This is a genomic window from Campylobacter sp. CNRCH_2014_2452 (genome assembly GCF_025772865.1).
GTDB lineage: Bacteria > Campylobacterota > Campylobacteria > Campylobacterales > Campylobacteraceae > Campylobacter_D > Campylobacter_D lari_D.
Genome location: NZ_JAKMSX010000003.1, coordinates 1 through 115,343, shown reverse-complemented (window position 1 = coordinate 115,343; position 115,343 = coordinate 1). Strand labels below are relative to the sequence as shown.

At 29.2% G+C, this 115,343-nt stretch carries 107 protein-coding genes, 1 tRNA gene and 1 pseudogene (1 of these 109 running past the window's edge); 78 read left to right on the top strand and 31 right to left on the bottom strand.

The window, feature by feature from the left end; genetic code table 11:
- Positions 1 to 815, bottom strand: partial view of a magnesium transporter gene (mgtE, locus tag L8X38_RS02685; protein ID WP_133319709.1) — the 5' portion only. Its footprint begins 529 nt before the window's first position; 815 of the gene's 1,344 nt are visible here — the first part of the coding sequence; its start codon is at positions 813 to 815; the stop codon falls past the left edge of the window.
- A gap of 1 nt (position 816) precedes the next feature.
- A complete protein-coding gene (locus tag L8X38_RS02680) occupies positions 817 to 1,974 on the bottom strand; it encodes a M23 family metallopeptidase (RefSeq protein WP_133319708.1) in 1,158 nt (385 codons plus the stop codon).
- A gap of 127 nt (positions 1,975 to 2,101) precedes the next feature.
- On the opposite strand from L8X38_RS02680, the gene L8X38_RS02675 reads away from it, so the two are divergent.
- The 3 genes from L8X38_RS02675 to L8X38_RS02665 are packed head-to-tail and all read left to right on the top strand — an operon-like array spanning position 2,102 to position 5,006.
- On the top strand, positions 2,102 to 2,812 hold the full coding sequence (locus L8X38_RS02675) for a plasminogen-binding N-terminal domain-containing protein (protein ID WP_412175223.1): 711 nt from the start codon (positions 2,102 to 2,104) through the stop codon (positions 2,810 to 2,812).
- The gene (locus tag L8X38_RS02670; protein WP_133319706.1) at positions 2,812 to 4,194 is read left to right on the top strand and encodes an FAD-linked oxidase C-terminal domain-containing protein; all 1,383 of its coding nucleotides are present in this window, start codon (positions 2,812 to 2,814) and stop codon (positions 4,192 to 4,194) included. The genes L8X38_RS02675 and L8X38_RS02670 overlap by 1 nt, the downstream gene beginning before the upstream one ends.
- Positions 4,194 to 5,006 (top strand): YihY/virulence factor BrkB family protein, encoded by an 813-nt coding sequence (locus L8X38_RS02665; protein WP_133319705.1) that lies wholly within the window; start codon positions 4,194 to 4,196, stop codon positions 5,004 to 5,006. The genes L8X38_RS02670 and L8X38_RS02665 overlap by 1 nt, the downstream gene beginning before the upstream one ends.
- Here the strand turns inward: L8X38_RS02665 and L8X38_RS02660 are convergent.
- From L8X38_RS02660 to L8X38_RS02645, 4 genes are read right to left on the bottom strand one after another with little or no spacing between them, the layout of a single operon-like run.
- Entirely contained in the window at positions 4,953 to 6,212 is a 1,260-nt protein-coding gene (locus L8X38_RS02660) for a ComEC/Rec2 family competence protein (protein WP_263661218.1), read from the bottom strand. The two genes, L8X38_RS02665 and L8X38_RS02660, sit on opposite strands and share 54 nt — an antisense overlap.
- Entirely contained in the window at positions 6,209 to 6,772 is a 564-nt protein-coding gene (locus L8X38_RS02655; RefSeq protein ID WP_263661217.1) for a DedA family protein, read from the bottom strand. The genes L8X38_RS02660 and L8X38_RS02655 overlap by 4 nt, the downstream gene beginning before the upstream one ends.
- Before the next feature lie 8 nt (positions 6,773 to 6,780).
- Positions 6,781 to 8,334, bottom strand: a complete 1,554-nt coding sequence (gene rny / locus L8X38_RS02650) for a ribonuclease Y (protein WP_263659764.1) — start codon at positions 8,332 to 8,334, stop codon at positions 6,781 to 6,783.
- On the bottom strand, positions 8,258 to 8,887 hold the full coding sequence (locus L8X38_RS02645; protein WP_263661216.1) for a 5-formyltetrahydrofolate cyclo-ligase: 630 nt from the start codon (positions 8,885 to 8,887) through the stop codon (positions 8,258 to 8,260). Before L8X38_RS02645 ends, rny begins: the two co-directional genes overlap by 77 nt.
- Positions 8,888 to 8,953: 66 nt before the next feature.
- Here L8X38_RS02645 and L8X38_RS02640 point away from each other — a divergent pair, with 66 nt between their 5' ends.
- The 9 genes from L8X38_RS02640 (at position 8,954) to L8X38_RS02600 (ending at position 19,473) form a co-directional block, all read left to right on the top strand.
- A complete protein-coding gene (locus L8X38_RS02640) occupies positions 8,954 to 9,499 on the top strand; it encodes a TlpA family protein disulfide reductase (RefSeq protein WP_133319700.1) in 546 nt (181 codons plus the stop codon).
- Positions 9,499 to 10,365 (top strand): signal recognition particle-docking protein FtsY, encoded by an 867-nt coding sequence (gene ftsY / locus L8X38_RS02635; protein WP_263659762.1) that lies wholly within the window; start codon positions 9,499 to 9,501, stop codon positions 10,363 to 10,365. The genes L8X38_RS02640 and ftsY overlap by 1 nt, the downstream gene beginning before the upstream one ends.
- Before the next feature lie 43 nt (positions 10,366 to 10,408).
- A complete protein-coding gene (locus tag L8X38_RS02630; RefSeq protein WP_263661215.1) occupies positions 10,409 to 12,244 on the top strand; it encodes a motility associated factor glycosyltransferase family protein in 1,836 nt (611 codons plus the stop codon).
- Positions 12,245 to 12,285: 41 nt separating this feature from the next.
- Positions 12,286 to 13,626, top strand: coding sequence for a DNA repair protein RadA (gene radA / locus L8X38_RS02625; RefSeq protein WP_258108000.1), 1,341 nt, complete (start codon positions 12,286 to 12,288; stop codon positions 13,624 to 13,626).
- Entirely contained in the window at positions 13,617 to 15,125 is a 1,509-nt protein-coding gene (locus L8X38_RS02620) for a phytoene desaturase family protein (RefSeq protein WP_258107999.1), read from the top strand. The genes radA and L8X38_RS02620 overlap by 10 nt, the downstream gene beginning before the upstream one ends.
- A gap of 60 nt (positions 15,126 to 15,185) precedes the next feature.
- The gene (locus L8X38_RS02615) at positions 15,186 to 15,866 is read left to right on the top strand and encodes a F0F1 ATP synthase subunit A (protein ID WP_133319696.1); all 681 of its coding nucleotides are present in this window, start codon (positions 15,186 to 15,188) and stop codon (positions 15,864 to 15,866) included.
- 123 nt (positions 15,867 to 15,989) lie between these two features.
- Positions 15,990 to 17,408, top strand: a complete 1,419-nt coding sequence (gene gatB / locus L8X38_RS02610; protein ID WP_263661212.1) for an Asp-tRNA(Asn)/Glu-tRNA(Gln) amidotransferase subunit GatB — start codon at positions 15,990 to 15,992, stop codon at positions 17,406 to 17,408.
- Positions 17,409 to 17,410: 2 nt separating this feature from the next.
- Complete coding sequence (locus L8X38_RS02605) at positions 17,411 to 18,313, top strand: NAD(P)H-dependent glycerol-3-phosphate dehydrogenase (RefSeq protein ID WP_257928994.1); 903 nt, start codon at positions 17,411 to 17,413, stop codon at positions 18,311 to 18,313.
- A complete protein-coding gene (locus tag L8X38_RS02600) occupies positions 18,310 to 19,473 on the top strand; it encodes a metal-dependent hydrolase (RefSeq protein ID WP_263661211.1) in 1,164 nt (387 codons plus the stop codon). Before L8X38_RS02605 ends, L8X38_RS02600 begins: the two co-directional genes overlap by 4 nt.
- An 11-nt stretch (positions 19,474 to 19,484) precedes the next feature.
- Here the strand turns inward: L8X38_RS02600 and L8X38_RS02595 are convergent, their stop codons facing one another.
- The 4 genes from L8X38_RS02595 to L8X38_RS02580 all read right to left on the bottom strand — a co-directional run bounded on the left by L8X38_RS02595 (position 19,485) and on the right by L8X38_RS02580 (position 21,748).
- The gene (locus tag L8X38_RS02595) at positions 19,485 to 20,780 is read right to left on the bottom strand and encodes a methyl-accepting chemotaxis protein (RefSeq protein ID WP_263661210.1); all 1,296 of its coding nucleotides are present in this window, start codon (positions 20,778 to 20,780) and stop codon (positions 19,485 to 19,487) included.
- Between the two features lie 64 nt (positions 20,781 to 20,844).
- Entirely contained in the window at positions 20,845 to 21,279 is a 435-nt protein-coding gene (locus L8X38_RS02590; protein ID WP_220566681.1) for a hypothetical protein, read from the bottom strand.
- A gap of 30 nt (positions 21,280 to 21,309) precedes the next feature.
- Positions 21,310 to 21,395, bottom strand: a tRNA-Leu gene (locus L8X38_RS02585).
- A gap of 29 nt (positions 21,396 to 21,424) precedes the next feature.
- Positions 21,425 to 21,748 (bottom strand): F0F1 ATP synthase subunit C, encoded by a 324-nt coding sequence (locus L8X38_RS02580; protein ID WP_012661906.1) that lies wholly within the window; start codon positions 21,746 to 21,748, stop codon positions 21,425 to 21,427.
- Positions 21,749 to 21,942: 194 nt separating this feature from the next.
- Here L8X38_RS02580 and L8X38_RS02575 point away from each other — a divergent pair, with 194 nt between their 5' ends.
- From L8X38_RS02575 to pckA, 5 genes are read left to right on the top strand one after another with little or no spacing between them, the layout of a single operon-like run.
- Positions 21,943 to 23,295: a sodium-dependent transporter gene (locus tag L8X38_RS02575; protein WP_263661209.1), complete on the top strand. Its 1,353-nt coding sequence runs from the start codon at positions 21,943 to 21,945 to the stop codon at positions 23,293 to 23,295.
- 9 nt (positions 23,296 to 23,304) lie between these two features.
- Positions 23,305 to 24,642, top strand: a complete 1,338-nt coding sequence (locus tag L8X38_RS02570) for a sodium-dependent transporter (RefSeq protein WP_263661207.1) — start codon at positions 23,305 to 23,307, stop codon at positions 24,640 to 24,642.
- A 9-nt stretch (positions 24,643 to 24,651) separates the two neighbouring features.
- Positions 24,652 to 25,986, top strand: coding sequence for a sodium-dependent transporter (locus L8X38_RS02565; protein ID WP_133319885.1), 1,335 nt, complete (start codon positions 24,652 to 24,654; stop codon positions 25,984 to 25,986).
- Positions 25,987 to 26,044: 58 nt separating this feature from the next.
- Entirely contained in the window at positions 26,045 to 27,823 is a 1,779-nt protein-coding gene (locus L8X38_RS02560; protein WP_263661205.1) for a biotin/lipoyl-containing protein, read from the top strand.
- A gap of 10 nt (positions 27,824 to 27,833) precedes the next feature.
- Positions 27,834 to 29,408: a phosphoenolpyruvate carboxykinase (ATP) gene (pckA, locus tag L8X38_RS02555; RefSeq protein ID WP_263661204.1), complete on the top strand. Its 1,575-nt coding sequence runs from the start codon at positions 27,834 to 27,836 to the stop codon at positions 29,406 to 29,408.
- A gap of 16 nt (positions 29,409 to 29,424) precedes the next feature.
- Here pckA and L8X38_RS02550 read toward each other — a convergent pair whose 3' ends face one another.
- Positions 29,425 to 29,790, bottom strand: coding sequence for a histidine triad nucleotide-binding protein (locus L8X38_RS02550; RefSeq protein WP_220566684.1), 366 nt, complete (start codon positions 29,788 to 29,790; stop codon positions 29,425 to 29,427).
- 84 nt (positions 29,791 to 29,874) lie between these two features.
- Here L8X38_RS02550 and pheS point away from each other — a divergent pair, with 84 nt between their 5' ends.
- The 8 genes from pheS to efp are packed head-to-tail and all read left to right on the top strand — an operon-like array spanning position 29,875 to position 39,719.
- Entirely contained in the window at positions 29,875 to 30,867 is a 993-nt protein-coding gene (gene pheS, locus L8X38_RS02545) for a phenylalanine--tRNA ligase subunit alpha (RefSeq protein ID WP_263659752.1), read from the top strand.
- Positions 30,864 to 33,194: a phenylalanine--tRNA ligase subunit beta gene (gene pheT / locus L8X38_RS02540; RefSeq protein WP_263661203.1), complete on the top strand. Its 2,331-nt coding sequence runs from the start codon at positions 30,864 to 30,866 to the stop codon at positions 33,192 to 33,194. Before pheS ends, pheT begins: the two co-directional genes overlap by 4 nt.
- Positions 33,191 to 34,477 carry a 3-phosphoshikimate 1-carboxyvinyltransferase gene (aroA, locus tag L8X38_RS02535; protein WP_263661202.1) on the top strand — a complete coding sequence of 429 codons (1,287 nt, stop codon included), beginning with the start codon at positions 33,191 to 33,193 and terminating at the stop codon, positions 34,475 to 34,477. The genes pheT and aroA overlap by 4 nt, the downstream gene beginning before the upstream one ends.
- A complete protein-coding gene (locus tag L8X38_RS02530; protein WP_263659749.1) occupies positions 34,467 to 35,303 on the top strand; it encodes a 4-hydroxy-3-methylbut-2-enyl diphosphate reductase in 837 nt (278 codons plus the stop codon). The genes aroA and L8X38_RS02530 overlap by 11 nt, the downstream gene beginning before the upstream one ends.
- A 55-nt stretch (positions 35,304 to 35,358) precedes the next feature.
- Complete coding sequence (locus tag L8X38_RS02525) at positions 35,359 to 37,026, top strand: 30S ribosomal protein S1 (RefSeq protein WP_263661201.1); 1,668 nt, start codon at positions 35,359 to 35,361, stop codon at positions 37,024 to 37,026.
- Positions 37,027 to 37,032: 6 nt separating this feature from the next.
- On the top strand, positions 37,033 to 37,512 hold the full coding sequence (locus L8X38_RS02520) for a hypothetical protein (RefSeq protein WP_133319893.1): 480 nt from the start codon (positions 37,033 to 37,035) through the stop codon (positions 37,510 to 37,512).
- A complete protein-coding gene (gene serA / locus L8X38_RS02515; protein ID WP_263659747.1) occupies positions 37,509 to 39,089 on the top strand; it encodes a phosphoglycerate dehydrogenase in 1,581 nt (526 codons plus the stop codon). The genes L8X38_RS02520 and serA overlap by 4 nt, the downstream gene beginning before the upstream one ends.
- A gap of 60 nt (positions 39,090 to 39,149) precedes the next feature.
- Positions 39,150 to 39,719 carry an elongation factor P gene (efp, locus tag L8X38_RS02510; protein ID WP_039618934.1) on the top strand — a complete coding sequence of 190 codons (570 nt, stop codon included), beginning with the start codon at positions 39,150 to 39,152 and terminating at the stop codon, positions 39,717 to 39,719.
- A gap of 16 nt (positions 39,720 to 39,735) precedes the next feature.
- Here the strand turns inward: efp and uvrB are convergent, their stop codons facing one another.
- Positions 39,736 to 41,709, bottom strand: coding sequence for an excinuclease ABC subunit UvrB (gene uvrB / locus L8X38_RS02505; protein WP_263661200.1), 1,974 nt, complete (start codon positions 41,707 to 41,709; stop codon positions 39,736 to 39,738).
- Between the two features lie 154 nt (positions 41,710 to 41,863).
- Between uvrB and L8X38_RS02500 the strand changes: the two genes are divergently transcribed.
- The 4 genes from L8X38_RS02500 to L8X38_RS02485 are packed head-to-tail and all read left to right on the top strand — an operon-like array spanning position 41,864 to position 44,635.
- A complete protein-coding gene (locus tag L8X38_RS02500; RefSeq protein ID WP_012661890.1) occupies positions 41,864 to 42,097 on the top strand; it encodes a hypothetical protein in 234 nt (77 codons plus the stop codon).
- A complete protein-coding gene (locus L8X38_RS02495; RefSeq protein WP_133319896.1) occupies positions 42,084 to 42,323 on the top strand; it encodes a hypothetical protein in 240 nt (79 codons plus the stop codon). Before L8X38_RS02500 ends, L8X38_RS02495 begins: the two co-directional genes overlap by 14 nt.
- On the top strand, positions 42,324 to 42,794 hold the full coding sequence (locus tag L8X38_RS02490) for a type II secretion system protein (RefSeq protein WP_263661199.1): 471 nt from the start codon (positions 42,324 to 42,326) through the stop codon (positions 42,792 to 42,794).
- Positions 42,791 to 44,635: a primosomal protein N' gene (locus L8X38_RS02485; protein ID WP_263661198.1), complete on the top strand. Its 1,845-nt coding sequence runs from the start codon at positions 42,791 to 42,793 to the stop codon at positions 44,633 to 44,635. Before L8X38_RS02490 ends, L8X38_RS02485 begins: the two co-directional genes overlap by 4 nt.
- Here the strand turns inward: L8X38_RS02485 and L8X38_RS02480 are convergent.
- Complete coding sequence (locus L8X38_RS02480; RefSeq protein WP_263659743.1) at positions 44,628 to 45,920, bottom strand: DUF2972 domain-containing protein; 1,293 nt, start codon at positions 45,918 to 45,920, stop codon at positions 44,628 to 44,630. The genes L8X38_RS02485 and L8X38_RS02480 overlap by 8 nt on opposite strands.
- A 67-nt stretch (positions 45,921 to 45,987) precedes the next feature.
- Between L8X38_RS02480 and ispG the strand changes: the two genes are divergently transcribed.
- Complete coding sequence (gene ispG / locus L8X38_RS02475) at positions 45,988 to 47,052, top strand: flavodoxin-dependent (E)-4-hydroxy-3-methylbut-2-enyl-diphosphate synthase (RefSeq protein WP_412175441.1); 1,065 nt, start codon at positions 45,988 to 45,990, stop codon at positions 47,050 to 47,052.
- Here the strand turns inward: ispG and L8X38_RS02470 are convergent.
- The 5 genes from L8X38_RS02470 to L8X38_RS02450 all read right to left on the bottom strand — a co-directional run bounded on the left by L8X38_RS02470 (position 47,049) and on the right by L8X38_RS02450 (position 53,067).
- The gene (locus L8X38_RS02470) at positions 47,049 to 48,413 is read right to left on the bottom strand and encodes a nicotinate phosphoribosyltransferase (RefSeq protein ID WP_133319900.1); all 1,365 of its coding nucleotides are present in this window, start codon (positions 48,411 to 48,413) and stop codon (positions 47,049 to 47,051) included. The two genes, ispG and L8X38_RS02470, sit on opposite strands and share 4 nt — an antisense overlap.
- Positions 48,414 to 48,434: 21 nt before the next feature.
- Positions 48,435 to 49,541, bottom strand: a complete 1,107-nt coding sequence (ftsZ, locus tag L8X38_RS02465) for a cell division protein FtsZ (RefSeq protein WP_039626779.1) — start codon at positions 49,539 to 49,541, stop codon at positions 48,435 to 48,437.
- Between the two features lie 11 nt (positions 49,542 to 49,552).
- Positions 49,553 to 50,932, bottom strand: a complete 1,380-nt coding sequence (gene ftsA / locus L8X38_RS02460; protein WP_220566695.1) for a cell division protein FtsA — start codon at positions 50,930 to 50,932, stop codon at positions 49,553 to 49,555.
- Positions 50,929 to 52,407, bottom strand: coding sequence for a peptidylprolyl isomerase (locus L8X38_RS02455; protein ID WP_263661197.1), 1,479 nt, complete (start codon positions 52,405 to 52,407; stop codon positions 50,929 to 50,931). The genes ftsA and L8X38_RS02455 overlap by 4 nt, the downstream gene beginning before the upstream one ends.
- A gap of 81 nt (positions 52,408 to 52,488) precedes the next feature.
- The gene (locus L8X38_RS02450; protein WP_263659740.1) at positions 52,489 to 53,067 is read right to left on the bottom strand and encodes a class II aldolase and adducin N-terminal domain-containing protein; all 579 of its coding nucleotides are present in this window, start codon (positions 53,065 to 53,067) and stop codon (positions 52,489 to 52,491) included.
- A gap of 60 nt (positions 53,068 to 53,127) precedes the next feature.
- On the opposite strand from L8X38_RS02450, the gene rsmH reads away from it, so the two are divergent.
- Together rsmH and L8X38_RS02440 are read left to right on the top strand one after the other, a co-directional pair.
- On the top strand, positions 53,128 to 54,045 hold the full coding sequence (gene rsmH, locus L8X38_RS02445) for a 16S rRNA (cytosine(1402)-N(4))-methyltransferase RsmH (protein ID WP_133319904.1): 918 nt from the start codon (positions 53,128 to 53,130) through the stop codon (positions 54,043 to 54,045).
- Between the two features lie 3 nt (positions 54,046 to 54,048).
- Positions 54,049 to 54,972, top strand: a complete 924-nt coding sequence (locus L8X38_RS02440) for a hypothetical protein (protein WP_263659738.1) — start codon at positions 54,049 to 54,051, stop codon at positions 54,970 to 54,972.
- Here L8X38_RS02440 and L8X38_RS02435 read toward each other — a convergent pair.
- Positions 54,969 to 55,460 (bottom strand): hypothetical protein, encoded by a 492-nt coding sequence (locus L8X38_RS02435; RefSeq protein ID WP_133319905.1) that lies wholly within the window; start codon positions 55,458 to 55,460, stop codon positions 54,969 to 54,971. The genes L8X38_RS02440 and L8X38_RS02435 overlap by 4 nt on opposite strands.
- A gap of 131 nt (positions 55,461 to 55,591) precedes the next feature.
- On the opposite strand from L8X38_RS02435, the gene L8X38_RS02430 reads away from it, so the two are divergent.
- Positions 55,592 to 56,569, top strand: a complete 978-nt coding sequence (locus L8X38_RS02430; RefSeq protein ID WP_263661196.1) for a glycosyl transferase family 90 — start codon at positions 55,592 to 55,594, stop codon at positions 56,567 to 56,569.
- A gap of 11 nt (positions 56,570 to 56,580) precedes the next feature.
- Complete coding sequence (locus L8X38_RS02425) at positions 56,581 to 57,438, top strand: D-amino acid aminotransferase (protein WP_263661195.1); 858 nt, start codon at positions 56,581 to 56,583, stop codon at positions 57,436 to 57,438.
- Here the strand turns inward: L8X38_RS02425 and L8X38_RS02420 are convergent.
- Positions 57,435 to 58,811, bottom strand: coding sequence for a cation:dicarboxylate symporter family transporter (locus tag L8X38_RS02420; RefSeq protein WP_263661194.1), 1,377 nt, complete (start codon positions 58,809 to 58,811; stop codon positions 57,435 to 57,437). The genes L8X38_RS02425 and L8X38_RS02420 overlap by 4 nt on opposite strands.
- A 285-nt stretch (positions 58,812 to 59,096) precedes the next feature.
- On the opposite strand from L8X38_RS02420, the gene L8X38_RS02415 reads away from it, so the two are divergent.
- The 11 genes from L8X38_RS02415 (at position 59,097) to L8X38_RS02365 (ending at position 75,696) form a co-directional block, all read left to right on the top strand.
- Positions 59,097 to 61,148: an FTR1 family iron permease gene (locus tag L8X38_RS02415; RefSeq protein ID WP_263661193.1), complete on the top strand. Its 2,052-nt coding sequence runs from the start codon at positions 59,097 to 59,099 to the stop codon at positions 61,146 to 61,148.
- Positions 61,145 to 61,666: a ferrirhodotorulic acid transporter, periplasmic binding protein gene (locus L8X38_RS02410; RefSeq protein ID WP_012661874.1), complete on the top strand. Its 522-nt coding sequence runs from the start codon at positions 61,145 to 61,147 to the stop codon at positions 61,664 to 61,666. Before L8X38_RS02415 ends, L8X38_RS02410 begins: the two co-directional genes overlap by 4 nt.
- Positions 61,667 to 61,743: 77 nt before the next feature.
- Positions 61,744 to 63,165: a Fe-S-containing protein gene (locus L8X38_RS02405; protein WP_133319909.1), complete on the top strand. Its 1,422-nt coding sequence runs from the start codon at positions 61,744 to 61,746 to the stop codon at positions 63,163 to 63,165.
- A complete protein-coding gene (locus L8X38_RS02400; RefSeq protein ID WP_133319910.1) occupies positions 63,155 to 64,447 on the top strand; it encodes an ABC transporter permease in 1,293 nt (430 codons plus the stop codon). Before L8X38_RS02405 ends, L8X38_RS02400 begins: the two co-directional genes overlap by 11 nt.
- Positions 64,437 to 65,552, top strand: coding sequence for an ABC transporter permease (locus tag L8X38_RS02395; protein ID WP_263661191.1), 1,116 nt, complete (start codon positions 64,437 to 64,439; stop codon positions 65,550 to 65,552). The genes L8X38_RS02400 and L8X38_RS02395 overlap by 11 nt, the downstream gene beginning before the upstream one ends.
- Positions 65,552 to 66,208, top strand: a complete 657-nt coding sequence (locus tag L8X38_RS02390) for an ABC transporter ATP-binding protein (protein ID WP_012661870.1) — start codon at positions 65,552 to 65,554, stop codon at positions 66,206 to 66,208. The genes L8X38_RS02395 and L8X38_RS02390 overlap by 1 nt, the downstream gene beginning before the upstream one ends.
- Positions 66,198 to 66,689: a TlpA family protein disulfide reductase gene (locus L8X38_RS02385; RefSeq protein WP_220566705.1), complete on the top strand. Its 492-nt coding sequence runs from the start codon at positions 66,198 to 66,200 to the stop codon at positions 66,687 to 66,689. The genes L8X38_RS02390 and L8X38_RS02385 overlap by 11 nt, the downstream gene beginning before the upstream one ends.
- Entirely contained in the window at positions 66,650 to 67,147 is a 498-nt protein-coding gene (locus tag L8X38_RS02380) for a TlpA family protein disulfide reductase (protein ID WP_263661190.1), read from the top strand. The genes L8X38_RS02385 and L8X38_RS02380 overlap by 40 nt, the downstream gene beginning before the upstream one ends.
- 392 nt (positions 67,148 to 67,539) lie before the next feature.
- On the top strand, positions 67,540 to 70,041 hold the full coding sequence (locus tag L8X38_RS02375) for a hypothetical protein (RefSeq protein ID WP_263661189.1): 2,502 nt from the start codon (positions 67,540 to 67,542) through the stop codon (positions 70,039 to 70,041).
- Positions 70,042 to 70,068: 27 nt separating this feature from the next.
- Positions 70,069 to 73,521: a filamentous hemagglutinin N-terminal domain-containing protein gene (locus L8X38_RS02370; RefSeq protein ID WP_263661188.1), complete on the top strand. Its 3,453-nt coding sequence runs from the start codon at positions 70,069 to 70,071 to the stop codon at positions 73,519 to 73,521.
- Between the two features lie 120 nt (positions 73,522 to 73,641).
- The gene (locus L8X38_RS02365; RefSeq protein ID WP_263661187.1) at positions 73,642 to 75,696 is read left to right on the top strand and encodes a ShlB/FhaC/HecB family hemolysin secretion/activation protein; all 2,055 of its coding nucleotides are present in this window, start codon (positions 73,642 to 73,644) and stop codon (positions 75,694 to 75,696) included.
- Between the two features lie 17 nt (positions 75,697 to 75,713).
- On the opposite strand, the gene L8X38_RS02360 is transcribed toward L8X38_RS02365, so the two are convergent.
- Positions 75,714 to 76,805: a CinA family protein gene (locus L8X38_RS02360; RefSeq protein WP_133319790.1), complete on the bottom strand. Its 1,092-nt coding sequence runs from the start codon at positions 76,803 to 76,805 to the stop codon at positions 75,714 to 75,716.
- A 100-nt stretch (positions 76,806 to 76,905) separates the two neighbouring features.
- On the opposite strand from L8X38_RS02360, the gene ileS reads away from it, so the two are divergent.
- The 12 genes from ileS to L8X38_RS02300 all read left to right on the top strand — a co-directional run bounded on the left by ileS (position 76,906) and on the right by L8X38_RS02300 (position 89,472).
- Positions 76,906 to 79,671 carry an isoleucine--tRNA ligase gene (ileS, locus tag L8X38_RS02355; RefSeq protein WP_263661186.1) on the top strand — a complete coding sequence of 922 codons (2,766 nt, stop codon included), beginning with the start codon at positions 76,906 to 76,908 and terminating at the stop codon, positions 79,669 to 79,671.
- Between the two features lie 99 nt (positions 79,672 to 79,770).
- Positions 79,771 to 81,135, top strand: a complete 1,365-nt coding sequence (gene gatA, locus L8X38_RS02350; protein ID WP_263661185.1) for an Asp-tRNA(Asn)/Glu-tRNA(Gln) amidotransferase subunit GatA — start codon at positions 79,771 to 79,773, stop codon at positions 81,133 to 81,135.
- Positions 81,136 to 81,145: 10 nt separating this feature from the next.
- Positions 81,146 to 82,597 (top strand): IMP dehydrogenase, encoded by a 1,452-nt coding sequence (gene guaB, locus L8X38_RS02345; RefSeq protein ID WP_133319793.1) that lies wholly within the window; start codon positions 81,146 to 81,148, stop codon positions 82,595 to 82,597.
- Complete coding sequence (xseB, locus tag L8X38_RS02340; protein ID WP_039628709.1) at positions 82,597 to 82,770, top strand: exodeoxyribonuclease VII small subunit; 174 nt, start codon at positions 82,597 to 82,599, stop codon at positions 82,768 to 82,770. Before guaB ends, xseB begins: the two co-directional genes overlap by 1 nt.
- Positions 82,763 to 83,551 carry a carbon-nitrogen hydrolase family protein gene (locus L8X38_RS02335; RefSeq protein ID WP_133319794.1) on the top strand — a complete coding sequence of 263 codons (789 nt, stop codon included), beginning with the start codon at positions 82,763 to 82,765 and terminating at the stop codon, positions 83,549 to 83,551. Before xseB ends, L8X38_RS02335 begins: the two co-directional genes overlap by 8 nt.
- Before the next feature lie 35 nt (positions 83,552 to 83,586).
- Entirely contained in the window at positions 83,587 to 83,805 is a 219-nt protein-coding gene (locus L8X38_RS02330) for a hypothetical protein (RefSeq protein ID WP_263661184.1), read from the top strand.
- A 230-nt stretch (positions 83,806 to 84,035) separates the two neighbouring features.
- The gene (locus tag L8X38_RS02325; protein WP_263661183.1) at positions 84,036 to 84,284 is read left to right on the top strand and encodes a hypothetical protein; all 249 of its coding nucleotides are present in this window, start codon (positions 84,036 to 84,038) and stop codon (positions 84,282 to 84,284) included.
- A gap of 84 nt (positions 84,285 to 84,368) precedes the next feature.
- Complete coding sequence (locus tag L8X38_RS02320) at positions 84,369 to 84,557, top strand: hypothetical protein (protein WP_263661182.1); 189 nt, start codon at positions 84,369 to 84,371, stop codon at positions 84,555 to 84,557.
- Positions 84,558 to 84,821: 264 nt separating this feature from the next.
- Positions 84,822 to 85,499: a hypothetical protein gene (locus L8X38_RS02315; protein ID WP_263661181.1), complete on the top strand. Its 678-nt coding sequence runs from the start codon at positions 84,822 to 84,824 to the stop codon at positions 85,497 to 85,499.
- Between the two features lie 142 nt (positions 85,500 to 85,641).
- The gene (murC, locus tag L8X38_RS02310) at positions 85,642 to 86,934 is read left to right on the top strand and encodes a UDP-N-acetylmuramate--L-alanine ligase (protein ID WP_263661180.1); all 1,293 of its coding nucleotides are present in this window, start codon (positions 85,642 to 85,644) and stop codon (positions 86,932 to 86,934) included.
- Positions 86,927 to 87,274 (top strand): hypothetical protein, encoded by a 348-nt coding sequence (locus L8X38_RS02305; protein ID WP_263661179.1) that lies wholly within the window; start codon positions 86,927 to 86,929, stop codon positions 87,272 to 87,274. Before murC ends, L8X38_RS02305 begins: the two co-directional genes overlap by 8 nt.
- Positions 87,274 to 89,472 carry an endonuclease MutS2 gene (locus tag L8X38_RS02300; RefSeq protein ID WP_263661178.1) on the top strand — a complete coding sequence of 733 codons (2,199 nt, stop codon included), beginning with the start codon at positions 87,274 to 87,276 and terminating at the stop codon, positions 89,470 to 89,472. Before L8X38_RS02305 ends, L8X38_RS02300 begins: the two co-directional genes overlap by 1 nt.
- Here the strand turns inward: L8X38_RS02300 and L8X38_RS02295 are convergent.
- Both L8X38_RS02295 and L8X38_RS02290 read right to left on the bottom strand, forming a co-directional pair.
- On the bottom strand, positions 89,467 to 90,480 hold the full coding sequence (locus tag L8X38_RS02295) for a hypothetical protein (RefSeq protein WP_263661176.1): 1,014 nt from the start codon (positions 90,478 to 90,480) through the stop codon (positions 89,467 to 89,469). The genes L8X38_RS02300 and L8X38_RS02295 overlap by 6 nt on opposite strands.
- Positions 90,446 to 91,375 carry a polysaccharide deacetylase family protein gene (locus L8X38_RS02290; RefSeq protein ID WP_263661175.1) on the bottom strand — a complete coding sequence of 310 codons (930 nt, stop codon included), beginning with the start codon at positions 91,373 to 91,375 and terminating at the stop codon, positions 90,446 to 90,448. Before L8X38_RS02290 ends, L8X38_RS02295 begins: the two co-directional genes overlap by 35 nt.
- 94 nt (positions 91,376 to 91,469) lie before the next feature.
- On the opposite strand from L8X38_RS02290, the gene L8X38_RS02285 reads away from it, so the two are divergent.
- The 9 genes from L8X38_RS02285 (at position 91,470) to L8X38_RS02245 (ending at position 98,268) form a co-directional block, all read left to right on the top strand.
- Complete coding sequence (locus tag L8X38_RS02285) at positions 91,470 to 92,168, top strand: SIR2 family NAD-dependent protein deacylase (RefSeq protein WP_258107960.1); 699 nt, start codon at positions 91,470 to 91,472, stop codon at positions 92,166 to 92,168.
- Entirely contained in the window at positions 92,162 to 92,755 is a 594-nt protein-coding gene (locus L8X38_RS02280; protein ID WP_039628698.1) for a LysE family transporter, read from the top strand. Before L8X38_RS02285 ends, L8X38_RS02280 begins: the two co-directional genes overlap by 7 nt.
- A 3-nt stretch (positions 92,756 to 92,758) precedes the next feature.
- Positions 92,759 to 93,859, top strand: coding sequence for a succinyl-diaminopimelate desuccinylase (gene dapE, locus L8X38_RS02275; protein WP_257928681.1), 1,101 nt, complete (start codon positions 92,759 to 92,761; stop codon positions 93,857 to 93,859).
- Positions 93,860 to 93,992: 133 nt separating this feature from the next.
- Entirely contained in the window at positions 93,993 to 94,751 is a 759-nt protein-coding gene (locus tag L8X38_RS02270; RefSeq protein ID WP_263661172.1) for a CAAX protease, read from the top strand.
- Positions 94,752 to 94,782: 31 nt separating this feature from the next.
- Entirely contained in the window at positions 94,783 to 94,974 is a 192-nt protein-coding gene (gene thiS, locus L8X38_RS02265) for a sulfur carrier protein ThiS (RefSeq protein ID WP_066006795.1), read from the top strand.
- Positions 94,971 to 95,771: a thiamine biosynthesis protein ThiF gene (thiF, locus tag L8X38_RS02260; protein ID WP_263660246.1), complete on the top strand. Its 801-nt coding sequence runs from the start codon at positions 94,971 to 94,973 to the stop codon at positions 95,769 to 95,771. The genes thiS and thiF overlap by 4 nt, the downstream gene beginning before the upstream one ends.
- A complete protein-coding gene (locus L8X38_RS02255; protein WP_263660247.1) occupies positions 95,771 to 96,529 on the top strand; it encodes a thiazole synthase in 759 nt (252 codons plus the stop codon). Before thiF ends, L8X38_RS02255 begins: the two co-directional genes overlap by 1 nt.
- 1 nt (position 96,530) lies before the next feature.
- On the top strand, positions 96,531 to 97,664 hold the full coding sequence (gene thiH, locus L8X38_RS02250; RefSeq protein ID WP_263661171.1) for a 2-iminoacetate synthase ThiH: 1,134 nt from the start codon (positions 96,531 to 96,533) through the stop codon (positions 97,662 to 97,664).
- Positions 97,654 to 98,268 carry a thiamine phosphate synthase gene (locus tag L8X38_RS02245; protein ID WP_263661170.1) on the top strand — a complete coding sequence of 205 codons (615 nt, stop codon included), beginning with the start codon at positions 97,654 to 97,656 and terminating at the stop codon, positions 98,266 to 98,268. The genes thiH and L8X38_RS02245 overlap by 11 nt, the downstream gene beginning before the upstream one ends.
- Before the next feature lie 4 nt (positions 98,269 to 98,272).
- On the opposite strand, the gene L8X38_RS02240 is transcribed toward L8X38_RS02245, so the two are convergent.
- Positions 98,273 to 99,634 carry a DASS family sodium-coupled anion symporter gene (locus L8X38_RS02240; protein WP_133319807.1) on the bottom strand — a complete coding sequence of 454 codons (1,362 nt, stop codon included), beginning with the start codon at positions 99,632 to 99,634 and terminating at the stop codon, positions 98,273 to 98,275.
- Between the two features lie 202 nt (positions 99,635 to 99,836).
- Between L8X38_RS02240 and mapA the strand changes: the two genes are divergently transcribed.
- From mapA to L8X38_RS02210, 6 genes are all read left to right on the top strand, one after another.
- A complete protein-coding gene (mapA, locus tag L8X38_RS02235; protein ID WP_263661169.1) occupies positions 99,837 to 100,484 on the top strand; it encodes an outer membrane lipoprotein MapA in 648 nt (215 codons plus the stop codon).
- Entirely contained in the window at positions 100,481 to 101,062 is a 582-nt protein-coding gene (locus L8X38_RS02230; RefSeq protein ID WP_133319809.1) for a ComF family protein, read from the top strand. Before mapA ends, L8X38_RS02230 begins: the two co-directional genes overlap by 4 nt.
- A 21-nt stretch (positions 101,063 to 101,083) precedes the next feature.
- Positions 101,084 to 103,654 (top strand): DNA gyrase subunit A, encoded by a 2,571-nt coding sequence (gene gyrA, locus L8X38_RS02225; protein WP_263661168.1) that lies wholly within the window; start codon positions 101,084 to 101,086, stop codon positions 103,652 to 103,654.
- A 61-nt stretch (positions 103,655 to 103,715) separates the two neighbouring features.
- On the top strand, positions 103,716 to 104,225 hold the full coding sequence (locus L8X38_RS02220) for an LPP20 family lipoprotein (RefSeq protein WP_133319811.1): 510 nt from the start codon (positions 103,716 to 103,718) through the stop codon (positions 104,223 to 104,225).
- Entirely contained in the window at positions 104,201 to 104,647 is a 447-nt protein-coding gene (locus L8X38_RS02215) for a hypothetical protein (protein WP_133319812.1), read from the top strand. The genes L8X38_RS02220 and L8X38_RS02215 overlap by 25 nt, the downstream gene beginning before the upstream one ends.
- A gap of 62 nt (positions 104,648 to 104,709) precedes the next feature.
- A complete protein-coding gene (locus L8X38_RS02210; protein ID WP_133319813.1) occupies positions 104,710 to 105,912 on the top strand; it encodes an ABC transporter permease in 1,203 nt (400 codons plus the stop codon).
- 10 nt (positions 105,913 to 105,922) lie between these two features.
- Here the strand turns inward: L8X38_RS02210 and L8X38_RS02205 are convergent, their stop codons facing one another.
- From L8X38_RS02205 to L8X38_RS02195, 3 genes are read right to left on the bottom strand one after another with little or no spacing between them, the layout of a single operon-like run.
- The gene (locus L8X38_RS02205; protein WP_133319814.1) at positions 105,923 to 106,480 is read right to left on the bottom strand and encodes an SCO family protein; all 558 of its coding nucleotides are present in this window, start codon (positions 106,478 to 106,480) and stop codon (positions 105,923 to 105,925) included.
- Between the two features lie 3 nt (positions 106,481 to 106,483).
- Positions 106,484 to 106,930, bottom strand: a complete 447-nt coding sequence (locus L8X38_RS02200) for a hypothetical protein (RefSeq protein WP_133319815.1) — start codon at positions 106,928 to 106,930, stop codon at positions 106,484 to 106,486.
- Positions 106,930 to 107,349 carry a copper chaperone PCu(A)C gene (locus L8X38_RS02195; protein WP_133319816.1) on the bottom strand — a complete coding sequence of 140 codons (420 nt, stop codon included), beginning with the start codon at positions 107,347 to 107,349 and terminating at the stop codon, positions 106,930 to 106,932. Before L8X38_RS02195 ends, L8X38_RS02200 begins: the two co-directional genes overlap by 1 nt.
- A gap of 126 nt (positions 107,350 to 107,475) precedes the next feature.
- Here L8X38_RS02195 and L8X38_RS02190 point away from each other — a divergent pair, with 126 nt between their 5' ends.
- From L8X38_RS02190 to L8X38_RS02180, 3 genes are read left to right on the top strand one after another with little or no spacing between them, the layout of a single operon-like run.
- The gene (locus L8X38_RS02190; protein ID WP_133319817.1) at positions 107,476 to 108,447 is read left to right on the top strand and encodes a L,D-transpeptidase family protein; all 972 of its coding nucleotides are present in this window, start codon (positions 107,476 to 107,478) and stop codon (positions 108,445 to 108,447) included.
- Entirely contained in the window at positions 108,447 to 109,454 is a 1,008-nt protein-coding gene (locus L8X38_RS02185; RefSeq protein WP_263661167.1) for an alanine racemase, read from the top strand. Before L8X38_RS02190 ends, L8X38_RS02185 begins: the two co-directional genes overlap by 1 nt.
- A 37-nt stretch (positions 109,455 to 109,491) precedes the next feature.
- Positions 109,492 to 109,701: a hypothetical protein gene (locus L8X38_RS02180; RefSeq protein WP_133319819.1), complete on the top strand. Its 210-nt coding sequence runs from the start codon at positions 109,492 to 109,494 to the stop codon at positions 109,699 to 109,701.
- Here the strand turns inward: L8X38_RS02180 and L8X38_RS02175 are convergent.
- The 4 genes and pseudogenes from L8X38_RS02175 to hemB all read right to left on the bottom strand — a co-directional run bounded on the left by L8X38_RS02175 (position 109,698) and on the right by hemB (position 113,785).
- Positions 109,698 to 110,972: a (Fe-S)-binding protein gene (locus L8X38_RS02175; protein ID WP_133319820.1), complete on the bottom strand. Its 1,275-nt coding sequence runs from the start codon at positions 110,970 to 110,972 to the stop codon at positions 109,698 to 109,700. The genes L8X38_RS02180 and L8X38_RS02175 overlap by 4 nt on opposite strands.
- Before the next feature lies 1 nt (position 110,973).
- Entirely contained in the window at positions 110,974 to 112,329 is a 1,356-nt protein-coding gene (hemN, locus tag L8X38_RS02170; protein WP_263659633.1) for an oxygen-independent coproporphyrinogen III oxidase, read from the bottom strand.
- Positions 112,316 to 112,799 (bottom strand): annotated as a pseudogene (locus L8X38_RS02165) (DUF2603 domain-containing protein). The gene hemN and the pseudogene L8X38_RS02165 overlap by 14 nt, the downstream one beginning before the upstream one ends.
- Positions 112,800 to 112,801: 2 nt before the next feature.
- Positions 112,802 to 113,785, bottom strand: coding sequence for a porphobilinogen synthase (gene hemB / locus L8X38_RS02160; protein WP_133319823.1), 984 nt, complete (start codon positions 113,783 to 113,785; stop codon positions 112,802 to 112,804).
- Positions 113,786 to 113,856: 71 nt separating this feature from the next.
- Between hemB and ribA the strand changes: the two genes are divergently transcribed.
- The 3 genes from ribA to L8X38_RS02145 all read left to right on the top strand — a co-directional run.
- Positions 113,857 to 114,417, top strand: coding sequence for a GTP cyclohydrolase II (gene ribA, locus L8X38_RS02155; RefSeq protein WP_220567283.1), 561 nt, complete (start codon positions 113,857 to 113,859; stop codon positions 114,415 to 114,417).
- Positions 114,414 to 115,007 carry a 16S rRNA (guanine(527)-N(7))-methyltransferase RsmG gene (gene rsmG, locus L8X38_RS02150; protein ID WP_263661165.1) on the top strand — a complete coding sequence of 198 codons (594 nt, stop codon included), beginning with the start codon at positions 114,414 to 114,416 and terminating at the stop codon, positions 115,005 to 115,007. Before ribA ends, rsmG begins: the two co-directional genes overlap by 4 nt.
- Positions 115,001 to 115,343: hypothetical protein (locus L8X38_RS02145; RefSeq protein WP_263661164.1), on the top strand; the 343-nt coding region annotated here is incomplete at its 3' end. The genes rsmG and L8X38_RS02145, both read left to right, overlap by 7 nt.

Sequence of the window (115,343 nt, the reverse complement as noted above, 5' to 3'; positions counted from 1 at the left end):
TCAACATCTGCATCAACTCCGGCTAAATTATAAATTTGCTCTGTTGCATTTTCTTGGATTAAATCATGAATATCATCATAAGTAATTCTACCCAAAAGCACTCCATCGTCATTTATAACAGCCAAAACACTTAAATCATAATCTTCTACTATATCAATAGCCTTTTGTATATCTTCATGATCTTTAATGCTATAACATTTATATTTTTCATTGTTGTTTTTAATAATATCTGCAAAACTTAGTTTAAAATCCCAAAGCAAGAGATCGCTTAGGTTGATAGCATTGCAAAGTTTTCCTTGTTTATCTATGATATAAACTTGAAAAATTTGATCTACTTGTCCTGAATGCTTTAAAATTCTATATCTTTTAATGGCCTTTTCTATACTTTCATTAATAGAGGCTGTGAAAATTTCTGTTTGCATATAAGCACCAGCGGTATTTTCATCATAATTTTTAAGGCGTAAAATTTCTTCTTTATCTTCTGAACTTAAGCGGTTTAAAATAGCTAAAGTTTTTTGTGGATTTAGCTCTTCAAAACGCTTAATTAAGTCTGTTGCATCATCACTTTCAAGCTCTTCTACTGCTTTTGCAATCTTTATAATGCTTAAGTTTTCTAAAATATCTTCTAAGATATGTTCAGGCGTTATAGTAGCTACATTTGCAAGTGTGTAAGTATCAAAAGATTTAAGAGTTTTTAAATAAAGCTCTTCATCATGCCTTTTAATAGTTTTTAAGGCTTCATTGATTTCATAGGTACTTTGATCTTTGAAAGTATTTTTTAAAAGTTCTTGTGCTTCTAAAAAATCATTCATCATCTCAAAGCTCCATAGAATTTTCTATATTTTGTTCTTTTGGTGGATTTTTATAATTTTCATCAATGCTTTGCAAGCGGTTTTCATACTCTTTTGCCATTTTTAAAAATTCTTCTTTGTTTTTTCCACTTAAGCTTGATTTTGGAATTTTAACTATAGTTTCAGGATTAATTGCTTTATTATTTAGATAAAGTCCAAAATGCAAATGTGGTCCAGTACTCATACCAGTAGAGCCTACATAAGCAATCACTTGTCCTTGCTTAACTTTTTGTCCGCGTTTGATTTTTGCAAAGCGACTAAGATGAGCATATAAAGTCATATAGCCTGACATGTGTTTTACTTGTACAACCTTACCATAACCACCTTTTGTCCCAACAAAGCTAATCGTTCCATCTCCTGCACTTTTAACTGGAGTACCCGTTGGAGCTGCATAGTCAATACCTAGGTGTGCTCTATAGCGTTTTAATATAGGATGGTATCTTGCTCTAGTAAAACGATCTGAAATCCTTGTATATTTGACAGGTTTAGTTAAAAAGAAATTTTCAAGCTCTTTTCCTTGAGCATTATAATAAGAATCTTTATATAAAAATACAGAATATTCTTTACCTCTAATATTAGCTAAAGCTGCTTGGATATTAATATCGCCAAAAAGTCTTCCTAGTCTTCTTTTTTGCTCATAAATTAATACTACACTATCGCCTTTTCTAACATTTTTAAAATTAACACTATTTTTAAAAGCTCTTACCATAGCTCTTGCTAAGGTTACGCTACCACTTTCATCATAAACATCTTGATAAGCTGAATTGTTAATAGCTACGCGAATAGTTCTTTTTTCTTTGGTATAAGAAATTGGAGTAAAACTTAATACGAATTTATTTTCAGTATTTTTGTAAATATGAATTTGTAAATCATCACTGATTGGGATTAAAACCTGTTCTAATTCTCCTTGATCATCTTTTAACATTTGGTATTTAATACCACTTGCAATTTCTGCACTTAGTTCTTTATCTTCAGCATCAAGATTATAGTATAAATTCAAAGGTATGGAGTGATCTTGTAAAAAATCAAGTAAAGTTTTACCATTCTCCCAAGAAAGTTCTTCAACACTTGAAATAGCAAAAAGTTTTATCGATATAAGTAAAGATATGAAAATTTTTTTCATGGTATTTTAAAGCCTTCTAAAATTTAAACATAAATTTGTATTTTACTTAATTTTTCTTACAATTTTGTAAGGAAAATACAATATAATTTAATTTTTACACTTTTTTAAGGAGTATCAGTTGTCAAGAATTATTTTAATGCTTTGTTGTTTTTTAGCATTTTTGCAAGCTAAAAATTTTGATTTAATACAAACAAAACTTGAAAAAGTAGATGATATTTATGGTTATATAAAAGATGATCCTAGAATTTTATTGCACTCAAGTGGTATAGTTGTGCATGAAATTGATACACAAAAATCAATTATTGCAAGAGCTAGTGTGATAGGGCGTGAAAATGGCTTAGTTAAATTACAATTTAAAGTTTTTGATATGCTAGCTCAAGATGCTATGCCTTTACCAAATGTATTGCCACAAGTAGGCGATAAAATAGTTTTAAATTATTTATATGATAGAGCCTTGATTATAGCTCCTGATAAAAATGTGTATGATTTTATAGCTCAAAAATTAAATGGACTTTATTTTTTACACCCTGATTTATTTGGTGCTCATATGATACAAGAATACCGCCAAACTCCAAGAAGATCAGATTTTAGATCTTTTTGTTCAAAAAATGCTGTTGGGCTTTTAGTGGTAGCTTTAGAAAATAAAGCTGAGATAGTTGATTGTCAAGATTTTGGCAAGATAGAAGAATTTAACATACCTCAAGCTCAAAGTTTGCAAATTCCATTTTATTCAAGAATTACAGGTTATAAAAGCGATATTTTTAGCTTAAATGATGAAGCAATTGGAAATTATTATGTATATTATGAAAAATTAATTAGCTTAACTAGAGAAAAATAATGCAAGAAATCCATCAAAAATTTTTTCAAGATCTTTTAGGGGTTGAAAATGCTCATTTTGATCCTATTCACAAAAGAGCGTATAGTTATGATGCTACTAAAAAGCATTATTTACCTGATGGAGTGCTTTTTCCAAGAGATGAAAATGATATTAGTCAAATTTTAAAATATTGTAATGAAAATAAAATCATCGTTATTCCTAGGGGCTCAGGTAGTGGATTTACCGGTGGAAGCTTAGCTATTAATGGTGGAGTAGTGTTAAGCTTTGAAAAACATATGAATAAAATTTTAGAAATTGATCTTGAAAATTTAGTTGCAGTAGTGCAGCCTGGTGTGATAAATATGGCTTTACAAGAAAAAGCAAAAGAATATGGTTTATTTTATCCACCTGATCCTGCTAGTATGGAGTATTCTTCTTTAGGGGGGAATGTAAGCGAAAATGCAGGAGGTATGAGAGCTGCTAAGTATGGTATAACTAAAGATTATGTAATGGCTTTAAGAGCTGTTTTACCTAATGGAGAAATCATTAGAGCAGGTAAAAAAACTATAAAAGATGTAGCGGGTTATAATCTAGCTGGAATTTTAATAGCAAGTGAGGGATCTTTGGCTGTGCTTAGTGAGATTACTTTAAAACTAGTAGCTTTGCCAAAGTTTAAAAAGACAGCTATGGGGATTTTTAACAGCATTGATGAAGCAATGAATGCAGTTTATAAAACTTTAGCTAAAGGTGTGACTCCTGTATCTATGGAATTTTTAGATCAATTAAGCATACAAGCATTAGAACAAAAATTCCAAAAAGGCTTACCTATGGATGCGGGTGCGATTTTAATCGCTGATGTAGATGGCAATGTAGAAGAGGCTATTGAAGCAGATTTAAAAATTTTGCAAGAGAGTTTTTATGAATCTGGCGTAAGAGAGTTTAAAATAGCAAAAGATGAGCAAGAAGCAGCCAATATTTGGTTTGCTAGAAGAAACTGCTCTCAAAGTATAGCAATGTATGGAAATTTAAAGCTTAATGAAGATATTACAGTGCCGCGTTCAAAACTACCTGATCTTTTAAAAGGCATAGCTGAAATTTCTAAAAAATATGGTTTTAAAATCCCTTGTTTTGGTCATACTGGCGATGGTAATGTGCATACTAATGTAATGGTAAGTGATAAAAATAATCCTGAGTTGGTTAAAAAAGGTTACGAAGCTGTAGAAGAGGTGTTTAAGCTTACAGTTTCTTTAGGTGGAACCTTAAGTGGGGAGCATGGTATAGGCATTTCAAAAGCTCCTTTTATGAAGCTTGCTTTTAGTGAAGCTGAAATGGACTTGATGAGAAATATCAAAAAAGCATTTGATCCAAATAATATACTTAATCCTTTTAAAATGGGACTTTGATGAATTTTAAAAACTTCATAAAAATTCTTTTAAGCATAAGAGATAAAGAAATTTTAAATTATGCTGCAGCTTTGAGTTTTTATACTATTTTATCTTTAATACCGCTTTTATTTTTATGTTTTTGGGTTTTTACTCAAATTCCAAGTTTTGAAATGTATCAAGAAAGAATTAAAAATTTAATTTTTACTTTTTTAATCCCAACTCAACAAGAATTAATAACACAATATATTAACACTTTTTTAAAAAATAGTGTCAATCTTGGTTTAATTGGTCTTTTAGCTATGGCTTTGACTTCTTTAGCATTTTTTTCAGGTTATGATTATGTTATTAATAAGCTTTTAGAAGAAGACTCTAAAAGTCTTTGGCATAGTATAAGTTCTTATTGGACTTTGGCAACATTAACTCCACTTGGACTTGGAGTGAGTTTTTACATTTCAGGTTTTATACAAAAAACCTTAGATGATTTTAATATTGCTTTAAATTTTTTTGAGATTTTACCTTATGTGATTATATGGGCTTTGTTTTTTACATCTTATTCAAGTTCAGTGAGTAAAAAAGGTGATTTAAAAACTTTGCTTATTAGTTCTTTTGGTGCTTCTGTGATTTGGTATATTTCTAAGATGATTTTTGTGTATTATGCTGTATATAATAAAACTTATTTAAATGTATATGGTTCTTTTTCTGTGATATTGTTTTTCTTTTTGTGGATTTATATTTCTTGGATTATTTATCTTTTGGGTTTAAGGGTTTATTTGATTTTAAATCAAGAAAATAAAGGGAATAAAACCAAGAGAAATTACAAAAAGAGCTAAATAACGATGAAAAATAGCCATGAAGGATAAAAATATATAAATAAGATAAATTTCTAATGGTATGTGTAACAATATACTATTTAATTTAAAATCAAATAATGCTAATAATATTTCATCTAATACATCTCCATAAGATAATAAATGCAGTAATAAACTTATAGGGTAAAATAAAGCAAATAATATGCTTAAAGGTATACCTAAAAATTGTTGAAAACTAATAAGTGGAAAAAAATATAATACAGGAATTATCATTGCTAAAAAAGTCCAAAAATTTATAAAAATAATATGAATATAATTTTTTGAAAAATTATCTTTAAAATGATGTAAATATAAATAAATATAAAATACTCCTAAACTTGAAAACAAAAAGCCAACGCTAAATAATAAATTTGGAAATAAGCTTATACATAAAATTACACTTAAGAATAAAAATTTAAAACTCAAAATTTTAATATTTTTGCTAAATAGATAAAAAGCAAAAATACTCATACATAAAGCTCTTATATAAGAAGGGCTAAAGTCTATTAAAAATATATACAAAATTAAAAGCAAGAAAGCAAAAATACTAATATCAAGTTTTAAACTTCTATAAGGAAAATATCGTTTGTGAAAAAAGGCATATAAAGGAGCAAAAATCAAAAAGCAAAAGCTAAATAACAAGCCCAAATGATATCCACTAATAGCAATTAAATGCGCGATATCGTAAAAATTTACATCATTTCTAAGTTCACTTGATACATTTTTTGCAAAGAATAAAGCCCCGTAAAATTCTTTGATTTTTTCATTTTGATGTTGATTTAAAAAATACTCCACTAAGATATTTTCTTTTTGAGCATTAGTTTTATGAAAATCATAACTTGGTACAAAAAAATTTTTACTAAGATAATCTTTAAAGTTAATATTTTTAGTAATAATCCTAAGATTTATAATATCATTTTTACTTAAATTTAGATCTTTAAAACTAGTAGTGTAAAAAACAAAATCAGAATTTTTAATTTTAAAAACTTGGTATTTTTTACCTTTTTTATTAGTTTTTTGATAGCTAGATATAATGATATTATTTTTAAGCAATAAATGTTTTGTGAGTTTAAAATTTTGGTATTTTTTATACTCATAAGTGAGATTTAGGCTAAAAATTGCTAAAAAACATAATAATAAAATTAAAAATTCTCTATAAGAATCTTTTATAGAGAATTTTAAATTCATTTTTTCTTAGAAAAGCGTGATAAGTATAACCATATAATAAAAATTAAAGTGATTATAAAGGCAGGTGCTATATAAGGATGATTTGAAAAAATTTCAAAAGCCTCCTTTAAGGTGTTTCCAAAAATAAATCCAGCATAACCAAGTATTATAGCCCAAATTAAACTAGCTAGGGTATTGATGATAAAAAATCTTACAAAGCTAAATTTGCAAAGGCCTGCTGCTATAGGAATGATAGTTTTTACCCCGTAAATAAATTTTTGCACTACTAAAAGTAAATCTCCATATTTTTTGATTTTTATCATAGCAAGCGCGATTTTTCTTTTATGATTTTTAAAATAAGGCATTATGTCTTTTTTATAATATTTTCCTAGAATAAATAATAGGGTTGAACCTATGGTATTAGCCAAAAAGGCTAAAAATATACACAAATGCAAATCAAGTTTAGTTGAACTTGCACAAAGTACCCCGGCAGCAAGTATGGCCACCATTCCTCCACCAAAAGAATAAAAAAATAAAATCAAATAACCATAAGTGCTAAGATTATCAATCATTTCTTGCATGAAAAACCTTATCTTGCAAAATCAACAGCTCTAAGCTCTCTGATGACATTAACTTTTATTTCACCAGGGTATTGAACTTTTTCTTGAATTTCTTCAGCTATTTCTTTAGCTAAAAGCACAGACTCATCATCATTGACTAATTTTGCATTAACAATAACTCTAATTTCTCTACCAGCATTAATAGCATAAGCTTTTTTAACCCCTTCTTTACTTTTTGCTATATCTTCAAGTTCGCTAACTCGTTTCAAGAAGGCCTCTAAAACCTCACGCCTTGCTCCAGGGCGTGCAGCGCTTAGTGTATCTGCTGTACAAACTGCAGCTGATTCTATACTTGTAGCCTCTTCATGTCCATGGTGAGCATAAATCGCATTAATCACTATAGGATGTTCTTTGTATCTTTTGCAAAGTTCAGCTCCTAAATCTACATGAGAACCTTCAAATTCATGCGTTAAAGCCTTGCCTATATCGTGTAAAATTCCAGCTCTTCTTGCCAGTTTTTCATCGCCACCACACTCAGCTGCTATGATTCCAGCTAAATGCGCTACTTCCAAAGAGTGTGCTAGAGCATTTTGTCCATAACTTGCTCTATATCTTAATTTTCCTATTAATTTAACAATTTCAGGATGGATATTATTAAGTCCTAAATCCATTACTATAGTTTGACCTTCTTCTAAGATATTATCTTCAAATTCTTTGCAAACTTTTTCATGAATTTCTTCTATTTTTGCAGGTTGTATTCTACCGTCTTCAACTAAAAGTTCAATCACCTTTGTAGCAATGGCGCGTCTATAAAGATTAAAACAACTTACTATAATTGCTCCAGGCGTATCATCTATGATAATATCAACGCCCAAAACCATTTCTAAGGTTTTAACATTTCTCCCTTCTTTACCTATAATGCGTCCTTTTAACTCATCATTTTTGATATTTACTACATTGATCAACCTTTCAGCGGCGAATTCTCCTGCAAATCTTGAAGTAGCTTGTGCTAAGATAAAATTAGCCTTTCTTTTGGCTTCATTTCTAGCTTCTTCTTCGTATTTTCTAACAATATGAGCAATTTCAGCTCTTGAGGTTTCTTCTACTTTTTGTAAGACTATGCTTTTTGCCTCTTCTTGTGTGAGACCAGCTGAATGTTCAAGAATTTTTAAAACATCATTTAACTTTATTTCGTAGCTTTGTTTTAAATTTTCATTTTCTTCATGTAAAGCTTTTATAGTTTGCTGCTCTTTTGCTAATTTGTTTTTGTTTTCTTCATGAAGTTTTTCTTGATAATGAAGATTTTGTTCTTTTTTGTTGAGTTCTTCTAGCTTAATAGAATGCTCTTTTTGTAGTTTTTGAATTTTTTCATCAAATTTTTTCTTTGCTGCAAATTCAGCCTCAGCAACTGAATTTTTAGCATCTTTAAGTGTTAGCTCAGCTTCATATTCAATGGCTTTTGCTTTTGCTTTTGCTTGCTCTAAAAAGATATTGAAATTTGCATCATTAATCTTTTTGGCGACTATATATCCAATCCCTCCGCCTATGAAAACGGCTATTAATGCGACTAATATTTCTATCATTGTTTTTAACTTTCCTAAAATATTTTTTATAAGGGTTTATATAAAAATTTCCTTTTATATCATGGTCTTGACTAAAAATTTGATGAGATTTTGCATCCATCATTTGTGTGAAAATAACTAAAGGTTTTTTATAAGAAATATTTTCAAAAAACCTATCGTAAAATCCTTGGCCATGACCAACTCTTCCTAATTTTGCATCTACTCCTATAACAGGGATGATTGCAACATCTATACGAGTTTGCAAAAAAGAATCTTTTGGTTCATATACCCCAAAACTCTTTTTATCAAGAGCTAACCTTAATTTTACTACCTTTAAACTTTTATCTTGCATAAATGGAACAAAAATTCGGTATTTTTTTGTTAAAAAATGTCTGAATTTATAAAGATTAATTTCATATTTTAAAGGAATATATATAAGGATATTTTTGTAATTTTTACAAGATTTTAAAATTTTATTTACTTCTTGAAAAACTAAAAAATCTCTTTTGTATTGAAATTTTAGTTTCGATTTCATTTTAAATTTCTGTTTTATTCTAAAGTCATTTTTTATCAAAGCTTTCCTTGGTTTTTTAACTTTTTATGTTATACTTTTAAGCTTAAAAAATCATAAGGATATGACTTGAAATTTAAAATTTTTTTAGCAATTTTTGCTATGATTTTTTTTACTTCATGCTCAAGTGATAAAGAAAATTCTAGTAATGAAAATACTGATAATGCAAGTTTAAGTCAAAGTGAGAATACTGATTTTACTTTGAAATTTTTAGATGGTAGAAAAATGTATGTGAAATACCATGAACAAGAATTTAATTTTGATGATACAGCAAAAGCTAAGTTGTTTGTATTTTTTACAAGTTGGTGTGAGCCATGCAAAGCTGAAATTCCACATTTAAATAATTTAAATAAAAAATATCAAGATAGATTTGAAGTCATAGCGCTTTTTTTAGAAGAAGATAAAAAACAAGAATTATTGGAGTTTATACAAAAAGAAAAGATGAATTTTTCTTCGGTTTTAGGAGAGAATAGTTTTATTTTTTCTAAAGTTTTAAATATCAGCTCTATTCCAACAATGGTTTTATTTAATGCAAAGGGCGAAAAAGTTAAAGAGTATTTAGGTTTAATTCCTGAAGAAATGTTAGATATAGATATACAAAAAGCGATAATGTAATGTTTGGATTTTTAAAAAATGGTTTGAAAAAAACCTTAGAAAGTATTCATTTAGTTAAGGCTTCAAATAAAATCATTACTAAAGATTTGCTTGAAGAAATGCTTTTAGAAGCTGATGTGGCGTATGAGATAGTTGAAGAGATTATTTACTATCTTCCTCCAAGTGATGAGGTTAAAAAGGCTGATTTAGAGCGTGTCATGGGGACTTATTTTATTTATGATAAGCCTGAACTTGCTAATGCTAAGCCTTTTGTGGATTTGATTTTAGGTGTAAATGGGGTAGGTAAGACCACAAGCATTGCTAAAATGGCACATTTGCATAAAGAAAATGGTGAAAAAGTTATACTTGGGGCTTGTGATACTTTTAGAGCAGGAGCCATAGAGCAGTTAAAATTATGGGCACAAAAATTAAATATAGATATCATAGCTACTTCACAAGGACATGATCCTTCGGCAGTTGCTTATGATGCTATTTCTAAAGCTTTGGCAAAAAACTATGATAGGGTTATTTTAGATACAGCAGGACGCTTGCAAAATCAAAAAAATCTTGCTAATGAGCTTGAAAAAATTGTCCGCATAAGTGATAAAGCTATGCAAGGAGCTCCTCATAGAAAAATCCTTGTACTTGATGGCACTCAAGGTGTGGCAGGAATTTTGCAGGCAAAAGCTTTTAATGATTTAGTAAAACTTGATGGAGTGATTATTACAAAACTTGATGGAACTGCCAAAGGTGGAGCTTTATTTAGCATAGCAAGAGAGCTTGAACTTCCTATTTTATATGTAGGAGTAGGGGAAAAAATGCAAGATTTATGTGAATTTAGTATTAAAGACTACTTAGAAGCTATATTGGAACCGATGTATAAATGAGCTTTTTTTAAAAAATTTATCCGCACTAAATAATCCTTACTTGATGGAAAAATTAAAGCAAAAACACAGTAGCACTTGGGTGATGGATAATAGGGGGGGGGTAGATCAGCTAAATTGGATAAATCAAAATGGAGAATATTTATATAAAAACCCAAAAAAATATTTAGAAGAAACCATTGCTTTATATCAAAATAAATATCTACTATATCCTGTTTTATATTTTTATGGTTTTGGTAGTGGTGTTTTGTATAAATGCCTACTGAATAATCCAAATTTAAAACATATAGTTGTTTTTGAAGATGATTTAGAATTGTTATATAGTGTGTTTAGTGTTTTAGATTTTTCGAACGAATTAAAAGAGCGAAAAATAATCATTTTAAATAGTGAAATTTCAAATCAAGATTTAGAGTATTTACTTTATATGAAACCTTTTTACAATTTTTTAAGAATATATGATATGCACATACATAATGAGTACTATGAAAAATTTGAAAATAACATTCTCGAATTAAACAAAAAAATTTCAGAAATTTTAAAAATTATTATTTTGCATCAAGGTAATGATATTAAAGATTCTTTGCAAGGTTTGGTGCAATATATTTATAATTTACCAAATATGATAAAAAATCCTCCCTTGAAAAATTTATGGCTTATGCGAAATAAAAAAGTTAAATCAGCTATTATAGTTTCTACTGGCCCATCTTTAAACAAGCAACTTCCTTTACTAAAACAATATCAAGATAAATTTAGTATATTTTGTGTTGATAGTTCTTATTCTATTTTGGCAAAAAATAATATTAAACCCGATTTTGTTTTAATGAGTGAAAGAACTCATTTTAGTGCTGATTTGTTAAAGCAAAATTATGAAAATATAGATAATAATATAGTATTTATTTTATTAACCTTAGTACACCCTTTAGTGATTAAATACTTAAAAAACACTAATAGAGACTTTTTACTAATTCCATATCCAACCATATTTTTTAATAAAATTGATTTATTTGGTTTTGGAAAATCTCCATCGGGCGGAACAGTAGCTTATAATGCTTTACAATTAGCGTGTGATTTTAATCATGAAAATATTATTTTTATAGGTCAAGATTTATCATATGGAGAAGATGGAAAAACTCATGCCAGTGGATATTATTATGAAGATGAAGAGTTAAATGATGTTGAGGAAAAAGCTATAGCTTATGGGGGAATTGGCGAAGTTTTTACTCATAGTACTTGGAATACATTCAGATTTACTATACAAAATTATATAGCTAATAAAAAAGGTTTTAAATTTTATAATGCCACAGAAGGTGGAGCTAGGATAGAAGGCACTATAGAAAAACCATTTAAAGAGTGTTGTGAAGAATTTTTAGATGAAAATTTAACAAAGCCTTTTGAAAAACCATCGCCAATAGATAAGAATGCTCAAGATGATTTGTTATTGCAAAGTTATAAAGTAATTAATGATAATTTAGAGTTTTGCGATAGATTTGTTAAAGAATTTGAACTTTATTTTGAAAATTTGATTCAAATAGAAAATAAAATTCAATCTTTGGAGGTATTTGAAGATAAGAAGAGTTTGATTATCCAAAGTATAAAAAATTTAGATTTTTATAAAACTAAGCTTGATGAGTATTGTAAAACTTTTTTATATGAATTTATTAGACCTTTTTTGCAGCAATTTGAATTTAATTTAGCAAGAATTTATGTGATTAATCCAAGGACTAATGAAGAATGGTTTGATAAGAATATAGCTTGGGTAAAAGATCATATATTTTTATTTGAAATTTTAATAGCAAATATAAAAATGGCAAAAGATGAGATAAATAAACATTTAGATCCGTTAAAAGATGAGATTCGAAAAAGACAACTAGATAATATTTAAAAATAAAATATATAATCTTTTTAAAAATTTAGGTAATATTTATGGCTAAAAAACACATTTTATTTGAATGTCAAGCTTGTGGAAATCAACAAAGTAAATGGCTAGGCAAATGTCCTGAATGTGGTTCTTGGGATAGTTTTGTTGAGCTAAAGCAAGAACAAATTAAGGTTTTAAAAGAGTTAAATTCACTCTCAAACACCCCAAGTTCTGCAGTATGTATAAATGATGTTATAGCAGAAAATTTCACACGCATTAGCACTGATGATAATGAGCTTGATTTAGTTTTAGGTGGTGGGCTTGTTGTGGGTTCTTTGGTGTTAATTGGGGGTTCACCTGGGGTTGGAAAATCCACACTTTTATTAAAAATTGCTTCGAATTTGGCTAAAAGTGGTAAAAAAGTACTTTATGTAAGTGGCGAGGAGAGTAAATCTCAAATCAAACTGCGTGCAGATCGTTTAAATGCAAATTGTGAGAATTTATTTTTACTTACTGAGCTTTGCTTGGAAGATATTTTAAGCGAGCTTTCTAAAAAAGATTATGAAATTTTAATTATTGATTCTATTCAAACTTTATATTCTAATAAAATTACTTCAGCAGCAGGTAGTATCACTCAAGTTAGAGAAATTACTTTTGAGTTGATGCGCTATTCTAAAGCCAATAATATTAGCACTTTTATCATAGGACATATCACTAAAGATGGGGCTATAGCTGGACCTAGAATTTTAGAGCATATGGTAGATGTAGTGCTTTATTTTGAAGGCGATGCCAATAAAGAAATAAGAATTTTAAGAGGCTTTAAAAATCGTTTTGGAAATATTTCCGAAGTTGGTATTTTTGAAATGACTTCCAAAGGCTTGATTAGTGCTAAAGATATAGCTAATAGATTTTTTACGCGTGGTAAGGCAGTAAGTGGTAGTGCTTTGAGTGTAGTGATGGAAGGAAGCAGAGCTTTAGTGCTAGAAATTCAAGCCTTAGTTTGTGAGAGTGCTTATCCAAAGCGTAGTGCAACAGGCTATGAAAAAAATCGTTTAGATATGCTCATAGCTTTACTAGAGAGAAAGCTTGAAATTCCCTTGGGGCATTATGATGTTTTTATTAATGTAAGTGGTGGGGTAAAAATTAGTGAAACTGCAGCAGATTTAGCGGTGGTTGCAGCAATTATTTCAAGTTTTAAAAACCGCCCTTTAAGCAAAGATAGTGTTTTTGTGGGTGAGCTTAGTTTAAATGGTGAAATCAAAGAAGTATTTTCACTTGATGTGCGTTTAAAAGAAGCTAAAATGCAAAAATTTAAAAATGCCATAGTACCTGTAAAACCTATGGAGGAACTTGGCTTAAAATGTTTTGTAGCTAAAGAATTGCGTGAGGTTTTAGAATGGATGTAAAATTTGATGTAATCATTATAGGTTCAGGTCTTGGAGGCTTAAGTGCAGGCGCTTTTTTAGCTAAAAATGGAAAAAGGGTTTTAGTTTTAGAACAGCATTCTTTAATTGGTGGTTGTGCTACTTGTTTTAAAAGAAAAGGCGCTTTGATTGATGCGGGACTTCATGAGATGGACCTAGGTGAAGCAAAAACTGATATGAAGCATTTGGTTTTTGATAAGCTTGGTATAAAGAATAAAATTCAAATTTTACCTTTACCAAGTGCATGGAGTATTAAAAGTAAAAATTATAATCTAACTTTACCTCATGGTATAGAAAAAGTAAAAGAAGTTTTGAAAAAAGAATTTCCGCAAGAGTGCAAAGGTATAGATAAATATTTTAAAGCTATAAAAACGCAAGCTTATGCTATTCGAAGATTTCCTTGGGATTTAAAATTAAGTGAGTTATTGTTGTTTCCTTTTGACACTGCTTGGATATTTATTAAAAATAGATTGTTTAATAAAAAAGTTTATGATGTTTTAAATGCTTATATTAAAAATGATAAGCTAAAAAAGATTTTAAATGCAAATATGAGTTATTATCATCATGATAGTAAAGAATTTATTTTCAGTTTTCATGGCATTGCTCAAAAGCATTATTATGATGGTGGAGTGTATATTAAAGGTGGCTCGCAAGCTTTAAGTGATGCTTTGGCTGAGGTTATCAAAGAAAATCAAGGGCAGGTTTTAGCTAAGGCTGAAGTTGTTAAAATACTCACAAAAGAACAAAAAGCTTATGGAGTAGAATACATTCAAAATAATCAAAAACATACCATCCATGCGCAAAATATCATCGCAAATTGCGATCCTTTAATCGTATATAAAGACTTGCTTAAAGAGTTAAATTTAACCCAAGAAATCAAAGCAATAGAATCTAAAAAGCGTGCTTGTTCTTTAGTAAGCGCTTATTTTATTTATGATAAAGATATTTCTAAAATTTATGAAAATATGGATTATTGTAATTTTATATTTGAAGATGATTTTTTAAATAGTTCATATGAAAACACTAATATTTTAAAACTAGATATTAAACAAAGGCCTATGGCTTTTGTGAATTATTCTAAGGTTGATAGTGGCTTAGCTAGTGATAAATACATAGGTGTTGTAGCTTTTAGTTCAAATTATCAAGAGTGGGATTTAAATAAGCAAGATTATAAAGTTAAAAAAGAAGAAGTATTAAAAGCCATAGTGCAAAGACTAGATGAGATTTTTCCAAATTTAAGTTCACACTTAATCCATCAAGAATTAGCCACGCCAAAAACTATACAAAGATATACTAAAGCTTATGAGGGTACAATTTATGGATTTTCTCAAGATCAAGAAGGGGTTAAATATAGATTGCATTATAAAAGTAAAAGTATAGAAAATTTATATTTTGCTAATGCTTTTATATTTCCTGGAGGTGGTTTTACAGGTGCGATTTTGGGTGGATATTTTTGTGCTAATAAAATGAATTTTCATTAAAATATAAGCAATTTTTTTATAATATTAGCTTTGAAATATTTATTCTGCTAAGGATTTTTAATGAAAGATTTATTTTTATTTAGTTCTTTTATAGATTCTAGCCACACTTTTGCATACTTTTTTCATTTGGGTATAGTGGTTGTGATTTCTTTGATTTTAGCAAAACTTGCTACAAGATCTATGCAAATTGTCCCAAGAGGTAGTCAGAATTTGGCTGAAGCTTATATGGAAGGCATTTTAAGCATGGGTAGGGATACTATGGGTAGCGATGAAGCTGCTAGAAAATATTTACCTTTAGTTGCAACTATAGGTTTTATGGTGTTTTTTAGTAATATCATAGGAATCATCCCTGGTTTTGAAGCTCCAACAGCAAGTTTAAATTTTAGTGCTTCTTTGGCTATTATAGTATTTGTGTATTATCATTTTGAAGGTATTAGAACTCAAGGATTTTTTAAGTATTTTGCACATTTCATGGGACCTGTGAAAATTCTAGCACCTTTGATGTTTCCTATAGAAGTGGTTTCTCATTTTTCAAGAGTTATTTCTTTATCTTTCCGTTTATTTGGTAATATCAAGGGAGATGATTTATTCTTAGCAGTTATTTTAGCTCTTGTGCCTTGGGTTGCGCCATTGCCTGCTTATATGCTTTTAACTTTTATGGCATTTTTACAATCTTTTATTTTTATGATTTTAACTTATGTTTATTTAGCAGGTGCAACTGTAGTTGATGAGCATCATTAATTTTTAAAAAGCAAAAAATATTTTTTGCTTTTTTCTTTTTTAATCTTCTTCTTTTATTCTTTTTTAAACTCTTTTTGAAATAAAAAACGCTAGAATAAACAAAAAATTCTAAGGAAAATTTTAATGTTTGAAGTTGTTATAGGACTTGAAGTTCATGCACAATTAAATACAAAAACAAAAATCTTTTGCTCATGTGCGACTTCTTTTGGAGAAAAATCAAATACTAATGTATGCCCAACATGTTTAGCTTTGCCAGGTGCTTTACCTGTATTAAATCAAGAAGCGGTAAAAAAAGCCATAGCATTTGGAAAAGCAGTTAATGCAACTATAAATAAAAAAAGTATTTTTAATAGAAAAAATTATTTTTATCCTGATTTACCAAAAGCTTATCAAATTTCGCAATTTGATATTCCTATAGTGGAAAATGGTGAGTTATTTATCAATGTAAATGGAGAAAATAAACGCATAGGTATCACTAGGGCTCATTTAGAAGAAGATGCAGGAAAAAATATACATGAGAGTAATTTTTCAAAAGTAGATTTAAATAGAGCAGGCACGCCTTTGCTTGAAATTGTCAGTGAACCTGAACTTAGAAGTTCCGATGAAGCAGTGGCTTATTTGAAAAAATTACATTCTATTATAAGATTTTTAGATATTTCAGATGCAAATATGCAAGAAGGTAGTTTTAGATGTGATGCTAATGTTAGTATTCGTCCAAAGGGTGATGATAAGCTTTATACTAGAGTGGAGATTAAAAATTTAAATTCATTCCGTTTTATTCAAAAGGCGATTGAGTATGAAGTAAAACGCCAAAGTGAAGCTTGGGAAGATGGAAAATACGATCAAGAAGTTGTGCAAGAAACAAGATTATTTGATACGGTTAATTTAGTTACTAGAAGTATGAGAGGTAAGGAAGATTCTGCTGAATATAGATATTTCCCTGATCCTGATCTTTTACCTGTAATTTTAGATGATGAAATGCTAAATCAAGATATACCTGAACTTCCTGATGAGAAAAAAGCTAGATTTGTGAGTGAATTGGGTATTAAAGAAAGTGATAGTGAAGTGATTGTTTCTTCATTAGAGCTTTGTAGATATTTTGAGTATCTAATTAATCAAAAATTAAATCCAAAACTTTGTGTTGCTTGGCTTACGACAGAGTTAATGGGGCTTTTAAAAGGCGAATTGACTATAGAAAATTCACCTATAAAACAAGAAAAATTAGCTGTTTTGATCAAACGTATAGAAGAAGGTGTTATTAGTGCTAAAGCAGGTAAGGATATTTTAGCTTATGTATTTGAAAATACAGAAGTTGAAATTGATGATGCTATTGAAAAACTTGGTTTAAAACAAGTAAGTGATGATGGTGCTATTGAAAAGATTATTGATGAAATTTTAGCAAACAATGAAGATAAAGTAGCTGAATATAAAAGTGGTAAAGATAAACTTTTTGGTTTCTTTGTCGGTCAGGCAATGAAAGCAGGTAAGGGTGCATTTAATCCTGCTAAGGTAAATGAAATTTTAAAAGCAAAACTTGGTTAAATATGAAAATAGCAGTTGTTGGTGCAGGAAAATGGGGAAGTGCTTTATATGATGCATTGAGCGTTAAAAATGAATGCGTAATAACTTCTTTTCACGAAAAAGATCTTTCTTATTTTGTTAGCACCAAAGAAGCTTTAGAATATGAATATTTAGTTTTTGCTTTATATGCTCAAGGAATGCATGAATGGCTTGCAAATAATTTTAAAGATTTAAATCAAAAAATTCTTGTAGCTTCTAAGGGTATTGATTGTAAAAGTTTAAAATTTATGGATGAGGTTTTTAGTGAGTTCATAAGTAGTGATAGACTTTGTTTTTTAAGTGGTCCTTCTTTTGCAAGTGAAGTTTTAGAAAAAAAACCTTGTGCTTTGGTTGTTAGTGGTAAAAATCAAGAGCTTTGTAATCAATTTGCAAGTTTTTTTCCAAATTATATTAAAACCTATACAAGTTCTGATGTTAAAGGCGCTGAAATTTGTGGTGCATATAAGAATGTTTTAGCAATTGCAAGCGGAGTTTGCGATGGTTTAAATTTAGGCAATAATGCAAGAGCTTCTTTAGTTTCAAGAGGCTTGGTGGAAATGCACCGCTTTGGACAATTTTTTAATGCTAAAGAAGAAACATTTTTAGGGCTTAGTGGAGCTGGAGATTTATTTTTAACAGCTTCAAGTAACTTATCAAGAAATTATAGAGTAGGTTTGAATTTGGCTAGTGACAAAAATATAAAAGATATTTTAATGGAACTTGGAGAGGTAGCTGAAGGAGTGCAAACTGCTTATGCTATACATTCTTTATCGAAACAATTTCAAATTTATACCCCGATTGTTAACGAAGTAGTCTTAATGCTAGAGGGTAAGAATGCTTGGGAATCTTTGAAAGATTTGATGTCATCAAAGGAGGAAATATCATGATCATCAAAAATGCAAAAATTTATGGCGAACAAAAGCTTGATCTTAAAATAGAAGATGGGAAAATTACTCAAATTGCTAATGATTTAATTGATGATGGGTATATTGTTGATATAGAAGGCAAAACTTTACTTCCTTCGTTTATTGATTTAAATGTTAGTTTGCTTGATAATGAATTTAGTATAGATAAATTATATGATCTTGAAAAAGCATGCTTAAAAGGTGGGGTAGGGACTATTGTTTTAAAAGATAGTTTAGAAGCTAATACTCAAGGTTATGCGCTTTATTTTGATAAATTAAAATCTTTAGATATTAATGTTTTACCTACTATTAATGTATTAGATAAAACAGAAAAATTAAAAAATATTGCTACCTTAATTGATATGGGCGCAAAAGGCTTAGAGCTTTCAAGTACTTTAGGAGCAAATTATTTAAGACAATGTATGCAATATGCCAATATGAAATCAACCCCTGTATTTTTAAAGTGTTTTGATGAGAGTTTTGACGATCATGGAGTAATGAATGATGGACAAATAAGCTTTGAATTAGGACTTATAGGAATTAGTGATATAGCTGAAACTAGTGAAGTGGCAAAAATGAAAGAATTAGTGGAATTTTATAAAAACAAAGCTTGTTTTAGCTCTTTAGCAATTGCAAGATCGTTTGAATTATTGCATGATCAATATAGTGAAATTTCAATCCATCATTTAATCAAAGATGAAAGTACTTGTGAAAATTTTAACACTCAAGCAAAAATTTTACCTCCATTAAGAACAAAAGATGAGGCAACAAATCTTAAAAAGTTGCTTCAAGATAAGAAAATTACTTTCTTAAGTTCTTTGCATACTCCTAACACTAAAAAAGATTTGGCTTTTGATGAAGCAGATTTTGGAGTTAATGCCATAGCTATATATATGAGTTTATGTTTTACATATTTAGTAAAAGAAGGTATCTTAACTTGGAAAGAATTATGTGATTTTACAAGCTATAATCAAGCGCAATTTTTAGGATTAAATAAAGGTAAAATAGAACTTGGTTTTGATGCTGATTTAGTTATATTTGATGAAAAACTTTCTTTTAATGGAGAAGGTTTATATGCAAATGATATCTTGCAAGGTAAGGTAGAAAAAAGTTTTATAGCAGGAAAAGTTTTTAGCCTTTAAGCTAAAAACTTTTATTTATCTTGCATAGCTTGAGCTACTTGAGCTGAACTATTTCTAATTTTTTCCATACATTCTCTAGCTTCTTTGGCTAAATCCACGCTTTGATTTACGCCACTTAAGCCATCTTTAATGCTTTGTACAACTTCAGCTGTTACATTTCTGATAGAATTAATGGTAGTAGTGATTTCATTTACTGAATGTCCAGTTCTTTCAGCTAGATTTCTAACTTCATCAGCAACAACAGCAAAACCTCTACCATGCTCACCTGCACGCGCTGCCTCAATAGCCGCATTTAGAGCTAAAAGATTGGTTTGATCGGCTATATCGCTAATGGTTTGAATAATATTTTTAATTTCTTCTGATTGCTCATTTAATGATGATACGAGATTGCTACTATTGTTCATCATATCAGCAATGCCTTGAATATTTTGAACCGTATTTTCTATAACACTATCGCCCTCTTGAGTGAGATTGTCATTTTGTTCAGCTAATTCACTAATGAGCTTTAATTTTTCCTCATCTCTTACAACTTGTTCGGTAATATCTGTTGCAAATTTAATAACTTTGTAAATTTCTCCATCATCATTTTTGATAGGATTATAACTTGCTTCTAAATGGATTAGTTTGTTGTTTTTACCAAAGCGTATGAATTTTCCTGATTGAAATTTACCACTTCTTAGCTCTTCCCAAAAAATTGTATATTCTTTGGAATTTCTAAATTTTTCCTCGCAGAACATACTATGGTGTTTTCCTTTGATTTCACTTAGTGAATAACCCATGGTTTGAGTGAAGTTTTCATTAGCATTTAAAATCTCTCCATAAGGATTAAATTCAATAATAGCCATAGAACGATTAGCGGCATCTATGGTGTTTTTTAGATCAAGCATTTCATAGTTTCTTTGAGTAATGTCATTTGCAAATTTAATAACCTTATACACTTCATTGTTTTGGTTTAAAATAGGAAGATAATTGGCTTCAAGATAAATATCTTTCCCGCCTTTTGCAATGCGTCTAAAAAGTCCATTTCTTGATATACCACTTTTTAAATCTCTCCAAAAATCAACATAGCGTTGCGACTTTACAACCTCTGGTAAACAAAACATACTATGGTGTTTACCTTTGATTTCACTTAAAGAGTAATTCATAGTTTTTAGAAAATTTTCATTAGCATTAATAATAGTTCCATCTGTTTGAAATTCTATCATGGCCATAGTTTTGCTAATAGCATTAAGTATATCTTGAAAAGCTTGATTAGATTGCTCTAATTGAGTAATTTGTTCATTAATTTTTTTCTTGTTGATAAACATAAAACCCCTTTATAAAATAATTCGGAATTATATAGTGCTTTTTAAAATAAATAATTTGTTTATATTAGCTTTTTGTTAAATTATAAAATTTTTCTTGGAGAGAATTTCTTATTTCATCGTTAATTTTCTCATTGTCATTTAGATATTGTTTGTTAAGTTCTTCAAGCTCTTTTAAAAATCCAAAAAGTGTTTCTTCCCATAAAGCATTATTTCTTTTACTTAAATTCATTGTTTGGATATGATTAAGTTTTCTACTCATATCGCTTAAATTCTCTAAAAATTCATCTTTATAATTTTCATCTTGGAGTGTAAAGGTATTTTGTAAAAGATTATTTTTTATATTTCTTATTTCTTCGTTAATTAGATCACAAAATTCAGGATAAATATCATTTTTAATAGGTTCAAGTAAGGCTTGTTCATCTAGTTTTAGAGTATATTTTTTTATGGCAAAAAAAAGAATTAAAAAAGCTATTGCACTGACTAAAATATAGAAAGTCATTTTGTTTTGATAATCCTTAAAAAATAAAAATGGTGCGGTTAGCGAGATTTGAACTCGCACACGCTGAGCGCACCACCCCCTCAAGATGGCGTGTCTACCAATTCCACCATAACCGCATAAGCCCCACAAGAGGGCTTTGAAAATTTTAAGCTGCTACTAATGCTTGGAATGGATTAGCATAAAGAGCGATAAGAGCAATAACAAGTGCATAAATAACTTGAGCTTCAATCATCGCTAAAGCAATAAACATAGTAGTCATTAATTTACCACCAAGACCAGGGTTTCTAGCAGTACCTGCTATAGTTGCTGCTGCAGTATTACCCATACCGATAGCTCCACCTAAAGCTGCAACACCAAGTCCTAAACCTGCTGCTAAGATAGAAAAAGAAGCTAACCATTGATTCATAGAACCTTCAGCTGCAAATGCAAAACCGCTTAAAGCTAGCATTAAAAATACGATTTTTTTCATAGTTTTTCCTTGTAAAAATTTAAATCCTTTCGGCTTGCGTATCCCTACTCGTGATTTATAAAAGCGAAATTATATACAAATATAACTTTAAAATTATTGAAATTTAAATTAATATTATATATTTTAAAATAAATTAAAGTTTTTTTTAGCTACATTAAAAATTTTTATAGTTTTATAAAATTAAGGTTATCTTTATGAATGAAAAATTTTCTAAAATAGGCTTTGTATTAGCGGTAGCAGGTTCAGCTGTTGGACTTGGAAATGCTTGGAAATTTCCAACTTTGGTAGGACAAAATGGAGGTTCAGCTTTTGTACTTTTATATTTGCTTTTGACTTTGGGGGTAGGGTTTGTAATATTTTTGGCTGAACTTAGCATAGGAAAACTTAGTGAAAAAGATCCTGTAAATGCCTATTATACTTTAGCTCCAAAACACAAAAGAGCTTGGTCTATAGTTGGTTTTTCTTTAATAGGTGCTATTTTGATTGTTTCTTTTTATAGCGTGATAATAGGATGGATTGTTAAGTATGCTTATTTTGGGTTTTTTCCTTTACCAAAAAGTATAGAAGAAAGTGGCGCTATTTTTGGAAATTTACTTTCTAATGATGTTTTATCTCAGTTTATATGTTTTACTTTTGTGTTTATAGTAATTTTTTATGTAGTATCAAAAGGTGTTAAAAGTGGTATAGAAAAACTCAATGTTTGGATGATGCCAAGCTTATTTACATTGCTTATTTTAATGCTTGGATATTCTTTTAGTATGGATGGTTTTTCTAAAGCAAGTGAGTTTTTGTTTTCTCCAGACTTTTCTAAGCTTAGTGTAGGAGCATTTTTAAGTGCATTAGGGCTTGCTTGTTTTTCTTTATCTATTGGAGTGGGTTCAATTATAACTTATTCTGCAAGTTTATCTGATAAAACAAATTTTATTACAAGCACTATTAACATTATCATTATTAATATTATTATTGGTATTATGATGGGACTTATTGTATTTACTTTCATATTTGAATTTAATGGAGATCCAGCTCAACAAGGTCCAGGTTTGATTTTTGTATCTTTGATGAGTTTGTTTTCAAATATTGACCCAATTGGCTTTTTACCTTTGGGAAATATTTTAGCTGTGGCTTTTTTTATAGCTTTGTTTTTTGCAGGGATTACTTCAGCAGTTTCCATGATAGAACCTTTAACCTTTTATTTAATCAATTCTTATAATTTTACAAGAAAAAAAGCTTTGATTTTTATAGCTTTCATTGTGTATTTTTTGGGAAGTTTGTGTATTTTATCAGGAATTGAGTGGAGTAAAGATTCTTTAGAATTTTTTGGAAAAAGTTTTTTTGATATATTAGATTTTATTGCTTCAAATTTAATGATGCCTTTAGGTGGATTATTTGGTGCAATCTTTGTAGGTTTTGTGCTTAAAAAAGAAGCTTTACAAACTTTATTTTATCCTTATATGAGGGGTAAATACTTTGAGTGTTGGTATTTTTTTGTAAGATATATCTCGCCTTTAGCTGTGATTTTAATCATGGCAAAACAATTATTTTTTTAAGGTTAAAAGATGAATGAAAAATTTTCTAAAATAGGCTTTGTATTAGCGGTAGCAGGTTCAGCTGTTGGACTTGGAAATGCTTGGAAATTTCCAACTTTAGTGGGTAACAATGGTGGTTCAGCTTTTGTGGTGGTATATTTACTTTTAACCTTGGGTGTGGCTTTTGTGATATTTTTGGCTGAACTTAGCATAGGAAAACTTAGTGAAAAAGATCCTGTAAATGCTTATTATACTTTAGCGCCAAAAAATAAAAAGGCATGGTCATTTGCGGGATTTTTTATGCTTGGTGCTATTATTTTAGTGTCTTTTTATAGTGTTGTTATAGGTTGGATAGCAAAATATGCTTATTTTGGGTTTTTTGAATTACCTAAAGATACAAAAGAAGCAGGCGCTATTTTTGGAAATTTACTTTCTAATGATGTTTTATCTCAGTTTATATGTTTTACTTTTGTGTTTATAGTAATTTTTTATGTAGTATCAAAAGGTGTTAAAAGTGGTATAGAAAAACTCAATGTTTGGATGATGCCAAGCTTATTTACATTGCTTATTTTAATGCTTGGATATTCTTTTAGTATGGATGGTTTTTCTAAAGCAAGTGAGTTTTTATTTGTACCTGATTTTTCAAAATTAAGTGTTAATTCTATATTAGATGCACTAGGGCTTGCATTTTTTAGTATGTCTTTGGGTGTATGTGTGATTTTAACTTATGCAGCAAGTTTGCCCGATAAAACAAATTTTATAAGCAGTGCTTTAAATATTATCATTATTAATACTATCATTGGTTTGATGATGGGACTTATTGTATTTACTTTTATATTTGAATTCGGAGCCGATCCTACTCAACAAGGTCCAGGACTTATATTTATATCATTAACAACGCTTTTTGCAAAGTTAGGGTTTTTGGGAAATGTTTTAGCCATAGCCTTTTTTATAGCTTTATTTTTTGCAGGGATTACTTCGGCTATTTCTATGATAGAACCTTTTACTTTTTATCTTATAAATCGTTATCAAATTTCAAGAAAAAAAGCTTTGGTTTTTGTGGGTATGATTGTTTATTTTCTTGGAAGTTTATCTATACTTTCTTTTTATCATGTAAGTGCATCAAGTTTAAATTTCTTTGGGAAAAGTTTTTTTGATATTTTAGACTTTTTCATACAAAATTTATTAATGCCAATTTCTGCTTTAATTACAGCATTTTTTGTGGGTTTTGTGCTTAAAAAAGAAGCTTTGCAAACTTTATTTTACCCATTTATGCGTGGGATATATTTTGAAATTTGGTATATCTTTTTAAGATACATTTCTCCATTAGCGGTTATTTTAATTATGGCTAGACAGCTTTTTTTTTAAGGTATTAAAATGAATGATAAATTTTCTAAAATAGGTTTTGTATTAGCAGTAGCAGGTGGAGCTATAGGGCTTGGAAATGCTTGGAAATTTCCAACCTTAGTAGGCCAAAATGGTGGTTTTGCTTTTGTACTTTTGTATTTACTTTTGACTATTAGTATAGGATTTTGTGTATTTTTGGCTGAAATTGCTATGGGAAGATTAAGTCAGAGTGATCCTGTAAATGCTTATAAAAGCTTAGCAACTAAATATGCTCAAAAATGGAAATTTGCTGGATTTTTTATGCTCGGTGGAATTTTTGTATTATCTTTTTATCTTGTTATTATGGGTTGGGTTTTAAAATATATGATAACTTCGATTTATTATCTACCTAGTAATACTCAAGAAGCAGGAGCTTTATTTGGAAATTTAATACAAAATAGTATTTTAGAAAGTAGTTTGTATTTTTTAATTGCTTTTTTTCTTACCTTGTTTGTTGTTTCAAGAGGGGTTAAAAGCGGTATAGAAAAACTTAATGTTTGGATTATGCCAAGTTTGTTTATTATGCTTGTTTTAATGCTAGTATATTGTTTTTTTCAAGATGGTTTTAAGGAAGCTTTTGTTTATTTGTTTTATCCTGATTTTACCAAGCTTAGTTTAAACTCTGTTTTAACAGCTTTAGGTCTTGCTTTTTTTACTTTATGTTTAGGTATAGGTTGTATTACCACTTATGCAGCCTCTTTAAAAGACGATACAAATTTAATTACAAGTTCGGCCATAATTGTGCTTTTAAATATCAGTATAGGTTTGATGATGGGACTTATTGTATTTACTTTTATATTTAAATTTAATGCTAATCCTGCAGAAGGAGCTGGGCTTGTATTTATATCTTTAACAACTTTATTTTCTAATTTAGGTGCTATCTTTGGACATTTTTTAGCTTTTTATTTTTTCTTAGCTTTATTTTTTGCAGGGATTACTTCAGCAGTTTCTATGATAGAACCTTTTACTTTTTATCTTGTAAATGAATATAAAATTTCAAGAAAAAAAGCTTTGGTTTTTATAGGCTTTGTAGTTTTTCTTTTGGGAATGAGTTGTATTTTATCTTTTAGTGCTAATTATGGGGCTAGCTTTAGTTTTTTTGGTTTAAGTTTTTTTGATATTTTAGATAAATTAACTTCTAATTTTATGCTCCCACTTGGAGCTATTGCAAGTGCTATTTTCGTAGGATTTTTTGTGGAAAAAATAAAAATTTACAATTTATTTTCTAAGTTTATGAGTAGAAGTATTTTTGAAGTATGGTATTTTTTACTTAGATTTGTTGCACCTATTGCGATTATTATCATTATGTTAAATCAAATTTTATAAATTTATTTTTTAAGAAAGTAGAGTTATAATTGCAAAGATGTAAAAATAAGGAAAAATTATGGCTAAAAAGTTAATTGATGTGATGGATACCACATTTAGGGATGGTTTTCAATCTGTTTATGGTGCTAGAGTTTTAATGAATGATTTTTTTCCTGCCCTAGAAGCAGCTAAAGAAGCAGATATTAAGCATTTTGAATTTGGTGGTGGAGCTAGATTCCAAAGTTTATTTTTTTATTTGAACGAAAATGCTTTTGAAATGATGGACAAATTTAGAGCCATCGCTGGAAAAGATGCAAATTTACAAACTCTTGCAAGAGGGGTTAATACCGTAGCACTTGATACAGGTAGTAAAGAAATTATCAATTTGCATGCAAAAATGTTTGCAAAACACGGCGCAACTACAATAAGAAATTTTGATGCATTAAATGATGTAAATAATTTAAAATTTAGTGGAGAATGTATAGTTAAACATGGCTTAAAACATGAAATTACCATTACTTTAATGGATTTACCTCCAAAATGTAAAGGTGCGCATGATGTGCCATTTTATGAAAGAATTTTAAAAGAAATTCTACAAGCTCAAATTCCTTTTGATAGTATTTGTTTTAAAGATGCAAGCGGAACTTCAAATCCAAATAAAATTTATGAAGTTATTAAAATGGCTAGAAAAAACCTGCCTGAAAATATGCATATAAGATTACATACGCATGAAACCGCAGGGGTAAGCATAGCATGCTATTTAGCGGCTTTAGAAGCAGGTGTTGATGGTATAGATTTAGCTGCAGCTCCTGTTAGTGGTGGTACTTCTCAACCTGATATTTTAACAATGCTTCATGCTTTAAAAGGAAGCAATTTTGATCTTGGTTTAGATGAAGAGAAAATTTTAAAATATGAAGAAGTGTTAAAAGATTGCTTAAAAGATTATTTTCTACCACCTGAAGCAACGGCGGTAAATCCTTTAATACCTTTTTCACCTATGCCAGGTGGAGCATTAACTGCTAATACGCAAATGATGAGAGATAATAATATTTTAGATAAATTTCCTCAAGTTATAAAAGCTATGCAAGAAGTAGTAGAAAAAGGTGGTTATGGTACTTCTGTTACTCCTGTATCGCAGTTTTATTTCCAGCAAGCTTTTAATAATGTAATGTTTGGTCCTTGGAAAAAAATTGCAGATGGATATGGAAAAATGGTTTTAGGATATTTTGGAAAAACTCCCGTTGCTCCAGATCCTGAAGTAATTAAGCTTGCAAGCGAGCAATTAAAACTAGAACCAACTACAAAATTAGCCACAGATATTGCTGATGCTGATGAGAGCAAAAGTATAGCTTATATTAAAAACTTATTAGAAAAAGAAAATTTAGAAACAAGTGAAGAAAATATTTTTATCGTTGCAGCTTGTAAAGAAAAAGGCATAGCTTTCTTAAAAGGCGAAGCTAAGGTTAATGTTAGAAAAAATAGCAAATTAAAATCAAGTCTTATCGATGAAAATCAATTTACCGTTTCAGTTAATGGTAACAAATATCATGTAGAAGTAAGTGCAGGTTTTGATAGAGATGTTAATGTTAAAAGTGCTGTAAAAGTAAGTGCAGATAATGCAAAAGTTGCAAAAACTCAAGTAAATGATAATGCTATTGTTGCAAGTATGAATGCAAATGTATTTAAAATTTTAGTTAAAGAAAATGATAGTGTAAAGGCAGGTCAAGTTGTAGCTGTACTTGAAGCTATGAAAATGGAAATTGAGATTAGTGCAAGTAAAGATGGAGAAATTGCAGAACTTTTAGTAAATGCTGGTGAGAGCGTAAGTGAAGGTCAAGCTTTAATGACTTATAAATAAGGAGGTAAAGATGAAAGGTTTAGAAAATTTAGGCTTAGAAAATATCGGACAAGTTTTTCACAATCTTAGTTATGATGAGCTTTTAAAGCACGAAAAAAACAATAATGAAGGTGTATGTACTAAAAATGGTACCTTTAGTGTAGATACAGGAATTTTTACTGGAAGAAGTCCTAAAGATAAATATTTTGTAAAACAAGATCCTTCGCAAAAATACATTGCTTGGGGTAAGATTAATCAGCCTATTAGTGAGAAATTATTTGAAAAGCTTTTAGCAAAAGCTAAAAAACAACTTAGTAATAGTGATATTTATATCCAAGATGCATATTGTGGAGCTTCGTTAAAAAGTCGTAAAACTGTGCGTTTTGTAACTCAAATTGCATGGCAAGCACATTTTGTAAAAAATATGTTTATTCGTCCAAAAGAAGAAGAACTTAGTGAGTTTAAACCTGATTTTGTGGTGTATAATGCTTGCAAATGTATTAATGAAGATTATAAAAAAGATGGTTTAAATTCAGAGGTTTTTGTCATTTTTAACATAGAAAAAAATATAGCAGTAATTGGTGGAACTTGGTATGGTGGAGAGATGAAAAAAGGAATTTTTTCTATGATGAATTATTGGCTTCCACTAGAAAATAAACTTTCTATGCATTGTAGTGCTAATGTTGGAGAAAAAGGTGATGTAGCGCTTTTCTTTGGGCTTAGTGGTACAGGTAAAACTACTCTTTCAACTGATCCAAAAAGAAAATTAATAGGCGATGATGAGCATGGTTGGGATGATGAGGGTGTGTTTAATTTTGAAGGAGGTTGTTATGCAAAATGTATTAACCTTGATCCTCAAAGTGAACCAGAAATTTATGGAGCTATAAAGCAAAATGCACTTTTAGAAAATGTAGTTTTAAAAGATGATTTAAGCGTTGATTTCAATGATGGTTCTAAAACTGAAAATACTAGAGTTTCTTATCCGATAGAGCATATTTTAAATCACGAGCCAAGCCTTAGTGCAGGTCATCCTAGTAATATCATTTTCCTTTCAGCGGATGCTTTTGGTGTTTTACCTCCGGTTAGTAAGCTTAGTAAAGAACAAGCAATGTATTATTTTCTAAGTGGTTATACTGCTAAAGTAGCAGGTACTGAAAGAGGCATTACCGAACCTGTTGCGACTTTTTCAGCTTGTTTTGGAGAAGTGTTTTTGCCATTACACCCAACTGTTTATGCAAAACTTTTGGGCGAAAAAATCAGCAAGCATAATGTAAATGTTTATCTGGTAAATACCGGTTGGAGCGGTGGAGCTTATGGTGTAGGCAAAAGAATGAGTATTAAAGCTACTAGAGCTTGTATTAATGCGATTTTAGATGGTAGCATACAAAATTGTGAGTTTGAAAACTATGATTTATTTAATCTTGCAGTTCCAAAAGAATTAGCGGGTGTAGAAAGTAAGTTATTAAACCCTGTTAATACTTGGGAGGATAAAAAAGCTTATGAAGAAACTAAATTAAAGCTTGCAAAAATGTTTATAGAAAATTTCAAACGCTATGAAGATGTAAAAGAAGGAGCAGAATTTAAACTAGCTGGTCCTGCTATCTAAAAAGAGTTAGCTCTTTTTAGAATAAAGATTGAGGATTGATTTGGGTTTCTTTATTTTTTGGAAGCTCAAATCCACCTAACATATGAAAATGTAAATGAAAAACTTCTTGTCCGCTATTTTTTCCACAATTTGTGATTAATCTATATCCACTTTTATCAAGTCCTAAAAGAGTAGCTAGTTCTTGGATAAATTGTGTCATTTCACTCATTAATTCAGGTCTTAATTCTTGAAAGTTTTCAAAATGCTCTTTTGGAATGATTAAAATATGAATAGGTGCTTTAGGATTAATATCATGAAAAGCTAAAAATTTTTCACTTTCTAAAACTTTATTAGCAGGAATTTTTCCTTCTACGATTAGTTCAAATACGGTTTTTTCTCTCATTTAGTAGTCCTTTTTTTATTATTTTTGCTAATTTTAAATAATTTTACATTAGAATGTTTAAAAAAAATTTAGTTGGAGCTAAAATTGCAAGATATGATAGAAAAAATTGCTTCTGCAAATACTTTAGCAGAACTTGAAAATATAAAAGTAAGTGTTTTGGGAAAAAAAGGTATTTTGACTTTAGAATTTGCAAAGTTAAAAGATTTGCAAAGTGAAGAAAAAAAAGAATTCGCTAATGGTTTAAATAAAACAAGAGATGAATTTAATGAAGCTTATCAAATAAAATTAAAAGAATTAGAAGAAAAAGCTTTAAATGAAAAAATGAAACAAGATGTGCAAGATTTTAGCTTTTTTGATGAAACTTCAAATGCAGGTGCTTTGCACCCAATCATGCAAACTATGGATAAAATCATAGAGTATTTTACAGCTTTAAATTTCAGTATAGAAAAAGGGCCTTTGATTGAGGATGATTTTCATAATTTTGAAGCATTAAATTTACCACAAAATCATCCTGCAAGAGATATGCAAGATACTTTTTATTTTGAAGATAAAACCTTGCTTAGATCTCAAACTTCTCCGGTGCAAATTAGAACTATGCTATCTCAAAAACCACCTATTAGAATGATAGCACCAGGTGCAGTTTTTAGAAGAGATTTTGATATTACCCACACCCCTATGTTTCATCAAGTAGAAGGACTTGTGGTAGAAGAGGGTGATAAAGTTAATTTTGCAAATTTAAAAGATATGCTAGAACATTTTTTAAAACATATGTTTGGCGATGTAAAAGTGCGTTTTAGACCAAGCTTTTTTCCTTTTACAGAGCCATCTGCTGAAGTAGATATTTCTTGTGTGTTTTGTAAAGGTTGTGGATGTAGGGTTTGTAAGCAAACAGGATGGCTTGAAGTTTTAGGATGTGGTGTTGTTGATCCTAATGTTTATAAATTTGTTGGTTATAAAAATGTAAGTGGCTATGCTTTTGGTTTGGGTGTGGAGCGTTTTGCTATGCTTTTACATAAAATTCCTGATTTGCGTTCTATGTTTGAAGGTGATTTAAGATTATTGGAGCAATTTAGATGATTATTAGTAGAAATTGGTTAAATGAATGGATTGATTTAAGTGAAATACCAACACAAACTATAGTAAATACTTTAAATTCTATAGGATTAGAAGTTGATAGTTTCAAAAGTGTTAAAGCTCCCCAAAAAGTTGTAATAGGTAAGGTTTTAGAAAAAGTTAAACATGAAAATTCAGATAAATTGAATATTTGTAAAGTAGATGTTGGGAATGAAATTTTACAAATTGTTTGTGGGGCAAAAAATGTTGATAAAGATCAATTTGTGGCCGTATCTTTAGTAGGCGCAGTGCTTCCTAGCGGACTTGAGATAAAACCTGCTAAACTTAGAGGGGTTGAATCTATGGGTATGATTTGCTCTTCTAGTGAGCTTGGTTTTGGAAAAAGTAATGAAGGCATTATGGTTTTAGATGAAAGTATGGGAGAGTTAGTTTTAGGAAAAGCTCTTAATGAATATGATTTATTTAATGATGAATTAATTGAAATAGAACTTACTCCAAATCGCGGGGATTGCTTGAGTTTATATGGTGTTGCTAGAGATTTAAGTGCAGCGCTTGATTTAAATTTAAAAGAATTAAATCCTTTAAAAGAAGGTGAAAATAGCGTAGGTATAGGAAGAATACTAAGTGTTAAAAATCAAAGTGATGTTGAAGGATTTTTTGCTTATAAGGCACTAGAGATTAAAGAAGAATTTAAGTTAAATATCACGATACAAATTCGCCTTGCTTTGATTGAAGCATATAAAAATAACAACATAGAAAATCTTTTAACTTATGCAACTCATGCAAGTGGAGTGATTTTTTGTGCTTATGATTTTCATAAGCTTTGTCAAGATTGTCAAATTGATGAAAAGATTGTTTTAGAGATTAAAACTCAAGAACATGGGGAGTATGGGGTTTATTATAAAGATGAGTTGATTGCTTTAGCAGGTATAGAGCAAGAAGATAAATTTAAAATCAATGATGAGAGTAAAATCATCATTATAGAAGCAAGCTATACTCATCCTCAAACTATAGCAAACGCAATAGCCTTTTATAAAAAGAAAAATGACACTATATATCGTTCTTTAAGAGGCAGTGAGCCTAAGCTTTCTTTGGGAATGGAGTATTTATTTAATGAGTGCTTAAAAATTAGTGCAATGAGTGTTTTTTCAGGAAGCCAACAAGTTTTTAAAGAAAATGAAGCAAATATTATTGGGATTTTTGGTGCAGAGGTTGATAAAATCATTGGTATGCCTATAGATAAAAATAATTTAGTCAAAATTCTTAGAAAACTAGGCTTTGAAATAAGTGTGGTAAATGATGAACAATTTAATATTAAAATTCCACTTCACCGTAGTGATATAGTAAATATAGCTGATATTAGTGAAGAAATAGTAAGAATTATCGGTATTGATAATATCCCATCAAAAGCTTTAGAATTTAGAGAAAAAAATCGTTTAAATCAAGTATATTTTGATTATCAAGAGCTTAAAAATTTAAGATTAAAAGCAAGCAACAATGGATATTTTGAAAGTGTGCATTATGTTTTAGATAATGAAGAAGAATTAAGTCAGCTAGGATTTAAATGTATTAAAAACAAACTCATTAATCCTATTACTAACGAACTTAATACTTTAAGAAGTACTTTGATAAATCATCTTTTAAATGCAGTAAGCTTTAATCTAAGAAATTCAAAAAAGAAAATTAAACTTTTTGAGTGTGGTAGTGTTTTTGATGAGTTTTCAAATGAGCATGCTAAATTTGCAATGATCTTTAGTGGTTATAAAGAAGAAGCTAAAATCACAAATAAGGCCAAGCCTGTTTTAGTGGATTTTTATACCTTTTTAGCAGAATTAAAAAGCATTATAGGTGAGTTTAGTTTACAAAAATCAGAATATGCATTTTTAAGTCCATATGAACAAGCAAATGTATATAAAAACGGCAAGCGTATAGGTTTTGTAGGTAGAGTGCATTTAAGTATAGAAAATGAAAGGGATTTGGTTAAAACTTATATTTGTGAGCTTGATTTGGAAGGCTTAAAACAAGACTTTAAAACCGCTAAAGCATATTCTAAATTTCCATCTATGAGCAGGGATTTAAGTATAGTTATACCTAAGGGTTTTGAATATGAAAAAATCAAACACACTATTGCTAAATTAAATATCGAAAGATTAGAAAGCTTTAGAGTGGTAGATTTATATACAGATGAGAATTTAGGCGATTTTTATAGCTTGACTATTAATTTGGTATTTAGAGATTTTGAAAAAACCTTAGAAGATAATATTATCCTTGAATATATTGATAAAATTATCAAAGCTTTAGATGATGAGCATGGTTTAAAACTTCGATGAAGATAAGCCCTATTGATTCTTTTAAAGTAGAGCTTGAAGATATAGCTTCTGATAAGTCTATATCTCATCGCTTTGCTATTTTTTCTTTGCTTACTCAAGGAACTTGTAAGATTAAAAATTATCTAAAAGCACAAGACACTTTACATACTTTAGCAATCATTCAAGCTTTAGGAGCTGAAGTTGAAGAAATTGATGGATTAATTTATATTAAAGCTCCAAAATATATAAAATCTCCAAATTGCGTTTTAGATTGTGGAAATTCAGGTACAGCTATGAGACTTTTAATAGGTTTTTTAAGTGCTATTGAAGATGAATTTTTTGTTCTTAGTGGAGATTGTTATTTAAATGCTAGGCCAATGAAGCGAGTGAGTGGGCCTTTGATGAGTTTAGGAGCTAAGATTTTTGGAAGAGCTAACGCAAATTTAGCGCCTATTTGCATACAAGGGGCTAAGTTAGATGGTTTTGACTTTAGTAGTAATATTGCTTCAGCTCAAGTAAAATCAGCTTTAATTTTAGCAGCTTTATTTGCCAAAAAAGAAAGTTATTTTAAAGAAATTGAGCTTTCAAGGGATCATAGTGAGATTATGCTTAATAAAATGGGAGCTTGCATTGAGTATTTAAATGAGGATAAAACTTTTATCAAAATCAATCCTTTAAAAGAAAAATTAAAAGCATTTGAAGTATGTGTACCAAATGATCCATCATCAGCCTTTTACTTTGCCTTAGCTGCTTGTATTTTACCTCATTCAAAAGTAGTCTTAAAAAATGTTTTGTTAAATAAAACACGCATTGAAGCCTTTAAAATTTTAGAAAAAATGGGTGCAAAGATCACTTATAATATTACTAATGAAGATTTTGAAAGTATTGGAGAAATTTGTGTTGAAAGTACGCCTCTAAAGGCGGTAAATGTGAGTGAAAATATCGCATGGTTGATTGATGAAATTCCAGCTTTGGCTATAGCTTTTGCTTGTGCAAAAGGAAAAAGCATTATAAAAAATGCTAAAGAATTGCGCGTAAAAGAAAGTGATAGAATCAAATCAATTGTATTAAATTTGCAAAAATGTGGCATAAAAGTAAAAGAATTTGAAGATGGCTTTGAAGTAGAAGGCGGCGAAGTTAAAAATGCTAAAATAGAAAGCTTTGGAGATCATAGAATTGCGATGAGTTTTTTAATTTTAGGTTTAAGATGTGGAATGGAAGTAGATGATAGTGAATGCATCAAAACTTCTTTTCCAAATTTTATTGAGATTTTAAAGCAAATAGGAGCTAAGATTGGAGATTGAATTAGCAAAAAGTTATGGATTTTGTTTTGGAGTAAAAAGAGCTATTAAAAAAGCCGAGCAGATTAAAGATGCAGCTACTATAGGACCTTTAATTCATAATAATGAAGAAATCACAAGACTTTGGAAAAATTATAATGTTAAAACATTAAATGATATTAATGAATTAAGCACAGAAAAAAAAGCCATCATTAGAACTCATGGTATTACAAAGCAAGATTTAGAAAAATTAAAACAAAAAGATATAGAAATTTTTGATGCAACTTGTCCTTTTGTGACTAAACCTCAAAAAATTTGTGAACAAATGAGCAATGAAGGTTATGAAGTTGTTATTTTTGGGGATGAAAATCATCCTGAAGTAAAAGGGGTTAGAAGTTATGTAAGTACTAAAGCTTATGTAGTGCTTGATGAAAAAGAATTGCTTGATATTAAATTGCCTTCTAAAATTGCAGTAGTATCACAAACTACAAAAAAGATAGAAAAATTTATGGAAATTGTAAATTTTTTAATGCTTAGGGTTAAGGAAGTGCGTGTTTTTAATACAATATGTGATGCGACTTTTAAAAATCAAGAAGCAATCAATGAACTTGCTAAAAAAAGTGATGTAATGATAATAGTTGGAGGGAAGAACTCAGCCAATACTAAACAGCTTTTTTTGATAGCAAAAAACTATTGTGAAGATAGTTATTTAATCGAAAATGAAAAAGAAATTCAGAAAGAATGGTTTAGCGGTAAAGAAAAATGTGGCATTAGTGCGGGTGCTTCTACACCTGATTGGGTGATTGATTTGGTTTTGGAAAAAATCAAAGAATACGCCAAAATTAACTAAGTTTAAAGAAAACAATACTATAATCAACAATTAAAATTTAAAACAAAGGACCACAATGAGCGAGGTGAACAAAAAAGTTCAAAACAGACTAGAGGATATTATCATAGAAGAAGATTTTGAGCAAATGCTTGAAGAATCTTTTAAGTCTGATGAGGAGGCAACTACACAGGGTATAATTGTCGCGATTAAAGGCGATGAGGTATTTGTAAATGTAGGACAAAAATCAGAAGGTATTTTAGTAGCAGAAGAAATTCAAAACGAAAAAGGCGAATTTATCTTCAAAGAAGGTGATACATTAGAAGTTGCTATAGTAGGTTCTCGCGGTGGCAGATCTTTACTTTCTCATAAAAAAGCTTTAAGAAAACAAAAAGTTAAAGAATTTATTAACAATTATAAAGATGATGAAAGTATATTTGATGTAAAAATCATTGGTAAAAATAGAGGTGGCTTTGTAGCTGTGGATGAAAATGGAGTGGAGTTTTTCCTACCAAAATCACAAAGCAGTTTTAAAGATTCAAACAATATTATCAATAAAACTTTTAAAGTTAAAATTATAAAAATAGATAAAGAAGCTCAGAGTATAGTAGTTTCTAGAAAAAAAATAGTAGATGAGGAAAGAAAAAAACGCAAAGAAATTATTTCAAATGTATTAAATCAAGAAGAAATTATAGAAGGTGTTGTTAAAAAAATCACTACTTACGGTATGTTTGTTGATGTAGGCGGTGTTGATGGTTTAGTTCATTATAGCGAAATTTCTTATAAAGGACCAGTAAATCCTAGTTCATTGTATAATGAAGGTGATAAAGTTCCTGTAAAAGTGATTAAATATGATAAAGATAAAAAACATCTTTCTTTATCTATAAAACTTGCCATGCCTGATCCTTGGGATGAAATCAAAGATGGTTTAGAAGTTGGCGATACTATTAAAGTTACGGTTTCAAATATAGAACCATATGGTGCTTTTGTAGATTTAGGAAATGATATAGAAGGATTTTTACATATAAGTGAAATTTCTTGGGATAAAAATGCTAAAAATCCAAAAGATTATATTAACGAAGGTCAAGAGCTTGATGTGGAAGTGATTGAAATTAATGCTAAAGAAAGAAGACTTAGAGTTTCTTTAAAAAATTTATTAGCAAAACCTTTTGATGAGTTTTTAAAATCATATAAAGTAGGTGATGTACTAAAAGGCAGTGTTACTTCCGTGACTAATTTTGGTGCTTTTATAAAAATTGCTAATTTAGAAGGTTTATTGCATAATGAAGATGCTTCTTGGAATAGAAGTGATAAATGTAAAGATATGTATAAAGTTGGTGATGTTGTAGAAGTTAAAATCATTAAACTAGATAAAGAAAATCAAAAAATTTCTTTAAGTACTAAAGAATTACAAAAAAGTCCTGTTCAAGTTTATGCTCAAAAACACCAAGTAAATGATGTTATATCTGGTAAAATTAGAGATATTAAAGATTTTGGAGTTTTTGTAGAGCTTGAAGAAGGCGTTGATGCGCTTATTCATAAAGAGGATTTAGGTAATATTGATTTTTCAAGTTTAAAAGTAGGTAATACAATAGAAGCTTTGATTGTTTTCATTGATGAAAAGAAAAATAGAATTCGTTTAAGCGTAAAAAGCCTTGCAAGAATGAAAGAAAGAGAAGCGTTAAATGAAATCAATGATAATGACAAAGTAACTTTAGGTGATATTATCAAAGATCAACTTTTATAATAAAAAATGAAAAAATATACCCTTTATGGTATTTTAGGTTTTTTAAGCCTAATTTTATTTATTGCTTTTATTTTTATGGTGAGATATGTAGATATTGGGAATTTACCTATCTCACAAAATGTTAAATATTCTTTTGATGAAATAAAAAAAGAGTTACCACAAACTTGGCAAGATAAACTTTCAAATATTAAAATCAATGATTTTTCTCCAGCAGCAAATGAATTTTATATGAGTTTTAATATGGATGATTCTGTAGTAAAGCCAAAACAAAAATTTTATATGCTCGATGTAAATAAAAATGATGTTTATTCTATGTTTTGTTTAAAGCAAACTCTGCATTCTTTTTTTATCAAATACACTTTAACACAGAGTAAAGATGAAGTGGCAATTTATTTAGATACAAATAATGAAAAAGTATTAAATACACTGATCGACAAATTAAAAATTTACAACATAAATGCAAAATTAAAGGAGGTTTGGTTATGAAAAAAATTATTGTATGTGATGCGATATTAGACAAAGGCGTAGAACTTTTAAGAAAAGCTGATGATGTTGAGCTTATCGAAGCAGCACATTTGCCTAAAGATGAACTTTTAACAAAATTAAATGATGTAGATGTTGCTATTACTAGAAGTTCAACGGATGTGGATTTGAAATTTATCAATGCATGTTCTAATTTAAAAGCTTTAGTTAGAGCAGGCGTTGGGGTTGATAATGTTGATATAGATGAATGCTCTAAAAAAGGCATTATAGTAATGAATGTACCAACGGCTAATACCATAGCAGCAGTTGAGCTTACTATGAATCATTTATTATGCTCTGCAAGATCTTTTGTAAATGCTCATAATTTTTTAAAAATACAAAGAAAATGGGAAAGAGAAAAGTGGTATGGTGTTGAACTTATGAATAAAACTTTAGGAGTTATAGGTTTTGGTAATATAGGTTCAAGAGTGGCTGTACGTGCAAAAGCTTTTGGTATGAAAGTTATAGCTTATGATCCTTATGTGGTAGCTTCTAAAATGACTGATTTGGGTATAGAGTGTGTGAATTCTTTAGATGTAATCTTAACTCAAAGTGATTTTATTACCATACATACGCCAAAAACAAAAGAAACAACAGATATGATTTCTTTTGAAGAAATTTCTAAAATGAAAGATGGCGTAAGATTGATAAATTGTGCCAGAGGTGGTCTTTATAATGAAGATGCATTGTGTGAAGGTTTAAAAAGTGGTAAAATAGCTTGGCTTGGTATCGATGTGTTTAATAAAGAACCAGCAACTAATCATCCATTTTTAGACTTTGAAAATGTTTCTGTTACTTCTCATCTTGGTGCAAACACTTTAGAAAGTCAAGAAAATATCGCTATCCAAGCATGCGAGCAAGCTTTAAATGCTGCAAGAGGAATTTCTTATCCTAATGCTTTAAATTTACCGATTAAAACTGAAGATTTACCAAGTTTTGTAGCACCTTATATTGAGCTTATTTCCAAAATGGGCTTTTTGGCTGCTCAGCTTGATAAAACTCCTATTAAGGCTATTAAACTTGAGAGTGAAGGACAAATTAGCGAGTATAATGAGTCTTTATTAACTTTTGCAACAGTGAGTGTTTTAAGAGGTATTTTAGGTGAGAATATTAATTATATTAACGCACATTTTGTAGCTAAAGATAAGGGCGTAGAACTTTCTTCTTGTATTCTACCAAGTAGTGGTTATAGTAATAAAATCACTATAAAAGTAATTACAGATAATTCTAACCTTTCTATCTCAGGAACTATTTTTGGTGAAAATGAACAAAGAATAGTAGAATTGAATGGTTTTGATGTAGATTTTAAACCAAAAGGGAAAATGATAATTTTAAACAATAATGACATACCAGGAGTTATTGCTAATGTTAGCGGAATTTTAGCCAAAAATAATGTCAATATAGCTGATTTTAGACTTGGTAGAAATGGCTTTGGAAAAGCTTTGGCTGTAATTTTGCTTGATACGAAAATTTCAAAAGCTTTGCTTGAGGAATTAAGAGCTATTGATGCTTGTATTTTTGCAGAATATGCAGAAATTTAAGGCTTTTTATAAGCCTTAATTGTTACAATTATTTTTTAATTTTAAAATTAAGGAAAATATATGGCTTCTTATGGAATGGGAGATTTAAAAAAAGGTTTAAAAATAGAAATTGATGGTATTCCTTTTAAAATCGTAGAATATCAACATGTAAAACCAGGAAAAGGTCCTGCTTTTGTTCGTATTAAAATTAAATCTTTTATCGATGGTAAGGTTTTGGAAAAAACTTTCCATGCAGGGGATAAATGTGAATCTCCAAATTTAGAAGAAAAGCAAATGCAATATCTATACGATGATGGTGAAAATTGTCAATTTATGGATACTCAAACTTATGAGCAAGTTGCAATTAGCGATGAAGATGTGGGTGAAGCTAAAAAATGGATGCTTGATGGAACCATGGTAGATGTTTTATTTCACAATGGAAAAGCAATTGGTGTGGAAGTGCCTCAAGTAATGGAACTTAAAATTATTGAAACGGCACCAAATTTTAAAGGTGATACTCAAGGCTCAAACAAAAAACCAGCTACTTTAGAAACAGGTGCGGTAGTGCAAATTCCTTTCCATGTATTAGAAGGGGAAGTAATCCGCGTTGATACTGTGCGTGGAGAGTATATAGAAAGAGCAAATAAATAATCCCTTATTTAAGGGATTATAAAGTTCTTAATTTATTAATTTCATCTCTAAGCATTGCTGCTTTCTCAAACTCAAGATTTTTAGCTGCTTCTAGCATTTGTTTTCTTAATTCTTTTACTATTTTAGTGCGTTCTTTCGCAGGCATTTTTTCAAGTTCTTTGCCTTTACGATAAATTTCTCCTTGTTCAAGCTCATGTTTTAAACTTTCTTCTATGTTTCTTTTTACTGAGGTTGGTGTGATGTTGTGCTTTTTATTATAAGCTTCTTGTAGGGTTCTTCTTTCATTGGTAGTATCGATAGCTTCTTGCATAGATTTTGTGATTTTTTTAGCAAAAAGTAATACTTTTCCATTGACATTTCTAGCCGCGCGTCCCATCGTTTGAATGAGTGCAGTGGTGCTTCTTAAAAAGCCTTCCTTGTCTGCATCCATAATCGCTATAAGGGAAACTTCAGGTAAATCAAGTCCTTCTCTTAAAAGATTAATCCCGATTAAAATATCAAAAGCGCCACTTCTTAAGCCACGGATGATTTCATTGCGCTCAATTGCATCAATTTCTGAGTGCATGTATTTTACTTTTAAGCCAAGTTCCAAGTAGTATTTACTAAGCTCTTCAGCCATTTTTTTAGTTAAAACGGTTATTAAAACTCTTTCATTACGCTCTATAACTTTTTTAGCTTCATCGTATAAAATTTCTACTTGATTTTCACTATCTTTGATTTCTATTTTAGGATCTAAAAGCCCTGTTGGACGCATGATTTGATAAAAAATATTTTCTTTGCTTAATTCTAGTTCTAAAGGTGCAGGTGTGGCTGAAACAAATAAAAATTTACAATTTTTATTAATAAATTCATCAAACATCAAAGGTCTATTATCTAAGGCACTTGGCAAGCGAAAACCATAATCAACCAAAGTTTGCTTTCTGCTTCTATCCCCTGCAAACATTCCGCGAAATTGTGGTAAAGATACATGAGATTCATCTACAATGACTAAAAAATCTTGATTTTTAATGGCAAAATAATCAAAAAGCGTATAAGGTGTATCGCCGCTCTTAAGCCCTGTTAAATGCAAGGCATAATTTTCAACTCCTTTGCACATGCCAGTACTTTGAAGCATTTCAAGGTCAAATTCTACCCTTTGTTTTAGTCTTTGTGCTTCTACGAGTTTATTTTCATTTTCAAAATAAGCAAGGCGTTTATTTAATTCAGCTTTTATACCTTTTATAGCCTCTTTAAGTCTAGCTTCACCTACGCTAAATTGACTAGTTGGATAAAGTATAAATTTTTTTAAGTCTTTACCTTTTTTATTTTCTAAGATATTATAATAATACATCGCCTCAAGTTCATCGCCAAAAAATTCAAGTCTAATAGCTTCATCCTCATAATAAGCTGGATATATATCTACTATATCTCCATTGACTCTAAAATCAGCTCTGTCAAAGAAATTATCATTGCGTTTATAACCCATATCTACAAGTTTTTTTAAAAGTTCTTTTTGATTTATTTGCATATTTAGTTCTAAAATTAAAACCATACCCACATACTCACTTGGATTTCCTAAACCATAATTTGCTGAAACACTAGCTATGCAAATAACATCATCATAACTTAAAAGCGAAGCGCTTGCGCTTAGTCTTAATCTTTCTAAGTCTTCATTAGTAGAGCTGTCTTTTTCTATAAAAACATCGGTTCTTGGTATATAAGCCTCGGGTTGATAATAATCATAATAGCTTATAAAATACTCCACATGATTATTTGCAAAAAAGCCTTTAAATTCACTATAAAGTTGCGCGCATAAGCTTTTATTGTGGCTCATGATAAGAGTAGGCATATTTAAGTTTTTAATGATATTTGCCATAGTGAAAGTTTTTCCACTACCTGTAACACCTAGCAAGGTTTGGTATTTATTGCCTGCTTTAATGCTTTTTACTATACCATCAATAGCTTGCTTTTGATCAGGACTTGGCTTAAATTCGCTAGTAAGTTCAAACATAATTTTTCCTAACTTGTATTTTTACTAATTTTACACAAAATTTTTTTTAAAAATTTAAATTTTAAAACAAAAAGCTATGCAAAATTAAATTTTTTTTTGTTACAATATGTGTTTAAAATACTCTAAAATATAAAATCAATAAAGGCAAAAAATTATGTATGATGAAAGAATAATCAACACAATGACAGATAAAGTAAATGAGCTTTTGGCTAAATATAATGAAGTATGTGAAATAAATGAAAATTTAAGAAATGAATTAGTAAGCGTAAAAGCACAAAATGAAGCTAAAAACAATCAAATTGCGCGTTTGGAAGAAGAGCTTAAAAATAAAAATATTGAAAGTGAAGATGTGATCAAAAAAATAGAGGCAGTTCTTGGCAAACAATAATCAAAGAAAAGTTACAATCAATGTCTATGCGAAAGACTTTGTTGTAACATGCAGTAATGAATTTGCAAATCATCTTGAAGATGAAATTGCTTTAATTTCTGGAGGCACAGGTAAGATAGAACTTGCAAATTTCATTAATGCTTTTGTAAAACTTAGCTACGAAAATTATATCTTAAAAAAAGAACTCAACAAACTTATAAACACTATCGATGAAGAAATACAATAAATGCAAGTAAAAAAAGCTTTTACTTTAGTAGAGCTTATTTTTTGTATGATGATTATTGCTATTCTTAGCACAATTGCTTATCCGTATTTTTCTTTTGGAAAAAATGATGCTAAACTTATCCAAGCAAAAAGTGAGGTAGAGCTCATTAATGCTTCTTTGGCCTTACTCAAAAATCAGTTTTTATTTAAAGAAAGTAAGGATTTTCCAGCCATTTTAGATGAAGCTTTGATAAATAGTGAAAATCAAAAATTATTTTTTTGTGATAGTTTGCAAAATTACAAAAAAACAAATCATTGTACATATAGTGTATTAGATAAGCCAATTGTTTCAAGTAAAAAATCATGGATGAAAATAGCAAATACTCAATATAGATTTTTTATAAATGCTAAAAATTACATAGATTTTTCTTATAATAGTGAAAAAGTTTTTTTAGAATGTGTGAGTTTAAATTGTAAGGATTATGGGTTTTGAATTTTTATCAACTTGCTATAAAAGGATATTATTTAGATACCTTAATTTATGAAAGTGAAGAAGAAATTGAAATTTTAGATGAAGTGATAGTTGATCTTGCAAGGAAAAAAAATCTCAAAGCTATAATTTTACAAAAATGTTCAAAGCCTGATTTTAAAACCCAAGCTATAAAAGAAAAAACAGGTTTTAAACTAACACAATATCAATACGAACTTGCTCAATTTATTGCTTATTATTATGCTAGTAAAATAGCTTTTGTTTTGGGTATGTTTGAAAGCATTAAAGAGTATAAAAATGAAAAAATTCATATAGAAAAAGCACCTAGTTTAAGTAAAAACCAGCAAGAGGCTTTGGAATTTATAAAAACTAAACAAACTAGTTTATTATTTGGCGATACAGGAAGTGGTAAAACTGAAATTTATATTAGCTTGATAAAAGAATATCTAGAGCAAGGAAAGCAAGTTTTGCTTTTAATGCCAGAAATCGCTCTAACTCCGCAAATGCAAAAAAGATTAAAAGTGTATTTTGGCGAGCATTTTTTCTTGTGGCATTCTAAAATTACTAAGAAAAAAAAGCAAGAATACTTGCAAGATTTAACAAATTCAAAAGCTCTTTTAGTGGTGGGAGCTAGATCGGCTTTGTTTTTACCTTTTAAAAATTTGGGTTTGATTATTATTGATGAAGAGCATGATAATTCTTATAAAGCTTCTAATAATCCAAAAATCAATGCAAGAGATTTGGCTTTATTTGTAGCAAAAAAAATGCATATAAAAGTTCTTTTAGGTTCGGCTACTCCAAGTGTTGTAAGTTATTATAAACATCCTTGTTTTAGACTTAAAGGAACCTTTTTTGAAAGCAAAAAGCAGTTTTTATATGATGAGAGCGAGCTTAGTGTCTCGTCAAAATTACTTTTAGAATTAAAAATTAGCTTAAGAAATAAAAAGCAAGCTGTGGTATTTTTACCTACAAGGGCAAATTTTAGACAAATTTTATGTAAAGAATGTGCTAATACCATTAAATGCCCTTTTTGTTCTATTGCTTTGAGTTTGCACAAAAATAAAAATGCATTAAAATGCCATTATTGCAATTTTACTAAAGAAATTGATCAAACCTGCCCAACTTGCAATGGAGTTATGCTTGAAGCTAAAAAAATGGGCACAGCAGAGCTTTGTGAGCTTTTAGAAAGAGAATTAGCTGAGTTTAATCCTATCATAAAAAGATTTGATAGTGATGAGATTAGCAGTGTAAAAAAGCTTGATATGATTTTAAAAGATTTTAATCAAGAAAAAATTGATATTTTAGTAGGCACTTCTATGCTTGCTAAAGGACATGATTATCACAATGTGGATTTGAGTGTGATTTTAGGTCTTGATGAGTATTTATTCAGACCTAATTTTAAAGCTTTGGAAGAGACTTTGGCTCTTGCTATGCAAGTAGCAGGTCGTGCAGGTCGAAAGGGTGAGGGTAGGGTACTTTTACAAACTAAAAATAGATCTTTTTTTGAAAAATATATACAAGATTATGATAGTTTTTTAAAAGATGAATTAAATGCCAGAAATGAGCTTTATCCCCCATTTAAAAGACTTTTAAGGCTAATTATTGAAGATGAGGATAAAAACAAAGCTTTAAATTTATGTGAATTTATAGCTAATAAAGTTCAAGAATTAAAACAAGTGCAATTAGTAGGCCATGGTGCTTGTGGCATTGAAATGCTAAATAAAAAATGGCGTTTTTATGTATTATTGCGCGCTAATACTCATCAAGAACTTGTAAAATTTGAGCACTTTGCTTTAAATTTTAAAAATATTACTTGCGATATAGATCCGGTTGATTTTAGTTAAAGAATTTTTCAAATTCTTGGTAATATTTCCATGATTTCACAATATCAGGGCGGAAATTTTTAATATGTATCAGTTCTTTATCTAATATATCTTTGAGTTTTAGCCTTGCTGTTTTGTTTTTCTTGAGATAGTCTAATACTTCATCTTCTTTCATAAGATTTGTTTCTGTGTAGTCAACAATTTCTTTGATTGCATCTAAAAAATTGGATAAATATTGTTTGATTCTTGCATAATTTTTATGATTTAAAAATTTAGATATTTTATTTTTATCGATATAAATGCCAATGTTATTTTTAAGATCATTATTGCTAATGTAGGAAAAAATATTTATTTGCTCGTTGCTTATATGATATCTATTAATAATTAATTTTATTTCATAATCTACTTGAAAAATTAAAGGAAGCAAATATCTTATATAACCTCTAAATTCTTTTCTTTTAAAAAGATTTTCATCATTATGGGGGGGGGTAAAATCAAATTTATCTGCCAAGTTAATAAAAGTATTATAAGCCTTCTTTTCGTTTAAGTCACACATATCTATATAAGTAATATTGTTTGTGTTAATTTTATTAAGTAGAGTATGCATTATAAAAGTATTTTCTAGTAAATTTTCAAAATCATCTTTCATGTAAGTTTTGTTTGGTTTTAAAAAATTAATATATTCTTGGTAGTTAAAATTTAAGTTAAAATTTTGATTATAGTTTCTTTGAACTTTACTCCAATCTCTTCCATATGAATGTTTTAATAAAGATATGGGATCTCGTGTTTGAATTAGTATAGGTATATCACAACTAATTAAATTTAAATATTTATCCAAATCTAAAATATTTGTCTCGGATATATTAATAGCTGTTTGAGAGTATTGAAGAAGTGATTTAAAATTTAAATTATATCTGTAATATCCGTTGTTTGGAGATACCCAAGAAGCAGAGCAATAAACATTGCATGCTTCATTGAGTAGTGTTAAAAAAGCAGCAGCGCCAACACCATGAGGGGAAATATAGATAAATTTAGCATTTTCTAGAGGTATGTTTAGTTTCCAAGCAAGTTTTGTGCAATAATCACTAGGTTCTATATCGATATTTTTTGGATTTACTAATGGTGGATAAGTCTTATTTTCATATTGTTTAAAATCGTCACTATTAAGCCAAGCTGTAATATGATTTATATTATCTAGTATAAATTTTTGAAAAAAATAATCTTGATTGGTTTTGAGTGAATTTAATAAAAAATTTGCTTTTTTGCTATCTAAATGAGCTGATAAAAAATTAAGTAAATTTTTCATATTAAATCCTTGATATTTTTAGATTAAATTATTAAAATTATATAAAAATATTTTTAGAGTGATTTTAATGACAAGATATAAAACAAGACAAATAAAAGTAGGCGATGTTTTAATAGGTGGTGATGCACCTATTTCTGTGCAATCCATGCTTTTTACTAAAACAAGAGATGTTGAAGGTTGTTTAGAGCAACTTAATAGGCTTTATTTTGCCGGTGCAAATATAGTGCGTTTAGCTTGTTTGGACATGGCAGATGCAAGAGCTTTAAAAGAAATCAAAGCAAAAAGTCCCTTGCCTTTAATAGTGGATATACATTTTAATCATAAGCTAGCAGTTTTTTGTGCTGAATTTATCGATGGGGTGAGAATTAATCCGGGAAATATAGGCTCAAAAGAAAATATAAAAGAAGTGGTGCAAGCTTGTAAACAAAGAAAAATTCCTATTAGAATAGGGGTAAATCATGGCTCTATAGAAAAGCAATTTAGCGATAAATATGGTTATAATATAGAGGCTATGCTTGAGAGCGCTTTATATAATATAAAATTACTAGAAGATTTAGACTTTTTTGACATTAAAATTTCTATGAAAACTTCAGATGTGCAAAATACCATAAAAGCTTATGAAGCTCTAAGACCACTTTGTGATTATCCGTTTCATTTAGGGGTTACTGAAGCAGGAACTAAATTTCATAGTACGGTTAAAAGTTCGATTGCCTTAGGAAATTTGCTTTTAAAAGGTATAGGCGATACAATGAGAGTTTCTATGACAGGGGAGCTTGAAGAAGAGATTAAGGTAGCAAGGGCTATTTTGCAAGATAGTGGAGTGCAAAAGAGTGGAGTAAATATCATCTCATGCCCAACTTGTGGAAGAATTCAAAGCGATTTGATTAAAGCGATTAAGATAGTAGAAGAAAAAACTAAACATATAAAAGAACCATTAAATATAAGTGTTATGGGTTGTGTTGTAAATGCCTTGGGTGAGGCTAAGGGTGCTGATGTGGCTATTGCTTTTGGAAAAAATCAAGGTTTAGTTATAAGACATGGTGAAGTGGTGGCAAAATTAAAAGAAGATGAGCTTGTTGATAGATTTTTACTTGAAGTAGAAGATGAAGTAAAACTTAGAGAAAAAGATTAATTTTTTTCTAAGTAAGTTTTTTGCATATTTTGTAATTTTTTAGAAATTTTTACTTTATAAATACTTGGATTTTGAAGTTTTTTTAGTTTAAAATCCAAACTATCAACACTTTTTTTATGATACTCTTGAATATTTTTCAAGTTAGGAAGCCCATAGATTAATTTTCCATCTTTAAAAATAAGCTCATGTAAATTTTTATATGTATAACCTTGATAATTTTTGATACTCTCATCATGTGTATATAAAATATCAAAACTTGCTTTATTGTTTTTATAATACCTTATGAGTTTTTTAAAATGTGGCAAGGTTGTTTTGCTTGAGCTTGCGCTGATTTTTATTTTAGGGATGATTTGATTGTTTTTTTCTAATGCAACAAGCTTATAAACAGCTCCAAAAATAGGCGAGCTTGCTGAAGTAATAAGCTTTTCTCCAATACCAAAAGCATCGATTGGAGCTTTGTTTTTTAGTAATTTTTCTATGATGAACTCATCTAAGGCATTGCTAGCTATGATTTTGCATTTTGTTAAGTTAGCAAGATCTAGTTTTTTTCTAATATATTTAGAGATTTTCAGCAAATCTCCTGAATCAATACGGATGGAATAATTTTGCATAGAATCTTGCGTATTTAACTCATTAAAAACTAAAATAGCATTTTCAATACCTTTTTTATAATCATATGTATCAATCAAAAGACTTATATTATCTTTATAAATTTGACAATATGCTCTAAAAGCACTTAGCTCATCATCAAACATTTGTACCCAAGCATGAGACATGGTTCCACTAATAGGAATATTAAATTTTCTCCCAGCTAAAGTACAAGCACTTGCATGAAAACCACCTATAAAAGCAGCTCTAGCACCATTTAAAGCTGCGCTTTCTCCATGGGCTCTGCGAGAGCCAAATTCTAAGAGTAATTTTTCTTTTGCAATTTGAGCAATTCTGCTAGCTTTAGTGGCAATTAGACATTGATGATTTAGAGTTAAAAGTATGAAAGTTTCTAATAATAAAGCTTCTATTATAGGTGCTTTGATAATCATTAAAGGTGTATTAGCAAAAATACATTCACCTTCTTTAACACTTAGTATATCTCCACTAAATTTTAAAGTTGAAAGGTAGTTTACAAAATCATCATCAAATTTTTTAGTATTTTTCAAAAAATCTATGTCATCTTTAGAGAAAGAAAAATGATTAATATGATTTATGATTTGTTCTAATCCACAAAAAATAGCATAAGAAGCACTATCAGGAGCTTTTCTAAAAAAAACTTCAAAATAAACAATCTGCTTATGCATATTTTGTTTAAAATAAGCATAAGCCATACTTAGTTCGTAAAAATCACATAATAATGAAGAATTCATATAAGGATTTTTACTTACAAATTAATCCATTTGACGACGCAAGAAAGCAGGAACATCAAGTTGAGAAATTACTTCCTCATCAAACCCACCGCTAGCTTTGCGCAAATTCATATAGCTATTTTTTTTACTTTCTTCTTGTTCTTTAGCACTTTCTATTTCAGCTTTATCTTCAAAACCTGTAGCAATGATAGTTACTTCAACACGATCGCCCATGCTTTCATCAGTAGTTGCACCAAAGATTACTTTTGCATTTTCATCTGCTATATCGCTAATGCTTTGAGTAGCTTGTGAAATTTCTATCAATGAGCATTCAGGTCCAATTTTATAATGGATAATCACGCCCTTAACGCCTTTCATAGTCATACCATCTAATAATGGAGATTCTATAGCACTTGATAATGCGTCCATGATAGCATTTTCACCTTCTCCATGACCCACACCCATTAAAGCTAAACCTCTATGGCTCATAACAGTTCTAACATCTGCAAAGTCAACATTGATATCGCCATCTTCTAAAAGAATAGACACCATACCTCTAACAGCTCTAGCTAAGATATCATCAACTAGTTTAAATGCTTCTTTTATACCTGCTTTTTTTGGAAGTATACTAAGAAGTTTTTCATTTTGGATTACAATGATAGAATCACTTTCTTTTTTTAATTCAGCCAAGCCAGCTTCAGCTAATTTTTTTCTTTGTTTTCCTTCAAAAGCAAAAGGCATAGTTACAACCGAAACAGTTAATGCGCCTACTTCTTTAGCAGCTTGTGCTACAACAGGAGCTGCACCTGTACCAGTTCCACCACCAAGTCCTGCTGAAATGAATACTATATCACTTTGACTTAAAGCTGCTTTTACTTCTTCAAAGCTTTCTCTTGCACTTTCTGCTCCAATTTCTGGTTGCATACCAGCACCTAAACCTTTAGTTTTTTTCTCACCTAGTTGAATTCTAGTTTTTGCTAAAGATTTTGCTATAGCTTGTGCATCAGTATTTGCTGAGATAAGATCAAGATCATGTAAGCCCATATTTACCATATGATCTATCATATTACCGCCACCGCCACCGCAGCCTATGACTTTTATTTTTGCACCTTTTGCGTGTTGCATTTCTTCTACTAGATATTCGCTCATTGTATCTCCTATTAGAACTGGTTTATTAATTTATTCCAAAAATTATGCATAAAACTTGATTTTTTATCTTTTTTGGTTTCAACTTTTGTTAATTCTGTTTTTTCATCTTCAAAATCTCTCTGTTCTTGAAAAATTTCTTCAAAATTTTTATTTTCTTCTTCATGTTCTTCTATGGTGAGATTTTGTTTTATCTGTTTGTTGATAAATTCAGGCTCTCCTTTGTATCTTAGTTTTTCATTAGAATCTAATTCATAAGGAGTAAAATGTCCACCACCATATAAACAAAGACCTATAGCGCAGCTATTTTCTGCATCTTCAAAAATTTCTTTAAAGCCATCCATAGTATCTTTTTTTGCGGTCGCTATTCTAACAGCTTTATTATCAAAATAAGCTGAAGCAAGTTTGTCAAGTCCTGCAAATTTTGTCATTCCACCTGTTAATACTATGCCTGCTCCTGCTTGATTTGCACAAGCATTATCACTTAGCATTTTAGCTAAAATAATAATAGTTTCTTCAATTCTTGCATAAATAACATTAGATATAACTTCTACTGAAACTTCATTTTTTCTTTTTTCATCACCCATATATGGAATTTGTATAATTGAGTTTTCATTTTGTGCTAAAGATGCATAATTTAATTTTAGTTTTTCTGCTTCTTTTGGTGGGGTATGCAAAGCTATGGATAAATCATTAGTGATATTTACTGAACCAATTTGTAAGCATTCATTATATCGTATAGAATTACCCGCATGAATGACCATATCGCAAACTGCTCCACCCATATCGATTAAAATAGCACCTAATTCTTTTTCACTATCATCAAAGCATGCGATAGAAGAAGCATATCCTGAAAGAACGATATTATCTACTCTAAGATCAGCAAGCTCAACTGCTTTTTTTAGATTTTTAATATGCACTTCTTGCGAGATTACAATATGCGTAGAAACTTCAAGACGATTTCCACTCATTCCCAAAGGATCTTCTACATGCTCAAGATCATTTACTTTAAAATTATAAGGTAATACATGAATGATTTCATATCCACTAGGTATATTTGCGGTATGTTTTGCTGTGCTTACTGCTCTGTGAATTTCTTTAATACCTATTTCATGATTTGGTATATTAACTACACCTATACTGTCTACACTTTTTGCATAAGCACCTGAAATAGATACAATTACTTTATCATAATGCACACCTGACATCATTTGTGCATCGGCTACTGCCTCTTCTATAGATTTTGAAGCAAGCTCTATATTGGTAATTGCTCCTTTTTTTATACCATTTGATTTTGATTTTCCAAAACCAATGATTTTAAGTCCTTCTTCACTTTTTTGTGCCAAAATAGCACAAGTTTGTATTGAGCCTAAATCAATTCCTAAAATATTCAATTTGTATTTCCTTTATAATAGCGTTGGATTGGATATAATTCTATAAGTTTTTTTAATAATTCTTCCTTAAGTAAAGCTTGTTTAGTTTGTTTGGCACTTTGTTCTATGATAAATTTATAAATTTCTTCTTTATCTTTGTTTTCTAGAGTTTGCTTTGTAATTTCATAAACTATTGCTTTATCATCAAATAAAACATAAGATTTAGCTTTATTTGAGTCAAATACATGCATTAAAAACTCACTAAATTCAGCATCATTTATCATTTCACCTACTTTTGCTCCTTTACTTGAGTCGCGACTATAAGTTCCTATATCTATGCCTTGGAAATTATTTAGGGCAAGCTTTGCTTTTTCTTCTAATAAAGTTTTAGTTTTTTCTCTGATGTAAAGTTTGCTCACTTCATTTTTGGCTTGCTCAAAAGTCATAGTCTGTATAGGATTTATTTTTATAAGTTTTGCAATCATATAGCCATTTTCAAATTTAAAAGGCTTGATAAAATCATTTTCTTTAGCTTTTTGTATGTTTTCTAAAGGGTAATAAATATCAGCATCGCTTATTGTGATGTTTTTGTCAAAACTAAGCTCGTTTTTTCTCAAAGCAACATAGCTTTCATTAGCTTTAAGTTTAAGCTTGGAAAGTTTTAAATCTTTTATAATTTTATCTTTGCTTTGTTCTAAGCTTAGAATTTTTCCTGCAAAATCTTTATAGTCATTTTTATTTTCTTCATAGTAAGCTTGAATTTCTTTATCAACAACTGTGATTGTATTAGGATCTAAAAAATAAGTTGCAAGCTCATAGCTTTTTTGTGTTTTATATAGGTTTTTGTTTTTTTCCCAAGTTTGTTTTAGTTCTTTTTCATCAATAGGAATATTTTTATTATCAAGTTTTATTATTTGAATTTTTAAATTATCTTGCATTAAAAAACTTGCACCAAACATATCAAGTTCATTTTGTTTGATTTGTAAATTTAAAATAGCATTGATTTTTTTAAGCAATAATTCATCATGGATAATTTTTTCATAAGCTTTTGGTGTATAGTTGTTTCTTGCAAGTAAATTATAATATAAATCTTTATCAAAAACACCTGAAGCATTATGAAAGATTTTTTGATGCGCTAAATCATAAGCAATTTCTTCTTCGCTTACATTTAAACCTAAAGTTTTAGCATAAGAAAGCAGAAGTTTTTCTTGTATAAGTTCATTGATAGCTTGAGTATCTAAGCCATCTTTTTGTGCTTGTTCTTGTGTATAATTGCCATTGTTTAATTGTGAGTAGTAGTTAAATAATTGAGAATATTTTAGATTGAATTCATCATAGCTTATTTTTTCATCGCCTACTTTTGCAACAGAATTTGATCTATCGGTGTTAAAATCATAACTTCCCCAGCCAACAAAACCTGCTCCAACAAAAGCAATAACACTAATCCAAATAGTAATAACTAAATATTTTTTATGATGCTGCATCCAAGTGAGCATTTTTACCCCAATCCATAATTAATTAAATTAAACCATAAATTATAGGTAATTTGTGATTAATAAAAAATTAATTTTATGATTTTATGATAAATTTGTCTCTGCTAAATGGATAATTTTACAAGAATTTTCGATTAAATCTATTATTTTTCCAAGTTCATAGCTTGTTCTTCCATAAGCAAATATTCCATATCCTTTCACAACGACAAAATTTTGTTTTTGTTCTAACATATAACGATAAATTTCAGTTTGTGATCTATCATCCCAATCCTCATAACTTTTAGGATTGTAAACTCGAATTTCTTCTAAAAAAATTTCTCCAAAATAATCTTGAGGTGTTATGAAATCATGATTTAAACTCATGGATAAGGTATAAGCTGGATAAGCAAAACATACGAATTTAGCTTCAGGTATATTTTCATATATGCTTTTATGTATTTCACTATCGCTGCTTGCTTCATCCCAGCTATAATCTTTTGCAAATTTTAAGATACTTAAATTTTTTTCATCTAATTGATTCAAAAAAGCATTGCTTTTGTTGATAATAAATGAGCCTTGGGAAAGTTTTGCTGAAACAGAACCATGGCAAATTCCAAAAAAATTTTTTTTAAACATTGATGAGGATAGAATTTGAATTTGGGAAATAATATTTTCTTTATTCATTAAAAACCTTGTTTTAAACTTAGCTAAGGTATTATACTAAAAAATATTAAAAGGTATATTTTGCAAAGTCCACATATTCCTGTTTTATTACAAGAAGTTTTAAATACTTTTGATGATTTTGATAGCGGAGATTTTTTAGATTGTACTTTGGGTTATGGAGGGCATTCTAAAGCATTATTGCAAGCTCATGAAAAATTAAGATTAATTGCTTGCGATAAAGATTTAGAGGCTTTAAGTTTTTCCAAAGAGTTTTTGAAAAATTTTCAAGATAGAATAAGTTTTAATCATATAGGTTTTAAAGATATTTTAACTCAAATTTCAACGCAAAACATAAGAGGAATTTTAGCTGATATTGGTGTATCTTCTTTGCAGCTTGATAAAAATGATAGGGGGTTTTCGCTAAATTCTGATTTTTTAGATATGAGAATGGATCAAAATAATCCTTTAAGTGCTAAAGAAGTGGTGAATTCTTACAACAAGGAAGCTTTGGAACGAATTTTTAAAGACTATGGAGATCTAGCGCCGGTTGCTTCAATGCTTGCTCAAAAAATTATCAATGCAAGAAGTCAAAAAGAGATTACAAGTGCAAAAGAATTAAGTCAAATTATAGGAAATGCTAAGTTAAAAGGACGCAATGTATCTTTAGCTTTGCTCGTATTTCAAGCTTTGCGTATAGAAGTAAATAATGAACTTGGTGAGTTAAAATCCTTACTTGAAAATATAGAAAAAGCAAAATTAAAAGATTGTAAATTAGCTATTATTAGCTTTCATTCTTTAGAGGATAGAATAGTAAAAAATACTTTTAAAAGATGGGAAAAAGACTGCATTTGTGATGAAAGAGCTATAAAATGCGAATGCGGTAAAGGACATAGTCTTGGTAAAATTTTAAGTAAAAAAGCTATAAGTGCCTCCAAAGAAGAAATAAGCTATAATAGTAGATCAAGTTGTGCAAAAATGAGAATTTTTTATTTTAGGTAAATAATGATTGAAGATGATTTTTTAAAAGAAAAACAAAATATACGCGAAAAAATGTTGAAATATTCTAGGGCTATTAAAGAAGGTAGACCTTATGAAGAGTATGAGCACAATTTCAATGAAAGCGATCGCATATTAAAAAATAGAATACAGCGTAAAAAAAGACCTAAATTTACAGACTTTGATGAAGAATATAAAGAAAAACCTAAAAAACAATCCGCTATTTATTTAAAAGAAGATTTGATAAATGTTAAATTAGAAGAAAAAAAGCCTTTTAAATTACAACTCAATTTTTTCAAAAAGCAAAAAGAAAAATTTGATAAAAAAAATGATAAAAATCTTAAGCCATCTAAAAATGTTAAAACTTTGCAGGAAGTAAAAAAAGTAGAAAAAATACAACAAGAAAAAAAAGATTCTATTCAAATATCTAAAATTCTTACTCAAAGTAATGTCTTTGTTACTTCAAAATTTCAAGATTTAAAAGAAAAAAGAAAAGAAAAAGTCAAACTCAAACAAGAATTAAAAGAGCAAAAAAAAATTGAACAAGAAAAAATAAAAAAAGCTCAAGAAGAATTAAAAGAAAAAGAAAAATTAGCTAAGCAAGAGCAAAAAATTTTAGAAGAAAAGGTAAGGCTTGAAGAAAACCAAGAATATAATCAAGAAGATAAATACGAACTTTTAGATAGCATAGTAAGTGAGGAAAATAAAAATTTAACCCCTAAAAATTTATTATATGCAGGTTTGATGATAGCATTTGCTTTATTGATATTTTTCCCACAAATTTATATTAGAAATCAAATTTATTATGTAAGTAGAGAAATAGCGGATTTAAGATCGCAAGAATTAGTTTTAGATGAAGAAAACAAAGAGCTTCAAAGACAGCTTGAAGCATTGTATTTTCAAAATCAAGTTTTAGACTTTTTAGATTAATCTTGTGTTTGAATGATTTTCTCCAAAACATATTGTTCAAGTTGATTTTTTGGAATTTCTTCTTTAATAGCTTGATTATAAATATTTTCTGCTATTTTTGAATATTTTTCATAAGCAAAATATGGAAAATGTAAAGTCCAAGCTTTTTTCAATAATCTTTTGCTTATTACTTTTCTAGTATAAATTTTAAAAATATCATAGCCAACAAAAACACAAGCGGTAACAAAAATAGCACTTAAGATACTAATATGAAAATCAATAATTGTTAAAAAATAATGGCTGATGATAAGCATAGGAACTAAAATGGCTATACAAAAAAGGGTATATATAAGATAAGAGTTAAATACCTTAAATTTAAAATTTAATTTCGCAGGATCTATCATCATACCTTCATTTAACAAGGCATTTGCTTCTAATAAATCTTTTAAATTAACAGGTTGATTTGAAACTTTAAAAATAAAGTTTAAAATAAATTCTTGTATTTTCATTGTTTTACCTAGTAAGTATGTGATTTTTGTGATTTTAGCATTTTTGTTTTTAAATAAGATAAATTTTAAGTCTTGTAAATGAAATCTTGTGTTAAAATTTACATTATTTTTGCATATAAAGAAAGAAAAAGATGGCAGATTCTAGATTTATGATGAATGTAAAAGGCATAGCTAAAAGTTTTATACCTAGAAAAATTTATCAAAATCAATTACAAAATATTTTCAAAGAGCTTTTAAAATCAAAAAATATAGATAATATTATTACTCGCTTAAATTATTACAATTTGCAAAATGATTTTTTTGATATAAAAAATTTTCAAAATTATGAAAAAATAGGAAAATTTCCCTTTAAAAAAACTTCCTATGCTTATGATGCTTATGCAATTAGTAAATATTTTAATGATGATTTTTTATGGATTGAAGGTTTTGGAGATATTAGTTATAATCTTAAATATCCAAGCATAGCTAAATCAAGACCAGTTGAAAATGGCTTTAATAATATCATTTTAAAATTAGACAAAAATAGACATTTTGATTTTATACAAGATAAAAACCAATTTGAAGATAAAAAAGACTTACTCTTTTTTAGAGGTGCAATTTATCAACCTCATCGTATTAAATTTTTTGAAAAATATTTTGATAATCCTTGTTGTGATATTGCTCATGTTGGCGGTAGAAAAATTCAAGCCGAAAAATGGATTAAAAATTTAAATTTTAAAATTAGCAGAGCCTATCAAACCCAGTTTAAATTTTTACTTTCATTAGAAGGTAATGATGTAGCAAGCAACTTAAAGTGGACGATGAAAACAAATTCTTTAGTTTTAGCCCCAAAAATGCGTTATGAAACTTGGTTTATGGAAGGAAAGTTAGTTCCAAATGAGCATTTTGCTTTGATTGATGATGATTATGAAAATGTAGAAGCTTTGCTTGATTATTATTTAGCTAATCCACATAGAGCAAAAGAAATCATACAAAATGCTCATGCTTATATAGAGCAATTTTTAGATGAAAAGATAGAATTTTATATAGGAATTTTAGTTTTAGCTAAGTATTTTTATTATTCTAATCAGCTTGATTTACCAAAAGATATTATTGATTTATTTGATTAAAAGGAGAGTTTATGCAAGAGATGGAAATAGTATTTTTAAATGATGAATTTATAAAAGCTAGCGAAGCTAAAGTGAGTATTTTTGATAGAGGTTTTATCTTTGGAGATGGAATTTATGAAGTAGTTCCTGTGGTAAATGCAAAAATAGCTGATAAAGAAGAATTTTGGGAGCGTTTTGAGCGTAGTTTAGCCCAAATTGATCTACAAATTCCTTATACAAAAGAAGAATTTGAAAATATTTTAAAACAATTAATCATTAAAAATTCTCTCAAAGAAGGCGGGCTTTATATGCAAATTACTAGAGGGGTTGCTAGTAGAAATTTTGCTCTTTTAAAAGGTTTAAAACCTACTATTATGGCCTTTGCTTTTGAATGCAAGGTGATTGAGCATGAGTTTGCTAAAAATGGAGTAAGTGTTATTTCAACAGCTGATTTAAGGTGGAAAAGAAGGGATATAAAATCAATTTCTTTATTAGCTCAATGTCTTGCAAAAGAAGAAGCTGTTAAAGCTAAGGTTTTTGAAGCTTTTATGGTAGAAAATGCTTTAGTTACGGAAGCTTCTAGTAGTTCAGCTTTTATTATAAAAGATAAAACTTTAATCACTAAGCCATTTTCTAATGAAATCTTACCAGGAATTCGCCGTAAAAATATCTTAAAATTTGCAAAAGAACTTGATCTTAAAGTAGATCAAAGAGCTTTTAGTATGAAAGAAGTGTATGAGGCTGATGAGGTGTTTATTTCTGCGGCTACTTTTTTGATTTTAGGTATTATAAAAGCAGATAGTAAGGTAATTAATGATGGTAAGGTGGGCTTTTATACCCAAAAACTAAGAGAAAAATATGTAGAAAAAATTCAAAAAGAGGTTTTTTAATCAAAACCCGCATTAGTAAATTCTTTAGGATTATCTAGAGCGTAGCGAAACTTTTCCCAGTCTATTTGTTTATCCCAAATAGCTACGATTAAAGCTGCTACGCTATTACCACATAAATTTCCCACAGCACGAATTTCAGACATAAATTTATCCACGCCCAAAAGTATAGAAATGGCAGCCACAGGTAAAACCTCGCCCAAACTTGCTCCTAAGCCATTGTTAGCTTCTGCAATGTGCATATTAGATAAAGCCGCAAGTGTACTTCCTAGTATAATAAAACCTGATCCAGTCACGCCAACAGCACCTTTTGAGGCTATCATAAGCACTATTAAAATGCTAATTTCATGAGTTAAAGAAAGTTCTACATTAAAAGCTTGAGCAAGAAAAATTAAACTCATAGCTAAATAAATATTAGTACAATCAAGATTAAAACTATATCCAGTTGGTAATACCAAACCCACAGTGGCTTTTGAAATTCCTGCTTTTTCAAGTTTTCTCATAAGCGGAGCTAATGCTGATTCGCTAGAACTCGTGGCAAAAACTATTAAAACTTCTCTTGAGATAAAACGCATAAATTTAAAAATATTGACTTTGGCAATAAAACAAATAAGCCCTAAAACTCCAAAGATAAAAAGCAAAGAAGCAAGCAACATAACAATAAGCAAATAACCCAAATTTAATAAAGAATCAAGTCCATATTTTGCCACTAAAAAAGCCATTGCAGAAAAAGCAGCGATGGGAGAAAAATACATAATGATTTCTAAGATTTTAAAAACAAAACTTTGCATAATTTCTAAGGTTTTTTGTATAGTTTTTCTCTCATTAATTCTCATAAGTGAAATAATAAAAGCACAAGCTAGGGCTATAACTAAGATTTGCAAAGTTTTTCCCTCGCTAAAAGCAGCTATGATATCAGTAGGTATAGCGTCTTTTAAAATATGCAAAATTTCATTTTGCGCACTTATTTCTATATTTTTATTAACAAATTGAGCCACACTTTCTTGATCTAGAGTGCTTGGATCAAGGTTCATTCCTTTACCAGGTCCCATAATGTTTGCCATAAAAATGCCAATAGCTAAAGCAAAAGTGCTTACTATTTCAAAATAAAGCAAAGCTTTAGCTCCTATGCTTCCAACTTGTTTTAAGCTTTCAAGACTAATAACACCTAAAACAATAGTTAAAAATATAATAGGACCTATGAGAATTTTTAAAGCTTGTATAAAATAATCTACACCGATTTTACTAGCTAATGCAAATTCCTTATCTAATAAGCCAAGGCAAATGCCAGCTATAATTCCTATAATCACCCAAAAACCTAAATTTTTTAACATTTTTTTGAGCTTGCTTGGTTTTTCATGAGTAATAACTAGCATAAAAAACTCCTTGTAATTTTAAAAAACGATACATATTAGCAAAGAAAAACTTATTTTTATTGTTAAAATAAATAAAAAATAAATATAAAAGCTAAAAATAATAATTTTTTATCTTATTTTGTAGATAAAAGTAGCATTTTGTAGTATTTTTGTATGATTTATTATGAAATAAATAATGATAATGTTTATCTAAATTTAAGAAAGCTAGTACTATACTTGTGACTATGATTTTAAAAATGAATATCATTTCGGAGTAAAATAGTGTTTAAAAAAATAAGTTTATTAATGATTTTTTTATTTTGTTCTTTAACACTTGCTAGGGATATTGATTATCAAAAAGAAAGTCAAAATATTAAGCAAATTTTGAATGAAAGTATGGTGTTATATAAAGATAATAAAAATTTAGAAGCTAAGAAAAAAGCTGAAGATGCATATTTTCAGCATTTTGAAACCATGGAAGGCTCTATTGGTCGCAATGTCGGTAGAAAAGTCATTGTGATGGAGCGTAAATTTATTAATTTAAGAAAAATGTATAAAGATAAAGAAGATATTTCTAAGATAGAAGCTTTAATTAGTAGCTTGTATTTTGATTTAGATGAGGTCGTTCCTATATTAGAAAAAGGATTTCAATTAAAAGCCGAAGCTAGTGATATAAATTATGATAAAAAAGCAGCTGAAAGCTCATCTTTAAAAGCAGAAAAAGAGCGTCAAGCGCAAGCTGAAGCTATGTTTGCATCTTTACTTGGAGAGGATGTTAAAGGACAAACATCATCAAATTTGACTCAAAATTCAACTACTCAAGAGCAAAATATCCAAAAAGATGAAACATTATTAGCCTTACAAGAAGCTTCAGCTATGGATGCAAGATTACAATTTTTAATGGATTCAATGATTTCAAAACTTGATCAAGCAGCATTGGCTTTTGTAAATAAAGATTACCAAAAAGCTAAAGATTTAATCCAATCAGCATTATTCGAAGATTATAGAAATTCAAAGGTAGAAGTTTTAGTAGCAAGATACACAAAAGCGGGTATGGATAAAAAAATTCAAACAAAACTTAGAACTATAATAAGAAAAATCAACAATAACACTTTGGATGAAAAAGCTATAAGAGATGAAATTTCAGACATATCAGATTTATTATATGAAGCATTCCTAGCTTTACCCAAAGAAGAATTAGCTTTACTTCAGGTTAAAGGCTTTGATGAAAGTGTTATGAGTACTAAAAACTATACTAAAGTATATGATGATATAAAAATTGCACTTAATAATATTTTACAAAATTATGATGGTTTTAATTTAAATAGCATAGATGCTTTACAAAATGTTTATTTGGATATTTTTGAAGCAAGTGGTATGGAAAGTAAAATTGGTGCTATTGATAGTGCTTTAAAATTAAAAATAGAAAGTTATTTTTCAAAAGGTGTTGCACTTATTAAAGCAAGTGCTTCTAAAGAAGAATTAAAACAGAATTTTGATGAGCTTGGTGCATTAATTGAAAATTCTTTGGATAAAATTCAAGAATCTTCACCTATGTCTTTATTTATATGGGCTTTGGGTATTATCTTAAGAGAAGGTTTAGAGGCTTTAATCATTGTTGTAGCCATAGTTTCATATTTAGTTCAAAGTGGCAATAAAAAGCGTTTAAGTATAGTATATTCAGCACTTTGGAGTGGAGTATTTTTAAGTTTTGTAACTGCATTTTTTATTTCATGGATTTTTAAAGAACAAGCAGGGCAAAGTAGAGAATTTTTAGAGGGCATTACTATGCTTGTGGCTGTTGCATTACTATTTTATGTCGGTTTTTGGCTTTTATCAAATGCGCAAAATAAAAAATGGGCAAATTATGTAAAAACTCAAGCAGTTGAAGCTATCTCAAATAATTCAGCAAAAACTTTATGGTTTAGTGTGTTTTTAGCTGTATACAGAGAAGGTGCTGAAACTATTCTTTTTTATCAAGCTTTATTATTTGATGCAAAAACAAGCACAGATTATAGTTTTATATTTATAGGATTAGCTAGTGGATTAATTATACTTATAATACTTTATTATTTATTAAAAGCTGGTGCTTTAAAAATACCAGTAAAACAATTTTTCTATATAACTTCATACATTATTTTTTATATGGTCTTTGTCTTTACAGGCAAAGGCATTGGTGAGCTCATAGAAGCCAAGGTTATTACACCAAGCTTACTTCCTTTTGATTTTGAAGGAATTTTATGGCTTGGAATTTATCCTTACTATGAGAGCATTATACCTCAGTTTATGGTTTTAATCTTACTCATTATGGGTATTTTTATAACAAAGCAAATTTCAAATAAAAGGGAAAAAATATGAAAAAAACTTTATTAAGTTTAGGTGCAGCAGCTAGTATTTTAGCTAGTTCAGTTTTTGCAGCAGAGGTACCAATTGGCGATCCTTATGAGTTAAATGGTATGGAAATAGCAGCTGTTTATTTGCAGCCAATCGAAATGGAACCAAGAGGGATTGATCTTGCAGCAAGTTTAGCAGATATTCACCTTGAAGCAGATATTCATGCATTAAAGGGTAATAAAAACGGCTTTCCAGAAGGTTTTTGGATTCCTTATTTAACTATAGCTTATAAGCTAACTAATCTTGACAATGGTAAAGTAAAAACAGGAACTCTTATGCCTATGGTAGCAGATGATGGCCCTCACTATGGTGCAAATTTAAAAATGGATACAGGCATAGGAAACTATGAGTTAGTATTTTTAATAGAAAGCCCAGAAAAACAAGGTTTTGGACGCCATGTTGATAAAGAAACAGGTGTTGGTAAATGGTTTGAGCCATTTTCAGTTAAATACAACTTTAAATACACAGGAAAACCTAAGTGATTTTTTCCCTAGCTTTTTGCTAGGGTTTATTTATAAAATTATTGATTTTATAAATAAATTCTATCAAAGAAGAGCCCATGTCGATTTATTTTGTACATTTTTTTGGAGTATTTTTTTCTTACGCACTTTTAAGTGCTTTATTTTTTTATAATCTAAAAAATTCTTTAGTGTTTAAACTTGCTTTTGTGGGTTTTGTTTTTTCTTATTTTGCTTTTTTTATTAGCGCTAAAACACTAAGTTATGATTTGTTGTATTTTTCTAATGATGTTTTATTTGTTTTATTGTTTTTAAGTGTTATCATTTTTTCTTTTATAAAAAATAATTTTTTAAAAGAAAAAATTCAAGCAATATTGCTTTTTTTATTATCTTTTGCTTTTGGTATAAAATACTTACATATTTCTATCGACTTTCCTATATTAAGCACTAATTTTTTAGATTCTTTAGCGATTAGTTCTTTTGGGCTTATTTTGCTTGCTTTTGTGATGTGTTTTGGGGTTTATCTTTTTACAAGATGGCTAAGGGAATTTAAATTTAAATTTTTAAATTTATTTTTACTCATTATCGTGATTTTTTATCTAAATGAAGCTTTAGCGCAAATTTTATTGCACCTTATGAGAGAAGGTGTGATAGAAACAGAAAGTTTATATTTAAGCTATGTGGCAAAAAGTGTATATTATGCTAAATTCTATACATATATATGGTTTTTATTGCTAGGAATTTGTATAGTTTTAGCTTTAAAGCAAAGAGTGAGTGAAAACAGCAAGAAAAAAGATTTTGATATAGAATTTAGAAAAAATCAAGCAAAAAATTCAACTATAACTAATTTTAGTGCAAGTATTTTTAGTGCTATGATTTTAAGTCTTTGTATTTTTCTCTTTTATGACTTGCATGCTTCAAGACCAATCACCATAGACGAGCCAACCTATGTAGAGCCAAATGAAAATAATGAATTTGTTTTTGATGTGGCAATATTAAGAGATAATAACTTACATCGCTTTGCTTATATTAGCGATGAGGGTAAAGTGGTAAGATTTTTCTTGATTAACAAAAGAGAAGATAAAGACTCTCCAGTAGCAGTTTTTGATGCTTGTAGTATATGTGGAGATATGGGGTATGTTAAAAAAGGTGGAGAGTTAATTTGTATTTCATGTAATGTTAGAATTTTCTTACCAAGTGTAGGTAAGGCAGGTGGGTGTAATCCTATCCCTATGAAATATAAATTTGAAAATGGTAAAGTTATCATACCTTTTTCAGAAATTTTAGATGGGGTAAATTTTTTCACTCAAGTAGTAGAAAAGAAAGTTTATGATCCTATTGATCATACCGAGCTTATTAACTTAAAAGCACCAAGATCTTATGTTTATAAAGGAAGAACATATTTTTTTGCTAATGAAAAAAATTATGAAGAGTTTAAAAACGATCCTTTAAAATACATTGATATGAATAAATCTTCAAAATATAGAATTCATAATTTATTAGGAAATGACTATGCAAGTTAAGATTGTAAAAAACTCTATTTTTCAAAATAAAATCCAAAAATCTCTAGCCTTACTAACGATTTTTTTAGCTACTTTACTTATGGCTACTATGTTAAATCTTACTTTGGGTATAGGTAATGAAATTACAAAAGAATTAAGAAGTTATGGATCAAACATTTTAGTTTTACCTAAAGGTGCAAGTTTGAGTGTAGAAGTGGGTAATAAAATTTATGAGCCTTTGAAAAATCAAAATTTTTTAGAAGAAAACAAGCTCCATACTATAAAAGAAATTTTTTGGAGAAATAATATCAATGCCTTTGCGCCATTTTTAGATACTCAGGTAAAAATTCAAACTCCAAATGCAAATTATGAAAATATCTCTTTAGTGGGAACTTATTTTGATAAGGCTATAAAGATTCAAGATGATGATGATTTTTATGCAGGTATTAAAGAATTATACAAATATAGTCAAATCAAAGGAAATTACCCAAAAGATGATAGTTTAGATGAAATAATGCTAGGAATAGATTTAGCACAAAAGTATGATTTAAAAATAGATGATGAAATCACCCTTGTGCAAAATGATCAAATTTTTAAAGTAAAAATTGTTGGTATTATGGATTTAACTCAAGCTTTTTCAAATAAAATCATTACTTCTTTACTTTTAGCACAAAAGCTTTCTAAAAAAGAAGGTTTATTCTCAAAAGCAGAAGTTTCAGCTTTGACTATACCTGAAAATGATTTAGCACAAAAAGCAAGACGCGATGTAGATAGTCTTGATCAGCTTGAGTATGATCAGTGGTATTGCACTGCTTATGTAAGTTCTATTGCCTATCAAATTGCAGAAGATTTTAAAGGTGCAAGCACAAAAGTAGTGAGTGCGATTTCAGATGCAGAAAGTTTGATAGTATCTAAAATTCAATCTTTAATGGCAGTAGTTAGCATTATATGCTTAATCGTAGCTTCCATAGCCATATCATCTTTAATGAGTGCGGATATTTTTAGAAGAAAAAGTGAAATAGGGCTTTTAAAAGCTTTAGGTGCTAGCACTTTGCAAATTTATATGATTTTTGCGTTAGAAGGGGTTGTGGTAGCTTTAGTTGGGGCTGTTTTGGGCTTTGCTTTTGGTATAGGTATGTCAGAGATTATCGCTTTGAGTATATTTGAACATACCATTGAAATTTCTTGGATTATCCTACCAATTTGTTTATTTTTTGCAGTGCTTATAGTATTTTTAGGATGCTTGTTTTCTATCAAAGGAATTTCTAAACTTTCTACTTCAGAGGTTTTATATGGGAAATAATTTTTTTATGCAAGAGGTTTTTAAATCTCTTATTTTTTCTTATAAAAGAGTTTGTATTATTTTTATAGCTGTGTTTATGGGTGCTATGGTAAGTGCTTCGTTTTTTAATATTTATTTTGATATTGACACAAAATTGTCCAAAGAATTAAAAGCTTATGGAGCTAATTTTATCATCACGCCAAAAGATGATGAGTTTTTAAGCATGGATGAATTTAATCAAGCCAAAGAAAACTTGAAAGCAAAGGCTTTAACCCCATTTTTATATGGTTTTTATAATCTTGAAAGTTCAAGTGCGGTAGTTGTTGGGGTTGATTTTGCAAATTTAAAGCTTACCAAGCCTTTTATGGAGGTTTTAAAAGGAAGCTTTTCTTTGAGCGATTTTAGTGAAGATAGTGCCTTTGTGGGGGCTGATTTAGCTAAACAATTAGAGCTTAAAATAGGACAAGAATTGCAAATTTATAACCCAAGTATATCTAAAATAGTCAAAGTAAAAATCAAAGCTATTTTAAGAAGCAATGATGAGCAAGATGGGGTTTTAATCATCTCTTTAAAAAAAGCTCAAGAGTTAGCAGCTAAAGAAGTGATAAATTATGCTCAAGCTATTTTACTAGGTGATTATGAAAGCTTAGATCAAAAAGCAAAAGAACTTAGCAAGGCTAATGTAGAAGCCAAAGTCATAGCTTCAGTATCCATTAGTGAAGGTGTGATTTTAGAAAAGATCAAGGCTTTGATGGCTTTGATTAGTTTAACTATTTTGCTCATTAGTTCTTTGAGTGTAAATACCACTCTTAGTGCAGTGATTTTTTCAAGAAAAAAAGAAATAGCCTTGCACCTTGCACTAGGAGCTAAACATAAAGAAGTTATTAAACTTTTTGGAGCTGAAGTGTTTATTTTAAGCTTGAGTGCGAGTTTGCTCGGCGCTTTTTGTGGATATTTTTTGGCAAATATTTTTGGGTATTTGATTTTTAATGCAAGTATAGATTTTAGATTGCTTTCAGTGTTTTTTGCGGTACTTGTTTCTTTGGTATTTGCATTTTTTGCAAGTATCTTACCGCTAAAAAAAGCCTTAAAAATCAATGTTTGTGAAAATTTAAAGGGTGAGTGATGAAAAATATTATAAAAATTTCAAATTTAAATCGTAATTTTAATGAAGTTAAAGCTTTGCAAAATATCAACCTAGAAGTAAAGCAAGGCGAATGGCTAGCCATTATGGGCCCATCAGGTTCAGGTAAATCAACACTTTTAAATATACTTTCTTTAATGGATACTCAAAGTAGTGGGGAGTATTTTTTAGATGATAAAGAAGTTGGAAATTTAAGTGAAGAAGAAAAAAGCGTAATTAGAAGAGAAAAAATAGGTTTGATTTTTCAACAATTTCATTTAATACCTTATTTAAATGCTTTAGAAAATGTCATGCTAGCTCAGTTTTATCACTCAAGTATAGAACAAAAAGACGCTATAATGGCACTAGAAAAAGTAGGGCTTTCACACAGACTTACGCATTTACCTAGCCAATTAAGTGGCGGGGAGCAACAAAGGCTATGTATAGCAAGAGCTTTAGTGAATGATCCTGAAATTTTATTAGCAGATGAGCCAACTGGAAATTTAGATGAGGCAAATGAAAAAAATATTCTAGAGCTTTTTTGTAAATTAAAACAAGATGGTAAAACCATAGTTTTAATCACTCACAATCCAGACTTAGCTACTTTTGCTGATAGAACTATCATTTTAAGCCATGGAGTGATGAAAAGTGAAAATTAAAAGTATAATTTTAGCTTGTTTATGTTTAGTTTTTTTAAGTGCATGTTTTGAAAACAACAATAAAAATGGCGGCAAAGTAGGCTTAAAAGCACCAGAAATCGCAGCTAAAAATTTAGAAGGTGAGAAAATTAAACTAGCTGATTTTGATAATCTCATTGTTTTAACCTTTGTAGAGCAAGGTTGTGCATCTTGTTTAAAAGACTTACCACTCTTGGAAAAACTAGCTAACGAATACCCTAAAAAAATCACTATTTTAGCACTTGATTCTGTGGATAAGGGGAAAGATTTTGAAGAATTTGCTACAAAATATGATTATAAAAATATTATATTTTTGCAAGATGATTTAGATATATCATGGCAAAGATTTAACATTTTTGCAGTACCAACAACTTTTGTCATTAAAGATGGAGTTGTGCAAGATAAAATCATAGGAGAAAAACCATGGTCACAACTAAAAGCTTCTATTGCTTCTTGGCTTTAATAAGTATTTTTTTCTTTAGTGCATGCTCAAATAATGAATTTCAAACCTTAAATTCAAGTCAAAACTATACTTTTAAATACGATGGTTTTGAAAAAACCTTAAAAACACAAAATGCAAATCAAGCTTATGCTTTATTTTTTTTCACGCAAGATTGTGGTGCGTGTAATGTACAAATTCCGATGCTAAATGAACTTTATAAAGAAAGAAATTTTCCTATTTTAGCGGTGTTAAATGGAGCTAAATCAAAAGAAGAAGCCCAAAAAATTCTTTTGGAAAAAAAGTTAAATTTACCACTTATGTATGAAGCTAAAGCAAGCTCATTTTTGTCTAAGGCTGCGGGTGGAATTTATGGTGTGCCTGTGATAGTTTTTTATGATGAAAAAGGCAAGATAAATGAAAAATTCATCGGACTTACTCCAAAAAGTGTTTTAGAAAATAAAATTAAATTTTTACAATAACTACTGCTAACTTTTTTAAGTTTATTTTTAATTAAAAAATAAAATTTGCAATTATTTTTTTTAAGTGATTTTTTATGTACTCTAAAATGCAAATATATTGTTAATGTTATTGATAGGCTGTATGTTGATTGTTTGGTATGTTACAAAAATACCCAATTAAAATAATTAACCTAAAAGCCTATAAGCAAGCATTTTGATAATTTTTTTCAAAATGAGATATTTTATATCTTATTCTTAATTTAAGCTTAAATTTATATGCATAGCAGTAGTATAACTTTTTTATGAAAATATAAAATTTCTAGGAGGTATTTTAAATACCATGAAAAGATTATTTTTTAGTTTAAACCTTAGGGGGGGGGATATTGTTCAGTCATATTTTGAGAAAATATTGCATGATATTAAAATTTTTCTTACTCACTATATTTTCCTTAAACTCTTTAGAAGCTGCCACCCAGGCAAATTATGATAAAACTTCTAATGCTTATATTATTAAACAGCACAAATTTAATAATAATGATGTTTATGATTATAATCTTGATACATATAAACTTTTAAGTGGTAAAAACTTCTATGGTCAAATGGCTAGCAATAAAAATCTTTCAAATATTACTTTAATCTATGATAATCCTAAAGATAAGGCTCATTTGAATTTAAATAAATTAGCCTTTAGACAGCATATACTCACTCCAAGTATTAAAGAAGATATTTTTGTAGTTAATGGTTTTCATAGTTTTAGTTCGGTTAATACCGCTTTAAATCAATTAAGCTATATACCTTTTTTAGTTTCAGCCTATACCTTTAATGCAAAAGCAAATAATAATACTCTAGTATTAAAAGCAGGGGAATTATCTTCAGTATATTATTTAAAACCTACCGATAAAGAAGTAATTAATCCTAAAGCTAGTGGCTTAGATAATAAATATAATTTTTTAATCACTCCAGCCATAGCAAGAAAAGGTGAAGCAAGTAATAATACTTTAAATTTCTTAAAAGATGCCTATGTGGATATGGGTGTTGAAAACACCTATACCTTACCTTTAAATGGTGCTCCTTATATTTTAGGTGCTTTTGGGGTTGATGCTAATACTAATAACAATACTGTTATTTTAAATAGCGGCTCTAAGATAGACTTTCATACTACTCCTTATAAACAAAGCACTTTAGGGGATAATATTTTTGATGAGAGAATGACTCATGTGGTAGGAGCTTATACTTATAATGGCAATGCTAAAAATAATAAGGTTATTATAGATGGAGCTTCTTTATTAGTCCATGGTCCAAGTGGAGCATATTCAACATCAGCTGCTACTCACTTAGGAGGAGCTTTTGTAGATGTAAATAACAATCAAAGCTATGAAGTAAGCAATAATAGTGTAATTATTAATGATTTAAAACTAGATTTAAGAGTGGATACTAAAAATACTCCATTAGCATACAATGCTATTTTAGTAGGAGCAGTTTATGGGGGTAGGATTATAGAAGGTAATGCATATAGAAATGTTATTATTATTAAGGATTTACAAACCTTATTAGCATTAAATACCAATATAGAAGTAAAAGCACTCTTAGACTTTTATGCAGGTATAACTAATAATGGTATGGCTAATGATAATGTTATTTATATGAATTTGAAAAAGCCATTTGAAATCAATTTTAATTTTACCGGTAAAGATGAAATCAATCTTTATGGCGGGGTAGCTACTAAAGGAGCTAGTAGAAATAGTATAAATATAGAAGGAAGTATTACTCAAGGAGTAACAGATAAAAAAAGATATGATAAGATTAATATTATTGCTGCGCAAACTCTAAGCTCTAAAGCAAATAATAATAGTATTAATATCAGTAATTCTAATTCTGATATTCCTATGTTTTTATATGCAGTTATGTCTGAAGATGGTAAATATTATGCAAGTAGTGCTAATGCTAATAGTATAGTTTTAGATAATGTAAAATCAGGTAGAAACCTCACTGCTATTATAGAAGCTGATAATTTAGAAAAAAACACTATAAAATATAATATGGTGCAATCTTTATCTAATGCTTCTAATATAGATAAAGGTTCTAAAATCATTTTAAGAGCTAATGAAAATGCTAATGATAATACTTTAAATATTAAAGATTATTCAAGTGCAGCTAGTTCTAATGTATATATTATTAATGCAAAAAATGAAAGCGCTAATAATACTTTTATCTTTGATAATTTAGCCCTAGGTACAGCTTCTGATAAAAGAGAAGGGGAAATAATAATTAGTGCAGGTATAGCTAAGAATACTCATGATAATTATACTCATATAAATAATTTAAATATAGATGAGTATAAAGATGATTCTACTATCATCATAGCAGCTTCTGGAATATATAGTGAAAATGATAAAAGCTATAATAATACTTTATACTTAAGCGGTAATACTAATATTTTTAACAATACCAATATAGAAGTATTAGCAGGAAGTTTTTTACAAACTAAAAAAGATAATAACTTTGTATCAAAAGTTCTAACACATAAAAATGGTACTAATAATCATTTAGTATTAAATACAAATATAAAAGCAAATACTATTAATAACTTTGATCATTATAGCTTTATCTTAAAAGATGATACTAAAGCTTATTTAAATGCTAAAGAAGCTATTCATCTTTCTAAAGATAGTTCTATTAATGTATATACTAACAATAATGTAAAAAATAAAAGCTTTATTTTAATGCAAAGTGAAAAAGGCTTTGTAAATGCAAATAATAAACACTTAAATCAAAAAGACTTACAAAGCTTATTAGAAACTATCACTAAAAACAATCAAAGCTTACATAAAAACATCAAAGCAAAAGTTCAAAAAGCTAAATACACTCTAAGTGTAAGTAAAGATGCAAAAAGCATAGTAGTGAATTTAAATTAAAAAAATAATACACAAAAAGGAGCCAACATGAAAAAACTATCAAATCACATCATACTCTCAGGCATAACTGTATCAATGCTATTTTCTCCACTAATGGCTTTACCTAGTGGAGGTAAATTTACTCATGGGACTAGTGGTAGTATAACTTCTGGCAATGGTCATATGCAAATTAATGGTAATGGAACAAATTCAGTCATACAATGGGGTGGTGGTTTTAGTATAGGTAAGGGTGAAAGTGTAAATTTTAATGGAAGCAATAAAAACTACCTAAACATTGCTCATGGGACAAGTAAATCTACCATAGAAGGTGTATTAAATGCAAAAGGTAATAATGTCTTTTTAATCAATCCTAATGGAGTAATCATTACTAAAACAGGAACTATCAATGCTAATCGCTTTGTGGCTTCGACTTCGTCAATGGGTGATGAGGATATACAAAAGTTTGCAAAGATGCAAAAATTTGATGATGGATTAACTTTTTCACCGGTGTTTAAACCACAAAAAGCAGGCAATGTAGTTAATATGGGTAATATTAATGCTAATGATGTATTACTTATAGGGAATAAGGTCTTATTATATGGAACTTTTGATATTAAAAGTAAAACTTTTAATCAAATTGCAGCTTTAGATAAAGATAAAAAAACAAATATATATTTAGTTGGGAATGAAACTCATGCTGATATTGCTACCTTAAATAATATAGATAAGTTGCATATAACTGCTAAAGATGAAGGTTCTTTATATTTAGGTGCTACGGGATATTATTATAATCCATCTTCTTTTAAAAGTTTTAATTACAAACAACAAGATTATGATAATGCTTTAGATGAAACTGGAAGCAAAATAGAAGTAAAGCATAATAATGAAAAATTTTTAAATAATAAATTTATAGGTATAAGTTCTGATGTGGATTGGTGGCATTTTGCTAAAGGATGGAATGAAAATAAAAGTGATTTTAGCAAAAATATCGAATATAGACTTACTAATAATATAAATTTTAAAGGCAATCAAGGCAAAGGCGAAGAAGGAAAAGATTGGCAAAACTATGCTAATTATTGTATAGATGGTCTTGGTTGTACTTCTATGATGATTGGTGATAATAAAAATCCTTTTACTAAAACATTTGATGGCCAAGGATTTACTTTAAAAAATATTAATATAGAGGCTAACAATAAAAATTATGTTGGTATTTTTGGAAATTTAAGTAATGGGGCTAATATAAAGAATTTCAATGTAGATTATATGAATGGTAATGTTAAAGCAAATACGACAAATTATATTCTTTATACAGGTGGTGTTGTCGGACTTATAGAGCAAGATGCTAAAGTTGAAGACATTGTTTTAAAAAATATCAATGAAATTATAGGCAATGGTAAAGATTATGCTTATGTTGGAGGTTTTGTTGGGGATATTGTTGATGTAGCTAATTTCGATTCTCTACCTATGATAAAAAAGGGCAAAAAATATGAATTACCATCAATACAAAGTAGTAAATTTAAAAATATTACAATTTTAAATATAAACGGTATTCAGGCAAAAAGTGAAGAAGCTTCAAAAGTAGGCGGATTTAGTGGAGCTGTTTATTCCTCCTCACTGAGTCAAAATTCTAGATATGATTTTAATAATATTTTTTTAAATCATATTGGTTATATAGGTGCGGTAACGGATAAAGCAAGTGCTAAATCAGGAGGATTTGTCGGAGAGATTATAAATGTATACAAAAAAAACGAAACTCCAACTTATAATAGCTTTACAGATATTTCTTTAAATGATATAGGATTGATTCAATCTTATAACAAAGGAACATATGATCATTATTTAAACAGCTCTCATGATTTTGAGCAGGATGATTCTTTTGCTAGTGGATTTGCTGCAAGTGCTAGTGGAAATTATTTTGCCGGTATAACTTTAAATAATATAAAAACAATTCAAAGTATATCCAAAGACAAAGCTGAACTTAGCTATTCTTCTGGTTTTACGGCAATATCTGGGTCGAATTACTTTCACAATATTATTTTAAATAATATTGGAGAAATTATTGCTGAAGGAACAGGACATAATAAAGATGGAGCAACAATAGCAACTGGCTTTGTAGGTATGTATAATCCTTTTGATGATTTTTATAATATTTATATTTTTTATACACCTCAATCAAAAATCACAGCATTTCAATTAGAAAAAATTGCAGTAACTGGGTATTTTGATATTGGAGCAAATGATAAAAATCAAAAAACCCATGAAAATATTTTTATGTGGGCGCCTAAAAATTTTTTACAAGGAAAGCATTCTCCGCATATAAAATTTAGTGTGAGAGAATACAGCGATCAAACGCAAGCTTATAAAGAATATAAACAAAAATTGTTAGAATACTCTAATAAGCAATTTTTAAAAGACAATCATAATTATCTTACTTTTGCTTTAAATGAGAAAAAAGATGAACTTAAAGAAGCTTTAGAATTAGATTTAAATGCTATTTTAAACAAAGAAGCTATGCTTTTCAAAGATGATTCTTTTCAAAGTAGTATTGAAAATTATGCTATTAATGATATTGCAAGTCAATATTATAAATTTTATATTAGCTCGCTAGATGATATGCTTAAAGAAAAAGATTATAAACAGATGAGTGAAGATGAGAAAATTGATTTTGTGTCTAAGTATTTTTTAAAAGATAATGAAAACAATAAGGAAGAAGCTTTGAAGATAGTTCAGAGTTTGGAATTTATAGATGCTTATCAAGAAAATGGTTTAAAGGGTGCTAATAAAGAAAAAATTTATCAAAATGAAACTTTTGAAAAATTGTTAGATAATACTGCTAATGTGATTTCTAAAAAAGATTTTATATTCGCTTTATTAAAGAAAGATTTGAAAGATTTTCTTGATAAATCTATAATACTAACAAATCAACTACAAGAAATAAAAACAAAAATTCAAGAAAATGAAAGAGAATATAATGCTTTAGCTAGTAGTGAAAATATTGATTTCAAAAAAATCAATATTTTGGCAGAAAATATTAGCAAATTAAATCAGCAACAAAAAGATATTGTTTCTCAATTGGATATTAGCCCTATAAAAAATAAAATAGAATATACTATCTCAAAAGGAGGTTTTGAAATAATAGGAGATGTTAAGCAAGATATATATACGCCAAAATTAGCACAGCTTGCATTGCAACACGCGAAAAAAGAAATTCCGTGGACAGAACTTCAACCAAGCACTCCAGTGAAAAAAGAAATTCCGTGGACAGAACTTCAACCAAGTACTCCAGTGAAAAAAGAAAAATCTAAAAAAGATTTACCTTTTATAGAAAATAATATTTATTTATCAACTAGCGATAATTTGAAATCAGATGGTGGACTTGTGATAAAAAAAATTAGAAAAGAAAAAGATGTAGATAAGGCTGTCACGAGAAAAAGAGCAGTAACTTGCATAGTTAATGATGGATTTAAAACTATGAATCCTTGTGTAGTAAGTGATATATAAAATATAAATACTAGGTTATCCTAGTATTTATAGTTGTAGATATTATTGAAATTTACTATTGATCAATTCTTAAATTACAATTAATCTAAATCAAGTGTTATTATAAATTAAGGTAAAATCATGAAAAAACTTTCTCTTTGTATTATAGCAATTAGCTCTTTAGTCTATGCTAATAATGGAAGTATCACCATAGCTAAAAATGATATAGAAAAGGTTATAGAACTATCCCCTGATAGAAATCTCCCTCAAAACAAAGCTATCAAAGAAAATCTAAAAACCAAAGATGATTATAAAAAAACTCAAGAAGCTAAAAAAGACTTTGAAGAAAAAAAGAAAGCCTTAAAAGAAAAATTTAATCAAGAAGATAAAACTAATGAGGAAACTAACAATCAAACTAATAATAACACTACCAACCTAAATAACCAAATTAACACTAACACAAACAATGACAAAGCTAACACTAACTCTAGTATAAATAATCAAACAAACAATAATTCTAATTCAACTAATAATAGCTTTAATACCAATAATGCTTCAAACAATCATAGTTTTAATAACAACACTACCAAATTAAACAATCAAACCAATACCAACAATAATACAAGTAACCCAAATAATCAAACAAACAATAGTTCTAATAATAACTCTACTAACTCAAGTAATCAAACTAATACTACCACTACTAAAGAAGTAATAACCAAATACAAATTTATTATCACTAATGAAAACACTAGCTTTGAAAAGCTAGGTATTAAAGAAGAAGATTTACAAATACTCATTAGTGAGTTTAGCACTAGAAAATTTAGCTTGCAAGATTTACAAGATATATCTAATATTATTGCTTATTATTTCCAAGTTAATGGCTATCCTGCTGCAACAGCTTATGTACCCCAACAAGAATTTGAAGATAGTGTACAAATAAACATAGCCTTAGGAACATTAGGTAAGTATATAATAAAGAATAAAACTACTATAAAAGATCATTTTATTGAAAGCAAGCTTAATGAAAGAATCAAAGGTAAAATCATCTCTACTAAATTAATAGAAGATAGTGTATATAAAGTCAATGAAATGTATGGCATTCAAACCCTAGCAGGTTTACAAGCAGGAGGGAATGTAGGAGAAACTGATATAGTTATAGAAGTAGTTCCTGATACTAAGGCTAATGTATTATTATATGCTGATAATTATGGTATTAAAAGTGCAGGGGATATTAGAGCTGGTATTAGTATGGGAATTAATTCTATACTTAATATGGGAGATTATTATAATTTTTACTTACAATCAAGCAATGAAAAACAAATTAACTATGGGGCTAGTTATACTTTCTTTTTAGGAAATTTAAAAATTACTCCAAGTGTATCAAAAGGAAATTATTCTTTAGGTGGAGATTATCAAGAAGTTGGCTTTAGTGGAATTTCAAAAAGTATAGGTATAGACTTTTCTTATCCTGTATGGATTAATACTAATTCATCTTTATACTTTACTTCAAGTATTTATCATAAAACTTTAAATGATAAAGCTTTCGCTTATACACCATTTTCATATATAGCAAATAAAAATTCTAATGTAGGTAGTATAGGTTTAGAAGGTTTATTTAGAGGATTTGAGAATAATACCTTAAGTTATAGTGCTAAGATAAGCATAGGTAAGGTTAATGATGATGGACTTTTTATAGAAGATAATTATTTTAAAAATGAAAGCAAAGGCTTTGGTTGGTTTAGAAAACTCAATGCTAGTTTGAATAATTATTATAGTATTAATGAGTATATTACTCATACTTTAAATATAAACTATCAAAAGGTATTAGGGAATTTTGAATTAGATTCTTCTGAAAGTTCATCTTTAGGTGGAGCTTATGGAGTAAGAGCTTATGATAATGGAGAAGGTAATGGAGATAATACCATAGTAGCTAACTTTGGTATAAGAATAAATATACCAAATACTAATTTTTATTTTACTCCTTTTTATGATGTAGGTTATGCTTGGTATGAAAAAGCTTCAGGGGATAGATTAGCAGATGAGCATTTTTTAGATGCTGTAGGCTTACAAATACTTTATAATAAAGCTAATGAGTATTATATAAAGCTTGATGCAGCAAGAGCAGTTCATCAGTATAAATATGATGATGAACATAGAATGAAATTGTATTTAAGTGGAGGGGTGTATTTTTAACTACACCGCTTTTATAATTAAACACCAAAGAAAATTTCAGGTTTTAATCTAAGCATTAAACAATATGCAGCCAAACTAGCTTGCTCTCTTGTATAGTTTCTATTGCCTTGTATATGAATGCATTCTTGTAAAAAGGTTCCATCTTTATACATAGCTCCTATGTAGATGGTGCCTGCTTTGGTATTTTTATCATTTTCTTCTCCAGCTACCCCACTAAGCGCTAAAGCAAAATCACAATTTGTGGTTTTAAAAACCCCTTTTAACATAAAATAAATACAACGATCAGAATATTCCCCAACACTTTCTAAAGTATCATTGCTCACCCCAAGCCAAGAATTTTTTAAACGATTAGAATAAGTGATCAAAGAACCCTCAAACACATTAGAAATTCCTGAATTTTCAGCAAATTTTGAAGCACAAAGTCCTGCGGTGCAACTTTCTGCAAAGGAAATTTTTAAGTTTTTTTCTAAAAGTTTTTTGGCTATAAATTTAATAGGATCATTTCCTAAAAATACTTTTCCTGCAAAAAGTTTGAAAACCCCTTTTAAAAATCCTTCTAGTTTTCCATATTGACTAGCGCTTGCTCTAATGCAAATGAGATTATCTAATAATGCACTTGAGCAAGTTTGAATTTCAAAAGAAGTAGTAAGTGTGCTAAGTAAGATATTTGCACTCATTTCATCTATATCTAAAAGACAAAAATACGCATAGTCAAGTTCAGGATTTTGCAAAATCAAAGGCAATTTTTGCTCTATATTTATATTTAATAAATTAATATGGCATTGTTCAAAAGAACTTAAAAAGGAATTTTTTTCACGCAAAGCTTTTGAAGGTACTAGGGTATCATTTTCTAAGATTAAAACATCATCATTTAAGGTTGCTATGATTTTAGCTATGGTTGCATAGTATTCGCTAATGCTAAAAATGGTTATATAGCTATATTCTTTAGAAAGTTTTTCAAGTAAAAAAGGAAGTTCTTTATCAGGTTTGTTTATAAATTTTAACTCATGAAGCTCTAAAAACTGCTTTTTGTATTCTTCTTGTATATAACGCATATAATTTTCATTAATAATAATTTCATTGCCTATAATGATGATGAGATGTTTCATGATTTTCCTTTTTTTATTGCGATTATAACAAAAAAATAAGTGCAAATTAAAAGTATTTTAAGTAGAATTTACTATTTTTAAATTTTTCAAGGTGGATTATATGGATTATAAAGATACGCTATTGCTTCCAAATACGACTTTTGCAATGCGTGCAAATTTAGCAGAGCTTGAGCCTAAGCGTTTTAGCAAGTGGTTTGAAAACAACTATGCTTATGAAAAAATGAAACAAAAAAGACAAGGAATAAGCGAGAGTTTTACTTTACATGATGGCCCTCCTTATGCTAATGGACATTTGCATATTGGCCATGCTTTAAATAAAATTTTAAAAGATATCATCATCAAAATGCATTATTTTCAAGGTAAAAAAGTGCGTTTTACTCCTGGTTGGGATTGTCATGGTTTACCGATAGAACAGCAAGTTGAAGTTAAACTTAAAGATAAAAAGCAAAGTTTAAGCAAAAAAGAAATTCGTGAGTTTTGCAGAGAGCATGCGAGAGAATTTGTAAATATCCAAAGAGATGAATTTAAGTCTTTGGGTGTGATTGCTGATTGGGATGAGCCATACTTGACTATGAAAAATGCTTTTGAGGCAGATATTTACAAAGCTTTATGTAAAATCGCTAAAAAAGGACTTTTGCTAGAAAGAAGTAAGCCTGTTTTTTGGAGCTGGGCTGCTAAGAGTGCATTAGCAGAAGCTGAAGTAGAGTATGAAGACAAAGAAGATTATTCTATTTTTGTAGCTTTTGAGCTTGATAAAACTTCCCTTGAAAAGCTAGGTGTAAAAAAAGCTAAAGCAGTCATTTGGACTACCACGCCTTGGACTTTACCGGCAAATCAAGCTATATCTTTAAATCCAAATGAAAAATATGTTATCACTGAAGAAGGTTATATTTTTGCTAAAGCCTTGCTTGAAAATATGATTAATAAAAACTTCACTCAAGGAAAAATTCAAAAAGAACTTTTAGGTTCTGAATTTGAAAATTTAAGTGCTATTAATCCACTTAATCAAAGAAAATCCACTCTTATTTTAGGCGATCATGTTTTAATGGAAGGTGGAACAGGGCTTGTACATACTGCACCAGGTCATGGTGAGGATGATTATTATGTGTGCTTAAAATATGGCATTGAAGTGATTATGCCAGTAGATGATGGTGGGTGTTATGATGAAACACTAAGAGCTAAAGGGCTTTTGCCAGAGCATTTATTAAATGAGTTTATAGGACTTCATATTTTTAAAGCAAATGAGCGTATTTTAGAATTGCTTGGCGAAGCTTTGCTTGAAAGTTCTAAATTTATACATTCTTATCCATTTTGTTGGAGAACACATAAACCGGTTATTTATAGAGCCACAAAACAATGGTTTATCTTAATGGATGAGAAAAAATTAGATGGAAAATCTTTAAGAGAACTAGCACTAGAGCAATTAAATAATGTGAAATTTTACCCAGAAAGTGGGGTAAAAAGACTTAGTTCTATGATAGAAAATCGCCCTGATTGGTGTATATCAAGACAAAGAGATTGGGGTGTGCCTATCGCATTTTTTAGAGATAAAAACACCAAAGAAGTGATTTTTGATGATGATGTTTTAGATCATTTGGTGGGAATTTTTGAAGTAAATGGAGCTGATGCGTGGTGGGATTTAGAAATAAAAGATTTATTACCGCCAAATAGCAAATATGATCCAAATAATTTAGAAAAAGTTTATGATATTTTAGATGTTTGGTTTGATAGTGGTAGCACTTGGGAAGCAGTATTAAACTCAGCAAGATATGATGCAGGAGAATATCAAGCTTCAATGTATCTTGAAGGAAGTGACCAGCACCGTGGATGGTTTCAAAGCTCACTTTTAATTTCTACTGCTATCAATCACAAAACCCCATATAAAAACATACTTACTCATGGCTTTACCGTAGATGAAAAGGGTCAAAAAATGAGTAAATCTAAGGGTAATGTGATTTTACCTCAAAATGTAGCTAAAAATTATGGGGTAGAAATTTTAAGACTTTGGATAATGCTTAGTGATTATTCAACGGACTTAAAAATTTCAGATAATATCTTAAAACAAGTAAGCGAGCAGTATAGAAAGATAAGAAATACTATAAGATTTTTACTTGCAAATACTAATGATATGGAATTTTTAGAAACAAAAAATTTCACACTTTTAGATAAGTGGATTTTAATGCGTGCAAAAGTTGCTTTTGAAGCATGTGAAGCTGCTTTTGAAAAATATGAATTTGCAAAAGGCTTTAGTGTGCTTTTAAATTTCTTAAGTGCGGATTTAAGTGGAATTTACTTAGATGTGTGCAAAGACAGATTATATTGTAATGCAAAAGATGATACAAAAAGAGTAAGCGCGCAAAGTGCCATGGTGTTAATAGCTAGAAAACTTTTTGCGCTTTTAGCTCCAAGTTTAACTTATACCATAGATGAAGCTTTAGAACATGCAAATGTGGCCATTAAAGAAAATGCTAAAGATGTTTTTGATTTGGTATTAAAAAATGGCTTTGATTATGAGTATAAAATCGAAGATGATTTATTTATAAAATCAAGAGAAAAATTCTTTGAACTTGTTGATGTATTAAAAAAAGACAAAATCATCAAATCAACCTTAGAGTTAAGCTTGCAAACAAGTGCAAATGAGCTTTTGAGTGAAGATATTGAAGAAGTAGCTGATTGGTTTATGGTAAGCTCAGTAGAAAGCTTAGATGATAAAGAAACTTTGAGTGAGTTTAAAATAGATGATCATAGTTTTAAAATAGTGCGTTCTTTATTGCACAAGTGTCCAAGATGTTGGAAATTTTTAGCAAAAGAAGAAGAATGTTTATGTCCAAGATGTAATAGTGTGGAAAAAGCAAAAAATGTTTGAGCAAGCTTTACCTTTTAGCGTGGTAGTGATTACTTTATTGAGCTTTTTATTTATCACGCTTTTTTTGTTTTATTTGGTTAAAAAATTTAAGGATAAATAATGGTAACTTTAAAAGAAGCTTTGAAATTTTCAAATGAAGAATTAGAAAATCTAAAAAAAGAATTAAATGAAAAAGCATATCAGCAAAAGCATTTGGGTGCTTATGTAGAGCAATTTTTAAATAAAGACTTAAGCACTTCAGGCACTGGCGTACCAGTAGCTATAAAAGATAATATTAGTGTAAAAGATTGGGAGTTAACTTGTGGTTCTAAAATTTTACAAGGCTATGTAGCTCCTTATGATGCAAGTGCTATTGTAAATTTACGCAAAAATAATTTTGCTCCATTTGGAAGATGTAATATGGATGAGTTTGCTATGGGAAGTACGAGCGCGACTTCTTTTTATGGTAAGACTTTAAACCCACTTGATAATGCCAAAGTCCCAGGTGGAAGTAGTGGAGGGAGTGCTGCTGCAGTTGCTGCGGGGATAGCTTTGGCAAGTTTGGGTTCAGATACAGGTGGTTCGGTAAGACAGCCTGCTGCTTTTTGTGGTTGTGTTGGGTTTAAGCCAAGTTATGGAAGAGTTAGCAGGTATGGTTTAGCAGCGTATTCTTCAAGCCTTGATCAAATCGGAGTTTTAACGCAAAATGTTGAAGATGCTGCGATTTTATATGATGCTATTGCAGGTTATGATGAAAAAGATAGCACAAGTGCAAACATAGCTTTTGAACCAACCGCGCCAAAACTAAATGCAAATAAAAAGCTAAAAATAGCTGTGATTAAAAACTATATAGAACAAACTAATGATGATGTAAAACAAGCCTTATTAAAAACCATAGATATGTTAAAAGCAAATGGCCATGAGATTGTATATAAAGACTTAATGGATTCTACATTCGATGTTGCAGCTTATTATATCATAGCAGCGGCTGAAGCAAGTGCAAATTTAAGCCGTTATGATGGCGTAAGATATGGTAGAAGAAGCGAAAAATGTGACAATCTTAGCCAAATGTATGTAAATAGTAGAAGCGAGGGCTTTGGAGAGGAAGTAAAAAGAAGAATTTTACTAGGAACCTTTGTTTTAAGTAGTGGCTATTATGATGCATACTACATCAAAGCACAAAAGGCTAGAAGATTTATCAAGCAAAAATATGAAGAAATTTTAAACGATTGTGATTTGATTTTTATGCCAGTTGCTCCAAGCGTTGCTTTTGGTTTTAACGATATAAAAACTCCAGTGCAAATGTATTTAGAAGATGTATTTACTATTTCAGTGAATTTAGCAGGACTTGGTGGCATTAGTGTGCCAGTAGGAAAAAATGAAAATGGACTTAGTATTTCTGCTCAACTTATATGTAAAGCTTATGATGAGCAAACTTTATTAGATGGTGCTTTGAGCTTGGAAGAAATTATCAAAAACAAATAAAGGAAAAATTATGAAAATCATAAAACGCGCTTTGACTTTTGAAGATGTTTTACTAGTCCCTCAATATTCTGAGGTTTTACCTAAAGAAGTAGATATTAAAACAAGACTTACAAAAAATATCACCTTAAATATGCCTTTGATTTCAGCTGCTATGGATACAGTTACTGAACATAGAGCAGCTATTATGATGGCAAGGCTTGGTGGCATAGGGGTAATCCATAAAAATATGGACATAGCTTCACAAGTTAGAGAGATAAAAAGAGTTAAAAAAAGTGAAAGTGGCGTGATTATGGATCCTATTTATATAGGGCCTAAAGCAAGTGTTAAAGAAGCGCTAGAACTCATGGCTGAATATAGAATTTCAGGCGTTCCTGTGGTAGATGAGAATAAAATTTTAATAGGAATTTTAACTAATCGCGATTTAAGATTTGAAACTAACTTTGATAATTTAGTAGAAAATGTAATGACAAAAATGCCTTTAATCACTGCTAAAAAAGGCTCTACTTTAGATGATGCAGAAAGGATTTTCTCTACTAATAAAGTAGAAAAACTTCCAATCGTAGATGAAAATAATCGCTTAGAAGGTTTAATCACTATAAAAGATTTGAAAAAACGCAAAGAATATCCAAATTCAAATAAAGACGCCTATGGAAGATTAAGAGTGGCTGCAGCCGTGGGTGTGGGTCAGCTTGATCGCGTAAAGGCTTTAGTAGAAGCTGAAGTTGATGTTATAGTAATGGATAGTGCGCATGGGCATTCTAAAGGGATTATTGATACATTAAAAGCAATTAAGGCTGAATTTAATGTAGATGTGATAGTAGGAAATGTTGCAAGTGCTAAAGCAGTTAAAGATCTATGTGAAGCAGGTGCAGACGCTGTTAAGATAGGTATAGGACCTGGTAGTATTTGTACCACTCGTATTGTTTCGGGTGTGGGTGTACCTCAAATTTCAGCTATAGATGAATGCGCAATAGAAGCGAGTAAATACAGCGTGCCAGTAATCGCTGATGGGGGTATAAAATACTCAGGCGATATTGCAAAAGCTATCGCAGCAGGAGCAAGTAGTGTGATGATAGGTTCACTTTTAGCAGGAACTGATGAGAGTCCAGGTGAGTTATTTACTTATCAAGGAAGACAATATAAGAGTTATCGTGGCATGGGAAGCTTAGGTGCTATGCAAAAAGGTAGTTCAGATAGATATTTCCAAGAAGGTACAGCTCAAGATAAACTTGTACCTGAAGGTATTGAAGGTAGGGTGCCTTATGTAGGAAGTATAAAAAGTGTAGTACATCAACTTTTAGGTGGGCTTAGATCTTCTATGGGTTATGTAGGTGCAGTAGATATCAAAGCTTTCCAAGAAAGAGCTGAATTTGTAGAAATCACAGCAGCAGGATTAAAAGAAAGCCATGTGCATGATGTAACTATCACTGCTGAAGCACCAAATTATAAGGTGAGTAATTAATGGAATTTGAAGATCATATCAAACAAGCCGAGCTTTCTTTGGAAAAACTTAATGATAAAGATTTGGACCTTAAAACTTGCGTAGAAATTTATAAAGAAGGTTTAAAAAGTATCAAGCAAGCAAGAACTATGCTTGAAAATGCTAAATTAGAAATCGAGCAAGTAGATGAGTAGTGTTGTAGCTTTACAATTTCCCACTTTGGCTTTGAGTGAATCAAGGCTTGATTATTATCTAAAAGCTGCTAAGGAAAGTGGTGCGAATTTGGTGGTTTTGGGCGAGTATGTTTTAAATAGCTTTTTTAGTGAGCTAAAAACTATGCCAAAAAGCATGATCAAAGAACAAAGTCAAAGCAAAAAAGCAAGCTTGATAAAACTTGCTAAAAAATATGATTTAAATATTATTGCACCTTTCATAAGTGTTGAAAATGATGGTTTAAAAAAACTATGCTTAAAAGTAGGTCCACAAAATGTAAAAGTGTATGAGCAACAAATTTTAATGCCTTATGCACACTGGAATGAAGAAAAATTTTTTAACAATAAAAAAGCTGATAAGCTTAAACTTTTTACTTTCACACATGAGGGCTTAAAATGTGCTTTGCTTTTTGGCTTTGAGGCACATTTTGATATCTTTTGGCAAATGATCATGAAAAAAAAGATAGACTTAGTCATCATTCCCACAGCTAGCACCTTTGAAAGTAATCAAAGATGGCTAGAACTTTTAAAAACAAGAGCCTTTTTAAACTCAACAAGCATTTTAAGGGTTAATCGTATAGGTAATTTAAAGCAAGAAAATGAGTGGAAATTTTATGGAGATAGCTTTTTTATTAATGCTTTTGGCGAAGTGCAAGAGCAACTTGGCGATCAAGAAGAAATGCTTGTAGTGGAAGTTAGTAAGGCAAATGAAGCTAGAAATTTATGGGGCTTTGATAAGCTTGTGAAAAATTATGAAGAATAATATTTTTAACAAGAAAATATTATTAAAGGAGTATAATGAGAAAAATTTTATTACAAATTCTTTCTTTTAGTTTTATTTTTATGGGAATTTTTGCTTTAGTTAGGTTTTTGATGATAAAAAATTTAACTAATGAAAGTGAAAATAGCTTAATGGTATATGTGTATGGACTAGGTCATGATATGAGAACCTTTAGTGCCATTTTTTTTACCTCTATTTTTGTGTGGTTTATTTTCTTATATAAGTTTGGTTTTTAAAGATAGAAAATATCACGCTACGGGGGGGGGTAATCGCTAAATTTTATATTTATCTTTCTAGTTTTTATGTAGCTTTTATAGCTTTTGTTGTTTTAATTTCTGCGTTTATACATTATTATTACTTTCAACTTTATGCAAGCAAAATTGATATTTTTATTTTTGGTTTAAAAGATGATGATACTAAGGCAATATTATCTATAGTCTTTTCTGATTATCCTATCATAAAAGCATTGCTAGTAGCTATAATTTTTAGTATATTTTGTTTTTATCTTAATATTAAAATTCTTAGCTTAAAATTAGAGACTATTAAGCTAAAGCTAGTATTTTTTGTTTTATTAAACATTTTACTAATTTATGCTTATGTTGTGGCATTAAGAGGATATTTTACTTATAATGCACTAAGAGCTTCAAGTTATGAATTTAGCACTATAAAAGCTTTTAATGAAATTTCTACAAATCCCTTGATGGCTTTTTCTTGAGCATATAAAGAGTATAAAAATCAACAAGAATTTAAAAGTGTAGATATAAAACAGCTTAATCAACTAGAAGAAAAACTTTTTCCTATGTTTGATACTACTTTGACACATCAAAGTCATGCTAAAAATCATATTTATATTAACATCATGGAAAGTTTTGGTTTAAATTTAGCTGAGTTTAGCACTGAAAACACCAATCTTTTGGGAAATTTAAAAAACATTTTGAACAAGATATTATTTTTACTAGATTTTTATCTAGTGGAAATAATACTATAGAAAGTTTTAATCGTTTATTTTTTTTAAGTCCAAATATTATTTCAAATGGATTGTATCAAAAAAATTAGTCTTTACACCTTTGCAAATTTACAAAAATGCAGGGTATAAAATAATTTTTGTTTATAGCGGTAATACTTCTTGGTATAATCTTGGAAATTATTTAAAAAATTAAGGTGTAGATGAAATTATAGATAAAAATACACTTATGCAAGATTTTCCACAAGCTAGAAAACAAAACATAAATACGGTATAGCTGATGAGTTTATGTATAAAAAAATATATTCTATATTTGAAAATGCTAAAAATCCTACGCTTGTTATTTCTCTTAGTATTTCCACTCATAGACCTTATATACATAAAAGCAGAACACAACTTATTGATGAGAACGCTTTAGATGAAAAAATATTAAGTCAATTTATTATCAGTGATTCTATAGGTGCTTTAAATGCTTATGCGTATGCAAATGATGAATTTGGAAAATTTTTAGATCGCATAAAAGAAAGTAGTTTTAGGGAAAATATTATTGTTGCTGCCACAGGAGATCATAGATTTAGAGATATTAAGATGGATATAAAATCCCAAAAAGCTTTTGCTTATAGTGTACCTTTTTATTTATATCTTCCAAAGTATTTGAAAAATGATATTTATTATGATAAAAGCTGTGTGGGTTCGCATAAAGATATTTTTCCAACACTTTATAGTCTTACTCTTAGTGATACAAAATATTTAAGTTTAGGAGGAAGAAATATGTTAGCACCTGTAAAAAATGAAAAGTTAGAATTTGGTTTTAATGAGCTTGTTTGGATTGATCAAAATGGAGTGTATAGTGGAGATAATGGTTATTATTTTGAAAATAATACTAGTATAAAAGACACAAATAAGGCTTTTGAGCTAGATTTATATCATAAAAAATTTTCAAAAAATTATAAAGAGTTGTTTTAAAAGCAATTAAATTATAGACTAGTCAATCTCAAAACATCAAATAATAGCGAGTAGATTTTATCTCTAAGGGCTTTTTATATTTTATTTTTAGTAAACAAATGATAGAATTTTGCCTTAAATTTTCAAAAAATTTGAGGCAAGAATGCAAAAAATTCATTTTATAGGTATAGGCGGTATTGGAATTTCAGCTTTGGCGAGATTTTTAAAAGAACAAGACTTTAAGATTAGTGGTTCTGATATCAAAGAAAGTAAAATCACAAAAGAATTAGAAAAAGAAGGTATAAATATAAAAATTCCTCATCATAAAGACAATGTCAAAGATGTGGATTTAGTGGTGTATTCAGCTGCTATCAAAGAAGATAATGAGGAATTAATCAGTGCAAAAAAACAAAACATCACAACGCTTTCAAGAAAAGAAGCCTTGCCTATGATTTTAAAAGACAAAAGAGTTTTTGCGGTTGCGGGAGCCCATGGTAAAAGCACGACTTCAAGCATTTTAGCAAGCTTGATAGAAGCTTCTGTTATTATTGGTGCAGTGCTAAAAGAAAGTGGCACCAATATGCTTTATAAAGAAAGCGAAAATCTCATTTTTGAAGCTGATGAGAGTGACAGTTCTTTTTTGAACTCAAATCCTTATTTAGCTATAGTGACTAATGTTGAAGCAGAACATTTAGATCATTATGAAAACGATCTTTCAAAATTATACAAAGCTTATGAAGACTTTTTGCGTTTGTCTAAAATTCAAGTGATTAATGCTGAAGATGAGTTTTTGTCAAGTTTAAATTTAAATAATGCAAAAAAGCTTTACCCAAGCAAAGATATCACAAATATTTATATGAAAGTGGAAAATTTTAAGCCAAAAACCTATTTTACGCTTAAAGATTTAGGCGAATTTAGCGTTTTTGGTATGGGTGAGCATGTGGCGATGGACGCTGCTTTGGCTATTTTGGCTGCGAGTGAATTTATAAATATAGAAGAGCTAAGAACTAAGCTTTTAAAATATCAAGGGATTAAAAAAAGATTTGATATTTTATTTGCAAATGAAAATATGGCTTTGATTGATGATTATGGGCACCATCCAACAGAAATCAAAACAACACTTAAAGCAGCAAATGAGTATGCAAGGCTAGCTGGATATAAAAAAATCATAGCTATTTTTGAGCCTCATCGTTATACGCGTTTAAGTGCAAATATAGAGTATTTTAGCGAGGTTTTAGCAAATGTTGATGAGCTTTATATTTTACCTGTGTATGCAGCAGGAGAAGCTAAAATAGAGATTAATATGCAAAAATACTTTCCAAAAGCTAAATTTATAAAAGAAATCAAAAGAGAAGAAAGTGCTATTTATCTTGATGATGAGTTGATTGAAAATGGCTTGGTAATTGGTTTTGGTGCAGGAGATATAAGCACAAAGCTTAGGGGTAAGTATGTTTAAGATTTTTTTATATGTCTTAGCTTTTTTTGCGATTTTACTTTTTTTCATTTTTTTGCGTAAAAAAATAGGCAAGATTAGTAATTATCTTTTGATTTTAGTGTTGATTTTGATGATTGCCTTTGCGATTAAATTTGAGTTAAGTGCCACAAGAAGTGGGGTTTTGAAAAAAGAAACACTCAATGCATTTTTACAAGGACAAAGTCTAATTTGCAAAGATGTTAATGTCACTAAAGAGTATTTTAACTTTGAGTATGGAACGCAAAGTTTTATTTCAAATGGTAAAAATAAACAATTTAAAGCCTATGTTTTTGATATAAAAGATTGCAAGGTAGATAAATAATGCAAGAGCAATTTTTTAAAAAGCTAGATTTAGATGGCTATATAGAAGACTTTAGGGGACTTTTTGCAAGAGATAAAGAAATTTTTTTACAAGGTGATAGCAAGCTTCATTATAAAAGAATCAATGAGCTTTCGCTGATTGATTTTAATCCTCCACCTATGATAGAAGAGCTAAATGGTGCTTTAACTCATCTTAGCAAGCAAGGAATTTTACATTTAAGCCAAAGCTTTGAATTTATTAAAATCTGTATGTATTTTAGATACTTAAAGGGCTTAAAATTTGAAGAAAGTTTAAAAGAATGGCTTTTAAAAATAGAAATTCCACAGGCTATTTTAGAGCTTTTTGAGTATTTTGATGAAAAGGGTGAGATTAAAGAAAGTGTTGATGAAAGACTTGTTAATCTAAATTTAGCTCTAAAGATAAAAAAAGAAAGCTTGATAGCTGAGTTTAAAAAACTCGCATATACTAAAAATCTTAGTGCATATTTGATCGATACGCAAATCCATCTTATCAATGGTATGGAGGCCTTGCTTTTACGCGGTGGGTTTAATCATGTCTTAAAAGCAAAAATCATAGGTAGAAGTAGTGGCGGTGGATTTTATGTGGTGCCTTTAAGCGTAGAAAAAATCCAAAGTCAAATAGATGAAATCAAAGATGCTAAAGAAGAAATTTTTTATGAGTATGCTAAAAAAATCAGCTTGATTTTTTATAAAAATTTGATGTTTTTGAAATTTATCAATAATGCTTTTGATTTATTTGATCATTATAGCGCTAGAGTTTTGATGGCTAAAAAACATGATTATGAGTTTGTTTTAGCTGATAGTTCTAATAATTTAAGCTTATATAACTTCGCACATCCGGCTTTAAAAAATGCAAAAAGTGTTAATATAGAGTTTAACAAAAAAGTTTTAATCATCACGGGTGTAAATGCAGGTGGTAAGTCTATGCTTTTAAAAGGAATTTTAAGTGCAGCTTTACTCGCAAAGCATTTGCTTCCTATGAAAATTAACGCACAAAAAAGCCAAATAGGGAATTTCAAAGAATTTGATGCGATTTTAGAAGATCCACAAAATGTAAAAAATGATATTTCTACTTTTGCAGGAAGGATGTTGCATTTTTCTAAGCTTTTAGGTAAGAAAAATGTTTTATTAGGGGTTGATGAGATAGAGCTTGGAACAGATTTTGAAGAAGCTGCGTGTTTATATACTGAGCTTATTTCTAAGCTTTTAGAACAAGATAATAAAATCATCATCACAACCCACCACAAACGCCTTGCTATGCTTTTGGCTAAAAATTCACAAGTAGAACTTATCGCTGCTTTGTATGATGAGGAATTATCACGCCCAAAATATGAGTTTTTAAAAGGCACTATAGGCAAATCTTATGCATTTGAAACGGCTTTAAGATATGGCATAAGTGCAAATTTAGTGCAAAATGCTAAAAAGCTTTATGGAGAAGATAAAGAAAATTTAGAAGAAATGGTAAGTAAAAATATCAATCTTGAACTTTCTTTACGTAAGAAAAATGAAGAACTTGAGAAAAAAGAAGCCAAAGTAGATGAAATTTTACTTTCACTCAAAGATCAAAAAGAAAAAAACGATCAAGAATTTAAAAAGCTTATTTCTAATTTAGAATTTAAATATCACAAAGCCATAGAAGAAGCTAAAAAAACGATAAATCTAAAAGATATTAAAGAAAAACAAAGAAATTTAAACAAAGCCAATGAACTTAAAAAAAGTATTGTTTTACCAAGTATGGAGCAAAATGAAGAGCTTAGAGTAGGGGATTTTGTTAAATATGAAAAAATCAAAGGTAAAATCACTGCAATTTCAAAAAACGATGCGATGATTCAAAGCGATGGTTTGAGTTTGCGTGTGCCATTAAAGCTTCTTAAAAAAAGCAATCAAAACCCTACACAAAAGGTAAAATCAAGTGTCAATATAACCCGTCCAAGTGCTTTGAATATGACTTTAGATTTACACGGCTTAAGAAGTGATGAGGCGCTTGAAAGATTAGATAAATTTATCTCTGATGCTTTGATAGTGGGTTTTGATGAGGTGATAGTTTATCATGGTATAGGCACAGGAAAACTAGCTTTTGCGGTAAAAGAGTTTTTAAAAGCCCACAAAAGTGTAAAAAGCTTTAATGATGCTCCGATTAATCAAGGTGGTTTTGGTGCTAAGGTGGTTAAATTATAATTTATTAATCCTATCTTGATCACTATCACCTTTAAAAAATGCATAGTTTTTATTATTACATTTATATGCAAAATAGATATCTTGATTTTCTTTAATAAAAGGTTCAAAATAATTTGTAATCACTTCTTTATTTTTTTCTATAAATCCCATATTTGTAATTTTTGAAAAATCGTTAATATAGCAAAGAAAATCAATATATTCATAATCATTTTGTATTAAAAATTCTTGAAAAAGACTATAAATATTTTCTGTAAAATTACCTATAAAATCAACTATTCTAATGCATTTTGCTTGAAGTATTTTTACTTCTCTTGTAACAAAAATACATTTTAGTGTAGATTTTTCAAATATTCCCAAAAATTGATATTTGTAAAAAGGGTTGTTGTAGTATCTGTTTATAAAGTATTTTTTGGATTTATAAGGTATAAAATTAAATTTAATATTTGATTTTATGAATTCTTCTGCATTTAAAATTTTATATGTAAAATTAATATTTTTTAAGTTACATATCGATGGAGAATTTGCAAAATCAGCCATATAAAAAATATTTTTTTTATCATTTTTAATATAAAAATGCTTAAGTGGTTCTATTTTATCATATAAAAAAAGTTTATAATATTTTATACCATACTCTGATAATCCAGCATTTCCAATTGATTTTGGTGTTAAAGTTTCTAGTAGAAATTTAATTAATACTAATCCAAATGTAGGTTTAATGCTTTTCCAAATTCCAAACCATAAATCTTTGTTGGCTTCGAGTTTATCATCATATTGACTAAGTAAGGTAAAGCCTAATATAGATTGAATAATATTATCTTCTAATCCCAAAACAATATTATACCTTTGGTTGTATTTATCTAAATACTGAAAATCAAGCGCTTCTTTATTATAGGCAAATACATGATTTTTATTCCAATGATTTTTTATAAATTCCATTATTTTGTTTGCTTCTTCTAATTTTGCAAAACGGATTTCAACCATAGTTAGCCTTTCCATATATAAACTCATTGCAATCATACCTATGAAGAGCAAAAGGATTATTGATTAAGTCTTTGTAGTTAATATCTTTTGAAGGTATGGAGCTAAAAGCAAAATCAAAATTATATTTTTTAAGCCATCTTTTTGCATAAGAGGTGCTTTCTCCATAGGGATAAGAAAATATTTGTATTGGTGGTTTTATAAAAGAGTTTAAAAAATTTATAGAGGATTTTAGCTCATATTTTTGGTTATATATGTTCAATGTTTTAAAGCTTAAATGGGTAAAGCTATGGCTAGCTATCAACATACCATTATCACTCATTGTTTTCAATTCATTTTTACTTAAATATAAATTATCAAAAATTTCATCATCATTCCAAAAATTTGTAATAACTTGATCTAAAATTTTTTCTTTATATTCTGGTTTTATAAAATAATTAAATAAGAGTTTAAAGTCTTTTGTACTTTTATCATCATCCAATTCTTGATAATAGTTTTTAAAAAGTTTTAAAGAAGATCTTTTTAACATGCTTGGTTTTATAATATTATAGGCAGTGTTTAATAAAATCCCCCCCCCCATTTTTCCAAGTAAATAATGTATTCTATGAACATCTAGTGCTTTTTTCTGTTTAAATATACGAGTAGGAACAAAAAATATACCAAAAAGCTTTCTTTTTGTAAGTTCGTTAAAGACATAATTATAATGATCTTTAAGTCCATCATCAAAGGTTAATAGAATTTTGTTTTTTAATTTATTACAAAATAATGGATTTTCTTTTAAAAATAAAAATTCTTCAAGGTTTACAAATCCAAATTCTTTTTCAAAAAAATCTAATTGTTTTTTAAAATTTTCAATATGTAAATATCTAAAATTAGGTAATTTTTTTACTTTTTCTCTTATGTAGTGATACATTATTATTTTCATAATTATCCTTTTTGGATATTATATCAAAGCTATCTTTAAAAAATAAAACTTAAATTTAATATTTTTTTGTTACTCTTTTAAACAAGGTTTAATAATGAAACAAGTGATGATTTTAAGTGGAGCAGGTTTGTCTGCTCCAAGCGGTATAAAGACTTTTAGAGCTAGTGGTGGGTTATGGGAAGAGCATGATGTGATGGAAGTTTGCTCAGCAACTGGCTTTAGAAAAAATCCTAAAAAAGTTTTGGAATTTTACAATAAAAGAAGAAAAGAGTTAGCTGGTGTTAAGCCAAATCACGCACATGAAATCATCGCTTTATTAAAACAAAAATTTCCAAAACAAATTAGCATTTTAACGCAAAATGTAGATGATTTATTAGAGCGAGCAGGTTGTGAAGAAGTGGTGCATTTGCATGGCTTTTTACCTGAGCTTAGGTGTTTAGAGTGTGAAAATATTTTTAACATAGACTATGAAAGTAGTGATGATAAAATTTGTCCTAAATGTCAAAGCAAAAGTGTAAGGCACAATATCGTGATGTTTGAAGAAATGGCACCAAATTATAAAATTTTATATGAAAAATTACAAAATTGTGATTTATTTGTATGTATAGGCACAAGCGGGCAGGTTTTACCCGTGGGAGAGTATGCAAGAGTATGTAAGCAAAGTATATTAAACAATCTTGATGAGGATAAATATTTAGAAAGTAATTTTACTAAAGTTTATATAGAAGATGTTTGCACGGCTATTGATAAAATCAAAACCGATATAGAAAATTTCTTGGAAGCAAAATGCTAGAAGTAATCTTACAAGGTATAGTTTTAGGTATGGGTGTGTCTGTGCCTTTTGGACCTGTAAATATTTTGATCTTAAATACTGCTTTGTCTTCTTTTAAAAATGCTTTTTGCGTTGGGCTCGGTGCTTTAAGTGCTGATATACTTTTTTTGATTTTGATTAATCTTGGGCTTTTAAGCTTTGCAAATAATGAATTTTTTTATAAAATACTAGCGGTTTTTGGCTTTTTCTTTTTGAGTTTTATGGTATTTTTAATGCTAAGAAAAACAAGAAAAGTCGATCTTAACAAGGTAAATAAAACACATCCTTTAAAAGGTTTTAGCAAAGGATTTTTCTTAAATGTTACAAATCCTTATGTTATAGGCTTTTGGGTGAGTGTAGCAGGGCTTAGCATGCAGAGTAAAAACTCTTTTGCCTTGCTTTTTGGTTTGGTTGGTTTTATTGTGTTTTGGATTTTTACTCTATCGTTTTTTGTGTCTAAATTCAAAGCACTTGTAAAAAACAAACATATATTTTACATTAATCTTTTTTCAGCATTTATTTTAGAGTATTTTGCTCTTTCTATGCTGTATAAAGCTTTTATAGGATAGAACATGCAAGTAGTTGAAATTTTTAAAGAATTGAGCAAATTTAAATCCATCACCCCAGATGATGATGGAGCATTAAATTATATTGCAGTGGAGTTAAGTGATTTTGAAGCTTTTTTTATAGAAAAAGAAGGTGTGAAAAATCTTTTGCTGACTAAAAAATTTAGTGATGATGGTGAGCATTTAGCTTTTGGCGGGCATGTAGATGTAGTGCCTGCAGGAGAGGGTTGGAGCAGTGATCCTTTTGAGCCTTTAGAAAAAGATGGGTTTATCTATGTAAGAGGTGCACAAGATATGAAAAGTGGCGTGGCTGCTTTTATGTGTGCAGTTAAGGAGGTAGAAAATTTCAAAGGAAGAATTTCACTGATTTTAACAAGTGATGAAGAAGGCGAGGCTAAATTTGGCACGCTTGAAGTGCTTAAATTTATGCAAGAAAAAGATATGCTACCTGATTTTGCTGTGGTTGCTGAGCCAACTTGTGATAAAAAATTTGGAGATAGTATTAAAATAGGGCGTCGTGGTTCTATCAATGCAAAATTGCTTATCAAAGGCAAACAAGGCCATGTAGCATACCCGCAAAAATGCATTAATCCTGTGCATAATTTTGCTTTTGCTTTGAAATTTTTAGCAGGTTTTGATCTTGATCCAGGCGATGAGGTATTTGCACCATCTAAAATCGTTATTACTGATATACGCGGTGGTATGGAAGTGTGTAATGTAACCCCAAATGATTTAAAATTGATGTTTAATGTAAGAAATTCTCCACAAACTAGCTTAGAAGATGTAAAAGCTTATGTAGAAAAGACTTGTGAAGGACTTGATTATGAGTTGAGCATAAATCAAAGTTCAAATCCTTTTTTAACACAAAGTGATTCTAAAATCGTACAAAAACTAAATGAGAGTGTGCAAAAAATTACTCAAGTAGTGCCAGAACTTAACACCAAAGGTGGTACAAGTGATGCGAGATATTTTGCTGAGTTTGGTGTGAGGGTGGTAGAATTTGGCGTGTGTAATGATAGAATTCATGCAATTGATGAAAGAGTGAGTATAGAAGAGCTTGAAAAATTGTATTTAGTTTTTAAAGATTTATTAGAGAATTTTAACTAGGAAAAGCATGGATGTAATAGGAATTTAGAGTAGCCTCTCATTTAAGAGTACCTTGCAGCTACCGGCAAGTTAGCCCTCTAAACTTCTAAAATTATATCATTAATTTTTTAAAATGGAGTTAATAGGAAGTAAAATGTCTTTTGAGCTTGATGTAAGTAGCTATGAAAAAATAGAAAAACTATTTATCAATTTTAAATTAAAATGTGATTTTAAATTTAGAATGATAAAAGGGATTAATGTTTTGCATTTTGGATATTTGTGGGGAGCTTGCAAAGAAGCACAAAAGATTTTAGAAAAAAATCAAAAATGCGAAGATTTGTTTGAGCTAATTATGAAAATTTATTCCAAAAGACGCAAAAATCATCAAGCAAATTTTTTACTTTTACAATGTTATGAAAATGCTCTAAGAAGTACTTTAGCAGTAAAAATAGCAAATTTGTATAATAAGTTAGATGATGATTGGTTTAAATCTAGCGAAGAGGTTTTTAATCCTGCTTTAAAAAGTCTTTTAAAAAAAGTTAAAAAGAGATGTCAAAAAATAGATGAATATAATAGCACTTGGCAAATTTTTGATGATTTTTGTCTGATTGATTTAGAAGAGATATTAATAGATCATTGGAGTGAATTTGCTTATATATTTAAAGATAAAAAAATATATAAAAATCAAGTCTTACCAAGTTTTGGCACCAAAGAACATCTTAAGACAAAACTAAGCCAAATAAGAAAAGCTAGAAATGAAACCTATCATAATAAACCTACAAAAATAAAATTTAAAAAAGATTTGGAAATTTTACTTTTGAGACTTGGTTATAATTTAGAAGATGCTATTGATATTGGAGAGATAAAAGAAGCTATTATTTTAAGATTTAATTATAATAATGTAAGCGAGTAAGTATTTTAAGTAAAATAAGTAAAGGTTTTAAATGATTATCAATGGGCAAAAGCTTGAGTTAAAAGAGCTTAGATTTATGGATTATGTTAAAGAAAAGCAATTAAAAATAGAATTTATTGCCTTAGAATTAAACGGAGAAATTATCCCAAGGGATAAATTTGAAAATTTGATTTTAAAAGAAAATGATAAAGTAGAGATTGTTACTTTTGTAGGTGGTGGTTGATGAGAATTAAATTTAATGGTAGTATGATAAACACGCATTTTAAAAACACTTTGGAATTTTTTCAAAGTGTGAGTAAAAATGAAAATGATGTATGGATAGTCAATGGTTTTGCAACAAAAGAAAGTTTGGATCTAAAAGAAAATGATGAGCTTTTTTGTATAGAAAAAAATACTTTACCACCATATGAAGCTCTTGATGCGATGATGAGGGCAAGACATACTCCAAAACTTCATAATAAGCTTAAAAAGGCAAGTGTGGCAGTGTGTGGACTTGGTGGACTTGGCTCGCATATAGCTATAAATTTAGCAAGAAGCGGGGTTGGTAGGCTTCATTTGATTGATTTTGATGTGGTTGAGCCAAGTAATCTTAACCGTCAAGCTTATATGGTGGAAGATTTGGGTAAATTTAAGGCTGAAGCTTTAAAAGATCAAATCGCTAAAATTAATCCTTTTATAGAAGTATTTGCACAAGTTTTAAAAATAGAAAAAGAAAATATAGCCAAACTTTTTACAAATGATGATATAGTTTGTGAAGCCTTTGATAGTGCAAAATATAAAGCGCTTTTAGCGCAAAATTTTCATCAACACTATCCTCAAAAAACATTAATTTGTGCTTCTGGCTTAGCAGGATATGGCGATAGCAACAGCATACAAACAAGAAAAATTGCAAAAAACTTTTATGTTTGTGGTGATTTAAAAAACGAGGCAAAGGTAGGCAATGGACTTATGGCACCGCGTGTAAATATTTGCGCAGGACATCAAGCAAATTTAGTTTTAGAACTTTTAGCGAGCGAGTAATGGAAAAATTAAAAATAGGAAAATATGAGTTTAATTCTAGGTTTATTTTAGGTTCTGGGAAATTTTCTTTTGAGCTTATAAAATCAGCCATTGAAGAAGCAAAAGTTGAGATTATCACCTTAGCTTTGCGTAGGGTAAATGATAAAGGCATAGAAAATATACTTGATTTTATCCCAAAACATATTAAACTTTTGCCTAATACTTCGGGTGCAAGAAGTGCCAAAGAAGCTTTGCGTATAGCAAAACTTGCAAGAGAGCTTGGCTGTGGAGATATGATTAAAGTTGAAGTAATTAGCGATAGTAAATATTTATTACCGGATAATTATGAAAGTGTAAAAGCAGTAGAACTTTTAGCAAATGAGGGTTTTACACCTTTAGTTTATATGTATCCTGATTTATATGCAGCGCGTGCTATGGCTAATGCAGGAGCTGCTGCTATAATGCCTCTTGGAGCTCCTATAGGAAGCAATAAAGGCTTAAAAACTAAAGAATTTATACAAATTTTACTTAATGAAATTAGCTTACCTGTTATAGTAGATGCAGGCATAGGAAATCCCGCACAAGCTTGTGAAGCCATGCAAATGGGAGTAAGTGCAGTGATGGTAAATACTGCTATAGCTCAAGCTAAAGATGTAGCAAAAATGGCAAAGGCTTTTGCTTTGGCTATAGAGGCAGGACATAATGCGTATTTAGCAGGTATAGCAAATGAAAGCATGCCAAGTGCAAGCTCGCCTTTGAGTGGTTTTTTAAGAGATTAAAATGCAAAAATATCCTCATATGCAAAGTATTGAAAGTGAAATTTTAACCAAGGTTTTAAAAGAAGTTGAAATTTTTGATGAAAGTAAATTTAGCGCTTTTGATGTAAAACAAGCTTTAGTTAAAGATTATCTTAACATAGAAGATTTGAAAGCTTTGCTTTCAAGCGCAGCAGAAGATTTTATAGAAGATTTAGCACAAAAATCAAGTAAGATTACTCAAAAATATTTTGGAAATTCCATTTCGCTTTTTACACCTTTATATCTTTCTAATTTTTGCAATAGCAAATGCACTTATTGTGGGTTTCAAAAAGGAAATAACATTAAAAGAGCTAAGCTAAATGAGGCTGAAATTCACAAAGAAATGCAAGAGATTAAAAAAAGTGGCTTGGAAGAAATTTTACTCTTAACAGGTGAGGGCAGGGAATATGCTAGCGTAGAATATCTTGCCAAAGCTTGTGAGATAGCAAAAGAGTATTTTAAGGTCGTGGGAATTGAAGTTTATCCTATGAATGTAGATGAGTATACATTGCTTCATGAAAAGGGTTGTGAATATGTAAGTGTTTATCAAGAAACTTATAATCAAAAAACTTATTCTAAAATTCATATTGAAGGTGAAAAAAGTGTATTTGAGTATCGTTTTCATGCACAAGAGCGAGCGTTAAAAGCAGGTATGAGAGGGGTTGCTTTTGGAGCTTTACTTGGCGTGGATGATTTTAGAAAAGATGCTTTTGCTACGGCTTTACACGCGTATTTTTTACAGCAAAAATACCCTCATGCTGAAATAGCTTTATCTATCCCTAGATTAAGACCTATTATCAATAATAAAAAAATTCATCCAAAAGATGTAAGTGAAACAAGGCTTTTGCAGGTTTTATGTGCTTATAGATTATTTTTACCTTTTGCAAGTATTACGATTTCTACGCGTGAAAGAGCAGGATTTAGAGACGGGGTTATTAAACTTGGAGCTACTAAAATGAGTGCAGGTGTAAGCGTGGGGGTAGGTGAGCACCAAGGTGATAAAAAAGGTGATGATCAGTTTCAAATTAGTGATATGCGTAGTGTTGATGAGGTTTTAGTTATGTTAAAAAATGCAAATTTACAAGCTATAATGAGCGATAGTATTTATGTGGGATAAAAAAATCATTGCTATTAGCGATAGTCAAAATACCCAAGGAGATTTTTTAAATTTTATTGAAAAACTAAGTCAAAGTAGTATTGATGCTTTAGTGCTTAGAGAAAAACATTTGGATGAGTTAGAATATACTAAATTAGCCAAAGAAGTATTAAAAATTTTTAATAAAACTCAAAAAATTTGCTTTTTGCATTATCATTATGAAGCTTGTTTAAAATTAAATCATCAATTTTTTCATGCTCCCTTAATAATTTTACAAAATTACCCACAAAGTTATAAAAAATTTGAGCTTTTGGGTACTTCTGTCCATTCTAAAGAAGAATTAGATTTAGCTTATAAGTTTAAAGTAAATCATGCTTTTTTCGGACATGTATTTGAAAGCTCATGTAAGGCTGATTTAACACCAAAGGGTATAAAAAATTTAAAAGATTTGTTAGAAGTTTCAAAAATACCCATTTATGCTATAGGTGGGATAAATATCCAAACTATAAATCATTTAAAAGATTTAAATTTAGCAGGCGTATGTATAAGAGAAGCTTTGTATAAAAGTAAAGATGTAAAAAACTATGTTTTAAAGTGTAAAGATCTTTTAGTCCAAAAGGACTAAAAGATTATAGCCAGAAAAAGTATGCAATTACTGCAAGTGCGATTGAGCAAAAGATATTTAATATAATCCCAACTTTTACCATTTCTTGTTGTTTAATATGTCCTGTACCAAAAACTATAGCATTTGGTGGTGTAGCAACTGGTAGCATGAAAGCACAAGAAGCACCAATAGCAATGATTAAAGCAAGTCCTAAAGCAGGAACGCCTAAAGTATCTGCTATAGAGATAAATAAAGGCACAAGTAAGGCTGCTGAAGCAGTATTTGAGGTAAATTCAGTTAAAAATACTATAAAAAATGCCACAATTAAACCTATAATAAATAAATGTCCATTTTCTATAAATGAAATGATAGTATCAGCCATTACTTTACTAGCGCCAGAATCTCTTAATACTACACTTAGAGTGATACCTCCACCAAAGAGCATTAATACACCCCAATCGGTATTTTTTTGTATATTTTTCCAATCAATTACTTTAAAAGCACATACTAAAACAGCAGCCAATAAAGCAATAATTGCATCAAGATTTGCTATTTTGTGTCCAAAAATACTTGTGATGATAGGACTGATATTACCACTAAAAATCCAAGATAGTGCAACGACTAAAAAGATTATTAAAGTGATGATTCTAGGTCTTGTAAGTTCTATATTTTCAGTATGTAAATCAACTTGTAGATTAAATTTAGGTTTAAACATAAAGTATAAAATTAAAATCATTGCAGGTAGGAAAATTAAAACAATAGGAATTCCGTATTTTAACCATTGTGCAAAAGTAATGTGTAATTGAGTGGCAACGATTGCATTTGGTGGAGTTCCTACTATGGTGCCTATACCACCTATACTCGCACTAAAAGCTATACCTAAAAGGATGAAAACATAAGTATTTCTATCTTTTTGCGGATCAAGTGAAGCTAACATACCTATAGCAAGCGGAAGCATCATAGCTGCTGTTGCGGTATTACTCATCCACATGGATAAAAATGCAGTAGTGATAAAAATATACAAACTAGAAAGGCCTAAATGCCCTTTTGCTAATGTTAAAATTTTATGTGCAATAAGTTTGTCTAATTTTTGATGATGCATAGCTGCGGCCAAAGCAAAACCACCAAAAAATAAAAAGATATTAGAATCAGCAAAACCTGTTAAAGCTTTAGCGGTGGGTAGTAATCCCAAAATAGCAGCTAAAACAGGTACTAAAATAGCTGTAATAGTAACATGCAAAGCCTCACTAAGCCATAAAACGGCAATAAAAATTAACAAAGATAAACCTTGGTTTACTTTAGTTTCACCAAAAGGGGAAAAATAAAGCAAAGCGATAAATAACACTAAATCAGCAACGACTATAAGTGTTTTTGTATTTGAACTCATTTAACAACTCCTTTAAAATATTGCAGTTTTGTAACATATTCTAAATGAATTTTCTTTTAAATATCAATTTTTGTATAAAATTTTTTCAATAAAATTATTCTTGTGTGGAAAAAAGTAAGTTTTAGTAAAATTTATTTGTTTTTGGTATAATTTTTGCTAATTAAAAATCATAAAATAATAAAGATGATTCTAAGGAAAAAAGATGTTAAAAAAAGTATTTGTATTTGTTTTAGCTTTATTTTTTAGTGCATGTGCTGTAAATTCTAAAAATCAAAGTGTTGCAAAAGTTAATGAGCTTATAAAAATTCAAGCACAATGTTATAATCCTTCTGATTCTAAAGCATATGAAGCAAAAATTAAAGGCCTTGTGTATATTAGTGATGTGGGGCTTAAGTATTGCGCAAATAAAAGAACAATTGATAAAAGTGCTTCCTTAAAAAAAGTTTATATTCATAGGGTATATGATTTAAATGAGAATTTAAAATATTCTTCTTCTAATGGAAATAATTATTATATTAATGAGAATTTTAACTACTATTTTTATGTGTTTTTAAAAGAAGAATTAGAAAATAGAGGTATAGTTGTAGTAGAAGATACACAAGATTCTCCTTATGTTTTAAGGGTAGATTTAAGTTTTAATGATTTTTATTCTAAATTTGATTTTAATTCTTTATTTTCAATTATTGCTAGTCAATTGACACTAAAAGATATTAATACCAATAAAACTATTAATATTAAAACCAAACAAGAAGTTAAAGGTTTTTATAATATCAAAGATCTACCTTTTTTCACTCAGCTTCTTATAAAACAAGTGGCTAATAAATCTGCAGATATTATCAGCTCTTTGTGAGGTGTTTTAATTGCCATGGATTTTCCTTTGCGAGTTTTTGTCCAGCTTGCAAGGAAGAGCTTTTAGAATATTCTTTAGGTATAAGAGAACTTGAGGGAAATTTTAAAGTTTATTATTTTTATCAATATGAGCAAATTAAGCATTTGATTTATTTTAAACACAAATTTCAAGGCTATTTTGTTTTAAATGCTTTGGCAAAATTGAGTTTTGCTAAATTTGAGGATTTTTTTCAACCATCTTGTAAAATTAATGCTATAGCTTTAGATGATAAAACATATAAAAATTACTCTCATACTGCTATTTTAACTAAATACTTAAATACTAAATTTATAAAACCTATGTATCACACCTTGCAAGCTAGTTCAGAATTTAAATATAGTGGTAAAAGTTTGAAATTTCGTAAAGATAATAAAAGATCTTATAAGCTTTTAAAGCGTCCAAAATATCCTGTAATTTTAGTAGATGATGTGATAACTACTGGATTAAGTTTATTAGAGGCAAAAGAGCTTTTAGAAAAAAATAATATTGAAGTGCTTTTTGCTTTAGTTTTGGCTAATGCAAAATTTGATACAATATAGGCATTAATTTTAAGGATTTTTATGGAAAATATTTTTACTAAAGATTCAGATATTGAAAATATAGATATAGAAAGTTCTATAAAAAGTAGTTATTTAGATTATTCTATGAGTGTTATTATAGGCCGTGCCTTACCTGATGCTAGAGATGGGCTTAAACCTGTTCATAGAAGAATTTTATATGCTATGAATGATTTAGGTGTTGGAAGTCGTAGTGCATACAAAAAATCAGCGCGTATAGTGGGTGATGTAATCGGTAAATATCATCCACATGGTGATACAGCTGTATATGATGCTTTAGTAAGAATGGCGCAAGATTTTTCTATGCGTTATCCAAGTGTAGATGGACAAGGAAACTTCGGTTCTATTGATGGCGATGGTGCTGCTGCGATGCGTTATACTGAAGCTAGGATGACGATTTTAGCTGAAGAGCTTTTGCGTGATATAGAAAAAGATACGGTTGATTTTATACCAAATTATGATGATTCTATGAGTGAGCCTGATGTTTTACCTGCTAGGGTCCCAAATTTATTGCTTAATGGTTCAAGTGGTATTGCAGTGGGTATGGCTACCAATATTCCTCCGCATAGCTTAAATGAGCTTATTGATGGTTTGCTTTATTTAATTGATAATAAAAACGCAAGTTTAGAAGAAATAATGCAATTTATTAAAGGACCTGATTTTCCAACCGGTGGTATTATCTTTGGTAAAAAAGGTATTATAGAAGCATACCGCACAGGTCGTGGTAGGGTAAAAGTAAGAGCAAAGACCCATATAGAAAAAAGAGCTAATAAAGATATTATCGTTATAGATGAACTTCCTTATCAAACTAACAAAGCAAGATTAATAGAGCAAATCGCTGAACTTGCCAAAGAAAAACAAATCGAAGGTATTGCTGAAGTTAGAGATGAGAGTGATAGAGAAGGAATTCGCGTGGTAATTGAGCTAAAACGCGATGCTATGAGTGAGATTGTGTTAAATAATCTTTTTAAATCTACCACTATGGAAAGTACTTTTGGTGTGATTATGCTTGCTATACATAATAAAGAGCCAAAAGTTTTTTCTTTAATTGAGCTTTTAAATTTATTCTTAAATCATAGAAAAACTGTAATTATTAGAAGAACTATTTATGAGTTGCAAAAAGCTAGAGCTAGAGCACATATTTTAGAAGGTTTAAAAATTGCACTAGATAATATTGATGAAGTGATAGCTTTGATTAAAAACTCTCCTGATAACCCAACGGCTAAAAATTTATTAATGCAAAAATTTGGTCTAAGTGAGCTTCAATCTAATGCTATTTTAGATATGAAATTAGGCCGTTTAACAGGTCTTGAGAGAGAAAAAATTGATAACGAATTAAGGGAATTATTAGCAGAAATAGAGAGGCTTGATCAAATTTTAAAAAGCGAAACTTTGCTTGAAAATTTAATCAAAGATGAGTTAAAAGAAATCAGAACAAAATTTGATGTACCAAGAATTACTCAAATTGAAGATGACTATGATGATATTGATATAGAAGATTTAATACCAAATGAAAATATGGTAGTTACTATCACTCATCGTGGCTATATTAAGCGTGTTCCAAGTAAGCAATATGAAAAACAAAAACGCGGTGGTAAAGGCAAGGTTGCAGTTACAACTTATGATGATGATTTTATAGAAAGTTTCTTTACGGCAAATACACATGATACCTTGATGTTTGTTACTGATCGTGGACAGCTTTATTGGCTTAAGGTTTATAAAATTCCTGAAGGAAGTAGAACTGCTAAAGGCAAAGCTGTGGTTAATCTCATTAATCTACAAGCAGATGAAAAAATCATGGCAATTATTCCAACCACTGATTTTGATGAAAGTAAATCATTGTGTTTCTTTACTAAAAATGGTATCGTAAAACGCACAAATTTAAGTGAATATCAAAACATTAGAAGCGTGGGTGTAAAAGCGATTAATCTAGATGAAAATGATGAACTTGTTACTGCAATTATCGTAGCAAGGGATGAAAATGAAACTCAAGAACAAAATTATGAAGAAAATTTAGAAAATGAAATGCTTGAACCTAATGAAGAGCTTGATAATACTATCGTTGGTAAAATGCTTTTTGCGGTTACTAAAAAAGGTATGTGCATTAAATTCCCACTTGCTAAAGTTAGAGAGATTGGCCGTGTAAGTAGAGGGGTAACTGCGATTAAATTTAAAGAAAAAGATGATGAGGTTGTGGGTGCTGTTGTTATAGAAAATGACGCTCAAGAAATCTTAAGCGTAAGTGCAAAAGGTATAGGTAAGCGTACTGATGCTGGAGAATATAGACTTCAAAGTAGAGGTGGTAAGGGTGTTATTTGTATGAAACTTACTGCCAAAACAAAAGATTTAATCGGTATAGTCATAGTTGATGAAAGTATGGATTTAATGGCATTAACAAGTAGTGGTAAGATGATACGCGTTGATATGCAAAGCATTAGAAAAGCAGGTAGAAATACAAGTGGTGTAATTGTTGTTAATGTTGAAAATGATGAGGTTGTAAGCATTGCTAAGTGTCCTAAAGAAGAAGATGAGGAATTAGATGTTGAAACTAATATGGATTTAAATTTAGAATAGTAAAATTATTGGAATGCTTTTTGCTGTTTTAATAAAATCAAATAAATTGAAGGTGTAAAAAATGAAAAAAGTTATTTTTATGTTTTGTTTAGCTTTGGGTTTTAGTGCTTGTGCACTAGATCAAAGAGGTGTGAATCCAAATCAGACTCAAGCAGCAAATTCTGATGTTGTGGTTCAAAAAGTTGATAAAGATGATGTGCGTAACATCATTAGAGAAGAAAAAATGCTTGCAAATGATACAAGCACAGACAATGATCTAACTTTTACAGCGGTGGGTGAGGGTATTGCTCCTTTAAATACGGTTTCAGTTGGTCAAGCTTTGGCTTTAGCTAAAAGAGCGGCAATTACCGATGCTTATAGACAATTAGCAAGTAAGTTGTATGGTGTCAGAGTTAATGGTAAAGATACAGTAAAAGATGCAATGCTTAAAAGCTCAACTATTACAGCGCAGGTAAATGGTTTGATTAAAAATGCAAGTGTTGTAGATCAAGACTTTAAAGATGGTCTTTATAGAGTAAATGTAGAACTTAAAATTGATGCTGACAAGTGGAAAGAATTGTTTGCTTATTAATCCTCATAATTTTTAATGCTACTGCCCAAGATGAATTTATATTTTGGGCAGAACTTTCTAATAAAAATTTTATTCTTTATCATCAAAATGAAACTATTTCTATGGCTATGACTAAAAGTAAAAATAAAAATTTAGAATATGCTTGTGAGTTAGCATATACGCCAAGTGATTTGAAGTCTTTAATACGCAATGATTTTGGTATGGTGGCTGAAGAAAAGATGACAAAGCTGGATAAATTTAACTTTTTAAATGCTCACAAAAATGATTTAATTGATTGTTTTTTTAACTCAAAAATAGATGTAAAAGACTTTGTAAAAAGTGAACAAGCAAGTGCGCAAAGTGAAACTTATGTGAGAATTTTGCCGCTAAGATTTATAGTTGAATTTCACGATAATAGTGCCTTTGTATATTATCTTAAATAAATACAAAGCTTGCTTTTATAAAAATCAAGTTAAAATACTTAAAAAAATATTAAGAGTAAAAGATGTATAAAAGTATCCCTCGTTATTTATTATTTAAATACCTGCGTTTTGATAAAGATCAACCCTTTATTATGCTTTCAAAAATTTTAGCCTTTTTAGGTGTAAGTATAGGACTTTGTGTGCTTTTAGTTGCAATGGCCATTATGAATGGCTTTGATAAAGAATTTGAGAGAAAACTTTTTACTATGAATTACCCTATCACTATATTACCGCGTTTTGGAGCAAATGTAGATGATAAATTATTACAAGAATTAAGAAGCAAATTTCCAAATTTATTATTTAGCCCTTATATTACTACTCAGGTTATAGCAAGAAATGATTTAAAATTGGAAGGCGGTATGCTTTTTGGGGTTAATTTTGAAGATGAAAAAAAGATCAATGAGGTAGTAGCTCAAGCTTTAGAAGATAAAAAATTAGATAATTTTGATATTTTAATTGGTAAGGGTTTAAAAGATGAATTTGGACTTGATTATAATGAAAAAATTACCTTAATTTTTTCCAATCTTAATGCAAGCGGACTTTCGCTTATTCCAAAAGTTAAAAGATTTGATGTTATGGCTGATTTTTCTTCAGGTTTGTTAGCTTATGATAAAGCTTATATGTATACAGATGTAAAAGCTTTAGCTAAGATTTTGTCATATCCCCAAGGAAGTTATGATGGGGTACATGTATATTCAAATAAGCCTTTTGAGGATATTAAACAAATTGAAGCTTTCTTGGGTGCAAGATATGCTAGTATAGGCTGGTGGGAGCAAAATGGAAATTTCTTTGCAGCATTAGCTTTAGAAAAAAGAGCTTTGTTTATAGTATTGATGTTGATTATTTTGGTCGCAAGTTTAAATATAGTAAGTTCTTTATTAATGATAGTAATGAATCGTCGTAGTGAGATAGCTTTGCTGCTTTCTTTGGGAGCTAGTAAGTTAGAGATTAAAAAAACATTTTTTTCTTTAGGATTTTTGATAGGTGGAGGTGGTATCGTAGCAGGTGTGATACTTGCAGCTATTGCTTTGTGGATACTTGGAAATTTTGACATTATTTCTTTACCAAGTGATGTTTATGGCATGAGTAAGCTACCTTTGGAGCTTTCTTTTGTTGATTTTTGTACTACGATTTTTGGTGCTATTATGATTGTGAGCCTGTCTTCTTATTATCCTGCTAAAAAAGCAACACAAGTAGATATTTTAGATACTTTAAGAAACGAATAAATTGAAAAATTTATTCGTTTAAGAATTTTTGAATTTCATTGAAAAAGTTTTCATAACTGATATCTTTAATGGTTTTAATAAATTTTCCATTCTCATCAATCAAATAAAATTCGCCACTATGTGCTATAGAATATCCCATAGCGGAATCTTTAAGATTGATTTTTTCATATACTACGCCATAATTTTTAGTAACTTTTTCTAATTCTTTTTCATCTTTAGCAACCAATGCAGTTGAATTTGGGTAAAAATACTTAACCCATTGGCTAGTTTGAGTTAAGTTGCTATCTCTTGCTGGATCTAGTGAGATAAATATCACATGAGCTTTTTCTTTATTTGGCATTTTTTCTAAAACATTAGCAATCAAGGCAAGCTCACTAGGACAGACATCAGGACAATATGTATAGCCAAAATATACAATTAGTTTTTTACCGATAAAATCTTTTAGACTAAGTATGCCTTTTTCAGAATTTAAGTGAAAATTGTATTTGTTGTTTTCAAAATACTGCACAGATATAAAAAATACTCCAAAAATTACCACAATTAATAAAAAAATATTTATTTTTTTCATATTTTACCTCTTTACATCAAAGTCAAAATAAAAACCTAGTGGAGTTTCATCATCAAAAAGCTCTATTCTAAAACGCATTATATCTAGAGTGCAAGAACTTAAAACTAATTTAGCATGATAAGTATTGTTTATTTTTTTAAATTGTGGAACAATATCTCCCATATACATATTAAGTCCATAAACCCTAGCATTAAGTTTTTTAAACTCACCTAAATTGGTAATATTTAAATCAAGCTCATTTAATGTAGTAATAGGCTTTGGATTTAAATTTACTAAGACTTTTTTATCCTTAAAATTGTATTCACATTCTTGAATGTTTAGATCACATGTTAGAGGTGTTAAAGTGGTAATTAATTCTCTCTTTTTCCCGGTATTTGATGAATTGGTGTAAAAATAAGCCCCGCATATAGCAAAGACTATAGCTAAGGCAAAGACAAGTAGATTTTTCATTATTTTTTAATGCTTCTTGACTTGATATCTTTTAGTTCAATTGTGCTATTATCATCAAAATAAAGAGTTAGATTGGCCTTTGTTTGCGGTGTGATATTTTCTTTGAGATTTAGTATCATAATGTGCATCCCACCAGGTTTAAGTTCGGTGCTTGAATTAGCTTTTATTGTGATTTGAGGAATTTGAACCATCATTTTTTTACCATCTTTCATAATATGATCATGAATTTCAGCTGTATCGCTTAATGAACTTTGAGCTTTTATGAGTTTAATATCTTTGTTTGAGTTGTTTTTAAGTTCTAAAAAAAATGCCGTTGTTTTAGAATTAGGTGGAGTTTGTCTTACATAAGGATCATTTATAGTAATTTGATTTGAAAAAGCAAAAGTGCTTAGTATGGCTAAACTAAGTAATTTTTTCATTATTTTTCCTTTTTTTGTTTTTGGTTATTTGTAAACATTATACACGGAAAAAATTAAAAATATATTTATTGTAAAAATATTATAATTAGCTCTTTGTTGTTTTAATTTTTAATAGAAAGGTGAAAATTGTTTAAAATTATATTAGCATTGTTTAGTTTGGCTGTGTTTGCAAATGCAAATAATCTTGCAAAAATTTATCTAAACGAAGGTATTGATGCAGTTGAAAGGGTATTGGAGCAAGAGTTAAGTAAAAAAGATTTTTGGCTTGATGAGATAAAAGACAAAAATATTAGTTTAGGATATTATGAGGAAAATGTTGCAATAGTTTTAACAAATAAAAGTGATAAAATTATTAGAGTTTATCACTACAATGATGGAAAAGTAGAAAAGAAATTTATCCAAAGGGATGTTTTAACAGGTTTAGCTGGAGATAAAGAAGTAGAAGGAGATTTAAAAACTCCAATAGGTTTTTACGAACTTGGAAAGAAATTTTATCCTGGTGATCCATATTATGGCCCATTTGCATTTGCAACAACTTACCCAAATGTTTTAGATAAAACTTTGGGTAAAACAGGTGGTGGTATTTGGATTCATGGCTATCCTTTAGATGGAACACGCTTGGATACTTATAAAACTAGAGGTTGTATTGCTGTGCATAATGATTTATTGGAAGATTTTAATAAATTAGTAGCTGATAGAAAATCTTATGCAATGACAGAAGAGAAAAATAAAGTAAGAGCAACTCATGATGAAATAGCGATTTTACTAGCTAATTTATTTGCCTGGAAAGATAGTTGGCAAAAAAGTGATATAAATAAGTATTTATCTTTTTATGATAAAAAAATTTTTAAACATAATAATAAATCCACTTATGAGCAATTTGCAAAAAATAAAGAAAGAATTTTCGCAAAGAGAGAAAAAAAGAGCATTAAATTTTCAGATCTTAGCATAAGTCCTTATCCAAATGATAAAAATGAGAAAATTTTTAGAATAGGATTTTATGAAGACTATCGTAGTACTAACTATAAATTCAAAGGAGAAAAAGTCCTTTATGTTAAGCTAGTTGAAGATAAAATGCAAATTTTAGCTGAACAATAATGGCATATATAAAAATTGATCGTTTGGCTTATGAGTATAATCTTGACTTGATAGCCTCTAAAGCAGGAGGTTATCAAAAAGTAATATGTGTTTTTAAAGATAATGCTTATGGACATGGAGCTAAGCTTTTAGCTCCTATAGCTAGAGCAAAAGGTATAAATTTTATAGCGGTAAAAAATGAAGCTGAAGCAAAAGAGCTTGAAGATATTTTTGATAATATCTTAATTCTATCCCATCATCCACATGGCAATGAAAGTGAAAAATTTATTTATGCTTTAAATGATAAAAATGATATTAAAAAATTCAAGCAAAATATAAAAATTCATTTAGTTGTAGATACAAATATGCATAGAAATGGAATTATACCTGAAGAAATTCAAGAAGTGATACAAGAACTACAAAGTAATAATTTAATACTTCATGGAGTGATGATGCACTTTGCAGGAAGTGATGAAATAGATGCTAGTTATTTTGTGCAAAAACAAAAATTTAAACAAGCTAAAGAGCTAATATATACTTTGCTTTGTGATGAAGCTAAAAAGCTTATATTTCATTCACATAATTCTGAAGCATTGTTTAGAGCAAGCGAGCTTGGGTGCGATGAGTATTGTAGAGTAGGGCTTGTGCAATTTGGCTATGCGCATTTTAATAAAGACTTACGCAAAGTTTTAAGTTTATGGGCTGAAAAATTAAGCCAAAGAGCGTTGAAAAAAGGTCAAAGTGTTGGTTATGGTGGTGTATATAATGCAAAAGAAGATCTTGAAATAGCAACTTATGATTTAGGTTATGCAGATGGGCTTTTGCGTTATGATGGAAAACAAGATTTTTTTCTTCCTAATGGTAAGAAATTGCTTGGAAAAATGTCTATGGATAGTTTTTCTTGTGAGAATGATGAAGATGAAATTTGTGTTTTAAATGATGCAAATATTATGGCTAGTTTTTTTAATACTATCAACTATGAAATTTTAGTCAAACTTTCTCCAAATTTGAAAAGAATTTTAGTTTAAGATAAAAAGTGTTAATATATCTAAAGAAAGGGCAAATATGGCATTTTTAAATTGGGCTATTTTAATTTTATTTTTATTTATAGTATTTTTATTGATAAATCGTTACGAGAGAAAAATAAAAATTTTATATAAAAATATTGAAATCTTGAAAAACGAGTGTAAAAAAAATAGTGAAAATATAGAAAAAAATAGAATTTTAATAGAAAAAAATAGATCAAATATCGAAGATATAAAAATTCAAGATTAATTTTTATCTTGAAGTATTTTTGCTATCAATTCTAATGGATGTAAAAAATGCGTGGAGGATTTTTCATGCTCTAATGCATTTGAAATTTGCATTCTACAAGCTGAACATTCTGCACTGATAATTTCCACATTGCTTTTTTGTATATTTTGAGCTTTTCTTATACCAACTTGCAAAGCTTTTTCATAGTGATCAGTTTGCATACTAACACCGCCAAAACCACAGCATTCATTTGAGTTAATAAGTTCTTTGAAAGTATAGTTTTGTTTAAGCAAGGCTCTAGGTTCTTTAAAAACACCTTGCATTTTTCTTGCATGACAAGGATCGTGGTATGCAATTTTTGTCTTTAATTTTTTCTTTGTTTTTAAAAGCTCTTCTAGTTTAGTATATTCATAAAAATATTTTGTTGCAAGTAGTATTTTACTAGAAATATTTTTAGCTCTTATAGCCCATTCTTCATCTTTTTGCATGTGGAAAAAATGTTCATAGTCTATATTAATCATCGCAGAACAGGTTGCTTCGGGGATAATGATATAATCTAGAGTTTTTAATTTTTCTTCAAAATAAACGATATTTTTTTTAGCTAAAATTTCTACACTTTTAAAATCTCCAGTAAAATAATGAGGAGCACCGCAACAAGATTGATCTTTTAGTAAATCTACATTGATTTTAAGATGTTTACAAATTTCAAGCAAAGCAAAGCCCGTATTTGTATAAGAGTAATTTGACAAGCAGCCTATAAAAAGTCCTATGGTTTTTTCACCTTGATTATTTATGAAATCAGGATTAGAAGCTAGAAAGCTTTTTTTAGCTAAAGAAGGAAGCAAGCGATCTTTTTTAATTAAAGGTAGGTTAAATTTAGCTTTCATTCCCAAATTTTTATGTTGTAAACTAAAAGCACAGCTTTGGAAAACATAACCAAATCTTGCTAAAATATCTAGAATTTTTCTGCGTCTTAGAAAAAAGAAAGCAAGTTTTTTGTACCAAGCAATGCCAAATTTTTGTGCTATATCGTAACGCACTTTTTCAATAGCGCTATCCACTCTTAAATGGCTTGGACAAACTTCAACGCAATTTGTACACAAAAAACATGATTCAAATATTTTTTTAAGATTTTTATCAAGCTCTAGTTCTTGGTTTTCATAAGCACTGATTAAATCTAAAAAGCCACGAGGGGAAGTACTCTCATCACGATTTATTTCATGTATGGTGCAAACTGGTATGCATTTTCCACATTTTACGCAAGCATTAGAAATTTCATTAACATTTAACATATTAAACCGTTTTAGAGAAAACTTTTTTATCTTCGCTAATGCGTTTTAAATATTTATCAAAACACATAGCAATATTACGGATTAAAAGTACTCCTGTTTCATTAACTTTGATATGAGTTTTATCTATGTTGATAAATTCATTAAGTTTTTGGAGTTCTTCTAAATCTTGCTTAAAATATTCAAAAAAATCAATCTTAAATTTACTTTCAATATTTTTTATATTAAGAGCAAAATTACTCATAAGTTCCATAATAACAGCTTTTCTTAGTTCATCATCATCATCAAGCATAATACCTTTTTCGCAAGGCAATCGACCTTCATCGATAGCCTTTTCGTAGCTTGGCATATCTTTGAAATTTTGCATATAGTGTCTTTTACCTTCGCCTATACTTGTTAGGCCAATCCCGATTAAATCGGTTCCGCCTTTTGTAGTATAGCCTTGAAAATTTCTATGCAAACTACCATTTTCTAAGGCTTTAAAAAGTTCATCTTGTGGTTTTGCAAAATGATCCATTCCTATCATTTTATAACCATTTTGAGTTAAAAATTTTTCACAATATTCTAAAATTTGAAGTTTTACATCAGGGCTTGGTAGAGTGTTTTCGTCAAATTTTCTCATATTTTTTTTAAGCCAAGGCACATGTGCATAATTAAAAATAGCAAAGCGATCGGGATTAATCAGCAGTGCTTTTTCTAAAGTTTGCTTAAAACTTTCTAGACTTTGATAAGGAAGGCCATAAATTAAATCCATATTTACTGAATTTATCCCTTTTTTTCTTACCATATCTACTGCATTTTTGGTAAGTTCAAAAGGTTGAATTCTATGAATTTCCTTTTGAACCTTTTCGTTAAAATCTTGCACACCAAAACTAATACGGTTGAAGCCATTTTGAATTAAAACATCAGCTTGTTCTTCATTTAAGAATCTAGGATCAATTTCACAACTTACTTCACTATCTTGGGTAAAATTTGGAAAAATGCTTTTTATTTTAAAAATCAAACTTTGCAATTGTTTAGCAGAAAAAAAAGTAGGTGTACCACCACCAAAATGCATTTGAGCTACTTCTCTTTGTGTGTCAATGGTATTTGTTAAAAGATCAAGTTCTTTAAAAAGATAATTTAAATACCTTTCTTTACTTTCTTCTTTTGCGGTATATATTACATTACAACCGCAAAAATAACAAGCACTCCTGCAAAAAGGCAAATGAAAATATAAAGATAATTGTGCTGTTTGTTGTTTTAAAATTTTTATATAGTCTTCATATTTAAAATGGGTGTTAAATTCTACTGCAGTAGGATAAGAAGTGTATCTAGGTCCTGCTTTGGAGTATTTAACAAAATTTTTATAATCTCTCATTTTTTGCCTTTTTGCATCATTTCTTTCATGTTTATAAATAAGTTAGGATGTTTTGTATGAATATTGCTGATTAATTGATCTAAATCAATATTAACTTCTTTTATACCTTTGGAAACTTGATGTTTAATCTCATCCATTGCAACTGTCCATACATCATTAAAGTCAATAGGAATTTGTTGATAGATAGCCTTTTCTAGTTTAAGTTCAAAATTATCATTTTGTATCTTTTTGGCACTTTGTAAAAACTCAATCAGAGTTTTTACAGAAAACATAGTTTTAACTTCATCATTTTCATCTACTATAAACCATGGTTCGGGTGCTAAATTATGGCCATTTTTTAGACTTAACTTTTTTTCTTTATCGTTAATGTGGGTTAGATGAAATATAGTTTGATTGTGTTTTTCTATGCCCAAATGATTAGATAATTCATTGATTACATCTTGAGAGCTTTTTTTGCTTAGACTATTCAATCTCACTCCTTATTTGTTAATAATTTTGCAATTTCTTTTGCATGATAAGTTATGATAAGCTTAGCTCCAGCTCTTTTAAAAGCAAGCATAGTTTCAAGTACTATTTTTTCATAGTCAATCACACCTGCTTTTTGACCTGCTTTTAGCAAAGCATATTCCCCGCTTACATTATACACACAAAGTGGAAGTTTAGAATGATTTGCTATATCTTTTACTACATCTAAATACGCAAGTGCTGGTTTTACCATTAAGATGTCAGCGCCTTGTTTTTCATCTTCTAAGCTCTCACATAAGGCTTCTTTACCATTAGCAAAATCCATTTGATAGGTTTTTCTATCTCCATAACTTGGTGCAGAATCAGCCACATCTCTAAAAGGCCCATAATAGGCTGAAGCAAATTTAGTAGAATAAGCCATAATAGGTAAATTTTCAAAACCATTTTCATCTAAAGTTTTTCTTAAAGTTTCAATAATACCATCCATCATGCCGCTTGGTGCTATCATATCTGCACCGTTTTTAGCATGAATTAGAGCTTGTTTGGCTGAAATTTCTAAAGTTAAATCATTATCTACGCTTTTACTTTTTGGATCAATAATACCACAATGCCCATGATCAGTATATTCACAAAAACAAAGATCGGTAATTACTACCAAATCAGGAAATTTTGCTTTAATAGCTCTTAGACTTGTAGCAATCAAGCCATCATCGCTTAATGCATCACTTCCACAACTATCTTTTTTGGAACTTTCTAACACGCCAAATAAAATAATCGCTTTAATACCAAGATTAATTAACTCCTCACATTCTTTTAAAATTTCATCTAAGCTCATTTGAAACACACCTGGCATAGATGTGATTTCATTTTTAATATTAGCACCATTGATAACAAAAAGTGGATAGATTAAATCATCTAAATTTAAGGTATTTTCTTTTACTAAGCTTCTAATATTCTCATTAAGTCTTAATCTTCTAAAGCGTTTAAACATAAATTTCCTTTTTGTTTGTTAAAATTGTTTAAATTCTAGCATATTTTTTATAAAAAAGGTAAAGTAAAATAATGACTATTCAAATTTCTGAAATAGCAAAACTCCCCACTCGTTTTGGGGAATTTAATATACAAAGTTTTAAAGAAAATGATAAAGAACATCTTTGTATTTTTAAAGGAAAATTGGAAAAAGAAGTTAATATTAGAATCCATTCAGAATGTTTAACAGGGGATGTTTTAGGAAGTTTAAAATGTGATTGTGGAGAACAGCTTGATTTTTCTTTAAAATACATTCAAGAGCATGGTGGTATGGTGATTTATCTAAGGCAAGAAGGAAGAGGTATAGGACTTTTTAATAAAATTAATGCTTATGCTTTGCAAGATAAGGGTTTTAATACCATAGAAGCAAATCATCAATTAGGTTTTAAGGCAGATGAGCGTAGTTATGAAATAGTAGAATTTATACTTAAGCATTATAAGATTTCTAAAATTAACCTTTTAACTAATAATCCTGAAAAGCTAAATTCATTAAAAGAAAAAATTAATTTAAGAGTGCCTATTTTAATAAAAGCAAATCGTTTTAATAAAGATTACTTAGAAATTAAATATACACAAATGGGACATCTAAATTGAAAAAATACGAAGAGCAATTAAATTTTTTAAAAGATTTTGCAAATAAAGATGATTTTTTTAAAAAAATCACGCTCTATAAAGAGTTGTTAGAAAAATTTAATGCTGTGCATAATTTAACTCATTTTGAAAATATAGATGAAAATATTATTGATAGTGTTAAAATTTTAGATTTTTATGATTTGAGTAATAAAAAAAAGATCATTGATATTGGAAGCGGGGCTGGTTTTCCTGCATTATTTTTAGCTTGTATTTTGCAAGATAATGAATTTTTTCTTTTTGAGCCTAGCGCTAAAAAGGCCTCATTTTTAAGGGTGGTTAAAACTGAACTTAATTTGATAAATGTAAATATCATAAAAGAAAAATTACAAAACTATCCACCTTTTAAAGTAGATTTAATTACTTCAAGAGCTTTAATGGATGTAAAACCTTTGGTAGAAATTTCAAATGGTTTTTATGATAAAAATACTTTATTTTTGCTTTATAAAGGAAGTGAAATTTATGATGAATTGCAAGAATTGAAAGATTATCAAATTTTTAATCAAGGCTTTAGGAATTATTGTCTTTTAAAGATAAAGGAAAAACTATGTTAATTTTTGGACATCCTTTGATAAATATGCAAAAATTTAGTTATTTTGAAAATATTTTTATCAAAACAAATGTAAATTGTTTTAATTACAATGAACAAAATATAAAAAGTGCAAAAGAGGAAAAAATAGATTTTGCTATATATGCCAAGAATGAGGAAGAAATTTTACTTTCTAATGCACTAGGAGCAAAATATATTTTAATAGAAGATGAGAGATTGGCAAAAATTGCCTCAAAAATGGCTGAGTTTTATATGTTTGACTCTAAAATTTTATTTTTACTTGATGTTTTAGATAATAATTTAAAAAAAGCTTATGAGCTAAGCGTTGATGGAGTTTGTT

Excerpts from the sequence above, each read along its gene's own strand:
- L8X38_RS02680 (WP_133319708.1), bottom strand. The coding sequence starts at position 1,974 with ATGAAAAAAATTTTCATATCTTTACTTATATCGATAAAACTTTTTGCT.
- L8X38_RS02670 (WP_133319706.1), top strand. The coding sequence starts at position 2,812 with ATGCAAGAAATCCATCAAAAATTTTTTCAAGATCTTTTAGGGGTTGAA.
- L8X38_RS02665 (WP_133319705.1), top strand. The coding sequence starts at position 4,194 with ATGAATTTTAAAAACTTCATAAAAATTCTTTTAAGCATAAGAGATAAA.
- L8X38_RS02660 (WP_263661218.1), bottom strand. The coding sequence starts at position 6,212 with ATGAATTTAAAATTCTCTATAAAAGATTCTTATAGAGAATTTTTAATT.
- L8X38_RS02655 (WP_263661217.1), bottom strand. The coding sequence starts at position 6,772 with ATGCAAGAAATGATTGATAATCTTAGCACTTATGGTTATTTGATTTTA.
- rny (WP_263659764.1), bottom strand. The coding sequence starts at position 8,334 with ATGATAGAAATATTAGTCGCATTAATAGCCGTTTTCATAGGCGGAGGG.
- ftsY (WP_263659762.1), top strand. The coding sequence starts at position 9,499 with ATGTTTGGATTTTTAAAAAATGGTTTGAAAAAAACCTTAGAAAGTATT.
- L8X38_RS02630 (WP_263661215.1), top strand. The coding sequence starts at position 10,409 with ATGGAAAAATTAAAGCAAAAACACAGTAGCACTTGGGTGATGGATAAT.
- radA (WP_258108000.1), top strand. The coding sequence starts at position 12,286 with ATGGCTAAAAAACACATTTTATTTGAATGTCAAGCTTGTGGAAATCAA.
- L8X38_RS02620 (WP_258107999.1), top strand. The coding sequence starts at position 13,617 with ATGGATGTAAAATTTGATGTAATCATTATAGGTTCAGGTCTTGGAGGC.
- L8X38_RS02615 (WP_133319696.1), top strand. The coding sequence starts at position 15,186 with ATGAAAGATTTATTTTTATTTAGTTCTTTTATAGATTCTAGCCACACT.
- gatB (WP_263661212.1), top strand. The coding sequence starts at position 15,990 with ATGTTTGAAGTTGTTATAGGACTTGAAGTTCATGCACAATTAAATACA.
- L8X38_RS02605 (WP_257928994.1), top strand. The coding sequence starts at position 17,411 with ATGAAAATAGCAGTTGTTGGTGCAGGAAAATGGGGAAGTGCTTTATAT.
- L8X38_RS02600 (WP_263661211.1), top strand. The coding sequence starts at position 18,310 with ATGATCATCAAAAATGCAAAAATTTATGGCGAACAAAAGCTTGATCTT.
- L8X38_RS02595 (WP_263661210.1), bottom strand. The coding sequence starts at position 20,780 with ATGTTTATCAACAAGAAAAAAATTAATGAACAAATTACTCAATTAGAG.
- L8X38_RS02590 (WP_220566681.1), bottom strand. The coding sequence starts at position 21,279 with ATGACTTTCTATATTTTAGTCAGTGCAATAGCTTTTTTAATTCTTTTT.
- L8X38_RS02580 (WP_012661906.1), bottom strand. The coding sequence starts at position 21,748 with ATGAAAAAAATCGTATTTTTAATGCTAGCTTTAAGCGGTTTTGCATTT.
- L8X38_RS02575 (WP_263661209.1), top strand. The coding sequence starts at position 21,943 with ATGAATGAAAAATTTTCTAAAATAGGCTTTGTATTAGCGGTAGCAGGT.
- L8X38_RS02570 (WP_263661207.1), top strand. The coding sequence starts at position 23,305 with ATGAATGAAAAATTTTCTAAAATAGGCTTTGTATTAGCGGTAGCAGGT.
- L8X38_RS02565 (WP_133319885.1), top strand. The coding sequence starts at position 24,652 with ATGAATGATAAATTTTCTAAAATAGGTTTTGTATTAGCAGTAGCAGGT.
- L8X38_RS02560 (WP_263661205.1), top strand. The coding sequence starts at position 26,045 with ATGGCTAAAAAGTTAATTGATGTGATGGATACCACATTTAGGGATGGT.
- pckA (WP_263661204.1), top strand. The coding sequence starts at position 27,834 with ATGAAAGGTTTAGAAAATTTAGGCTTAGAAAATATCGGACAAGTTTTT.
- L8X38_RS02550 (WP_220566684.1), bottom strand. The coding sequence starts at position 29,790 with ATGAGAGAAAAAACCGTATTTGAACTAATCGTAGAAGGAAAAATTCCT.
- pheT (WP_263661203.1), top strand. The coding sequence starts at position 30,864 with ATGATTATTAGTAGAAATTGGTTAAATGAATGGATTGATTTAAGTGAA.
- aroA (WP_263661202.1), top strand. The coding sequence starts at position 33,191 with ATGAAGATAAGCCCTATTGATTCTTTTAAAGTAGAGCTTGAAGATATA.
- L8X38_RS02525 (WP_263661201.1), top strand. The coding sequence starts at position 35,359 with ATGAGCGAGGTGAACAAAAAAGTTCAAAACAGACTAGAGGATATTATC.
- L8X38_RS02520 (WP_133319893.1), top strand. The coding sequence starts at position 37,033 with ATGAAAAAATATACCCTTTATGGTATTTTAGGTTTTTTAAGCCTAATT.
- serA (WP_263659747.1), top strand. The coding sequence starts at position 37,509 with ATGAAAAAAATTATTGTATGTGATGCGATATTAGACAAAGGCGTAGAA.
- efp (WP_039618934.1), top strand. The coding sequence starts at position 39,150 with ATGGCTTCTTATGGAATGGGAGATTTAAAAAAAGGTTTAAAAATAGAA.
- uvrB (WP_263661200.1), bottom strand. The coding sequence starts at position 41,709 with ATGTTTGAACTTACTAGCGAATTTAAGCCAAGTCCTGATCAAAAGCAA.
- L8X38_RS02500 (WP_012661890.1), top strand. The coding sequence starts at position 41,864 with ATGTATGATGAAAGAATAATCAACACAATGACAGATAAAGTAAATGAG.
- L8X38_RS02490 (WP_263661199.1), top strand. The coding sequence starts at position 42,324 with ATGCAAGTAAAAAAAGCTTTTACTTTAGTAGAGCTTATTTTTTGTATG.
- L8X38_RS02480 (WP_263659743.1), bottom strand. The coding sequence starts at position 45,920 with ATGAAAAATTTACTTAATTTTTTATCAGCTCATTTAGATAGCAAAAAA.
- ispG (WP_412175441.1), top strand. The coding sequence starts at position 45,988 with ATGACAAGATATAAAACAAGACAAATAAAAGTAGGCGATGTTTTAATA.
- L8X38_RS02470 (WP_133319900.1), bottom strand. The coding sequence starts at position 48,413 with ATGAATTCTTCATTATTATGTGATTTTTACGAACTAAGTATGGCTTAT.
- ftsZ (WP_039626779.1), bottom strand. The coding sequence starts at position 49,541 with ATGAGCGAATATCTAGTAGAAGAAATGCAACACGCAAAAGGTGCAAAA.
- L8X38_RS02455 (WP_263661197.1), bottom strand. The coding sequence starts at position 52,407 with ATGCTCACTTGGATGCAGCATCATAAAAAATATTTAGTTATTACTATT.
- L8X38_RS02450 (WP_263659740.1), bottom strand. The coding sequence starts at position 53,067 with ATGAATAAAGAAAATATTATTTCCCAAATTCAAATTCTATCCTCATCA.
- L8X38_RS02440 (WP_263659738.1), top strand. The coding sequence starts at position 54,049 with ATGATTGAAGATGATTTTTTAAAAGAAAAACAAAATATACGCGAAAAA.
- L8X38_RS02435 (WP_133319905.1), bottom strand. The coding sequence starts at position 55,460 with ATGAAAATACAAGAATTTATTTTAAACTTTATTTTTAAAGTTTCAAAT.
- L8X38_RS02430 (WP_263661196.1), top strand. The coding sequence starts at position 55,592 with ATGGCAGATTCTAGATTTATGATGAATGTAAAAGGCATAGCTAAAAGT.
- L8X38_RS02425 (WP_263661195.1), top strand. The coding sequence starts at position 56,581 with ATGCAAGAGATGGAAATAGTATTTTTAAATGATGAATTTATAAAAGCT.
- L8X38_RS02420 (WP_263661194.1), bottom strand. The coding sequence starts at position 58,811 with ATGCTAGTTATTACTCATGAAAAACCAAGCAAGCTCAAAAAAATGTTA.
- L8X38_RS02415 (WP_263661193.1), top strand. The coding sequence starts at position 59,097 with ATGATTTTTTTATTTTGTTCTTTAACACTTGCTAGGGATATTGATTAT.
- L8X38_RS02410 (WP_012661874.1), top strand. The coding sequence starts at position 61,145 with ATGAAAAAAACTTTATTAAGTTTAGGTGCAGCAGCTAGTATTTTAGCT.
- L8X38_RS02405 (WP_133319909.1), top strand. The coding sequence starts at position 61,744 with ATGTCGATTTATTTTGTACATTTTTTTGGAGTATTTTTTTCTTACGCA.
- L8X38_RS02400 (WP_133319910.1), top strand. The coding sequence starts at position 63,155 with ATGCAAGTTAAGATTGTAAAAAACTCTATTTTTCAAAATAAAATCCAA.
- L8X38_RS02395 (WP_263661191.1), top strand. The coding sequence starts at position 64,437 with ATGGGAAATAATTTTTTTATGCAAGAGGTTTTTAAATCTCTTATTTTT.
- L8X38_RS02390 (WP_012661870.1), top strand. The coding sequence starts at position 65,552 with ATGAAAAATATTATAAAAATTTCAAATTTAAATCGTAATTTTAATGAA.
- L8X38_RS02380 (WP_263661190.1), top strand. The coding sequence starts at position 66,650 with ATGGTCACAACTAAAAGCTTCTATTGCTTCTTGGCTTTAATAAGTATT.
- L8X38_RS02375 (WP_263661189.1), top strand. The coding sequence starts at position 67,540 with ATGATATTAAAATTTTTCTTACTCACTATATTTTCCTTAAACTCTTTA.
- L8X38_RS02370 (WP_263661188.1), top strand. The coding sequence starts at position 70,069 with ATGAAAAAACTATCAAATCACATCATACTCTCAGGCATAACTGTATCA.
- L8X38_RS02365 (WP_263661187.1), top strand. The coding sequence starts at position 73,642 with ATGAAAAAACTTTCTCTTTGTATTATAGCAATTAGCTCTTTAGTCTAT.
- L8X38_RS02360 (WP_133319790.1), bottom strand. The coding sequence starts at position 76,805 with ATGAAACATCTCATCATCATTATAGGCAATGAAATTATTATTAATGAA.
- ileS (WP_263661186.1), top strand. The coding sequence starts at position 76,906 with ATGGATTATAAAGATACGCTATTGCTTCCAAATACGACTTTTGCAATG.
- gatA (WP_263661185.1), top strand. The coding sequence starts at position 79,771 with ATGGTAACTTTAAAAGAAGCTTTGAAATTTTCAAATGAAGAATTAGAA.
- guaB (WP_133319793.1), top strand. The coding sequence starts at position 81,146 with ATGAAAATCATAAAACGCGCTTTGACTTTTGAAGATGTTTTACTAGTC.
- xseB (WP_039628709.1), top strand. The coding sequence starts at position 82,597 with ATGGAATTTGAAGATCATATCAAACAAGCCGAGCTTTCTTTGGAAAAA.
- L8X38_RS02335 (WP_133319794.1), top strand. The coding sequence starts at position 82,763 with ATGAGTAGTGTTGTAGCTTTACAATTTCCCACTTTGGCTTTGAGTGAA.
- L8X38_RS02330 (WP_263661184.1), top strand. The coding sequence starts at position 83,587 with ATGAGAAAAATTTTATTACAAATTCTTTCTTTTAGTTTTATTTTTATG.
- L8X38_RS02320 (WP_263661182.1), top strand. The coding sequence starts at position 84,369 with ATGTTTGATACTACTTTGACACATCAAAGTCATGCTAAAAATCATATT.
- L8X38_RS02315 (WP_263661181.1), top strand. The coding sequence starts at position 84,822 with ATGTATAAAAAAATATATTCTATATTTGAAAATGCTAAAAATCCTACG.
- murC (WP_263661180.1), top strand. The coding sequence starts at position 85,642 with ATGCAAAAAATTCATTTTATAGGTATAGGCGGTATTGGAATTTCAGCT.
- L8X38_RS02305 (WP_263661179.1), top strand. The coding sequence starts at position 86,927 with ATGTTTAAGATTTTTTTATATGTCTTAGCTTTTTTTGCGATTTTACTT.
- L8X38_RS02300 (WP_263661178.1), top strand. The coding sequence starts at position 87,274 with ATGCAAGAGCAATTTTTTAAAAAGCTAGATTTAGATGGCTATATAGAA.
- L8X38_RS02295 (WP_263661176.1), bottom strand. The coding sequence starts at position 90,480 with ATGAGTTTATATATGGAAAGGCTAACTATGGTTGAAATCCGTTTTGCA.
- L8X38_RS02290 (WP_263661175.1), bottom strand. The coding sequence starts at position 91,375 with ATGAAAATAATAATGTATCACTACATAAGAGAAAAAGTAAAAAAATTA.
- L8X38_RS02285 (WP_258107960.1), top strand. The coding sequence starts at position 91,470 with ATGAAACAAGTGATGATTTTAAGTGGAGCAGGTTTGTCTGCTCCAAGC.
- L8X38_RS02280 (WP_039628698.1), top strand. The coding sequence starts at position 92,162 with ATGCTAGAAGTAATCTTACAAGGTATAGTTTTAGGTATGGGTGTGTCT.
- dapE (WP_257928681.1), top strand. The coding sequence starts at position 92,759 with ATGCAAGTAGTTGAAATTTTTAAAGAATTGAGCAAATTTAAATCCATC.
- L8X38_RS02270 (WP_263661172.1), top strand. The coding sequence starts at position 93,993 with ATGTCTTTTGAGCTTGATGTAAGTAGCTATGAAAAAATAGAAAAACTA.
- thiS (WP_066006795.1), top strand. The coding sequence starts at position 94,783 with ATGATTATCAATGGGCAAAAGCTTGAGTTAAAAGAGCTTAGATTTATG.
- L8X38_RS02255 (WP_263660247.1), top strand. The coding sequence starts at position 95,771 with ATGGAAAAATTAAAAATAGGAAAATATGAGTTTAATTCTAGGTTTATT.
- thiH (WP_263661171.1), top strand. The coding sequence starts at position 96,531 with ATGCAAAAATATCCTCATATGCAAAGTATTGAAAGTGAAATTTTAACC.
- L8X38_RS02245 (WP_263661170.1), top strand. The coding sequence starts at position 97,654 with ATGTGGGATAAAAAAATCATTGCTATTAGCGATAGTCAAAATACCCAA.
- L8X38_RS02240 (WP_133319807.1), bottom strand. The coding sequence starts at position 99,634 with ATGAGTTCAAATACAAAAACACTTATAGTCGTTGCTGATTTAGTGTTA.
- mapA (WP_263661169.1), top strand. The coding sequence starts at position 99,837 with ATGTTAAAAAAAGTATTTGTATTTGTTTTAGCTTTATTTTTTAGTGCA.
- gyrA (WP_263661168.1), top strand. The coding sequence starts at position 101,084 with ATGGAAAATATTTTTACTAAAGATTCAGATATTGAAAATATAGATATA.
- L8X38_RS02220 (WP_133319811.1), top strand. The coding sequence starts at position 103,716 with ATGAAAAAAGTTATTTTTATGTTTTGTTTAGCTTTGGGTTTTAGTGCT.
- L8X38_RS02210 (WP_133319813.1), top strand. The coding sequence starts at position 104,710 with ATGTATAAAAGTATCCCTCGTTATTTATTATTTAAATACCTGCGTTTT.
- L8X38_RS02205 (WP_133319814.1), bottom strand. The coding sequence starts at position 106,480 with ATGAAAAAAATAAATATTTTTTTATTAATTGTGGTAATTTTTGGAGTA.
- L8X38_RS02200 (WP_133319815.1), bottom strand. The coding sequence starts at position 106,930 with ATGAAAAATCTACTTGTCTTTGCCTTAGCTATAGTCTTTGCTATATGC.
- L8X38_RS02195 (WP_133319816.1), bottom strand. The coding sequence starts at position 107,349 with ATGAAAAAATTACTTAGTTTAGCCATACTAAGCACTTTTGCTTTTTCA.
- L8X38_RS02185 (WP_263661167.1), top strand. The coding sequence starts at position 108,447 with ATGGCATATATAAAAATTGATCGTTTGGCTTATGAGTATAATCTTGAC.
- L8X38_RS02180 (WP_133319819.1), top strand. The coding sequence starts at position 109,492 with ATGGCATTTTTAAATTGGGCTATTTTAATTTTATTTTTATTTATAGTA.
- L8X38_RS02175 (WP_133319820.1), bottom strand. The coding sequence starts at position 110,972 with ATGTTAAATGTTAATGAAATTTCTAATGCTTGCGTAAAATGTGGAAAA.
- hemN (WP_263659633.1), bottom strand. The coding sequence starts at position 112,329 with ATGAGAGATTATAAAAATTTTGTTAAATACTCCAAAGCAGGACCTAGA.
- hemB (WP_133319823.1), bottom strand. The coding sequence starts at position 113,785 with ATGTTTAAACGCTTTAGAAGATTAAGACTTAATGAGAATATTAGAAGC.
- ribA (WP_220567283.1), top strand. The coding sequence starts at position 113,857 with ATGACTATTCAAATTTCTGAAATAGCAAAACTCCCCACTCGTTTTGGG.